The sequence below is a fragment of the Variovorax sp. SPNA7 genome, assembly GCF_033807855.1.
GTDB lineage: Bacteria > Pseudomonadota > Gammaproteobacteria > Burkholderiales > Burkholderiaceae_C > Variovorax > Variovorax beijingensis.
Genome location: NZ_CP138513.1, coordinates 2,187,527 through 2,300,630, shown reverse-complemented (window position 1 = coordinate 2,300,630; position 113,104 = coordinate 2,187,527). Strand labels below are relative to the sequence as shown.

The following is a 113,104-nucleotide window of genomic DNA, read 5'->3' as shown; positions in this document are numbered from 1 at the left end:
GCCTGCGCAGCAGTTGCGCAATGACCACCGGCACCACGATGTACAGCCCCACCGAGGTCAAGAGCGTGTCCCAGGGCACCGTGATCGACGACAGCCCGAGCAGCAGCGCGACCACCGGCGCGAAGGCCACCACCATGATCGCGTCGTTGAGCGCCACCTGCGACAGCGTGAAGTACGGGTCGCCCTTGCACAGCTGGCTCCACACGAACACCATCGCCGTGCACGGCGCCGCCGCCAGCAGGATCAGGCCCGCGATGTAGCTGTCGAGCTGCGATGGCGGCAGCAGCGGCGCGAACACGTGGCGGATGAAGATCCAGCCCAGCAGCGCCATCGAGAACGGCTTCACGGCCCAGTTGATGAAGAGCGTGACGCCGATGCCGCGCCAATGCGCCTTCACCTGCCCGAGCGCCGCGAAGTCGATCTTCAGCAGCATCGGGATGATCATCACCCAGATCAGCACGCCGACCGGCACGTTGACCTTGGCCACTTCCAGCGATGCGATGCCGCGGAACACGCCCGGCAGCCACTGGCCGAGCGCTATGCCCACCACGATGCACAGCGCGACCCACACCGTGAGATAGCGCTCGAAGAAGCCGATGGCGGGCGGCGGTGCGGACGATGCAGCGGCGGCGGTGGCGGAAGTGGAGCTCATGGAAAATCAGCTTTCGGAAATCGCGGTCAGCGCCGCCTGGAGTTCGCTATCCGCCATCGATTCGATCGGCAGCGCCAGCAGTTGCACGAGACGGTAGGCCAGGGCCTGGCGCGTCAGCTCGAAGGCCACCCGCTTGCCTTCGTCGCCGCCGGGCGCGTTCGACGGATCGGGGTAGCCCCAGTGCACCTGCACCGGGCTGCCGGGCCAGTAGGGGCAGGTCTCCTGCGCGGCGCTGTCGCACACGGTGATGACGATGCGCATGGCCGGCTTGCCTTCACCCACGAACTCGTCCCAGCTCTTGCTTCGGTACGCCGACACGTCGACGCCCGCATTGGCGAGCGCCTCGAGCGCGAAGGGATTCAGCCGCCCGCTCGGCGCGCTGCCCGCGCTGTAGGCCCGCACGTCCCTGCCCGCCTTTTGCGCCAGGTGGTTGAGCATGCCTTCGGCCAGCACGCTGCGGGCCGAGTTGTGCGTGCACAGGATCAACACGTTGACCGTCATGTCGCGGCCTTCTGGACCTTGCCGATGTCGCGCATCTCGCGCTGGATGGCCATGGCGTCGAGGCGCGCGAGCGGCAGCGCCAGCATCAGCTCGATGCGGCGCTTCAGGGTGAGCGCCGTGTCCATGAACTGGCGCTCGGTCGCTTCTTCCGAGCCCTCGAAAGCCGCGGGATCGGCAACGCCCCAATGGGCGGTCATCGGCTGGCCCGGCCATACCGGGCACACCTCGCCGGCCGCCTTGTCGCAGACCGTGAGCACGAAGTCCATGGCGGGGGCGCCGGGCGCGGCGAACTCGTCCCAGTTCTTGCTGCGGTAGCCCTCGGCGGAAAGCCGCAGCCGCTCGAGCGTGCGCAACGCCTGCGGGCTGACCTTGCCCGCTGGATGGCTGCCCGCCGAATACGCCTTGAACCGGCCCTCGCCCATGTGGTTGAGCAGGCCTTCGGCCATGATCGATCGCGCGGAGTTGCCGGTGCACACGAAGAGCACGTTGTAGATTCTTTCAGCCATGGCAATTCGCCGTCCCTGGTGCGCAGCACGCGGTTTTCTGGCTCGCAACCGCCCTCGTCTCTCCATACACCGGCGCATTGCCCAGCGTGTGGAAGTGTTCCCAGGCAATGCCCTGCGGATCGGTGATCCAGTGCTTTTCGCTGCGTGCGTAGCAGCAGGTGGTGGCGCCTTCGTCGAAGGTCTCGATCTCGGCCTGGGCGGCGCGGGCCTTGAGTTCCGCGAGTTCTTCCTCGTTCTCGGCCTGCAGGCCCAGATGGTCGATGCCCGTCGCGCCGGCGCGCGTGGACACCGCAAAATTCACCGGCGGATCGGCGAGCATCCACTTGGCATAGTCGCTTTCGACGCGCGCCGGCTCCGAGGCAAAAAGCCTGGAGTAGAAGGCGATGCTCGCCGGCAGATCCTGGACGTTCAGATGCACATGGAATCGCTTCATGGTTTCTCCTTCAGCATGGACAAGCCTGGGCCGCCTGGGGCAGGCAAGCCTCGCCCTGGCAGCAGTTTTCGGTGAGGTAGCCGATGAGCGCGTTCATCTGCCCGAAGGCCGCGCGGTAGATCAGGTTGCGGCCGCTGCGCTCCTGCGTCACCAGCCCCGAATGGGTCAACTCCTTCAGGTGGAACGAGAGGCTGGTGGCCGGCACGTCGAGCGCCTCCACCAGCGCGCCGGGCGTGAGCCCCGCCGGGCCCGCCACCACCAGCGCGCGGAACACCTGCAGGCGCACCGGCTGGGCCAGCGCGGCCAGGGATCTGACGATGTCTTGTTCTTCCATATTTCAATAATAGTTGCATAATTGCAAGAATGCAATCGACAAGTCCATCCATCACCATCTTTCACAACCCCGCGTGCGGCACTTCGCGCAACACGCTGGCGATGATCCGCAACAGCGGCGAAGAGCCCCGCGTCATCGAATACCTGAAGACCCCGCCCACCCGGGAAACACTGCGCGAACTGCTCGCCGCCATGGCCATGGCGCCGCGCGCGCTGCTGCGCCGCAAGGGCACGCCCTACGACGAACTCGGGCTCGACGATCCCAAGTGGTCCGACGAGCAGCTGCTCGACTTCATGCTCGCGCATCCGATCCTCATCAACCGCCCGATCGTCGTCACGCCGATCGGCACGCGCCTGTGCCGCCCTTCGGAAGAGGTGCTCGACATCCTGCCCTTGCCGCAGAAAGGCCCCTTCACCAAGGAAGACGGCGAGCCGGTCATCGACGCGGAGGGCCGCCGTGTCAAACGCGCTGCCTGAGCTTCCGAACATCGACGCCGAGCTGTTCGACCGGCCCTCGCCCGAGCGCCTGGCCAATGCGGCGCCGGCGCGCCACGCACCGCGCTTCCTGCTGCTGTACGGCTCGCTGCGCGAGCGCTCCTACAGCCGGCTGCTGACCGAAGAGGCCGCGCGGCTGCTGCAGGCCATGGGCGGCGAAACGCGCATCTTCGATCCGGCCGGACTGCCGCTGCCCGACAGCGCGCCCGACGACCATCCGAAGGTGCAGGAGCTGCGCGAACTCGCGCAATGGGCCGAAGGCATGGTGTGGTGCTCGCCCGAGCGCCACGGCGCCATGACCGGCATCATGAAGGCGCAGATCGACTGGATTCCGCTCAGCATGGGCGCGGTGCGGCCCACGCAGGGCAAGACGCTGGCCGTCATGCAGGTGTCGGGCGGATCCCAGTCGTTCAACGCGGTGAACCAGCTGCGCGTGCTCGGGCGCTGGATGCGCATGCTGACCATCCCCAACCAGTCGTCGGTCGCCAAGGCCTTCCTGGAGTTCGACGAAGGCGGGCGGATGAAGCCCTCCGCCTACTACGAGCGGGTGGTCGACGTGATGGAAGAACTGATGAAGTTCACCCTGCTCACGCGCGATGCGGCCGCCTACCTTGTCGACCGCTACAGCGAACGCAAGGAAAGTGCCGAGCAGCTTTCCAGGCGCGTGAACCAGCGGGCGATCTGACGCGTTCCCGCGCGGCGTCCTACGCCCGCATGCAGGCTGTCCGACACCGATGCGCCGCGGCCGCGATAACCTGGGTTCACGCAAGGAGGTCTGTCTGCATGAGCCCATCCAAGTCGAAAGAGGACCGCGCCCCGCGGCTGGTGCGGCCCGCATCGAGCCGGCGCGTACCGGCGGCGAAAAAATCCGAAGGCCCTGTGGCCACGCCCAAGGTCAACGAAGGCGCATCGCTCGGCAAGTCCGCCAACTCCAGCGCCGGCGGCGCCGCGGGGCAGCTGACGCCCAAGGACTGACGCGCCGCGGCCGGGCACCGCCGCATTGGTCCGGCGTTGGCCCGACAATCGGCGCCCATGAACGCCAAGCCTTCGACGACGGCAACGACCCTACCCGGTCCAGCGCCGTCCCTGCCGCGCCCCATCCGCGTCGCGGCCTCCCTGATCCTCCTGCGCGACGGCGCCGACGGCATGGAAGTGCTGCTGCTGCGCCGCGCCGAGAAGGCCGATGACCAGAACAGCGGCGCCAGCGTCTTTCCGGGCGGCGTGGTCGACGCGCACGATCGCAGCCTGCACCTGATGTGCAAGGGCCTGGACGACGCCGCGGCCAGCGCGCGCCTGGGCCTGCCCGATGGCGGCCTCGACTACTACGCCGCCGCGGTGCGCGAATGTTTCGAGGAAGCGGGTGTCCTGTTTGCAAGCGATGCCGACGACCGCCTGGTCGAACTCGACGGCCTGCCGCCGGGCCGGCTCGAATCCATGCGCCATGCCGCCGAGCAAGGCACCGATGCGCTGCTGGCCATGTGCGAGGCGCAGGGCTGGCGCCTTGCGATGGACCGGCTCGCCTATTTCAGCCACTGGCTCACGCCGCCCGGCATGCCGCGCCGCTTCGACACCCGCTTCTTCATTGCGCAGATGCCGCCGGCGCAGGCCGTGAAGCCCGACGGCCGCGAGACCGTGGCGCACATGTGGCTCAAGCCCGCGGAGGCGGCGCACGCGCGCAGCGGCCTCAAGCTGATGAACGTGACGCGGCGCACGCTCGAACAGCTGGCAGGCTTCGGCAGCGCCGCCGCCTGCATCGCGCATGCGCGGGCGCTGACGCGGATCGTGCTGAACATGCCGCGCGTGGCCGACGGGCCCGCGGGCCGCCGCGCGGTGAACATCGACGAAGCCGCCTACGAGGAGATCGGCCACCTCGATCCCGACGGCAAGGGCCATGCGCACTACGCGCTCGAGCCCGGCCTGGTCACGCGGCTGTCGGCGCGCGTCGTGCGCGTGGCGGGCGCAGCGGATTCGCATCACGGCTATTTCGTCGGCGGCGAAGGCGGCCACTGGGCATTGATCGATCCCCCGCCCCACAGCCTCGCGCAGGACGCGGCGCCGGGCCAGGTGAAGTGGCTGCTCTGGACGGGGGCAGGCACGCAGCCCTCGGCCGCGTCGCTCGATGCGCTTCGGTCCGCGTGGCCCGATGCCGCCGTGCTGCGGCCAGCCCCCGGCGAGGTCCTGCATCTTGGCGGCGCAACGCTGCATGTCCGGCAGCACGGGCCGGCCGATCAGGCTGCGTGCCAGTTCCTGCTGGCCGAGGAACGCATGCTGTTCACCAGCGCCGCCGCTGCGCCTGCAGCCCACGCCACCGGCGAGGCCGAATGGATCGCGCCGGCCAGCGGCTTCATCCTCCGCACGCCGCGCTAGCGCCTACAGCCGACCGATGGCCGCCTTGAGCTCGTCGAGCGAAGCGGGCTTGGGCAGGTGCGCGTTGAACCCCGCCTCCAGCGCCCGGCGCGCATCGGCGCGGCGGCCGAAGCCGGACATCGCGATGGAAGGCAGCTCGCGCGTGGCCGGGCGCCGCCGCACCTCGGCAATGAACTGGTAGCCGTCCATCTCGGGCATGCCGAGGTCCGACACCAGCAGGTCGTAGGTGTTCGCCTCGAGCAGCTCCAGCCCCTTCTTCGCGCTCTGGGCCACGTCGACGATGGCGCCCTCGAGCCGCAGCACCTCGGCAAACGGGGCCAGCGCATCGGCATAGTCGTCCACCGCGAGCACGCGCCAGCCGCTGAGGCTGACTTCGGCCTGGGCCTTCTTGTCCGCCAGCGGCTCGGCCGCCGTTCCCACGCGCGGCAGCCACACGCTGAACTCGGCGCCCTGCCCCAGGCCCGCCGAATGCACCTCGACGCGGCCGCCGTGGGCCCGCGTCAACTCGTCAACCAGCGCCAGGCCGATGCCCAGTCCGCCGTTGGGCGGCGTCACCTCGCTGTCCGCCTGGTTGAACATGCCGAACACGTGCGGAAGGAATTCCGGCGCAATGCCGCAGCCCGTGTCGCTGACCGTGAGCCTGCCGAAGCCCTCGCCGGCCGCGGCAACGCGCACCGCGATGCGCCCGCCCTCGGGCGTGAACTTGACCGCATTGCTCAGCAGGTTCCAGGCGATCTGCTCGATGCGCACGCGATCGCCGTCGCAGACCACGCCGGCCTCGCAGTCCAGCTCGAGCGCGAGTTTCTTGCCGGCCGCGCCGCTCACGGCGGCCTGTGCCACCGCCTGCACCAGTTCGCCCAGTTCGACCGCGACGCGATTGAGCCGCAGCTTGCCGGTGCGGATGCGCGAGAGATCGAGCAGGTCGTTGATGATGCGCGTCTGGCTCGCCACGGCGCGCTTGATGGTCTCGCCCACGCGCCGCACGGCCGGGTTCTCGGCGGTGCCCGGTGCGTGCATCAGCAGCTCGGCGTTCATCTGGATCAGGTTGAGCGGCTGCTTCAGTTCGTGCGACATCACGGCCAGGAACCTGTCCTTGAGCTCGTTGGCCGTCTGCGCGCTGAGGCTGGCCTTCTTTTCCTTGAACAGGCGGTGCTCCTGCGCAAGCTCATGCTGCTTGGTGCCCGTCATGTCGCGCGCGATCTTGGCAAAGCCGCCGCCCGCGGCCGCCTCCAGCGGCGTGGTGACGCCGCTGCAGAAGAAGCGGCTGCCGTCCTTGCGCTGGTGCCAGCGCTCGTCCTCGGCGCGGCCCAGTTCGAGCGCGCGGCGCATCTCGCCCTCGGGCACGCCGTTCGCGCGGTCTTCGGCGGTGAAGATGATCGCCAGCGGCTTGCGCAGCATTTCGTCTTCCGCGTAGCCGAAGATGCGCTGCGCGCCCGCGTTCCAGCTGGTGATCAGGCCCTGCTCGTCGGCCGTGATGATGGCGAAGTCGCGCGTGGTGGCCGCCACCAGCCGCAGCCGCTCCTCCCCCGCGCGCACCCGCTCCTCGGCGGCGCGCAGGTCGGTGATGTCGAAGAAGTTGAGGATCGCGCCTTCGATCCTGTCTTCCGCCGTGCGGTACGGAAGTATCCGGGCCAGGAAGTGCCGCCCGTCCACGCTGGTCACGTGCCGTTCGCTGGCGCGCAGTTCCTTGAAGGCAGCGGCCGTGTCGTCCGCCAGCTGGGGATAGTCGAGCCGGCTGGTGATGTCGAACAGCGAACGCCCGAGGTCCGACGAGATCAGGTTGAACAGGTTGCTCGCATGCGGCGTGAAGCGCTTCACGTGCATGCCGCGGTCCACGAAAACGGTAGCGATCTCGGACGAAGCAATCAGGTTCTGCAGGTCGTCGTTGATGTGGCCGCGCTCCTCCACCTTCAGCTTGAGCTCGAAGTTGACGGTCACGAGCTCCTCGTTCATCGACTGCAGCTCTTCCTTGCTGGTTTCGAGCTCCTCGGTGGCCGAGCGCAGTTCCTCGTTGATGGCCTGCAGCTCCTCGTTGGAGGCCTTCAGCTCCTCGGTCGAGGTTTCGGAGGTCTCGATGGTGTCCTGCAGGTGCAGCTTGAGCTGGCGGATCTCATCTTCCATCTTGCCGATGAGCTGCTCGCGCGCCGCATGGGCCGGTTCGCCGCCTTCGGGGCGCATGCTCTCCTCGATCTCGTCGAACACCACCAGCGTGAGCTGCTGGGCGCCTGCCTTCTTCTCGTCGTCCTTCTGCTGCAGCGGCCGCACGGTGATGTTGAGAAACACCTGCCGGCCGTCGCCGCGCTTCTGCACGAGCCGCGTCTCCACGCTGCGGTTCGTCTGCGCGGCCTTGAAGAGCGCGGTCCGCAGCTCCAGGCGCAGGTCGGGCCGCACGTTGTTCAGCAGGTTGTTGGAAGGCTCGCCGCCGGGCCGCTCGAGGAAGCGGCCCACGCCGTTGGACAGGTGCAGCACGTCGTGGTCGGCATTGATGAGCACGCTGGGCGGCGAGAACTGCTCCAGCGCGCGCTGGTGCAGCTCGGCAAAACTCAGGCGCTCGCTGCGCTTTTGCGCACGCAGCGCGTGCATCGGGCCCGTTGCGCCGGACCTGGCCGGGGCATCGCTGATGAGGGGCACGTGGCGCCCCGGTGAGAGTTCGGGATTGACGCGATAGATGCGGTTCTTCTTGTCGACGGAAGTGAACAGGCTGCCCGCCACATCGATCGATTCCGAAGTGCCCAGGAACAGATAGCCGCCGGGCCTGAGCGCAATGCGGAACATCTCCAGCACGTGCGCCTGGGCCGCGCGGTCGAGGTAGATCAGGAGATTGCGGCAGCAGATGACGTCCAGCCGCGAGAACGGCGGATCGCGCAGCAGGTTGTGCACGGCAAACAGCACCGGCTCGCGCACCGAGGTGGCCACGCGGTACTGGTCCTGGTCGGCCACGAAGAACTGCCGCAGCCGCGAAGGCGAGATGTCTTCCGCGATGCCCCGGGCATAGAGGCCCTTGCGCGCCACGGCAATCGCGCGCTCGTCGATGTCGGTGGCAAAGACCTGGATGTCCAGCGGCTTGGACTGCCGGTCGACCTGCTCGCGCAGCAGCATGCTCAGCGAATAGGCCTCCTCGCCGGTGGCGCAGCCCGCCACCCAGGCGCGCACCTGCTCGCCGGGCTGCTTGCCCTCGATCAGCGCGGGAAGCGCCTCGCGCTCGAGGGCTTCGAAGGCATCGGCGTCGCGAAAGAAATTGGTCACGCTGATGAGCATGTCCTGCAGGAGCGGCGCCGCCTCTTCAGGGTGGCTGCGCAGGAAGTCGCGGTAGGCCGGCAGGTCGGCCAGCCGGTTCACCTGCAGCCGGCGCTCCAGCCGGCGCAGCACCGTGGCCCGCTTGTAATGGCGGAAGTCGTGCCGCGTGTAGTTGCGCAAGAGGCCCATCACCTCCTGCAGCGCCTGCTCTGCCAGGCTGGCCGCGCTGCCGCCCTCGGCCTCCTGCGCAGAGGAGCCCGAAGGCTCGTCGTAGGGCAGCCGGATGTGCTGCGCATTGCGCCACAGTTCAGCGAGGTGCTGGCCCATGTCGGCCACGGGCAGCACGATGTCGACCATGCCGGTGGCAATGGCCGCGCGCGGCATGGCGTCGTGCGCCGCATCGCCGGGCAGCTGCGCCATTGCGATGCCGCCGTTTTCCTTGACGCGCGTGAGGCCCACCGCGCCGTCGCTGCCCATGCCCGACATCACGATGCAGAAGGCCCGCTCCCTGTGCACCTCGGCCATGGTGCGAAAGAACAGGTCGATCTCGGTGTGCGGCCCCGCGACGCGCGCGCTGGCGGCCACTTGCAGGCGGCCGTCGTTCATCGTCAGCGCCATGCCCGGCGGAATCACATAGACGTGGTCGGCCTCGACCGGCGTCGCCCGGGTGACCTGCGCCACGGGCATGCCCGTGGCGCGCTGCAGGATGTCGGCGGCGTTGCTCTCGTGCTCGGGCGAGAGATGCAGGATGACGACAAAGGCCATGCCGGCATCGGGGGGCGTGTTCTCGAAGAAGCGGATCAGCGCTTCCAGGCCACCGGCGGATGCGCCGATGCCGACGACCGGAAAGCCCAGCGCGCGGTGCGCGGGCTCGCCCTCGCCGGCGGCTGCAGAGGAAGGTGGAGGGTTCGATTGGGGCATTGGATTCATTGCGCGGACCGGAGCCTCCGGGCGTCCCGTGCGCGGCCTTCGATCGTGAAATTTTGCCACTGCTCCTACAAATGGCATCAGCAGCATCTTGCCGGGGCCAGCGGACTGCCCGACGGCACGTCGTCCGACGCCTCGCGTCGCGCCCGCCGCCTAGCTTTGGAGCGATGCAACTTCTTCCGGCGCACCCGATGAAGATCGGCGTGCTCACCTTCCACCGCTGCATCAACTACGGCTCCTACTGGCAGGCGCGCCTTCTGGTGGAGGCGCTGCGCGGCGCGGGCCACCACGCCGTGCTGCTCGACCACGGCTCGCCCCGCATCGACCGCGCCGAGTGGCGCTGCGCGCTGCGACCGGTGCTGCCGACGCCGGTGCCGCCCGCCGACCGCAGGCTCTATGCGCAGAAGACGCGCAAGTTCTTCGCGTCCTTCGATTCGCTCCCCTGCTCTCGCCGGTTTCCGCTCGAGCATCCGGAGCAGATGGACGACTTCGACGCCGTGGTGGTGGGCAGCGACGAGGTGTGGAACCTGTCGCATCCCTGGTATGGCCACAGTGCCATCTTCTTCGGCGAACGGGTGCGCGCGAGGCGCCTCGTGGCCTACGCCGCGAGCTTCGGCAACCATGCCGCCGAGCGCGGCCTGCCGCCGGACCGCGCGAGGATGCTGGGCCGCTTCGATGCGCTGTCGGTCCGCGACACCAACTCGCGCGCGCTGCTCAAGACCCTGGGGCTGCATGCCGAACTGGTGCTCGACCCCTGCCTGCAGTTCGCGCCCGAGCCCTGCGAGCCGCGCAAGGCCACCGGAGCGCGCCACGTCGCGGTCTACGGCCACAACTTCAGCAGTGCATTCGCGGCCCGCATGCGCGAATGGGCCCGCAAGCGGAACGTGCGCCTCGTGAGCATCGGCTACCGCAACGACTGGGCCGACACGCAGTGGATCACCGCCGGCCCGGAGGACTTCATGCGCTTCATGGCCGACGCGGACGCCGTCGCCACCAACTTCTTCCATGGCTGCGTGTTCGCGCTGCGCAACCGCAAGCCCTTTCTCTGCGAGCCCTCGCCCTACCGGAGCATCAAGATCCAGGAACTTTTGTCTACGGCAGGTGCACAGGACCATCTCGCGGATGCCGGCATATCGGCCGCGCACTGCGACGCCCGCCTGCTCGAAACGCCATCGCCCTCGATCGAGGCGCGCATCGCAAAAATGCGCGTCGCATCGGCGGCCTATCTCGACCATGCGCTGCGGCAAGACCTGGAAAGCCCAGCGCCGGAGCGCGCCCGTGCCTGAGCCCCACGCCGGCCCGCGCGACATCGCGCGTGCGGGCCTGTGCATCGGCTGCGGCAGCTGCGTGGCGCGGATGCGCAGCGCGCCCGAAGCCCCGCACGCCCCGGGCGGCGAGAGCCCGCGCATGGCCTTCGACCGATACGGCGAACTCAAGCCCGCCGGCCCGCCCGCATGGCTGCGCCATGGCCCTGCGGCGTTCCCGCGCATCTGCCCGTTTTCTCCCCGGGCCTGCGACGAGACCCGGCTCGCGGCCGAGCTGTTCCCCGAGGCCGCATGCGACGACCCGCTGGTCGGGCGATTCCAAAGCGCCTACGTCGGCCATGCGGACGAAGGAAGCTTCCGCGCCAACGGCAGTTCCGGCGGCATGGTCAGCTGGACCGCCTCGGAGTTGCTGCGCACCGGCCTGGTCGATGCGGTGGCGCACGTGGTGGCCGCGGACCCGGCGCAGGGCGATGGCCGCGATAGCCGCTTCTTCCGCTACAGCCTCTCGCGCACGCCCGAGGAAGCGCAGGCCGGCGCCAGGTCGCGCTACTACCCGGTGGAAATGTCCGAAGTGCTCGAACAGATGCGCGCGGTGCCGGGCCGCTATGCGGTGGTCGGCGTGCCCTGCTTCGTCAAGGCCGTGCAATTGCTGCGGCGCGAAGACGCGCTGATGCGCGAGCGCATCGCGTTCACGCTGGGGCTTTTCTGCGGGCACATGAAGAGCGCGCGCCTGGTCGACAGCTTTGCCTACCAGATGGGCGTGGCCGTCGAGGACATCCGCAGCGTCGAATACCGGCTGAAGGATGCGCGGCGGCCCGCCAACTGGTACACCGCGCAGTTCGTGCTGCGCGACGGACGCAGCGTGCAGCGCGACTGGTTCCACCTGGCGGAGGGAGACTGGGGATCGGGCTTCTTCCAGAACGAGGCCTGCAACGCCTGCGACGACGTGGTCGGCGAGACCGCGGACATCTCCTTCGGCGATGCATGGGTGGAGCCCTATGCATCGGACGGGCGCGGGACCAACGTGGTGATCGTGCGCTCGCCGCTGCTGCATGCGCTGGTGGCCGATGCCATCGCGGCGCGCCGCCTCGCGCTGGCGCCGGTCGATGCGGCCTTTCTTGCGCGCACCCAGGCCGCGGGCCTGCGCCAGCGGCGCGAAGGGCTCGCCTACCGGCTCAGCTGGCGGCGCCGCGGCCTGCGTCCGGCCAAGCGGGTGCGCCCGGCACGCGCGCTGCCCTGGCGCCGAAAGCTGATCTACCGCATGCGCGCCGCCATCACGCGCTGGAGCAGGCGCCTGTTCGCGGCCGCACGGGCCACCGGCACCCGCTTCCTGTATGTGCGCTGGGCGCGCGGCGCGCTTGCGCTCTACCACGGGCTGGCCTACTCGCGGGGGCGCATCGGTGCGCTGGTGGCGCGCGTGGCGCGGGACGACAGCAGCCCCGGCTGAGCGGGCGCCGCGCCGGCCGCCCTCAGCCGCCGCCGATGCCCACGTTCACCTTGCCGGTGCCGCCGCATTGCGAGCAGGGCTCGCCGTCCTTGCTGCGCCCGCTGCCGCCGCACAGCCGGCACACGGTCTCGCCGGTGCCGGGCGTGCCTTGCGGCGCCTCGTCGCCCGGGCGCATCGGCGGCGACTGCACGAGGTCCACCGACGCGCCCGGGTCTTCCTCGCCCGCCACCGACTGCGCGAATGCGCCGGGGCGGATCTGCTTGACCGAATCCTTCTTCATGCCGCTGGCCTCCAACAGGAAAGTGGAACAGGCATCCAGCATCGGATGCACGCGCGCAAGCGCCGCGCCAGCAGGCAGCCACAGCATTCGTCGGAGAGAGCGCACATGGCGGACAAACGAGCGGGCACGCCGCTTGCCCGCCTGCAGGGTTCCAGGCGCCGCGGCCTTCCCTCCTCGGACACCATGCCGGACAAGAAAAAGCCAGCCCATGCCAGCCGCGCCGGCGGGCGGCGCAGCGCCAAGCCGCGCAACACCGCCCGCATGCCGGCCGACGAACCCGGCGACGAAAAGCTCGCACAGCTGCGCGAAGCCCATCGCCGCGGCAAGGTGGTGCTCTTCGTGGGCGCGGGCATCTCGATGGGGCTGGGCCTGCCGCCATGGTCGGCGCTGATCGAGCACATGGCGCACGAGCTCGGCGTCGATGCGCAGTCCTTCGGCGGCAAGGGCGGCTATCTCACGCTGGCCGAGTACTTCCGCCTCAGGCAGGGGAGCATCGGGCCGCTGCTCGGCTGGATGGACCGCGAATGGCACCGCAGCGGCGTGCGCGTGGAAGGCTCGCGCGTGCACGAGCTGCTCGCGAAGGGCCGCTTCCCGATCATCTACACCACCAACTACGACCGCTGGCTCGAAGCCGCGTTCGAGCACCACAAGGTGAAGTACACACGCGTCGTGAGCGTTGCGGACCTGGCCAGGCTGCGGCCCGGCAGCACGCAGATCATCAAGTTCCACGGCGACCTGGAGGACGATGCCTCGATCGTGCTGGACGAGAGCAGCTACTTCGCGCGGCTCGACTTCGAATCGCCGCTGGACATCAAGCTGCGCGCCGACGTGCTCGGCCGCTCGGTGGTCTTCATCGGCTACAGCCTCGCGGACGTGAACATCCGCTACCTGTTCTACAAGCTCTCGCGGCTGTGGAAGCAGTCGGTGCCCGACGTGGCGCAGCCGGTTTCCTATCTGTTCTCTCCCTCGGCCAACGAAGTGCAGCAGGCGGTGCTCGCGCAGTGGGGCATCGAGGTGATCCCGCTGGCGCGGGACGATCCGTCCAAGGCACTGGTCGAGTTCCTGGAGGCGCTGGTGGGCCGCTAGCGCCTGCTGCAATCCCGGGTTGCCGCGCCGCTACTCCTGCGGCGGCCGCGCCGATGCCGCCCCCTTGGCGCCCAGGCTCTTGGCGCGCGCGTGGCGTGCTTCCTCGGGCGTGAACTCATGGGCCAGGCCCATGGCGTGGGCGGCGCGTCCACCCTGCCTCGCAATCTCCTTCTGCCGCTCGGGGTCCATTCCGGCAAAACCGCGGCGCGGGCGAATGCGCCCTTCATGGTTGTTGTTCATCGACATGCTTTCCCTCGATCCGCGAACACAGTGCGGGCCTGGGCGCGCAACCGCTGCGCACCGGGCCGCTTGGTGGCAAGCGGCGTGCCCGTCACCCGTCAGGCGTCCGGCAACGCGGGGCCGGGCGCCTGCAGCGTGAGCTTGCGCAACGCGGCGCTCGCGGCGGCGAGCTCGTCGGCCTCCCGCAGCAGATCCGCGGCATCGCCGATGCCGTCCCTGGCCTGCACCCGGGCCAGCCGGCGCAGGAGCGCTTCCTTCTCCTGCAGGGTGCGCAGGCCGCTCCACAGCGCCGCGTCGGTCACCTGCTCCTGCGTGGCGGCAAGGCTGCGCAGGCTGAACGCGTGGCCCGTGTGGCAGCGATAGCGCACCGGCTGCTTGTGATCGAGTTCGAACAGCACGCCGCCGCAATCGGGGCAGCTGAACATCGAGGGTTCGGCAATCGCCTTCAGGTTTTCCACGGCGTGGTCTCCCCGTGCGGCCGCGTATTCGCGGCGCAGATCGGACGGCGGCTCGACAGCCGGCAGGTCGGCGCGCGGCTGGGCCAGTTCGAGCAGGAGCCGGCCCATCTCGCGCAGCGCGACCACGTGGTCCACCTGCACCGCGGCCATCGCGCTTTGCGGCATGCTGGGTTCGTGGGCGTCGGCCGGGTCCTGCACCACGGCAATGCCGCCGCAGTCCTTGATGGCGCGCAGCCCCGCGCTGCCGTCGTCGAGCCGGCCCGTCAGAACGACGCCGACGGCGCGCGGGCCGCAGTCCAGCGCGGCGGAACGAAACAGCGGATCGATCGCAGGGCGGGCATGGTGTTCCTTGGGGCCGCGGCTCAGGCGGATCACGCCGCCTTCGAGCAGCATGTGGTGGTCGGGCGGCGCGATGTAGATGGTGCCGGCGGCAGGCACCTCGCCCTCCTTCGCATCGACTGCGCGATTGGGGCCGCGCTCGCTCAGCAAGGAAGCGAGCTGGCTGCGATGGGTGCCGATGTGCTGCACGAAGAAGACCGGCGCAGGAAAGCCGCCCGGCAGCTCGGCGACCAGGTCGAGCATTGCGTAGACGCCGCCCGCGGAAGCGCCGATGAAGACGGCCTGCTGCGAGATCGGTGAATCGGGCATTCTTGTCCTGCTGCGCAAAAAATCAGAAGTGCGCGGCCCCGCTCTTCCCGGCAATCGGCATGCCCGGCGGCGGGCGGCACGCAGCTTGCCGGGCAGCAGGCGATCCGGAGACTTCCGCATGAACGAACTCAGCAGCTACTTCGCCCGCCATCCGCTCGAGAATCCGGCGAACTACCTGGGGACCGACTTCGACCCCGCCGGCGCCGCCGCCTACAGGCTGCGCCTGCGCAGCTGGAAGGAGCGCCACCGGGCGCGGCTGCGCGCTGCGGAGCCAGCCGCCGGCGCGCCTTCGTGCCCTCACCGGCCGGGCCCGATGCAGCAGCCGCCGCCGGCTCATTGCCGGTACTCCTTCAATCTGTTGTAGAGCGTCTTCATGCTGATGCCGAGCAGCGCCGCGGTGCGCTCCTTGTGCCTTCCGCAACGCTCGTAGGTGGCAAGGATGACGCGCCGCTCCACCTCCGCGAGCTGCGTTCCCACCTCCACCACGATGCGGTTCTCGCCCGGGTCCGGCGCCATGGCCGTGGCATCGCCGTGCCGGCCGTTGAGCAGCGGCGCAGGCACGGACGCCGAAGCAGGCGGCATCGGCCGGGCCCGAAGCGCTGCGGGCTCCGCGGCGGTTCCGTCGGGCAGCCATTCCTCGTCGATGTCGTCGCCCGAGGCCATCACCCAGGCCCGCTGCACCGCGTTGCGCAACTCGCGCACATTGCCCGGCCATGGATGGGCGGCCAGCCGAGCCAGCGCCTCCGGCGTGAAGCGCCTGGCGCCGCCTTCCCGGCGCGCGAGGTCCTGCAGGAAGCTCCTGGCAATGAGCAGCACGTCGCCCTCGCGCTCCCGCAGCGGCGGCAGCGAAATCGGGAACACGTTGAGGCGGTACAGCAGGTCTTCGCGCATGGTGCCGCGCGCCAGCGCCTCGGCGGCATCGCGGTTGGTGGCCGCGATGATGCGCACGTCGGTCTGCTGCACCTGGGTGGAGCCCACGCGCATGAAGGTGCCGCTCTCCAGCACGCGCAAGAGCTTCACCTGCAGTTCGAGCGGCATCTCGGTGACCTCGTCGAGAAACAGCGTGCCGCCGTGCGCGCGCTCGAAGAAGCCCTGGTGCTGGCGCTCCGCGCCGGTGAAGCTGCCGCGCTCGTGGCCGAAGATCTCGCTTTCGATGAGATGCGGCGAAAGCGCGCCGCAGTTCACCGCAAGAAAGGGCTGCTCGCGGCGGCGGCTCAGGTCGTGCACCGCGCGCGCGACCAGTTCCTTGCCGGTGCCGCTTTCGCCCTGGAGGAACACCGTCACCGCGGTGCCGGCCACGCGCGAGATCTGGCGGTAGATGCGCTGCATGGCCTGCGAGCGGCCGATCAGGTGCCCGAAGCGCCCGGTCTCGCGCCAGAGCTCCTGCACTTCGTCGAGTTCGGCACGCAGCTGCGACGGGGCGATCAGCCGCGAGAGCAGGCCCTTCAGGTGCTGCGGATTGATCGGCTTGACCAGGTAGTCGGCCGCGCCCAGCCGCAGCGCCTTGATCGAGGTTTCCAGGCTCGCCTGCCCGGTCATGAGGACCAGTACGGTGTCGCTCAGCATCTGCGGGTCGTCGAGCAAGTCGAAGCCCCAGCCGTCGGGCAGGTGCAGGTCGAGCAGCAGCAGGTCGGGCCGCTGCATCGCGACCAGCCGGCGCGCCGCGGCCAGCGAGCTCGCGCTCATCACCGAGTGGCCCTCGCGCGCGACCAGGGCGCCGATCATCCGCGCCGAATCTTCGTCGTCTTCAACAATGAGTGCGTGGCCCAACTTCGTCCCCGGCTTGCTGCGTGGCACATGCGCGCATCAACGCGCGCTCGTCGCTTCCTGTGCAACGATCCTCCCCTGCCCGCCGGCACGCCGCAGACGGCTCAATCGTCCAAGCCGCGTGCGAATTCGTGCAGTCGCTCTGTCAGAGACGTCATACGTGCGACCTGGCGCTCGAGCACCGCGACGGCTTCGCGCTGCACGGCGCCGTCGTCGGAAGTGCGCAAAAGTTCCAGCGCCACGGCCATGGCGCCGATCGGGCTTCTCAGGTCGTGCTCCAGCTGCCTTGCCTGCGCGGCCAGCCGCGCCTGGCGGGCCTCGTGCGCAGCCGCCAATTCCGCGGCGGCGCGCACCGACCGCGCGCGATGCCGCAGCGCAAGCCCCATACCCATGAGCGCAGCGCAGGCACCGGCCAGCACCGCCAGGCGGGCCGGAACGCCGCCGGTTCCGGACGATGGATTCTTCATGACCCGCAGTTTGCGGCAAGGCACTGCGCCTGTCTGCCCCTGGCCCGCCGCAAGATTTGCCGCAATGCTTTCCATGCGCCGCGGGTGCGCCCCTGCGCGTTGCGAACTTTCACTGTATTTGCGGGCTCTCCGGGCACAGGAGCGCCTTGGCACGGCGATTGCGCAGCAGTGCCAGCCATGGACACATCGATTGCCTTGCAGGCCCGCCCGGCGCAGGCCCCCATCTTCTCTCGCCGGCTGCAGCAGGCCGTGCGGCTGCTGCAGATGTCGTCGCAGGAGTACGCGCAGGCACTGAGCGATGCGGCCGAGCTCAATCCCTTCCTGGAGATCGATCCGGCGCCGCAGGACGACGGCACGGGCGAGGCCGCGCCCGCGGCAGGCGAAGCCGCTGGGGCCGCCGAAGCAGCGGCCGACCCTCTCGAAGCCGCCGCCTTCGACCGGGTCACCGCCGCTCCCGCCGCGGGCGAGCGGCACCTGTCGCATGACGAGAGCCTCGACCTGATGCAGCGCCTGCCCTTGCCCGATTCGCTGCGCGCCCACCTGCACGAACAACTCGGCGTGCTGCGCCTTTCCCCGCGCGAGGCCGCGTTTGCGCGCGCGCTGGTCGAGGCGCTCGACGACGACGGCTACCTGCGCATCTCGCTCGAGGACATCGGCGCCGCGCTCGGCGAAACCAGCACCGAGGCCGAGCGCGAACTGCGCACGGCGCTGCGTCGCATCCAGGCGCTCGACCCGCCGGGCGTGGCGGCGCGGGACGTGCCGGAGTGCCTGGGCCTGCAGCTTGGCGCCCTCGCGCATGAATCGCATGAGCCGCACCAAGCCGTCCGGCAGCTCGCGCGCCGGATCCTCCAGGAGCACATCGCCCTGCTGGCCGCACACGAAACCGGCAAGCTGGCCCGGGCACTCGGCGCACCGCCGGAGCAGGTACAGTCCGCCGTCGACTGCATCCGGCACCTGAACCCGCGCCCGGGCTGGCAGTTCGGCGAGACCGCGGCGCGCATCGTGGTACCCGACGTCACGGTCAGGAAGGTGCGCGGCGCCTGGCGAACCTCGCTCAACCCGGGCGCCATGCCGCGCGCCAGGCTGAATGCCGACTGCGCACAACTCTTCGAGAAGCACGCCGGCAACCGGCCCGGCCCGATGAAGGAGTGCCTGGAGCAGGCACGCTGGATGATCGGCAACGTGTCGCAGCGCGCGGCAACCATCCTCGGCGTGGCGCGCGCCATCGTGGCGCGGCAGAAGATGTTCCTCGAGCACGGCCCGCTCGCCATGAAGCCGCTGGGCCTGCGCGAGATCGCCGACGAAGTGGGCGTGCATCCGTCCACCGTGTCGCGCACCGTGCACAACAAGTACCTGGCCACGCCGGCCGGCATCTTCGAGCTGCAGTACTTCTTCTCGCGCGGCCTGAACCACGCCGCCGGCGGCGCGAGTGCGCCGGTGGCGCTGCAGGGCCTGATCCGCGAGCTCATCGCGGTGGAACGGCCGGTGGCGCCGCTCAGCGATGCGGCGCTCGCGCGCCAGCTGGCGCAGCAGGGCTTCCGCATTGCCCGACGCACCGTCACCAAGTACCGCCAGAGCATGAACATCGACCCGTTCGAACGCCGCCGCGCGCCAGGCAAGCAAGCCGGACTGGACGCAGCGCGCTGAAACTGCCAAGAGGAGACCCGCCATGTCCATCGAAACCATGCCCTACCGCTATCTCGCGCGGCTCGCGCGGCAGCGCCTGCCCGTCTTCGTGGCGCGGCCGTCCAAGGTGCGCGTGCTGCGCCGGCTTGCGCAGGCCGGCCATATCGATGCCCGCTTCTATCCGCCCGATCCTTCCGCCGGGCAGTTCGGCGAAGTGCGGGGCCTGACGCCCGCCGGATGGAAAGCGGTTCAAGGCGGCGACGACATGCCGGCGCCCGAGGAGCATTCGCAATGAACACGCCGGACGCAGCCGCCGAGCGCGGCACCGAGGAGCCGGGCATCGACTTCATCTACCGGGGCTGGCACTTCAGGTACGGTGCGCAGCGCACGGGCCCCGGCGTGTACCGCCCCGTGGTCGTGTGCCTCGGCCGGGGGCACGGCGCGGAGGAAAAGGAGACGCTGCCCAACGACACCGACGAGATCGCCTATGCCACCGAGGCCGAGGCGCTGCGGCACGCCGAGCAGCAGGCGATGCGCTGGGTGCACGACCGCACCGGCGACGGCCAGGGTCAGCTCTGACGCAGACTTGCGGGCGCTGCAACGCGGCGCGCCAGCGACAGGCAGGCGGCGCGGCCCTGGGCGGTGATCGAGGTGACGATGGCGCGTTCGATCCTTCGCTCGCCGGTGCGCAGCAGGACGGACGGCTCCGTCAGTGCCTCGACCAGCGACGCGCTGCGCAGCGCGAGGATCCTGTGGATGTCGTCGGGTGCCGAGCACACCACCGGCATCTGGTGGCGCGACAGGAATTCGAGCAGTTCATAGCACTCGGCGGCATGGCCCAAGCGCCGTTGCGGTCTTTTCATGAGGGAACGTCCCGGGCGTTGAAGGTGAAGTGAAGGGAAATGGGGAACCTTCATGCCGACGTGGCAAGCGGCATGCCCGCCTTCCCACGCGCAGCGCTAACCCTCTTCACCGGACGTGCTCGACGGGCGCTCGATGCGGTCGAGCACGCGCTCCGGCGAGACGTTCTTGCTGAGCTCGTCGAGCTCCGGATCCTCCGCGGCCGGAATGTCCATGCGCTTCGCGATCTCTGCGACCAGCGTCACCAGCTTGGTGATCTCGTGCTCGCCCAGCAGGCTGATCTGCAGGTCGAGGTCGGCGCGCTGGTCCGCGATGGCGGCCATGCGGTTCTGGCTGATCATCACGAAGGTGGAGATGAAGATGGCCTCGACCGAGGCGACCATCGCCAGCACCACGAAGGTGGGATCGAAGGCGCGCACCCCGGGCACCGAGCCGAGGTTGACCACGATCCATCCGCCATAGACCAGCAGGTGCAGGTAGACGAACTTCATGCTGCCCGCAAAGCGGGTGATGGCGTCGGCGACCTGGTCCTCGAGGCCGCTGGACACTTTCTGCTCCTGGCGCCGCCGCACCAGCGCAGCGATGTTGCGGTCGATCACGCCCGCCATGCGCGGCTCGTCGCCGGCGCTCCGGGGGCGCGTGTCAGCCGCTGCCACGGACCACCCCCGTGGCCGACTCGTACTGCGAACGGTAGGCGGCGCGGGCCTCCTGCGCATGCGCATCGGGCACGCACAGGTAGATCTCGTGGCCCGGCCGCGCTTCGATGCGAAGGCCGCTGGAGCGCAGCATGGCCTCCACGCCGGCATGGTTGGGCGCCCACCAGTTGGTCGGGTCGTTGGCGAGCCGGTGCTCGATGAAGGCCATGCGCGGCCAGCCGCTTTCGAGCAGCGGCGTGCGGTCGTCGATGCTGCAGTCGGCGGTGTCGCCGTAGACCGAATCGCCCGGCATCGTGAGCGTCTGGAACATCATGATGCGGCCGGTGCGCGCAGCCAGCAGGTCGAGCGCGAGCAGCGGATAGCGCAGGTGATAGAAGACGCCCATGAACCAGACCAGGTCGAAGCTTTCGCTCTCGCGCGCGAGGTCGTACACCTGCATCTCGCGGAACTCGACCTGCGCCTCCAGCCCCAGCTGGCGCGCCGCCCAGCGGGCCTGCGCGAGGTAGTGCGCATCGACGTCGATGCCCAGCACCGAGGCCCCGCGCCGCGCCAGCTCGAAGCTGTAGAAGCCGGCATTGCAGCCGACGTCGAGCACGCGCCATCCGCGCAGGTCTTCGGGCACGAAGGGCTTGATCTCCTGCCACTTGAAATTGGGGAAGTCGCCGCCCAGGAAATGCCGGGGCAAGGTCTGCACGCCGCCCGGCAGGTGCAGGTTGTGGAACCACGGGGCCAGGTCCTCGATCTGCCGGCGAACGGCGACCTGGTCTTCGGCCGCTTCGGCGCGGCGGGGGTTGTGCATGCGCATGCCGTCGTCCTCCTCTTCAGGTTTCATCAGGCCGTCTCGCGCATCCGCAGCAGCGTGCGCGCATGGCCTTCGAGTTCCGCGGCCCGGTGCGCGGCGGTGTGCTCCGACAGGATGCGCCGGCGCGCGCGCTCGCCGGCCGCGCGGCGCTCTTCGTCGGGCATTCCCTGCAGCAGCCGCAGCACCTCGGCGGCGGTGCCGGCGAGGAAGATCTCCTTGCCCGGCACCAGCAGCGACTCGATGCCGTCCCAGCGGTCGCTGATGATCGGCGTGCCGCATGCGGCGGCCTCGAAGATGCGCACGCTTGGCGACCAGCCGGCCCGGATCATGTCGGCGCGCGTCACGTTGAGCGTGAAGCGCTGGCGGTTGTAGAAGGCGCGGTGCTGCGCGGGCGGCAGGTGCGCCGTGTAGCGCAGGTTCGGCGGCCAGGCGATGCCGCCCGGGTACTGCGCGCCCGCCACTTCGAAGCGGCCCCGCGGCCACTGGCGCGCCGGCGAAATCAGCAGCGCCTCCAGCGTCGGCTGGCGGTCGTCGCTGTAGGTGCCCATGTAGCCGAGGTCGCAGTCCTGCACCACCTCTTCGGGGTAGTACAGCTCGGGATCGACCGAGCAATAGAGCACGCGCGCCGCGGGCGAACCGAATTCGCGCTCCAGCCGCTCGAGCGTGGGGCCGCCGGTGAACGAGAGGTACAGGTCGTAGCCCGCCACCTGGCGCGGCGCGAGGTAGGCGGTGCCGCCGCGCGCGAGCCCGGCCAGCGTGACCGGCGTGTCGATGTCGTAGAAGGCGCTGCGGCCCGGCGCCTCGGACTGCACCCAGTCGCCCACGGCCACGCCGTCGGGCACGAAGGAGCCGACGATCACCAGGTCGGCCTCGGCGACCTGCGCCGCATGCCTGCGCTGCAGCTCGGCCAGGTCCGCATACAGCGCGGTGCGCCCGAACGGCGGGTTCGGCAGGTCGCGGTGCCCGGCGTACCAGGGCACGTCGCGTTCGAGAAACAGCACGTCATGCCCGCGCCGCACCAGCTCGCGCACCAGGCCGCGGTAGGTGGTGGCGTGGCCGTTGCCCCATGACGAGGTGATCGAGAGCCCGAGGATCACGATCCTGAGCGGTGCGCTTTGGCTCTTCATGCGAGCACCTCCTGCGGCTGAGCGGCGTCGCGGCCTTCGAGCAGCGCTTCGAGCTGCGCAGCGCGGTGCGCATAGGTGTGCTCGGCCAGCACGCGCCGGTACGCGGCCTCGCCGATGCGGCGCGCCGCCTGGGCATCGAGCGCCTGCACGTGGGCGGCCACCTCGTCGCCGCTTTCTGCCACCAGCACTTCCTTGCCGGGCTCGAGAAAAAGCTCGACGCCTTCCCACGCATCGGTGACCAGGCAGGCGGCCGCGCCGGCGGCCTCGAACACCCGCGTGGCCGGCGAGAAGCCGTAGCGTGCCATGCTGTCGCGGCTCACGTTGAGCACCGCCATGGGCGTGCGGTTGAATGCGTTGTGGTCGGCCGTGTAGACATGGCCGACGTTGCGCACATTGGCCGGCATGGCCTTGCCGTCCCAGCCGCTGCCGCCGAGCAGGAAGCGCCGCGCGGGCAGCAGACCGGCCGCCCGCAGGAAGAATTCGTCCACCCGCGCCTCGCGGTCCGGCAGCCGATTGCCGAGGAAGCCCAGGTCGGCCTCGAAGCGCGGATCCGGACCCACCGGATGGTGCGTGGACGGATCGAGCGCGTTGTAGATCGGCACGCAGTCGCGCGCGCCGACGCGGCGGTAGGCCTGCACCACCGGGTCGCCGCCGCCGTAGGTCAGCACCATGTCGTAGCGCGGCACCAGCGCATGGAACGGATCCGCGGGGTTCGCCTGCAGGCGGTCGAGCGTGGCGGGCGCATCGACGTCCCAGAACACCACGCGCGTGCCGGGGCCCTGCAGGTCGAGCACCGCCTCTTCGAGCAGCGCATCGAAGACGCCGACGCCGCTGGCCTTCACCACCAGGTCGGCGCCGCGCGCATGCTCGACCATGCGGCGCGCGTGGGCATCGCCCTCGCCGGGGTAGACGATCACCTCGGCCCAATCCGGGTCCTCGATGTCGCGGTGCTGCTGGCGGCCGAAGGCGTCGGGCTCGTAGAAGCGCACGCGGTGGCCGCGCGCATGCAGCGCGCGCACGATGCCGCGGTAGTAGGTGGCGGCGCCGTTCCAGTAGGCCGACACCAGGCTGGAGGCGAAGAAGGAGATGTTCATCTTGCTGTTCATGCGGCAATGCTCCGGAGGGGGGTGGGTTCGCCTTCGAGTTCGGCGTGGATGGCCAGCAGCTCGTCCACGCGGTGGGCGCAGGTGTGGCGCGCGAGCACGGTGTCCAGGCCCTGCTCGCGCAGCGCGCGCGCCAGCTCCTTGTCGTGCAGCACGTCGCGCAGGCGGCGGCGCATGGCCGTGCCGTCGGCCGCCACCAGGAAATCGCGGCCCGGCGTGAACAGGCCCTCGGCGTCGTTCCAGGGTGCGCAGACCAGCGGAATGCCGCAGGCCAGCGCCTCGAACACGCGGATGGTCGGAATGCCCGGCAGCGCCCCGGCATAGGGCCGGCGCGGCACGTGCACCGTGACGCGGTGGCGCGCAAAGACGCGCGGCGCGCGGTGGTTGGCAAGCCAGCCGCCGTAGCGGATGCCGGCCGCGCGCAGGCGCGCGAGCGCCCGGTCGGGATAGCGCACGCCGTGCACCAGGGCCTTCAGCCGCAGATCGCGCACCGGGCCAAGCAGGAATTCGTCGAGCTCGGCTTCGCGTTCGTCGTCGCCCCAGTTGCCGATCCACACCAGGTCGCCCTCTTCCGTCTCGTCGGCCAGCGGATGGAAGTGCCGCACGTCGGCGGCCTCGTGCCAGGTCCAGGCGCGCTGCGCCCAGCCGCGGCTCTTGTACAGGTCGCGGATCACGTTGCCGAAGGCCAGCACGCCGTCGTAGTGCGCGAGCTCGTAGGCGGCCATGCTCTTTTCGTCGGTCGCCGAGCGGTGGTGCGTGTCGTGGAAGAAGAGGCGGTAGCGCGCGCCGCCGCGCCGGTGCAGGCCGATGCGGCGCACCAGCCCGTGGTCGTTCCATTCGTGCACCAGCACCACGTCGGCGCCGTCGAGTGCCTGGTCGAGGTCGAGCGTTGCGGCGTCGAAGGGCGTGCTGTGCAGCTCGGGGTAGACGCGCGCGAACTCCTCGAGCGGCGCGCGGCCATGCTCGGCCTGCAGGTTGACGCGGCTCCATGCATCGCGCGGCTCGTACACCGCGAGCTCGTGGCCGCGCGCCAGCAGCTCGCTGCACACGCCGCGCAGGAAGTGGGCGTTGCCGTGGTTCCAGTCGGACACCAGCGAATGGCAGAACATCACGAAGCGCATGCGTTCTCCTCGGCTTTCCGGCGCGAGCGCCTGCGCGGCGGCGCACCGGCCGCGGCCGGCGCAAGCAGGCGCGCATAGGCCGACAGGTAGGCGTCCACCATCCGATCGGGCGTGAAATGCCCTGCGCGCGCCAGCGCCTTGCGGCCCATCTGCTGCAGCAGCGGCGGATCGCCGATCAAGCGCATCAGCGCGGCATGCAGCGCCTCGTGGTCTTCGGGCGGCACGTAGAGCGCGGCATCGCCCCAGACTTCGCGCAGGCTCGGCACGTCGCCCAGCACCAGCGCGCACTGCGACAGGCCCGCTTCGAGCACCGAGAGGCCGAAGGGCTCGTAGCGCGCAGGCAAGGCATAGATCGATGCACGCGCGAACTGCGCGGCCAGCGCGTCGGGCGGCAGTTCGCCGAGCCAGTGCACGCCGGGCGTCCGGACGATCTCGCGGACGCCGGCGCCCGGCGGCGCCGCCGGTCCGGCCACGCGCACCGGCCAGGGCAGCCGGTCCGCCACGGCCGCGAGCGCCTGCAGGTTCTTGGCCGCATCCCACAGCCTGCCGGCCGAGAGGATGAGCGGCTCCTTGCGGCCCGGCGCGAACATCGCGCCGCTGCGGCCGTTGGGCAGCACGAGGCCGCCCTGGATGTACCCGTAGTCCAGCGCCAGCGACGAGAGCATGGCCTCGGTGGGCGCGCCGACAAGCTGCGCGCCGGCCAGCCCCTGCCGCACCGCATCGCGATAGCTGTTCCACTCCGCCGGCGCAAGCTGCCGGTGCACCGCGCGCCACCACGAGGCCACGCACGAATGCGCCACCACCAGCTTGGGCGCCGCGAACGGCAAGGCGCCGAAGGCGAACTGGTTCAGGTGCACGGCATCGGGGTGCAGGGCTGCATCGAGTTCGAGCAGCCACTCGCCGGCGCGACGCACGTCGTTCCATGGATCGTCCATCCATTCGAGCCGCCACTGGCTCTCGTGCAGTTCGATGCTGGAGATCGATGCCGCCTGCCGGCGCTGCGCGGGCGTGAGCGGCACGCCCATGGTGGCCAGCGACACGCGCACGCCGCGCGCGCCGAGCCCGGCGGCAAGTTCCAGCGCGTGGCTCCAGACGCCGCCCACGGTGTCGGCCGTCATGAGCACGTGGCGAATGGCTTCAGCGTTCATAGATCGCATCCAGCACTTCCGCCACTACTTCGAGCCGCTCGATCTCCGGATCGAAGGCGTTGCCCTTCGCCAATGCGCGGGCCCAGTGCACCGCCGCGCGGCCGCCCCAGTCGTCGGGCGGCTCGGCGAGCGGCATGGCGCGCGTGCCGTCGAAGCGCTCGGCCACGAAGTCGTAGAACGAGCCGCCGACGTTGCGCAGCGCCGCGCCGCCGCGCGTGCCGTGAAAGCTGGCCTCGATGACCGCGTCGCGCCCGGCCGGCAGGTTCCACGAACATGCGAGCCGCAGCACCGCGCCGCCTGCGAGGTCGATCTGCGCCACCGCATGGTCTTCGACCAGCGCAGACGGCAGTTCAAGGCGCCGGCCGCCCGCATGGAGGCGGCTCGACACCGCCTCCACCCGCGGAAAGCCGAGCGTCCACAGCGCCAGGTCGATCATGTGGATGCCCAGGTCGATCACGCAGCCGCCGCCCGAAAGCGCCGGGTCGCGGAACCAGGGCTTGTCGGGCCCGTAGGCGTTGTGGAACACGAGATCGACCGCGTAGACCTCGCCGATGCCGCCCGCCGAAACGAGCTCGCGGATGCGCTGCATGCCCTGCGTGTGCCGGTACGACAGGTCGACGCCCAGCCGCCGGTTCGCGCGCCGCGCCGCGTCGATCACGCCGCCGGTTTCCGCCGCGGTCCGCGCGAGCGGCTTCTGGCAGAACACCGCCATGCCGCGGGCCAGCGCCGCCTCGGCCTGCTGCGCATGCAGCGCGCTCGGCGTGGCGATCACCAGGCCGTCGAGCTCGCAGTCGAGCAGCGCATCGAACGAGCCCAGGCCGGCCGCACCGGGCGCGAGCGCGCAGGCGGCCTCGCGCGCATCGGCATGGGCATCGGCAATGGCCGCGATCTGCGCCGAGCCGTCGCGCGCGATCGCCTCCATGCGGTTGCGGCCGATCCAGCCGACACCGAGGAAGCCCAGCCGCGGCCTGCGAAGCCGGGTGGCCTGCTGCGGCGCATCCATCGCAGCCATGTGCTCTTGCGGCGCCCTCACGTGGTCACCACCGCTTTGAGAAAACCATCGGGCCGCGTGCGCGTGAGTTCGAGCGCCTCGCCCAGCCGGTCGAGCGGCAGCCGGTGCGTGAAGAGCGGCTGCGCATCGAGCGCGCCCGACGCCATCAGCTCGACCGCTTCGCGGATGCCCTGCACGTACATGCGCGGATCGCGCTCGTGCGCGTTGACCACGTCGATGCCGCGCCAATTCCACATCTGCATGTTGACCTGGCGCGTGCCGTCCTGGTGGTAGCCGGCAATGACGAGGCGGCCGCGCTCGCCCGTGATCTCGCCGGCCAGGTCGAGCGGCCATTGCAGGCCGACGGCCTCGATGGCGCGCTCGCACAGCTTCTGGTCCGTGAGGCGCTTCACCTCGTCGACGATGCGCCAGTGGTCGTCCATCACGAGGGTGTGCGCGGCGCCCGCCTCGCGCGCCACCTCCAGCGCAAAGGGCCGGCGCGAAATGGCGATGACCCGCGCGCCCGCCTGCGCGGCCAGCCGCGTGAGCACCGCGCCCAGGAAGCCGATGCCCACGATGGCCACCGTCTGCCCGGCCTTGATCTCGCTGCGGCGGAAGATGTTGACCGCGCAGCCCAGCGGCTCGCCGGGCATGGCAACGCCGGCCAGCGATGGCGGCAGCGGCACCACCGCGCCCGCATCGGCCACGTCGTACTCGGCATGCGCGCGGTAGGTGAGCGCGGCCACGCGGTCGCCGACGGCCAGGCCTTCCACGCCCTCGCCCAGCGCCGCCACGCGGCCCCAGCCTTCGTGTCCCGGCGCGCCCGCGGGCTGCGGATAGTCGAACCATTCGCGGCCCTCCCACAGCGGCAGGCTGGAGGCGCACACGCCCGAGCCTTCGAGCCGCAGGAGCACCTGCCCTGCCGCCGGCTCGGGCCTTTCCACACGCTGCAGGACCGCCTGTCCCGGCGAGGCGATGACGCTGGCGAACATGCTCACCTCCCGGTCATTGCGAGCAGAGGGCGGCGCTGGCCGGCCTTGCGCGCGGTGGTGGCGGCCGGCTCGGCCCGCATCTGCCGCAGCCAGCGGTGCAGCCGCTCGATGCCCTGCTGCGCACCGACGGCCGGGCGCCAGCCGGTGGCGGCCTCGAAGCGGCGCGTGTCCGACACGTAGTAGCGCTGGTCGCCGGTGCGCCAGTCCTCGTGCAGGGTGGCGGGGCGCTCGCCCTCCAGCACCTCGATCTGGTCGAGCAGGTCGAGCAGGCTGATCACGTTGCGCGGGCCGCCGCCGATGTTGAAGGCGCCGCCGGCGAGCTTGCCGATGTTGCGCTGCGCGAGCGCGAAGGCCTCGACAAGGTCGTCGACAAAGAGAATGTCGCGCACCTGCCGCCCATCGCCGAACAGCGTGATCGGCTCGCGGTCGAGCGCGCGCAGCAGGAAGTGCGCGACCCAGCCCTGGTCCTCGGTGCCGAACTGGCGCTGGCCGTAGATGCAACTCATGCGGAACACCACCGTCTTCATGCCGTAGCTGCGCGCATAGTCGTGCACGTACTGGTCGGCCGTTCCCTTGGAGCAGCCGTAGGGGCTGTGGAAGTCGAGCGGCCGCGCCTCCGAGATGCCGTGGCGCGCAATGTCCGCCGCCACCGGCCGGTAGCGCTGGCCTTCCAGCTTGAGCTCCACGTCCTCCAGCCCGCCGTAGACCTTGTTGGTCGAGGTCATCAGCACCGAAGGCGGCACCGGTTGCGCACGCGCCGCCTCGAGCACGTTGAGCGTGCCCAGCCCGTTCACCGCGAAGTCCTCGCGCGGATCGGCCAGGCTGGTGGTGACCGCCACCTGCGCCGCAAAATGAAAGACATGTTCCGCGCGCGCCACTGCGCGTGCCACCGCGGCGGCGTCGCGGATGTCGGCCACCATCACGTCGAGCCCGGTGGGATGGTTCTCCTCGAGCCAGGCGAGGTTGCGTTCCACGCCGGGACGCGAGAGGTTGTCGAGCACCAGCACGCGGCGTCCCTCGGACAGGAGCCGGTGCGCCAGATTGGCGCCCACGAAGCCCGCGCCGCCCGTGATGAGCGTGACGCGGTCCCTGCCGTCGAGCGCGCGCCGGGGCGTGATGACTGCGTCCCGGCTGTTCATAGGGCCAACCCGCGCGCCGAAAGCTCTGCACTCGCCTGCGCCACGCGGTCCACCGCCGCCTGGCCCTCGAGCCAGGCCGCGAGCTCGGCCAGGCCGTCCTCCAGGCTCACGCGCGGCGAGTAGCCGAGCACGCGGCGCGCCTTGGAGATGTCCGCATAGCAGTGCCGTATGTCGCCGACGCGGTACTTGCCCGTGATCTCGGGCAGCAGGTTTTCCTTGCCCACCGCCTCGGCCACGCGCTCGGCGATGTCGCGCACGCTGCGGGCCTCGCCGCTGCCGATGTTGAACACCTCGCCCGCGGCGGCCGGCATCTCCAGCGCAAGCCGCGAGGCGCGCGCGATGTCGTAGACGCTCACGAAGTCGCGCTGCTGGTGGCCGTCCTCGAAGATCCTCGGCGGGCTGCCGTTGAGCAGGCGCGAGGCAAAGATCGCGAGCACGCCGGTGTAGGGGTTCGACAGCGCCTGGCGCGGCCCGTAGGCATTGAAGAAGCGCAGCGCCACGGTGGGTATGTTGTAGGCGCGGCCGATCATGAGGCACATGCGCTCTTGATCGAACTTGGACAGCGCATACACCGAGGCCAGCGCGGGCACCTTGTCCTCCGGCGTGGGCGCGGGCACCAGCGGCACGCCGTCCTCGTCGCGCCAGTCCCAGTCGCCGCGCCGCAGTTGCTCCAGCGTGCGCTCCTGCACCGTGCGCAGCTCGCCGCCCGCGGTGCGGTAGAGGCCTTCGCCGTACAGGCTCATGCTCGAGGCCACGACCAGCCGCGAGACGGGCTTCTCGATCAGCGCCTCCAGCAGCACCGCCGTGCCCAGGTTGTTCACGCGCGTGTAGTGCGCCACCTCGTACATGCTCTGGCCCACGCCCACGGCGGAGGCGAAGTGATAGACCGCATCGACGCCCCTGAGCGCGCTGCGCACCGCGGCCGGGTCGCACACGTCGCCGACCACCAGTTCCACATCGGATTCGAGGTAGTCGGGCCTGCGGCCGCTGTCGCCGTGCACCTGCGGCGCCAAATGGTCCAGCACGCGCACGCGATAGCCATGGGAGAGAAGCTCGTCGGCAAGATGCGAGCCGATGAAACCGGCCCCGCCGGTGATGAGAATGTGCTGCGACATGAAAGCCCTTTTTTGTTGGTGTACGCCGGCGGAGCATCCATGGGAGAGCTGCTCGGAAACGCCTTGGCGAAGCTTGAAATTCGGGCAGGAACTGCCGCTTGCATGTGCGAAGGTACTTACCTGTGTGTAGGCGCGATGCCCTGTTACGCCACTGCTGAGTTGGCTCCGGCGTAGATTGGCAAGCAACAAAGCATCAACGCCTGCTGCGCGCGTTCGCGGCGGCATTCGCAAGGGACTCCGACATGAGCAAGATACGTGTGGCAATCGTGGGCGTGGGCAACTGCGCCTCCTCGCTGGTGCAGGGCGTGCACTTCTACGGCAGCGCCCAGGGCAGCGACTTCATCCCCGGCCTGATGCACCTCGACCTGGCGGGCTATCGACCTTCCGACATCGAGTTCAGCGCGGCCTTCGACGTGCATGCGCAGAAGGTCGGCCGCGACCTGGGCGAAGCCATCTTCGAGGCGCCCAACAACACCATCCGCTTTGCCGACGTGCCCGCGCTCGGCGTCACCGTGCAGCGCGGGCCCACGCACGACGGCATCGGCACCTACCTGAAGGAGGTGGTGCCGCTGTCGCCGGCCAGGGCCTGCAACGTGGCCAGGGTGCTGAAGGAAACGCGCACCGACGTGGTCGTGTCCTACCTGCCGGTGGGCTCCGAGAAGGCCACGCAGTGGTACGCCCAGCAGGTGCTCGAGGCCGGCTGCGCCTTCGTCAACTGCGTGCCGGTCTTCATTGCCTCACGCCCCGAATGGGAGCGGCGCTTTGCCGAGCGCGGCCTGCCGGTGATCGGCGACGACATCAAGTCGCAGGTGGGCGCCACCATCGTGCACCGCATCCTCACCGACCTGTTCAGGAAGCGCGGCGTGCGGCTGGACCGCACCTACCAGCTCAACTTCGGCGGCAACACCGACTTCCTCAACATGCTGGAGCGCGAGCGGCTGCTGTCCAAGAAGATCTCCAAGACCCAGGCCGTCACGAGCCAGCTCGGGCATCCCATGAAGGGCTCCGACGTGCACGTGGGCCCGAGCGACCACGTGCCCTGGCTGGCCGACCGCAAGTGGTGCTACATCCGCATGGAAGGCACCACCTTCGGCAACGTGCCGCTGCAGTGCGAGGTGAAGCTCGAGGTCTGGGATTCACCCAACTCCGCCGGCGTGGTGATCGATGCGGTGCGCTGCGCCAAGCTCGCGCTCGACCGCGGCGTGGGCGGCGCGGTGCTGGCGCCCGCGAGCTACTTCATGAAGTCGCCGCCGCAGCAGTTCACCGACGACGAGGCGCGCGAGCTGGTGGAGGCCTTCATCCGTGGCGACGCCGAGGCCGCCGCGCCGCCGGTGCGCAAGCCGCAGGCGCACGCGTCCGCGGTGCGCCATGCCAAGAAGAGGAGCAAGCTCGCATGATCGAAGCGGTCAAGTTCTGGAACGAGCCCAACAACAAGTCGCACTGGGACCTGGAGCTCGACCCCGACTGGTCGGCCTACGCACGGATGGTCAGGCTCGCCTCCAGCGCGGTGCGCGCCGAGAACAGCGCGCTCACGCAGGTGCTGGGCGGCATTTCGCCGATCGATGCGCACTTCATGGCCGGGCTGCGCGACCGCGGCGTGCTCGACGGGCTCGACGCGGTGGCGGTGCATGGCTTTCCGCTCGACTGGAACAACTGGCAGATCCACGAGTGGCCGCGCCGCATCGCGGAGATCGAGGCCGTCACGCACCTCCCGGTGTGGGTGACCGAGGTGGGCGTGTCGACCTTCGGCGCCGAGGAAGTGCAGGAGTTCGGGCTGCGCCGCACGGCCGAGCTGCTGATCGGCCGCGTACCGCGGATCTTCTGGTATTCGCTCTACGACCTGCCGCAGGCCTGGCCCGCCACCACGCGCCACCGCGAGGCCGAGGGATCGAGCTACTACCGCCACTTCCACATGGGGCTGCTGCGCGAAGACGGCACGCCCAAGCTCGCGTGCGCGCAGTTCGCCGGCTACACGCCCGCCATGGGCATCTGCCAGTGGTTCCACTTCGAGGACCACCGGCTCGACGACGCGGTGCGCTGGCTCGAGCGGCTGGGCGTGCGCCAGCTGCGCACCGGGCTCAGCTGGGCCGACAGCTATCGCCCCGATGCCGACCGCTGGTTCGACCGCCAGATGCGCGCGCTGGAAGACTTCGACGTCACGCTCACCTTCTGCTTCACGCCCGAGCACCGCGGCATTGCGCCGCACCACACCAGCCCGCCGCAGCAGCCCGAAGAGTTTGCCGAGTTCTGCGCGCGCATGGTCCGGCGCTATGCATCGAACGGCGCATGCACGGTGATGCCGTTCACCGAAGCCGGCACCACCGCCGCACCGCGCGCGCCCGCGCGCTGAACCGCCGGCAGCTCGCCGGCCGTGAGCAGGCCGTCGAAGTACTCGATGGTCTTGCGCAGGCCCTTCTCCAGCTGCACGCGCGGCTGCCAGCCGAACAGCTCCTTCGCGCGGCGGATGTCGGGCCGGCGCTGCATCGGATCGTCCGAGGGCAGCGGCTCGAACACCAGCTTCGATGAAGACCCCGTGAGCCGGATCACCTGCTGCGCGAGCTCGCGCACGGTGAACTCCACCGGGTTGCCGATGTTCACCGGCTCCGGCTCGCCCGGCGCCAGCTCCATGAAGCGGTTCAGCCCCTCGACCAGGTCGTCGACGAAGCAGAAGCTGCGCGTCTGCAGGCCTTCGCCGTAGATGGTGATCGGGTCGCCGCAGAGCGCCTGCACGATGAAGTTCGACACCACGCGCCCGTCGCGCGGATGCATGCGCGGGCCGTAGGTGTTGAAGATGCGCGCCACGCGAATATCCACCCCGTGCTGGCGGTGGTAGTCGAAGAACAGCGTCTCGGCGCAGCGCTTGCCCTCGTCGTAGCAGCTGCGCACGCCGATCGGGTTCACCTTGCCCCAGTAGCTCTCGGGCTGCGGATGCACGTCGGGGTCGCCGTACACCTCGCTGGTGGAGGCCTGCAGGATGCACGCATGCACGCGCTTGGCCAGGCCCAGCATGTTGATGGCGCCGTGCACGCTGGTCTTGGTGGTCTGCACCGGATCGTGCTGGTAGTGCACCGGCGACGCCGGGCATGCGAGGTTGTAGATCTGGTCCACCTCCACGTAGAGCGGCAGCGTCACGTCGTGGCGCATCAGCTCGAAATGCGGATTGCCCAAAAGGTGCTCCACGTTGCGCCGCGTGCCGGTGAAGAAGTTGTCCACGCACAGCACGTCGTGGCCCTGCGCCAGCAGCCGCTCGCACAGGTGGCTGCCCAGGAAGCCCGCGCCGCCGGTCACGAGAATGCGGCGCTGGTTGTTGTAGACACGCATGATCAAAGCTCCTGTGGTGTGTTCATCGGCCGATGGCGATGTAGTCGAAACCCTGCAGCCGTATTTCCGGGTCGTAGAGATTGCGGCCGTCGAAGATCAGCGGCTGCCGCAGCGCCGTCTTCAGCGCACTGAAGTTCGGGCTCTTGAAAGCCTTCCAGTCCGTCAGCACCACCAGCGCATCGGCGTTCTCGGCGGCCTGCATCGGGTTGTCGACATAGCCCAGGCGCGCCAGCAGCTCGGGCATGCCATCCAGGTCGCCCGCGAGCACCCGGCGGGCCTCGGCCATGGCCACCGGGTCGTGCGCCACCACTTCGGCGCCGCGCACCAGCAGCGCCTTCAACACGATGCGGCTGGGCGCCTCGCGCATGTCGTCGGTGTCGGGCTTGAAGGCCAGGCCCCAGATGCCGAAGCGGCGCCCGCGCAGGTCCTCGCCGAAGCGCCGCACGATCTTCTCGATCAGCACCAGCTTCTGCGCATCGTTCACCGCGCGCACCGCCTCCAGCACCTGCAGCCGCTGGCCGTGGGTGGCGGCCGTGTGCACCAGCGCCTGCACGTCCTTCGGAAAGCAACTGCCGCCATAGCCGAGGCCGGCATACAGAAAGCTGTAGCCGATGCGCGGGTCGGAGCCCACGCCCCTTCGCACCTGCTCGATGTCCACGCCCACCTTCTCCGCAAGATTGGCGAGCTCGTTCATGAAGCTGATGCGCGTGGCCAGCATCGCATTGGCCGCGTACTTGGTGAACTCGGCCGCCTTCACGTCCATGTGGATGATGCGGTCGCGCTGGCGGCTGAAGGGTGCGTAAAGGCGTGTCATCACCTCGCGCGCCTGCCGCCCCGCCTCGCCGGGTTCGGTGCCCACCACGATGCGGTCGGGCCGCATGAAGTCGTCGACGGCCGCGCCCTCCTTCAGGAACTCCGGATTCGACACGATCGCCACGGGAATGCCCTGCAGGCTGCTGCCGGCGGCATGGTCGCCGCTGCTGCGGCGCGCCGACAGCTCTTCCTCGATGGCGGCGCGCAGCTTGCCCGCGGTGCCCACCGGCACGGTGGACTTCTCCACCACCACCTTGAAGCCCTGCATGTGGCGCCCGATGCTGCGGCCCGCGGCAAGCACGTACTGGAGGTCGGCGCTGCCGTCCTGGCCCGGCGGCGTGCCGGCCGCGATGAAGATCAGGTCGCCGTGGTGCACCGCGTGCGCCACGTCGGCCGTGAAGTGCAGCCGGCCGGTGCGCACGTTGCGCTCGACGAGCTGCGGCAGGCCTTCCTCGTGGATCGGCACGCCGCCGGACTGGAGGATCTCGACCTTGCGCTGGTCGACGTCGAAGCAGCAGACGTCGTTGCCGAGTTCCGCCAGGCAGCTGCCCGTGACAAGGCCTACGTAGCCGATACCGAGGACTGAGATTTTCATGGATGGGTCGCGTGAAGTGCCGGGTCTGGGTGTTGGTGTAAGCGCCTTGAAAAAAACCTAGCAGAAATTTTTTGCGGAAGGAACAGGACAGCACCTTCGCGCGCAGTTGACTGCATTGATGAGCACAAGCGGCCATGCCGCGGGCATGCCGATTGCCGGGTTGCGGGCAGATGGCCAAGGCTCCTTTCCCATGACGACCTGGACCCCCGACTTCAGCTGGATCACGCGGCAGCTCGCCGTGGGCGGCAGCTTTCCGTCCGAGCGCGCCGAGGAGCTCGCCGGCGCGCACGGCATCCGCGCCGTGGTCGACCTGCGCAACGAAGCCAGGGACGACGAGGCCCTGCTGCAGCGGCACGGCATCACGCTGCTGCACCTGCCGACCGAGGACATGTGCGGCGTCGACGCGTCCCATCTCGACGAAGGCGTGGCCTTCGCCAACGCAGCACTCGACCGCGCCGAGCGCGTGCTCATCCACTGCGAGCACGGCATCGGCCGCTCGGCCACGCTTGCGCTCTGCGTGATGGTGTCGCGCGGGGAACCCCCGCTCGGTGCGCTCGAACGCATGAAGCAGCGCAGGGCCCTGGTGTCGCCCTCGCCCGCGCAGTTCGCCTGCTGGAGCGAATGGCTGCAGCGCCACCGCGAACTGCGGCGCGCGGCGTGGGAGGTTCCGGCCTTCGATGCCTTCCAGGCCATTGCCTACCGCCACCTGCGGACCGGCTGATGCTCGTCTATGGAGACGCCACGCGGCGGGAATCGGTCGCGCGCAAGCTGCTCAGGCTGCGCGCGGCGCTCTCGGCCGCGCGGGCCTCGCCACCCGGCATCGGCCGGCATGGCCTGCTCGTGGATGCGCTGATCGAGGCGGGCGAGCTGGCCCAGGGCATGGCGGACGCGCGCTTCGAGGCGGCCGGCAGGCGCGACGCCCCGTCGCCCGAGGCAGATACCGCGATGGCCCTGGCCATGGCCATGGCCAGGCTCTGCGCCCGCTCGTGGAACACCGCGTTCGGCTGCACGCCCGAGCCGCACGAGGCGCTGCTCGCGGCCAGCGAGCAGCTGCTGCCCGCCATCGACATCGATGTGAAGCAGCCCGAGGGTTACGCCTTCTATGCGCTCTATCCCGAGAGCTACCTGGTCGCGGCGCAGCGGCTGCAATGCAGGCCGTGGCGCGTCATCGGCCTTCGCAGCATCGGCACCAGCCTGGCCGCCATCGCGGCAGTGGCGCTCGGCGACGCCGACCCGCTGACGCTGCGGCCCGTGGGTCATCCCTTCGATCGCCGCGTCGCATGGGCGGGCCCATCGCTCGCCAGGCCGGGCGCGCACCATGCCATCGTCGATGAAGGGCCGGGGCTCTCGGGATCGTCGATGGCGGGCGTGGTCCGGCAACTGATGAGCGAGGGCGTGGCGCCGGACCGCATCCACCTGTTTCCCGGGCACGGCAATGGTCCGGGTCCGCAGGCGAGCGCCGAGACACGCGAACTGTGGACGCAGGCCGCATCGCATGTCGCAGGTTTCGACGAGCTGTTGCTGCGTGCGGCCGATCCGGCGCATCGGCTGCAGAGCTGGGTCGAGGCCATCGTCGGGCCGCTGTACGAGCCGCTCGAAGAAATCACCGGCGGCGGCTGGCGCAACGTGCATGGCGGTGCGCCGGGCGAGTTGCCTCCGGCCCATCCGTGGCAGGAGCGCCGCAAGTTCCTCGCGCGCAGCGGCAGCGGCACGTGGCTGGTGAAATTCATCGGCCTCGGGCATGAAGCGCGGCTGCGCTTCGGCTGCGCCCAGGCGCTCGCCGAAGCGGGCTTCTGCGCCGGGGTCGCGGGCCTTTGCCACGGCTTCATGGTGGAGCGCTGGCATGCCGGCATGGCGCCGCTGTCGGCCGCTCGCCTGGGCGACGGCGCGCTTCGCATGCGGCTCGTCGCGCACCTGGCGGACTACATTGCCTTTCGTGCGCGCACCTTCCCGGCCGCGGACGGCACCGGCGCCTCGCTGCAGGCGCTGTGCGACATGGGCCGGCACAACAGCATCGAGGCCTTCGGCAGTGACGGCGCGCATGCGTGGAACCGCCACCGAAGCCGCGCGGACGCGCTCCAGCAGCGCGTGCGGCGCATCAGGACCGACAACCGCATGCACGCTTGGGAATGGCTGGCCAGCGATGAGCGCATCCTGAAGACCGATGCCGTGGACCACCACGCGGGCCACGACCTCGTAGGCTGCCAGGACGCGGCGTGGGACGTGGCGGGCGCGGCGGCCGAGCTCGGGCTGTCCGCCGGCGAGCTGGGCCTGCTGCTCGAGGGCCTCTCGCGGCAAGGCTGCCGCATCGATGCGGAGCTGCTCGGCTTCTACACGCCGGCCTACCTGGCCTTCCAGCTCGGCCACTTCCGCATGGCGGCGGCCGATGCGCCTTCTCCCGCCGAGAAGATGCGCCTGCAAGCCCACGCCGAACGCTATGCGCAGGCGCTGCGCCGGCATCTTGCGGAACAAGGCTGAGGATGGCCCGCATGCCCCAGGCTCCAGGACCCCAGGCGCTGATGGCCGTGCCGCGGTACCGCTCCAAGGTTGCCGCCGTCTGGGTCGTGCTGATGCTCTCGTGCCTGGCGGCCTTGCTGGCGGCCATGGCGCTGCACGCGCAAGACCCGGCCCTCTCGCAGCTCCTGCGCAGCGCCGCCATGGCGGTGGCCATGGCCTTCGTCTGCGCGGGCGTTCCGTGCCGCTATGCACTGCGGCCGGACGGCCTGAGCGTGCAGTCGGGCTTCTTCATCCGCCATATTCCGTATTCGGAAATCCTGGAGGCGACACCGCAGAAGGACTGGTCGTGGGCGCCGGCGCTCTCGCCCGACCGGCTGCTTCTTCGCTGTGTTCGCGGCGATGTGCGGATCTCGCCGGTTCGCGAGCGCGAGTTCCTGGCCGAGCTCCTCGGCAGGCTGCCCGAGGGCCGCCCGGCTGCGGCCACCCGGTAACTCCTGCCGGCCATTGCTGCGGCAAATCGTGCGGGCTGCGAACCAAAGATGTCAGTGCACAGGGTGCCGCCGGCCCCATGTAGTCTGCGCTGCCGCACCACACGGGAAAGGTTCCTACGCGATGCGGCCGGCCGCCGCCCGAACCTGCGAGGCGGGTGACTCACCTCCAGCTCGACGACCTGCCTCTCGTGGGTACGAGTTTGGCGGCGGCCGTGGTGGCCGCCGCTTTTTTTGCGGCGCTTGCTTCTTTCGTGGCTCGAAGATGACGACTCTCGATCTGCTGCTCGCGCGCGGTCCGCGGATGCGGCCGCTGCGGCGCCTGCTGGGCCTGTGCATCGCCGCGGCGGGCCTGGTGCTGCTCGCCGCCGAGGCCCTGGAGGCGATTGCCGGCGGCGACGCGCGCGTGCGCGGCGCCCTGCTCGGCGGCGGCCTGGCCGCGCTGGCCACCGCGCTCGGCACGCTGCCGGTGCTGTTCTCGCACCAGCTCTCGCAGCGCAGCTACGACAGCATGCTCGGCTTCGGCGCGGGCGTCATGCTGGCGGCGACCTCGTTCTCGCTCGTGATCCCGGCACTGGAAGCCGCACGGGCCCAGGGCATCGGCGCCTGGGGTTCGGGCGCCGTGGTGGGCATGGGCGTGCTGATGGGCGCGGCGCTGCTGCTGGCGATCGACCGGCTGGTGCCGCACGAGCACTTCGTGAAAGGGCTCGAAGGGCCGACCGCCATCAAGCTCAAGCGGGTCTGGCTGTTCGTGCTGGCCATTGCGCTGCACAACCTGCCCGAAGGCCTGGCCATCGGCGTCGCCTTCGCGGGGCCGGACCCGGAGGCCGCGATGGCGCTGGCCACCGGCATCTCGATCCAGGACGTGCCCGAAGGCATGGTGGTGGCGCTCGCGCTGCGCGGCGTGGGCTACGGCCGGCTTGCATCGGTGGGACTGGGCGCGGCCTCGGGCCTGGTGGAGCCCGCCATGGCGGTGCTGGGCGCGACGGTCGTCACGCTGATGGCCAGCCTGCTTCCGTGGGGGCTGGCGCTGGCCGCGGGCGCGATGCTGTTCGTCATCAGCCACGAGATCATTCCCGAGTCGCACCGGCAAGGGCACGAAGCCTTCGCGACCGGCGGCCTGATGCTCGGCTTCGTGGTGATGATGGTGCTCGACACCGCGCTGGGCTGAGGCGCTCGCGCGCAACAGGAAAGGAACATCCATGACCGCATTGGACCTGTTGAACCTGGATGTACTGCTCGCGCGCAGCGTGCTGCTGCGCGCCGACTACATGCAGGTGCAGAGCCGCATCCGCGACGCGATGTCGCGCCACCGGCTCGCCGCCGGCAGCGCCCCGGGGGACGAGGACTTCGGCGAACTCATCCACGCCATGAGCCGCTCGCTCTCGGCCGACGCGCGCTACCTGTGCACGCTGTCGTCCATGGTGCGCGGCATCATCGAGCGCGCGAAATACCCGGCCTGAGCGGCGCCTGCTGCTGTCTTTTCGCGACAAGGGGCCGGGCCGCTGTCCGACACCTCATGCCCCTGCGCCGGCGCAGCGTTGCGAGGAACTCCACTGAAGGGAGAGACAGCAAGAATGAAATCTCCTCGACAAGTCAAGTCCGACGAACGCGACAACGCGCGCGTGATCCGCTGGGGCATCGGCGCGGCCATCTTCGTTTTCATCCTGGCGCTGGCCTACAACTTCCTGACGCAGACGCGCGAGGAAGGGCCGGTCAAGCCGTCGACGCCGACGCAGAGCGCGCCGCAGACGGCGCCGGCCAGCCCGCCGCCGGGCAAATAGCGCATCGGCCGCGGCTGGTGGTGCCTACCCCAGCCCGAGCTGCCCGCGCATCGCCCTCGTGCGCTCGATGGCCATGCCCAGCAGCTTCAACGCCATCTGCGGGTGCTGCTCGCAGAGCCCGCGCATGGCCCCCACGGGAATCAGGTACACCGATGAATCTTCGGCCGCCACCAGCGTGTGCTTCGCCTGGTAGCGGTTTTCGCTGAGCGAAGGGCCAAGGAAGAAATCGTGCTGGCAGATCAGGTCGGTGACGACATCGGCGCCGCTCGCGCGTCCGTGGCTCACCACCTGGAGCAGCCCGCTCGCCACGCAATAGACCCGGTCGGTCCACTCGCCAGAGGCAAGAACGGTTTCATCGCACTGGTAGGCGCGCAGTTCGCTGGCCTCGTCCAATGCGGTGCGGTCCGCATGCGGCAGATCGGCGACCAGGGTATGCAAATACATGCCCGAATGGTCTTCGAAGGCACTGCAGAGTGCATTCCCATGAATTGGGTATTCGGTGCAGGAAAGCCACGGCGCCGCCTCAAGCCGCGGACTTCACCCTGGCCGCGCGCCGCAGGCATTCGATCAGCTGCTGCGTGCTGGGCGTGCGCCGGCGGCCGCGCATGGTGATGAGGCCCACCGGCGGCAGCTCGATCGGCACCTTGAGCGCCAGCACCTTGAGCATGCCCTGCTGCTGGAAATGCCGCGCCACCGAGCGCGCCATGAAGGCCACCGCATCGCGCTGCTGCAAGAAGCTGATCTGCGCGAGGAACGAGGCCGACTCGATGATGTCGGCCGGCGGATGCACGCCATCGCGAAAGAACATCTGGTCGAGCTTCACGCGCAAGGAGGCCCAGGGCGGCGGCATCACGCAGTGCTCCCTGGCCAGATCGGCCCAGCCCAGCCGGCGCTTCGCGGCCAGCGCATGCCCGGGCCGCACCACCGCCTGCATGGGCTCGGCAAGCAGCGCCTCGGTTTCGAGGTCGGGCGCGGCGTAGCCGGGCTCCAGCCGCCCCACGAACAGGTCGAGCTCGCCCAGGCGCAGCTTGGGCAGGAGGCGCGTGAGGTCGCCCTCCTCCACCAGCACCGTGGTCTGCGAGGAGTTGGCCTTGAGCATCTCGACCGCGCGCGCCAGCAGCACCGGCATGGCCACCACCATGGCGCCCACGCTGGTGCGGCCCGCGGCGCCGCTGGCCACGGCGGCGATCTCGTCGCGTGTGCGGTCGTAGTCGGCCAGCACCGAGCGCGCGAAGCGCACCACGCTCTCGCCGTAGGGCGTGGGCTCGGTGCCGCGCGTGGAGCGCTCGAACAGCGCCAGGCCGAACATGCGTTCGATTTCCACCAGCGACTTGGACACCGCCGGCTGCGTGACCGACAGGAACTCGGCCGCGCGGCCCAGGTGGCGGAACTGGTCGAGCGCCACCAGCATCTGCAGGTGGCGCAACTTGAGGTTGGAACGCAGGACGCGGTCGATCTGGCTCATCGTGGTGTGTGCGGCTGTTTCCTCTTCATAACCTGCAGGCTATGAAGAGAGTCCGCTATTTCATTGGATTGCAATGATTGTCTACTGAAGAATGCGCCCAGCTTTCTCGAACAACAATCGTCGGAGACATACGCATGACCTTGCATCGCACCCTGCAGCGGCGCCAACTGGTGCTGGGCGGCCTTGGCGCCGCCGCACTCGCCACCGCCACCGGCCGCGCCTTCGCGGCCGACTATCCGGAACGCCCCATCACCTTCATCTGCCCCTGGCCGGCCGGCGGCACCGCCGACCGCTCGATGCGCGCCATCTGCCAGATCGCCGCGCGCGAGCTCGGCCAGCCCATTGCGCTGGAGAACCGCGCGGGCGCCTCGGGAATGATCGGCACCAAGGCGCTGGCCTCGGCCCGGCCGGACGGCTACACCATCGGGCAGATCCCGATCTCGGTGACGCGCTTCGCGCAGATCGGCACCGTGCAGATCGATCCGCTCAAGGACCTGAGCTACCTGGCCCGCACCTCGGGCCAGACCTTCGGCATTGCGGTGCCGGCCAGCTCGCCCTTCAAGTCGCTGCGCGACATGGTGGCGCAAGCCAAGGCCAAGCCGGGCGTCGTCAGCTACGCGCATGCGGGCGTGGGCGGCGCCACCCACGTGGGCATGGAGCAGTTCGCGCAGGCGGCCGGCGTCAAGTTCAACGCGATTGCCTACAAGGGCGGCTCGGCCGCGCTGCAGGACGTGCTGGGCGAACAGGTCGACATGCTGGCCGACAGCAGCTCCTGGGCGCCGCACGTCGAAAGCGGCAAGCTGCGCCTGCTCGCCACCTGGGGCGAGGCGCGCACGCCGCGCTTCAAGGACACGCCCACGCTCAAGGAGCTGGGCTACGACGTGGTGGTGGAAGCGCCCAACGGCATCGGCGCACCGCGCGGGCTGCCGCCCGCGGTGGAAAAGAAGCTGCGCGACGCGTTCCGCGTGGCCGTTGCCAGCGAGGAATTCAAGAAGGTGGCCGACAGCATCGATGCGCCGGTCATGTACCAGGACGGGCCCGACTACCGCAAGTACGTCGAAGCCGTCTACCGGCAGGAGACCGAGCTGATCCGCAAGCTCAATCTCAAGGAACTGATGGAGAAAGGTTGATGGCCGACAGCCCCCTGCTTCGCCTGCACCCGCACGACAACGTGCTGGTTGCAAAGACGCCCATCGCCCTCGGCGAAACGATTGCCGAGTTTGGCGTGCGGGCGCGCGCGCAGATTCCCGCGGGGCACAAGATCGCGTCGCGCGCCATTGCGGCCGGCGAGCAGGTGAAGAAGTACGACACCGTCATCGGCGTGGCCTCGCGCGACCTGGAGGCGGGCGACTACGTGCACAGCCACAACCTCACGCTGGTGGACTCCTACCGCGACCCGGCCTTCTGCCAGGACGTGCGGCCGGTGGCCTACGTGCCCGAGGCCGAGCGCGCCAGCTTCATGGGCTTTGTGCGGGCCGACGGCCGCGTGGGCACGCGCAACTTCATCGGCATCCTGTCGTCGGTCAACTGCTCGGCCACCGTCATCAAGCGCATCGCCGCGCACTTCACGCCCGAGCGCCTTGCGGCCTTTCCCAACGTGGACGGCGTGGCCGCCTTCGCGCAGACCAGCGGCTGCGGCATGTCGTCGCCGAGCGAACACTTCGATGTGCTGCGCCGCACGCTGGCGGGCTATGCGCGCCATCCCAACCTGGCCGGCGTGCTGATCGTGGGCCTGGGCTGCGAGCGCAACCAGGTCGATGCGCTGGTCGACTCGCAAGGGCTGCAGCAGGGCCGCCTGATGCGCACGATGGTGATGCAGGAGGTGGGCGGCACGCGCCAGACCATCGAGGCCGGCATCCGCGCCGTGGAAGAAATGCTGCCCGACGCCAACGCCGCGCAGCGCACCCGCGTGGGCGCCAACCACCTGAAGATCGGGCTGGAGTGCGGCGGCTCGGATGGCTTCTCGGGCATCACGGCCAACCCGGCGCTGGGCGCGGCCATGGACGTGCTGGTGCGCCACGGCGGCACCGCCATTCTTTCCGAAACACCGGAGATCCACGGCGTCGAATTCATGCTCACGCGGCGCGCCGCCACGCCCGAGGTCGGCCAGAAGCTGCTCGACCGGCTGGCCTGGTGGGAGCGCTACACGGCCGGCCAGAACGCGCAGTTCAACGGCGTGGTGGGGCACGGCAACCAGGCCGGCGGGCTGGCCAACATCTTCGAGAAATCTCTCGGCTCGGCCATGAAGGGCGGCACCACGCCGCTGCAGGCCGTGTACGAATACGCGGAGCCCATCGACCAGGCCGGCTTCGTCTTCATGGATTCGCCGGGCTACGACCCGGTGGCCGTGACCGGGCAGATCGCGAGCGGCGCGCAGCTGATCTGCTTCACCACCGGGCGCGGCTCGATGTTCGGCAGCAAGCCGGCGCCGACCATCAAGCTGGCCAGCAACACGCCGATGTTCAAGCGCCTCGAGGAGGACATGGACATCAACTGCGGCGTGGTGATCGACGGCGAGCTCTCGGTGCCCGAACTCGGCCAGCAGATCTTCGAGCAGATCCTGCGCCATGCCTCCGGCGAGCGCACGCGCAGCGAAGTGCTGGGCCTGGGCGACCACGAGTTCGTGCCATGGCACCTGGGCATCGTGAGTTGACTTTCTTTTGGTACCGACGGACATGCCTCTCAATCTCACCCGCCCCGACCTGCAGCGCACCGCCAACTTCATCGGCGGCGAATGGTGCAGCGCCGCCGACCGCACGCTCGACGTGACCGACCCCGCCACCGGCGCGCTCATCGCGCAGGTGCCCGACTCCGGCGCCGATGCCGCGCGTGCCGCCGCCGATGCCGCGCACGCCGCCTTCCCCGCCTGGCGCCGCACGCCTGCCAAGCAGCGCGCGCAGATCCTCAAGCGCTGGAACGACCTGGTGCTCGCGCATCAGGACGACCTGGGCCGCCTGATCTCGCGCGAACAGGGCAAGCCGCTGGCCGAGGGAATCGGCGAAGTGGCCTACGCCGCCAGCTACATCGAGTGGTTTGCCGAAGAGGCCACGCGCGCCAACGGCGACGTGATTCCCGCGCCCGTTCCGGGCCGGCGCATGTTCGCCATCAAGGAGCCGGTGGGCGTGGTGGCCGCGATCACGCCGTGGAATTTTCCGGCCGCGATGATCGCGCGCAAGATCGCGCCGGCTCTGGCCGCGGGCTGCACCGTGGTCTGCAAGCCGGCCGAGGACACGCCGCTCACCTCGCTCGCACTGGTGGCACTGGCCGCACAGGCCGGCGTGCCCGCGGGCGTGCTCAACATCGTCACCGCTTCACGCGAGCGCACGCCCGAGGTGGTCGACGCCTGGCTGGACGACGCCCGCGTGCGCAAGATCACCTTCACCGGGTCGACGCCCGTGGGCAAGCACCTGGCGCGCCGCTCGGCCGACACGCTCAAGAAGCTGTCGCTCGAGCTCGGCGGCAATGCGCCCTTCATCGTGTTCGAGGATGCCGACCTGCACGCCGCGGTCGACGGCCTGATGGCCGCCAAATTCCGCAACGGCGGACAGACCTGCGTCTGCCCGAACCGCGTGTTCGTGCACGAGGCCGTGCATGATGAATTTGCCGAGCTGCTCGCGGCCCGTGTATCGGCGCTGCGCGTCGGCCCGGCGAGCGACCCCGCATCGCAGATCGGCCCGATGATCAACGCGCGCGCCATCGAAAAGATCGAGCGCCATGTGCAGGACGCCGTGGCACGCGGCGCACGCGTGCTCGCCGGCGGCGCGCGGCTGCCCGCGCTCGGGCCGAACTACTTCGCGCCCACCGTGCTCGTAAACGCCGACGCCACCATGGCCTGCGCCTGCGAAGAGACCTTCGGGCCCGTCGTTCCGCTGACGCGCTTCGCGGATGAAGCCGAGGTGGTGGCCCAGGCCAACGACACGCCCTTCGGCCTGGCCGCGTACTTCTACTCGCGCGACGTGCGCCGCATCTGGCGCGTGGCGGATGCGCTCGAAGCCGGCATCGTCGGCATCAACGAAGGCGCACTGGCCGCGGAGGCCGCGCCCTTCGGCGGCGTGAAAGATTCAGGCTACGGCCGCGAAGGCTCGGTCCACGGCCTGGACGACTACCTGCATACCAAATACGTCTGCCAGGGCCAGTTGGACTGACCCACCCCACACATCCCACGGAAGCAAACATGCCCGCCCTCAACGCCTTCAAGACAGCACTGGCCGCCAGGCAGCCGCAGATCGGCCTCTGGCTCTCGATGGCCGCCCCCTACTTGGCCGAGGTGAGCGCCACCGCCGGCTTCGACTGGCTGCTGATCGACGGCGAGCACGCGCCCAACGACCTGCGCTCGACCTTGGCCGCATTGCAGGCCGTGGCGCCCCACCGCGCCCAGCCGGTGGTGCGCGCGGTGCAGGGCGACACGGCGCTCATCAAGCAGCTGCTCGACATCGGCGCGAAGAACCTGCTGGTGCCCATGGTCGACACGGCCGAACAGGCGCGCGCGCTGGTGTCGGCCACGCGCTATCCGCCGCTGGGCATCCGCGGCGTCGGCAGCGCGGTGGGCCGTGCCTCGCAGTGGAGCGCACGCACCGACTACCTCGACATCGCCGATGCGGAGGTCTGCCTGCTGGTGCAGGCCGAAACCGTGGCGGCGCTTGCCAACCTGCCGCAGATCTGCGCCGTGGACGGCATCGACGGCGTCTTCATCGGCCCGGCCGACCTGGCCGCGTCGATGGGCCACCGGGGCCGGCCCGGCCATCCGGAAGTGCAGGCCGCCATCGAGGCCGCCATGCGCACCATCGTGGCCTCGGGCAAGGCCGCGGGCACGCTGACTTCCGACCCGAAGCTGGCCCGGCGCTACCTGGAGCTGGGCTGCAGCTTTGTTGCGGTGGGTGTCGACGTGCTGCTGTTCGCGGGCGCGGCTCGCAAGCTCGCGGCCGACTTCAGCGACGCGCCACCGGCCGACGAGCCTGCGCCGCGCGCGGCCTACTGATCGAAGGCCTCGGCGCGAGAAAAAGCTACGGCAGGTTCTCGCGAAAGATCACCTGGCTGCGGGTGGTTTCCACGCCGCTGAGCGCCTCGCGCCCGTCGCGCAGGTTGGCAAAGATGCGCACGCAGTTCATCAGCGTGGTGTGCGGGCTCTGCGTGATCACCGCATCCATGCTGCCGTCGATCAGCAGCGTGCGCGTGTCGGGCGTGAGCCCGTGCCCGATGAACACCACCTTCTGCTCGCGCCCCGCTTCCTTCAGCGCGCGCGCCACGCCGTCGGACGCACCGCCGATGTTGTAGATGCCGCCCATGTCGGGGTGCTGCTCCAGCAGCGCGCGCGTCTGCCGGTAGTTCTTGCCCGCGTCGTCCTGGCCTTCGCGCAGGCCCACCACCTCGAGCCGCGGAAACATCTCGTCGATCACGTGCAGGAAACCGGCCTCGCGCTCCTCGTGGGCCTTGTAGCTCAGGCTGCCCGCGATGAGCGCCACCTTTGCCGCGCGCGCGCCGATGAAGCGGCCGATGAGGTAGCCCGCGGTGCGGCCGGCCGCACGGTTGTCCAGCCCCACGAAGGCGGCGCGCTCGGAGTTCGACAGGTCCGAGATCAGCGTGACCACCGGCAGCCCGCGCGCCGCCAGCGCCGCCACCGCCTCGCGCACCGCCGGGTGCTCCAGCGCCATCATCGCGATGCCGTCGCAGCGCTGGCCGTGGCGCCGCAGCGCGTCGGCCAGCTCATGCGGATTGAAGCTCTCGATGAACACCGTGCGGCACTGCACGTTGAACGGCGCCCAGTGCTCCTGCGAATAGCCCACCATGTCGCCCAGCATGCGGATGAAGCGGTTGGTGCCGGCCGGCAGCAGGAACACCAGCCTGAGCGGCGGCGGCGTGAGCGCGGCATAGAGCTCGGGGCCCGGCAGGTAGTCGAGCTCGCCCGCGGCCTTGAGCACGCGCTGCACCGTGGCGTCGCGCACGCCGGGGCGGCGGTTGAGCACGCGGTCGACGGTGGCGGTCGACACCTGCGCGGCCCGCGCGATGTCGACCACGCGGGCGCGCCGCGCATCGGTTGAAGGGTTATCCCGCATACATCAAAAACCATCAAGATCGAGTTTGACCCGGATCATGCATCCTTTTATCTTCGCTGTGGCTCGAATCCCATGGTGCATCAGATTGCATCAGCCGCATTCCGAAGATCCTGGAGACAAAAGACATGACCTCGCTCACTCGCCTGACCCGCCGCGGTGCCTTGCGCACGCTTTCCGCCCTCCCCGCCGCCGGCATCGTGTCGGCCCTGCCGCGCATCGCGCGCGCCGCGGAGTTCTCGTACAAGTACGGCAACAACCTGCCGCTCAGCCATCCGCTGAACATCCGCGCGCAAGAGGCGGCCGACCGCATCGCCAAGGAAACCAAGGGCCGGGTCGAGATCAAGATCTTCCCCAACAACCAGCTCGGCGGCGACACCGACATGCTGGCGCAGGTGCGCTCGGGCGGCATCGAGTTCTTCACGCCCTCCGCGCTGGTGATTGCCACGCTGGTACCGGTGGCCGCCATCAACGCGGTGGGCTTCGCATTCAACGACTACAGCCAGGTGTGGGGCGCGATGGACGGCAAGGTCGGCGCGCACGTGCGCGGCGCCATCGCCAAGTCACGCCTCTACGCCTTCGAGAAGATGTGGGACAACGGCTTTCGCCAGACCACCAGCAGCAAGGCGCCGGTCACGAATGCGAAGGACATGGACGGCCTGAAGATCCGCGTGCCCGTGAGCCCGCTGTCGATCTCGATGTTCAAGGGCCTGGGCGCCGCGCCGGCGAGCCTGCAGTTCAGCGAGGTGTACTCGGCCCTGCAAACCAGGATCGTCGACGCGCAGGAAAACCCGCTGCCGATCATCCAGGTGGCCAAGCTGTTCGAGGTGCAGAAGTTCTGCTCGCTCACCAACCACATCTGGGACGGCTACTGGTTCATTGCCAACGGCCGCGCCTGGGAGGCATTGCCCGACGACCTCAAGACCATCGTGGCGCGCGCCATCAACGACGCCGGCATGCAGCAGCGCGAAGACATCAGGAAGCTCAACGAATCGGTGGTGGGTGACCTGCAGGCCAAGGGCCTCAGCATCAACCGCCCGGTGGCCGAGAGCTTTCGCGCCAAGCTGCGCGAATCGGGCTTCTATGGCGAGTGGAAGGGCCGCTTCGGCCCCGAGGCCTGGGCGCTGCTCGAAGGCGCCGTCGGCAAGCTGGCCTGACCGCCCATGGTGCATGAATCCACTTTCGAGGCGGCCCCGTTCGTGGGCGCCGGGCCGTCCGCCAACGCACTGAGCGGCGCGGCCGGTCGTGCCGACCGCGTGCTGGGCGGCCTGGTCGAGGCCATGGCCGCGCTGCTGGTGCTGGCCGAGATCTGCGTGCTGTTCGCGGGCGTGGTGTCGCGCTATGTGTTCCATGCGCCGCTGGTGTGGTCGGACGAACTCGCGTCGATATTGTTCCTGTGGCTCTCGATGCTGGGCGCGGTGGTGGCGCTGCGGCGCGGCGAGCACATGCGCATGACGGCTCTGCTGCAGAAGGTACAGCCTTCGACGCGCGCGATGCTCGACGCCTTTGCCATCGCGGCGTCGATCGCATTCCTGGTGCTGATCGTCTGGCCGTCGATCGACTATGCGCACGAAGAGTCGTTCATCGTGACGCCCGCATTGGAGATCAGCAACGCCTGGCGCGCCGCGGCCATTCCGGCCGGCATCGTCATCATGCTGGCGATGGCGCTGCTGCGCCTCGTGCGCGTGTGCACCGGGCGGCAGATCGCGGTCGCGGTGCTCGGCATGGCGGCGCTGGTGGCGGCCTTCTGGCTCGCGGCACCGCTCTTTGCCACGCTCGGCAAGTTCAACCTGGTGATCTTCTTCGTGGTGGTGGTGGCGGCCACGGTGCTCTCGGGGGTGCCCATCGCGTTCTCGTTCGCGCTGGCCACCTTCGGCTACCTGGCGCTCACCACTCGCACGCCGCTCCTGGTGATGGTGGGGCGGCTGGACGAAGGCATGTCGCACCTGATCCTGCTCGCGGTGCCGCTCTTCATCTTCCTGGGCGCGCTGATCGAGATGACGGGCATGGCGCGCGCCATGATCCAGTTTCTTGCGAGCCTGCTGGGCCATGTGCGCGGCGGCCTCTCGTATGTGCTGATTGGCGCGATGTACCTGGTCTCGGGCATCTCGGGCTCCAAGATCGCCGACATGGCGGCCATCGCGCCCGTGCTGTTCCCCGAGATGGTCAAGCGCGGCGCCAAGCCCGGCGACCTGGTGGCGCTGCTGTCGGCCACGGGTGCGCAGACCGAGACGATTCCGCCGTCGATCGTGCTCATCACCATCGGCTCGGTCACGGGCATCTCGATTGCCGCGCTGTTCACGGGCGGGCTGCTGCCAGCCGTGGTGCTGGGCGCCGCGCTGTGCGTGGTGGTGTGGTGGCGCTACCGCGGCGAAGACCTGAGCGGCGTTGCGCGCCACAGCAAACGCGAGATCGGCAAGCTGCTGCTGGTGGCGCTGCCCGCGGTGCTGCTGCCCTTCGTGATCCGCGCCGCGGTGGTCGAGGGCGTGGCCACGGCCACCGAGGTGTCGACCATCGGCATCGTCTACTCGGCCATCGTCGGGCTCTTCGTCTACCGGCAGTTCGACTGGAAGCGGCTCAAGCCGATGCTGGTCGACACGGCCTCGCTCTCGGGCGCGATCATCTTCATCGTGGGCTGCGCCACGGCCATGGCCTGGGGCCTCACGCAGTCGGGCTTCTCGCAGGACCTGGCCCGCATCATGGGCGCGCTGCCGGGCGGCGCCTATGGCTTCCTGGCCGTGTCGATCGTGGCCTTCATCGTGCTGGGCAGCGTGCTCGAGGGCATTCCGGCCATCGTGCTGTTCGGGCCGCTGCTGTTTCCCATTGCCAAGGCCGCGGGCGTGCACGAGGTGCACTACGCCATGGTGGTGATCTTTGCGATGGGCATCGGCCTGTTCGCGCCGCCCTTCGGCGTGGGCTACTACGGCGCCTGCGCCGTGAGCAAGGTCAACCCCGACGAGGGCATCCGCCACATCTGGGGCTACATCGCCGCGATGCTGGTGGGCCTGGTGATCGTGGCCGCGTTCCCGTGGTTCTCGACCGGTTTTCTCAAGTTCTGATCACAACAACACACTCACATCAACGGAGCCAACCGCAATGAGTCGATTCCTCGGCGAGATTCGCCAGCTGGGCTATGTCGTGCACGACATCGAGGCCGCCATGGACTACTGGAGCACCACGCTGGGCGTGGGCCCGTGGTTCTACAACCCCAAGGTGCCGATCAAGAATTACCGCTACAACGGCCAGGCGCACGAGCCCCACAACTCGGTGGCGCTGGCCAACTCGGGCTATGTGCAGGTGGAGCTGATCCAGACGCGCAACGACGTGCCCTCGATGTACCGCGACTTTCTCCAGGCCGGCCGCACCGGGCTGCAACACGTCGCCTACTGGACCGCCGACTACGACGCCGACCTGGCGCGCCTTACCGCGCAAGGCTTCAAGCCCGTGATGAGCGGCGAGGTGGGCGAGCGCGGCCGCTTCATCTACTTCGACACCGAGTACCACCCGGGCACGGTGATCGAGCTGTCCGAAGTGGCGGGGCCCAAGGGCAAGATGTTCGACCTGATCCGCAGCGCCTCCGAAGGCTGGGACGGCAGCGAGCCGGTGCGGCCCTTCCCTGACCTGAGCAAGCTGTGACCGTGGCCGAACGCATCCGCGCGCGCTACCTCGTCGAAACGCCGCTGGACCCGGCCGCCGTGGCCGAGGTGATGGCCGGCGAACAATCGTGCGGCACCTTCACGCGCGTCGAGGGCGAGACCGATGCACTGCGCGAACGTGCGCGCGCCACGGTCGAAGCCATCACCGAGCTGGCGCCGGCCGAGGCGCCGAGCCTGCCCAATGCACTGCTGGAGCGCAAAGGCATGCGCGGCCCGTGGCGCCGTGCGCACATCGGCATCTCTTTTCCGGTAGCGAACATCGGCGCCAACCTGCCGACGCTCGCGGCCACGGTGTCAGGCAACCTCTACGACCTGGGCGAAGTCACGGGCCTGCGGCTCGAATCGCTGCAGCTGCCTGCCGCCTACCGCGCGCAATTCGAAATGCCGCGCGCCGGCATCGCGGGCACGCGGCGCATCACCGGCGTGGCAAGCGGCGCGCTGGTCGGCACCATCATCAAGCCCAACGTGGGGCTGTCCGCCAGCGAGACCGCCGAGCTGGTGGCCAGGCTCTGCGCCGCGGGCGTCGACTTCATCAAGGACGACGAGGTCTGCGCCAACCCCGCGCACGCGCCGCTCGCCGAGCGCGTGCCCGCCGTGATGGCCGTGGTGCGCGCGCACCAGGAGCGCACCGGCAAGCACGTGATGGTGGCTTTCAACATCACCGACGAAACCGATGCGATGAAGCGGCACGCCGACCTCGTCGAGCGCGAAGGCGGCTCGTGCGTGATGGCCAGCCTCAACTGGTGCGGCCATTCGGGCATGCAGACGCTGCGCCGCCACACCGGCCTGGCGCTGCACGGCCACCGCAACGGCTACGGCGCGCTGTCGCGGCATCCGCTGCTGGGCATTTCGTTCCAGGCCTACCAAACGCTCTGGCGGCTCGCGGGTGTCGACCACATGCATGTGCACGGCCTGCAGGGCAAGTTCTCGCAGCCCGACAGCGAAGTCATCGAATCGGCGCGCGACTGCTTCACGCCGCTCACCGATGCTGCCGACGACCGCGTGATGCCGGCCTTCTCGTCCGGCCAGTGGGCCGGCACCGTGCCCGCCACCTGGGCCGCCATCGGCAGCGACGACCTGCTCTTCATGGCCGGCGGCGGCATCCTCGCGCATCCCGACGGTGCGGCGGCCGGCGTCACCAGCATCCGCCAGGCCTGGTCCGCCGCGCGCGCCGGCACCGCGCTGCAAGAAGCCGCCCGCAGTGCGCCCGAGCTGGCGCGCGCGCTGGCCTTCTTCGGCAAGCCGTGATGCCGGCCACGCAAGCGCCGGCCATCGTCTACTACGGCGACGATTTCACCGGCGCCACCGACACCCTCGGCACCGCCGCGCGCGCCGGCCTGCGTGCCCTGCTCTTCCTGAAAACGCCCGACGCCGCGCGGCTCGCGCAGGCCGGGCCGCTCGACGTGCTGGGCATCGCAGGCGCCGCGCGCGCCATGGCGCCTCAGGCCATGCAGGCTGAACTGGCCCCCGTCGCCGCGCTGTTCCGCTCGCTCGGCGCACGCGTGCTGCACTACAAGACCTGCTCCACCTTCGACAGCGCACCGCACATCGGCTCCATCGGTGCGGCCGTGCGTGCACTGCGCGGCGCCGTCGAACAGCCCTGGACCGCGATCGTCGGCGGCCAGCCCAACATCGGCCGGCACTGCCTGTTCGGCAACCTGTTCGCCGCGGCTGGCGCGGGCGGCGAGGTGTTCCGCATCGACCGCCATCCGACGATGAGCCGGCATCCCGTCACGCCGATGCATGAGGCGGACCTGAGGCTGCACCTGGCCAAGCAGGGCCTGGCCGGCGTGCGCTCCGTTCCTTTCACGGCCGCGTCGCAGGGACCGGAAGCGCTCGGCGAGGCGCTGCAGTGCGCGCTGCGCCCGGACGCCGGCAACAACACCGAAGCCGTGCTGTTCGACGTGGCCGATGCCCCGCAGCTCGCTGCCATCGGCCAGGTGCTGTGGGCCGAAGCCCGGCGCGCCACGCTGCTGGCCGTGGGCCCGAGCAGCGTGGTCGATGCGCTGGCCGGCGCACTCGGCACGCGCAGCGATGCGCAAGCCGACCAACACCGTGTGGGTCCAGCGCGCGGCCCGGTGCTGGTGCTTGCCGGAAGCCTCTCGCCCGTCACCGCGCGCCAGGTGGCGGCAGCACGCTCCTTCGACACCGTGTGGCTCGACGCGCCGCGCCTCGCGCAGCGCGACGCGGCCACGCTGGAGCGTCATGCGCGCGACATCGCGCAGGGCCTCGCCCGCGGCCGCAACATGCTGGCCTGCACCCGGCCCGCCGAAGAGGCGCCCACCGAGGGCGACAACAAGGTCGATGCCCAGGCCCTCTCGCGCGCCGGCGGAGACCTGCTCGCAAGGGTGCTGGCCATGGCGCCGCTGCAGCGCGTCGGCATTGCCGGTGGCGACACCTCGAGCCACGCCGTGCAGGCGCTCGACGCGTGGGGGCTTTCCTATGTGGCCGACATGGGCGCCGGCGCCTCGCTCTGCCGCGTGCACAGCGACGACGGCGCGCTAGACGGCATGGAGATCATGCTCAAGGGCGGCCAGATGGGCTCCCATGACGTGTTCGAGCGGCTCGTGCACGGCGATGCGGGCAGCGCCCCGCTTTCGTGAAAGCGCAAGGCGCGTTGTTCAGGCGAACGCGTACGGGCCGGCAAAGTCTCCGATGTGGCTCAGGTGGCTGAGCATGCCGTGCCGTTCGTCCCACAAGTGCAGCATGCAGCCGCGCGGCCCCACGTGCGACTGCGGCGGCGCATCGGCGCGCAGCTGCAGGTCGATTTCCGTCGTGCTGCTCGGGCATGAACAGATCACCGTGCCGCCCCAGCGGCGCAGCATCGTGCGGTGCACATGCCCGCACAGCACCAGCTCGACGTTCGGCGCGCTTCGCACCACGTCTTCGAGCGGCTGCGCCTCCATGCAGCGATAGGCGTCCATGTAGGGAATGCCGCTCATGAAGGGCGGGTGGTGCAGCATCAGCAGGGTCGGCTTCACCGTGTTCTTTGCCAGCGTGCGCGCGAGCCAGGCGAGGCCTTCGGCGTCGATGTGGCCGTGGTGCTTTCCAACAACGCACGAGTCGAGCCCGATGATGCGCACCGCGTGGTCGTCCACGCACCAGTGCAGCGGCCCCGCCTTGGGCAGATAGGCGTGGTCACCGCTGAACGCGGCGCGAAAGTTCTCGCGATGGTCGTGGTTGCCGGGTATCACGAGAAACGGAATGCGCGAGGCCGAGAGCAGCGTGCGCGCCATCCGGTATTCGTCGGGGCGGCCCTCGTCGACAAGGTCGCCGGTGAGCACCAGCAGATCGGGGCGGCGATCGAGCGCATGCACGTGTGCGAGCGCCTCGGCAAACATCCTGTTCGAGTCGACAACGCCCTGGTACAGCTCGCCTTCGGCGCGGATGTGCGGGTCGGACAGCTGTGCGATGAGCATCGGGCTCCTTCAAGAATCCGCTACTGGCGAGCGACGATCGGAATCATCTTTCGGCGAGTCGGACGGCGGATGTCGCCCTCGATGGTTTCAAGCTTGAGCCCCAAGGCTCGGCGCAGGGTGCCGTCCAGCACGCCCATCCCGAATTGGTATTCATTTTCACAGGATTGGGCGAACTGTTCTCCCTCGAGATACATGCATGATCCGCCACACAGTTGAAGAACCGGGCAATGGCTGCAGCATTCGCGAAAGGACCAATGCGTGGAAGTAGTCAGCCGGATGGCGTCCATTTCCAGGGCAGAACCCAGCCCGTGCTCGGCGTTCGCGCCGGTGTTGTGGCAGGTCAGCACGTTGGAGTGCAGGTCAACCGCCACATGATCGCTGCGGTCCATCCCGCATTTCTGGCCCATGGACGTAGACGGCGTGCCCTCCATGGCGGAGTGGAGGAAGCCCCTGGCTTTTTGCACCAAGGCAGGAATCCTGAGGGCCTCGCCCGTTTCGAACGACGATGCGATGGACTCCCTGAGATCCTTGTATTGCGCGTTGCTCCAGACACCAGGCCCGGCCAGCGCCTTGTCATCGTGCGTTGCAACGATTCCCTCAAGCGACGTAACAACCGACTCATCATCCAGGCGATTGACGAACCATTGCCGTATTGCCGCCGGATCGCTGTTCGCCGGCGTCAACACCGAGCTGAAGATCATGCGGTTCTCGGCCTTGCGCTCGCGCCACAGCGCCATCAGCATGGCAGAGCGCGTGGGGTCGTCGAAGGGATCCTCGCCACGCAGGTGCTGTCCTGGCCCGTCGTGCGACACGGTGATGCGTATGTCGTAGAAGGCGATGAAGTCCAGGATCTCCTGCGTCAGGAGGCTTCCATTGGTAACCATCGAGATCTCCGCATCGGGAAACCTGCGATCGAGCTCGGGAACAAGGACCTGGAGCTTTCTGAAGTACAGCAGGGGCTCTCCGCCCCACAGTTCGATCTCGGATGGTGGCCCCTTCAGCCACTTGTCGAGGTCATGCAGGAAGGCCTGGGCATCCGCCGTCCTGGTCATGGCCATTGATTCGACCTGGCTCGACTGGTTGCAATACGAACAGGTGTAGTTGCAACCCAGGCCGAGCTGGATCTTGAGTACGGACGGATTGGCGGCTTTCAGGCCTGGCTGCTCCGGGTTGATGCGGACAGCGTCTTCCCAAGTGCGTTGCTGCGTGACTTGCCGATTCGCGAGAACCGGTGTGCCGTCAAGGTTTGTCAACGCACTGGAGTGCGGCGCATACCGCAGGCTGACGGGCATCCCGGCTGCATCGGTGCAATGAAGGATGAACATATCCAGGATGCTCCGTCAGCGGCCGGGCATCAGCGCTTGGTTCCCGCCGGGCTGCGGCGATGCCCCTTCTTGGGTTCAGGCATTGGCGAGATGAAGCACCCGCAGTCGCTGGTCGAACCGGCCACGAAAACGGCTCCCTCATTGAGGAAATCGATGCTGGAAGGTTCCACCTCCACATTGCAGTTCAGCGCGGGACCTGCATTGGAACGACGGCTCGGTGCCTGCTTGCCTTGACTATTCTTCATATGAACTCCTTCTAAAAAAACAACAAAAACACGGGACTGAAGATTCAGGAATGCTCTCGATGGCAATCTCCTTGTTTGGTTAGGTGCAAGGATGGATTCGCTGCAAGCTGCCAACGTCAGGGGACGCTTTGCCGGCGGCGGTGTCGCCCCATGATCCCAGCGGTTCGGTGCCATAGCCGAACCAGAGAGGAATCAGGCCCGGCACAAATGCTCTTGCCACGTACAGCGGCGTACGGCCCTGGTCTATCGAAGCCGCAGGCGGCGTCAGATCGCAGAAATAGACCTGCCGTCCCTGGTCGAGGAAATGATCGAGCAATGCCGGGCCCGAAGCTGGAAACCGGCCTGCCGCATTTTTCAGGGACGCCGCGGGACGCTTCTCGGCGGCGGCAAACCAGTCAGCCTTTCGCAAACCGTGCCGTGTCCGAAAGTAGTCGCCGTGATGTTCGGCCAGTCGCATTTCTTCAGGCTGCATCGGGGCAGCCGGCTGCGGCTTTCCATGTTGCTGCTGCACACGGCTTTCAGCTTCGGAAAGCGCCGACTCCAGCGACTCCTCGAGTTGGAACCCTGCCCCGGTGGTCAGTGCCGTGAAGACCGCCTGGCGATGCTGGACAAAGATTGCCGCGACAGGCAGGTACCTCGACTCCAGGAGATGGAGGGACACCTTGTACCCGGCCTGCCGCAATCGACCGAGCCGTTGCCGGAACGACACGGGCAGGCCGGACTCTTCGATCAGATCAGGTGGAACGCGAGCCAGCCAGGCGCGTGAGAAGGCATCTCTTTCGATCAGTTCGGCGAGTGCCCGGCACCGGGCTTCTTGCATGTCCGTGTAAGCCGCCACACCGGAGGTGCTGGCATTGGTGTAGGGCAGTCGCGCATCGGCCGCATCCAGCGAACTCAGTGCATGGACGCACTGGGCCATGATGGAAACTTCAGCGCCATCCCTGACGCTGACGCCCTTGGTCCAGGGGTAGCGCCTGCGCAAGGAAAAAGGCGCGTATGGGAAGCTTTCGCGAGCGTACTGCTGCGGGGAATAGCCAACGAGGCGGCGCGGGTCGACCGCATTGTCGAGCTCACCGAATCTCGCGCGCTGCAACGATGCCGGAGGCGTTGACCACCCTATCCGCTCCCATGCCTCGGCCTCGGCCTTCACCGTCGCAAGACGGGCGTCTTCGGAGCGACCTGCCGCCCACCCCAGGTAATCGGCTTTGCGGCCGATCTGAATCGGGCCCGCAACGGCGATGCGCGTCTGCAACGGCAAAAGCTGGGAGTGATTGGGCACCGATCGGAGCGGGACTGATTCGCTGGCGGCGTTCGCCAAGAGTTGCTGTTCTGCAGAGGGGTGCGCCCCGAGCACCATCGCAGGCAGGGGATAGAGTGCTTCATCGAGCCCGAAAAGAGAAAGCACTTCCAATTCAACCGTGTCCCCGCGCACGATGGTCGCCGCGTTTTCGTACTGGGCCGCCAATGCGCCGTTCTGCAATGCATGCCCGGCCTCGATCAACGCCAATGTCAGCGCCCGATTGCCATACTTCTCGCCGATGAAGTGAAGGTCGGCCACCGGATAGACCACGGCCTGGGCGTGGCTCAGTACCGCTGGAGTCAGCAGGGTGCTCCAGGCGCCGGTTGCCTGCCCCGGATGCCGGCAAAGCGACAACTCGCCGCCTTCTGCATCGGTCGCGTGATACTTGATTTCGTACAGGCCGTCCGGATGGCCCTCAAGGGGCTTCATCAGCGCGACAAACCAGCGCAGGCCGTAGAGCGCCCCTCCGGAGGGAACCGTTCTGCGCACCGACTCTGCATCCTCGCGGGAAACCCCATACAAGGCCCATAGGATGTTGACCATCGACTGCAACGGCAGCGACTTGTCGTCGAATGTTCGGACGCTTCCCCGCTCGAGCAGCAGTTCCAGCAAGGGCGTCTTCGTCGGACGGAGCCTGGATGCTCCCGCCGAATCCTCGCCCAGCCGACGCCGGACTTCCTCTTTCAGGGCGTAAAGATCTGCCGCTTGCGTGAGCGGCGCAGCGAGTGGCTGCGGCGTCCAGCCGATCTGGGCGTGAAGCGCCAGAGAATGCCCGGCCTCGGCAAGCGCGCCCTTCTCCAGCAGCGTCGACAGGCATGCGTCGACTTCGTCAGTCGGCCAACGGACGCTCAATCGATCCCGCACCTCTCCCCACGCCGTCTTGCCGTCGCAACTGCTCTGCACGGCCCGAAGAAACTCGGAAGGTGCAGTAACACGCAGCTTCGTCAGGGGAAGGCGACAAAGCATGCCACCCTTCTGATGAATCCAGTGGCCGACGACGATCGGCAGACGTGGTGTTGCGCGTTTCTTCAGCATCGAGACCATGTTCGATCTAGGCCACTGCAGCGGTCCGCTGCGGGCGTTCCGCGCCATTCGGCGAATCTGCGATCTCGAAGAGCGATGCCAGCATCGGCGCATACCCCGTGGGGGGGAATATCGGGTTCGAGTTGGCCTCGAGCCACCAGATCTGGTCGTTCGAATCCAGGACGCCGTCCACCGCAAACAACACCGGAACCTGAAGCTGCTTCATGAGTTCTTCATGCAACGCAGCGCCCGCGGCTCGAATCTGTTTGCCGGCAGACGCCGAGAATTCAGACAGCAGACTGTCCGAGCGAGCTTGCACGGGATCGGCGGCATACCTTCGGCCGTATCGGTATTCGATCCAGACTTCCTCGCCCTCCGGGATCACATCGGCGAGCTTCCAGCCTTGATACGCGAGCGAGGAAATGATCCACGGCTTGTCGGAATTCTCGGGAATCACGCCGCCGGGACTGCCAAGCTTGTGAGTGATCAGATCGTCGATCCGCGATACGCCGTCGCCGCGGATCGTGGGATATGCATGGAGATGCGCGTGGAACGGGATGCCGCCCCAGAACCAGACCTTGACATTGCGGCCGGTGATGAACTGCTCCGCAAAAATTCGGTCCTGGGAGCGGCTTTGGTGCTCCGGCAGCGAACTTGCATCAAAGCCCCTGCGGTAAGGGCCGAACACCGCCTGCCCGAACGAACCCACGGGAAGCTTCAGCACATAGTCCTGGTCGATTTCGCCGTCCGCAGGCCAGATCGCCGGCACCCGCAGGCCGCAACGGCGCAGAAAACCCTTGAAGTCCAGCTTGTCGTTCGAGAGCTGCCAACGGATCGGCCGGTATGGAAGCCAGCCGATGAAGCCGGTGGCAGCCGGACTCAAGGCCGACGAGTAGTTCAGTCCGGCCTCCGTTGTGTTCAGGAACTGCGGATGAAGGGCGAAACGCGCCGCACCCAGTCGAACCTCCACCCGGAAAGTTGCCACATCCAGGCGAACGTCGGCCTGGTGCTGGATCGCCCACTCTTGAAGAGCCCGGAAGTGATTCAGGGTGACAGCTATGTAAGACACAAGTACCTCGGTCAGAGGCGTCCAACGCGGCCGCCCCGACAACATATCCAGCCCAAATCAAATTTGTTTAGCGCCCGGGCAAAAAAAGTCGCCCATCCGCTAAACAAATTCGCAAATCTCTGGATGTATTGCCCATGAACCGTGCGCCAACCTCCGGCAGGAGGGTCCGGGCGAGCGCGGTTCGCTTCTACATACATAGACAGACGGGCACAAAAAATGGTAGCGATCGTCAGCGGCAACAGCCTCGGATTGAGTTTGGCGTCCTTGGCCACCCTCGGGCAGCGCGGCACCCAGGGCACCGCCGGCCAGGGCCGGAACGGCGAACAGGCTTTCGTCAACATCGCCAACGGCAACCTGGTGCTGCAGGACTTCGACGACAAGCTCGTCGGGCGAGGCCTGGACATCCAGGCCGTGCGGACCTACAACAGCCAGGGCCTGCTGAACGACGACAACGCAGACAACTGGATCGTGGGCGCCTATGGCCAGCGGGTCCAGCTCGCGGGCACGGTCGCAGCCGCCGGCAGCACCCTGACGCGCACCGATCGCGATGGCGCGAGCGCCACCTACACGTGGGACGTCGCGCGCAGCCTCTATGTCAGCCCGGCCGGTGCCGGCGCGTTCGACACCATCGCCTACGACTCCGCGGCGCTGCGGTTCACCTGGACCGACGGCAGCACGGGCCTGCTGGAGCGCTACGAATCCACCGGCCAGGGCCGCCTTCTGCTGGCAAGCGACCCCGCCGGCAACACGCTGACCTATGCCTACAACGCCAACGGCACGCTGCAGAGCATGGTCGACGCCAATGGCGAGACGACCTACTTCGACTACACCGGCACCAACCTCACGCAGATCCGCACCGTGGCCAGCGCGGCCAACGGCGGTGCCGCGCTCACGCGCGTGCGCTATGCCTACGACAGCGCCAACCGGCTCTCGACGGTCACGGTCGATCTCAGTCCCGAAGACAACAGCATTGCCGACGGCCAGACCTACGTCACCACCTATACCTACGACGGCACGAGCAAGCGCGTCGCCTCGGTCACGCAAAAGGACGGCACGAGCCTGGCCTTCACCTATGTGCTGGTCGGGACCGACTACCGCGTGGCCACCGTCAAGGACGGGCTGGGCCAGACCACCAGCTATGCCTACAACACCACCACGCGCAGCACCACGGTCACCGACCCGCTGGGCCTGGTCAGCGTCTACAGCTACGACACTGCCGGGCAACTGATCCAGATCAAGGCCCCGCCGGTGGGCGGCGTGTCGCAGCTCACGCTGTTCAGCTACGACGCCAGCGGCAACGTCACCCTGGTCACGGACCCGCAGGGCTTTGCGGTGACGATGCAGTACGACGCCTACGGCAACCAGACGCTGCAGCGCGATGCCGCGGGCAACACGATCACCCGCACCTTCGACGCACGCAACCAGCTGCTCACCGAGACGGTCTACCTTGCGCCCGATCCGGACGGTGCCGGCACCGCGCAACCGAGCCAGCCTGCCACGACGCGCTACGTGTACGACAGCACGGGCAAGAACCAGCTGAGATTCGTGCTGAGCCCGGAGGGCCGGGTCACCGAATACCGCTACGACAGCTACGGCCAGCGCACGTCCGCACTGCAGTACGCGGCCGGCAAGTACGGCGTTTCGGCGCTCGGCGCCACCGCCGCGCCGAGCGAGGCCGAGCTGGCCATCTGGAGCGCTGCGCAGGACCGCACCCAGGCCAGCCGCACCGACACGGTCTATGACGCACGGGGGCAGGTGCAGAAGACCACTGTCTTCGGCAAGGTCGATGCCGCCGGCAACGGCATTGCCGACGGCAGCCAGTCGGTCACGCAGTATGTCTACGACCGTGCCGGATTGCTGCTCAGCAGCATCAGCGCCACGGCCGGCACCACCCTGTACACCTACGACGGCAAGGGCCGGCAGCTCTCGGCGCAGAACGCGCTGAGCCAGACCACGCTCACCAGCTACGACGACGCGAACAACAAGACCGTGGTCACCCTGGCCAATGGCCTGATCACGACCAGCGCCTACGACAAGAACGGCCGCCTGGTGAGCGTCGCCCAAGCGTCTGCGCTCAACGCGAATCTCGGCACCACCACCAACTACTACGACAAGAACGGACGCCTCTACCAGCAGGTCGACCCCACGGGAGCGCGCACGGGACGCCTCTACGACGAGGCGGGACGCCTGGTTGCCGAGATCGACGGCAACAACCGGGTGACCGAGTACGTCTACGACAAGAACAACCAGCTCACCCAGAAGATCGTCTACGCCACGGCAGCCAATGCGCCCGCGGTCGCGGCCTACTTCACCGACCCGAACAGCACGCCGGTCAACCGGTTGAGCGCCATCCGGCCTGCCAGCAGCGCATCCGACCAGAAGTCCTGGCGCATCTACGACAGCGCCGGGCGGCTCGTCCGGACGATCGATGCGGCTGGCGCGGTCACCGACCTGCGCTATGACGGCGCGTCGCGCCTCGTGGGCACCACGCAGTACAGCCAGGCCATCGCCACGGCCACCCTTGGCACGGCGCCAACCCTTGCCACGACCGCGCCAACGGCCAATGCCGCCAGCGACCGGGTCACGCGCCGCTTCTACGACAACGACGGACTGCTGCTGGCCACCCTCGACGCGGAAGGCTACCTGACGGAGTCGCGCTACGACGCCGAGGGCCGCCTGGTCACGCAGATTTCCTACGCAACCGCCACCACCGCCGCCCTGCGCGCCACCGGCACGCTCGCGCAACTGATTCCGGCGGCCGGTGCACAGGACCAGGCCTCGCGCTGGCTCTACGACGCCCAGGGCCGGGTCCTGGCACAGATCGACGCCGAAGGCTACATGACCGAGAACGTGTACGACGCCAACGGCAACGTCACTTCTTCCACGCGCTATGTGGTTCGCGTCGATGCCACCCTGCTCTCGCAGATGACGACGGCCACCACGGTGGCGGCGCTGCGCCCGGCCTCCAGTGCCGGGTTCCAGGCGACCGCGATCGTCTACGACAAGCTCAACCGTGTCACGCAGCGCACGAACCATGAGGGAACCGTCTCCCGCTACGAGTACGACAGCGTCGGCAACCTGGTAAAGACCACCAATGCCGTCGGCACGACCGAAGTCCAGACCATCAACGCGCGCTACGACCTCCAGGGGCGCCTCACGGGCGAACTCACCGCCGAAGGCGGCGCGCTGCTCGTCGCCGGCCAGACCCAGGCACAGATCGATGCCATCTGGTCGCAATACGGGCTCACGCATGCGTACGACGCGGCCGGCCGGCGCCTCGGCACCACCGATGCCTACGGCAACAGAACGCTGTTCTTCTACGACCTGAACGGACGCCTCACCCACAGCGTCAACGCGCTCGGCGAAGTGTCCGAGCAGCAATACGACACGCTGGGCCAGCTCAGCGCGACCATCCGCTACGGCACCCGGCTCGGCAGCACGGCCGACCTGGCCGGCGGGCTGGTCACCGCGGCGCTGGCGACCGCAATCGACGGCATCAGGAATGCCGCGCTCGACAGCAAGCAGAGCTTCACCTACGCAGTCACCGGAAAACTCGCGAGCAGCACCGACGAACTCGGCAACCTCACCCAGTCCAGCTACAACGCCTTCGGCGACCTGACCGGCCGCACGCAGGCGCTCGGAGGCGGGTCGCAACTGGTCCAGTCGATGTCGGTGGACCGCCGCGGCCTGGTCACGGGCACGGTGCAGGACGCGTCGGGCATCAACGCCATCACGGGCGCCATCTACGACGCGTTCGGACGGCTCACGCGCAGCACCGACGCGAACGGCAACATTCGCCAACAGAGCTTCGACCGGCTCGGCCGCACGATCACCACGACCGATGCGCTCTCGGGCGTGCGCTCCACCAGCTACGACGCCTTCGACCGCGTGATGACCCAGACCGACGCGCTCGGGCGGGTCACGACCTACACCTACGACAAGACGCTGCGCCGCGTCGTGATCAAGACGCCGGAGAACATCAGCGTTGCCACGGTGTACACGCGCCTCGGCCAGCAGCAGACCGTGGTCGATGGCAATGGCAACACGACGAGCTACAGCTACGACAAGAACGGCAACCTGCTGAGCACCGCCACCGCGCTGGCGACCGCCACCAGCAGCTATGACCGGTCGGGCCGCCTGTCGCAGACGAGGGACGCCAACGGCAACGTCGTGACGCTCGCTTATGACGCGGCCAACCGGCTGCTCACGCGCACCGTCGACCCGACCGGCCTCGCCCTGGCCACCACCTACAAGTACGACGCCAAGGGCCGGCAGATCGAAGTCACCGATCCCAACGGAACGCTCACGCGCATCGTCTACGACCTCAAGGGACAGGTGACCAGCCAGGCCATCGATCCCGCGGGCCTGAACCTCGTCACGCAGTACACCTACGACGCTGCCGGACACACGCTCACGGTCGTCAATCCGAACGGCGCCACCACCCAGTACACCTACGACAAGCTGGGCCGGCGCACCCAGGAGCGCATCGATCCCGCCGGGCTGAACATCACCCGCAGCTACGCCTACGACAAGAACGGCAATCTCACCAGCAGCACCGGCGCGAACGGCCAGGTGACCCGCTACGCCTACGACGCCGAGAACAGGCTGGCGTACACGCTCGATCCGGTGGGCGGCCTGCAGCGCATTCGATACGACGCCGAGGGCCGCGTTGTCCAGACCATCGGATACGCAACTGTCATCGACATGACGGGGCTGCCGGCAGCGCCCACCATTGCGCAGCTCGATGCCAAGGTGGTGGTCAACGCCGCGCGCGACAGCGTCGAGCACCGCGTGCTCGACAAGGACGGCCGCCAGGTGGCCACCGTCAATGGCCTGGGCGAAGTGGTCAGGTACACCTACGATGCCAATGGCAACGTGATCGAGCGCGTGGCCTATGCCAACCGCATCGCCATGGCCAGTTGGACCGCGGGCACGGTGCCCGCGCCCACCGCCGATGCCGCGCGCGACCTGCGCCTGCGCTCGGTCTACGACCAGCTCAACCGCGCCATCTACACCATCGACGGCGTGGGTGCGGTCAAGCGCACGTTCTACGACGCCAAGGGCAACGTCGTCGAGCGCATCGCCTATGCGGTCCCGGTGCCCGTCGCAACAGCCGCCACCGCAGCGGCGCTGGCCGCAGCCGTTGCGCTGGCGACCAATCCGCAGCAAGCGGGCAGCAACCTGCTCACGCAGAGCGAGTTTGCCAATGGCGTAGGCGACGCGCCGGTCAGAGGCGGTGCTGCGACGGCCGTTGCTATGACCGGGTTCGCAGGCGCGATCCGGCTTGCGTCCGACACGGTCAGCAGCTATGCCTACAAGTCGTTCACAACGATCCCCGGTGTGACCTACACGCTGTCGGTGGTCGTGGAGATGGAAGACGGATTGCCGCCGTCCCTGGCAAATGCGAGCGCTTCCGCTGCAACAAACTCGTTCGCGCTGACCTTGTTCTCCAGTGTGACCAGCCCCACCAGGTATGTTGTGCAGGATCTGGGCGGGGGACGCTACCGTGTGTCGGTAACCGGCGTGGCACCTGCATCGCCCGGTACGAATTTCGGAGTTGCCAAGCTCCTCACGAACGACACCCGCGCCTTCCGCGTCAGCGGCTACCAGCTCGAACAAGCCGACGCCGCCAGCCGCTACACCCCGACCACCACCACGCCCGTCGCCCATGTGGCGAGCGGCACGCGCGAGCGATTCATCTACGACCGCGCGGACCGGCTCATCTGGCTCGCAGACGGTGTGGGTGCGGTCACCAGGCATGTCTACGACAAGAACGGCAACCTGCTCAAGACGGTCCAGTACGCCACCGCAATCTCGGGCGGCATGGTCCCGTCTTCCGTCGCAGCCTCCGCCGGCGACCGCATCACCGACCGGGTGTACGACCAGGCCAATCGCCAGACCTTCGTGATCGACGCCACGGGTGCGCTGACCGAAGCGGTCTACGACAAGAACGGCAACGTCACCACGCGCTACAGCTACGCCACGCGCATTGCCGTGCCCACGGCCAGCAGCAAGCTGACCGAGGCGCAGGCGAAGACGGCGCGCGTCTACGACTATGCGGGTGCCGACCGCGTGGAGCGCGCCGCGTTCGACGCGGCAGACCGCAAGATCCTTGGCGTCGACGCCACCGGCGCGGTCACCGAGACGAGCTTCGACGCGGCCGGCAATGCCGTTCGCAGCACCAGCTACGCAACGCTGGTCAATCTCACCTCGCTGCAGGGCAACTGGACAGCCAGCGCCACCACGCTGCGTGCCCTGATCACCGCAAACACGGCCGCCGATCGGGTCGTGAAGCGCAGCTTCGACGCGGCCGGCCGCCTGGCCTACAGCGTCGATCCGATGGGCTTCGTCACGCGCACGGCCTACGACGGCCTGGGCCGGATCGTCCAGACCACGGAATACTCGCTGGCGATTCCCGCCGCCACGGCCAACACCGCCGAGGCCATTGCCGCAGCCATCGTGCTGCAGGCGGCGCAGGACCGCACCAACAGCTTCACCTACGACGCCGCAAGCCGGCTGCTCAGCAGCGTCGACGCCCTCGGCCTCACCGAAAGCTATGGCTACAACGGCCTGGGGCAGAAGGTCACCTTCACCAACAAGAAGGGCTCCGTCTGGACCTATGCCTACGACGCGGCCGGGCGGCTGGCGAAGGAGACCTCGCCCGCTGTCGAGGTGACCACCGTCATCCCCGACGCCAGCGGCAAGCTCGTGGTCGACCCGACCCGTTCGGGCAGCGCCGGCATCGTGACCCAGATGACGTACGACGCGCTGGGCAACCTGAAGTCGCGCACGGAGGCGGTCGGACGCGCCGAGCAGCGCACCACCAGCTACGAATACGATGCCGTCGGCCACCAGGTCCGGGTGATCTACCCACCCGTCGGCGTCTACAACCCGGCAGGCGACGCACTCACGACCAATGGGGCCGGCGGCCTGGCCAGCCGCACCGAGCTGACCAAGACGCTCGACACCCTGACGACCTACAACGTCTTCGGCGACGCGATCGCCAATCGCGACGTGGCCGGCAGCTTCAGCTACAAGACCTACGATCTTCTCGGCCGGGTCGGCTACGAGGTCGATGCACTGGGCTTCGTCACGGGCTACCAGTACAACGCATGGGGCGAGGTCACCGAGCTCAAGCGCTTTGGCGTCGGGACCACGCTCACCAGCGGCAACCCCGCAAGCCTGAGCGCCGCCCAGGTCAGCGCCGCGGTCAATGCCGCAGGCGTGAATCATGGCGCCGACCGCACGCTCACCACCTCGTACGACCGGGCGGGCCGCGCAGCCAAGGTCGTCGAATCGTCGGCCTATACGTACGACTCGTCCGCAGCGCTGGGCGCGCAGTACGCCACCGCGGGCCGCACCACCGTCAACACCTACAACGCCTTCGGCGATCTCACGCGCGTCGGCCTGCTCAAGAATGCCGGGCAGAACACCTGGGTCTACACCAACAACTACTACAACCAGAAGGGCCAGCAGGTCGCGAGCGTCGACGCGCTGGGCTACCTGACGACCCAGGCCTTCGACAGCGCGGGCAACATGACCGTGCGCACCGAGTTCGCCAAGGCCGTCGCGGCATGGAACCCGGCCAGCGCGACGGCCGCGGTGCCGACGGCAGTGGCGGATGCCGCCAACGACCGCCAGACGATCTTTGCGTTCGACCGCGGAGGCCGCAAGACCAGCGAGACCCGCGTCAGCGTGGAATTCAGCGCAAGCAGCAACGGCACCAGCGCCCGCGCCAATCTCGTCACCAGCTATGGCTACGACGCGGTCGGCAATCTCACGCGGACCACCGACGCATCGGGCGCCGCCACGTACAGCTACTACGACGCCCTGGGCCGCGTGCGCGCCACGGCCGCGCCTTCGACGAGCAACGGGCTCCTGACGGCCGTCACCAAGTACCAGCGCGACGCCTACGGCAACGTGGTCGTCAAGACCGAGACACACGTCTACAAGGCCAGCACCAGCGCCGACGCGCTCGCAGCCCCCGGGCCCACCACGCTCATCCCGGGCCAGAGCCTGACGCCCGGCCAAGGCATCTATTCGCCCGACGGCCGCTACCTGTTCACGCTGCAGACCGACGGCAACCTCGTCGTGTACGACCGCCATGACAACATGCAGGCGCTGTGGAATTCGCAGACCACGGGCAGCGGCGCCGACAAGTTCACCTTCCAGGCCGATGGCAACCTGGTCCTCTTTGCCGGCACCCAGGTCGTCTGGACGATCAACAAGGCTGGCCAGGGCGGCACGCAGCTGGTCATGCAGGGCGACGGCAACCTCGTGCTCTACACCGCAAGCAATGCGCCGGTGTGGCACCTGAACGCCGCGGACAGCAACTCGCAGATCAACCCCGACCGCATCACGTACACCCAGTACGACAAGCTCGGCCACGCCACGCAAAGCACCGATGCCGCGGGCTTCAACCACTACAGCTCCTACGACGCCCTGGGCAACATCGCCAAGGAATGGCAGCTGGTCACCGACGGCGACAACGTTTCGAGCACCCTCTTTCGCGCCTACCAGTACGACAAGCTCGGGCAGCAGACGCACGTCATCGACCCGGCCTCCAGGAGCAAGGTCAGCGGCGGAACGGTCACCATCGTCACGCAGGCACAGGCCGGCCTCGTCGACACGGCCATGGAGTACAACGCCTTCGGCGAAATGACCGCCAAGGGCGTGGGCGGCGGGCGCCAGGAATACTTCAACTACGACAATGCCGGCCGCGTCTGGCGGACCAATTCGGGCGACGGCGTCGACAAGGTTGCGCTGTACGACCTCCTGGGCAACCAGACCGCCCAGATCACCAGCTATGGCACAGCCTCGGGCAATGCGGACCTGCGTGCCTTCACCAACCCCGACTCGGTGGCCGTGGCCGACCTGCGCCGCACCGACACGATCTACGACGTGCTGGGCCGCGTCACCTCGACCATCGCTCCCCGGCGCAGCGAATGGACGGGCGGCGCCCAGGTCAGCCGCCTGTTCAGCCAGGGCTCCGTCGCCGGGTCGAGCAACCCGACCCGCGACGAGAGCGGCATGGTCAATGGACGCTCGGGCACGAACACGGTCAATCTCGCCTGGTCGCCGGTGCGCAGCCTCGGCAGCGGCGACATCAAGGTCGTCATGCAGTACACGACCCAGGTCTATCCGCTGACCCCGCCGGTGCTGGACGCCAACGGCAATCCGGTCACGACCGACGAATCGGGCAACCCCTTGCCTCCGCCACAGATGGCCGGCGGCCAGATCCGCGAGCAGACCCGGGTCGTCACCAATGTGGCGGAGAACACCAACAGCCTCACCATGACCTGGGAGGACGCCTGGAACGACGCGAACGGCGGCATCGGGCGCGTGACGAAGCTGACCATCTACAAGAAGGACGTGTACGGCAACTGGCAGCCCGTCATCACCGAGGGCTCGCTGGGCTACAGCGGCCAGGTCATCGACGTCGATGCGCCGGACGACCTCAGCACCAGCATGCGCATGCAGATCCGTCCGGCAGGCAGCGCCGGCGACACGGGCTGGGTCGATGCGCCTCTGCTGAACTTCGGCGACCTGTTGCGCTACAACGCCAGCGCCCTGCCGCCGGGCAGCTACCAGTACCGCGTGACGCAGACCACCACGGCCGGCGTGGCCAGCGTCACTGCCAGCGGCACCGTGACCCTGACCTCGCCGCCGCTGTCCCTCATCAGCGTTCCGATGGCCTTCTACCAGATGGGGGCCGCGAGCGGCGGCCTGTTCACCTGGTCGTCGCCCGGCACATCCGTGGAGCAGACTTTCCGCTACCGGCTGGCCGGCAGCACAGGCGCCTGGATAACGCAGCCCGTCGCGGCCCGGGGCAACGGCAGGGATGGCGTGGATGTCACGGCGCTGGCCGCGGGCACCTACGACTACGAGCTGCTCTGGACCCACGTGGGCGAAGGCGTGCCGTACGCCCACGCAACGGGCCAGATCGCCTCGAGCGGAATCACGCCGCCGCGATGGGTCCCGCCGGTCAACCTGCCGGTGATCACCGGCGCCGCGATACGCACCGTCGGCACCGGCGGCAATGACGAATCGGGCGCCCCGATCGGCACCCCGCTGACGGTCATCGAGTGGCCCTACTCGTCCGTCCTCAACGCCGGCAACGGCGTGACCTTCCAGTACCGGCCGGTGGGCGGCAGCGCCTGGAGTTCGCTGACCGTGGTCAACCTGGCCGGCAGCAACGAGTCGAGTTTCCCGATCGGCGCGCAGCGGGTCGACATCACCAACCTTGCCGCCGGACGCTACGAATACCGCATTCTGGCAACGCTCACCTCGGGTACGACCACGCAATCGGTCGGCCAGGCGACGGGCATCCTGGACAACCAGAAAACGCCCATCATGGAAACGCGCTCGGGCGTGAACGTGGTGCCGTACCTGGTCCAGGTCGGGTCCGACCCGATCTACTCGCTCGACGAGAACGGCAACATCATCCACGAGACGGTCTGGGAAACGCAGTACCAGACCCGAACCGATCCGGTCTACGGATGGGTGCAGGTGCCGCGCACCGAGGCCTACCAGGTAGCCGTGCAGGGCCCGCCCCAGACCACCACCGACGAGTCGGGCAACGTCGTCGTCGTGCGGGATGCGTGGGGCAACATCCAGTACACCACCGTCTACGAGACGCGCTATCGCACCGTCTACGACAACGTGCTGGTCATCACCGGCTGGCAGAACGTGACCTACCCGGTCCAGGTCGCGGTGCAGAAGCCCGTCATCCTCGGCTACCAGCCGCGGTATGAAACCCGCTACCAGTACGTGCCCTACACCTACGAGGTGCAGATCGGCACGACGGCGCCATCGGTCCAGGACAACACCCCGCCCTACACGGCGGGCTACTGGGTGCCGTTCATTCCCGCGCTCTTTGCCTCGAGCACCACCACGGTGGCGGGCAGCGCGGCGGTCAGCCAGAGCAACACCAACGGCGCCGACGCGGTGCAGACCCCGGCCACGCAGGGCACCAGCAGCTCGCCGCGTCCCGTGGTCAACCAGAACACCGACCGCTGGGGCAACGTGGTCTCGATCAGCGACCCGCGCTCGGCCGGCTGGGTGACCACCTACCGCTACAACGCCAACAACCAGCTCATCGAGCAGAAGCAGACCGACGCCAACGGCGTCCAGGGCACCTCGGGCGCTGCCGTGACCCAGCTGTTCTACGACAAGATGGGCCGCCAGGTGGCCGTGAAGGATGCCAACGGCAAGATCCAGGGCCAGGTCTACGACGCGCGCGGCAACCTCGTGCAGGAGCTGCATGCCGACGGCGGCGTGATCCGCAACAGCTACAACGTCTTCGGCGACAAGGTCTCGGCCACCGACGCGATCGTGGGCAACCCCACCCTCACCCGCTTCGCCTACGACAACCTGGGCCGCCTGCTCACGACCACGCGCGGCGTGGTGCAGGTCTTCAACGCCAACACGGCCAACAACATCCCGCAGCTGGTCGACACCCGAGCCATCGTCGAGTCCAGCACCTGGGACCAGGCCGGCCGCAAGCTCAGCCAGACCAATGGCAACGGCGAGACCATCCGCTACGCCTACGACCTGCAGGGCCGCGTGGTGCGCACCATCCAGCCCATGGGCCAGAGCACCAAGGCGGCCTACGACGCCCTGGGCAACAAGATCGCCGAGGTCGACGGCAACGGCTACATGGCCACCTGGAGCTACAGCTACTTCGGCAAGGTGCTCACGCACACCGACTTCGGCGGCCGTGCCTACACCTACACCTACGACAAGGCCGGCCAGCTCACCTTCGACAGCGGCGCCAACCGCGAGTACACCTACAACATCGAAGGCCTGCTGGCGCGCACCTACGACCGCACCACGGGCCAGGACGCCCGCTACGAGTACGACCTGGCCGGCAACCGCGTGCGCGAGTGGTTCGGCCAGGGCGGCGTGGTCTACAAGGACAACCACATCGCCTACGACGCCCTGGGCCGCATGCGCTGGGTGGCCGACGGGCGCGCGTTCGTGAACATCGAGTACGACAAGGTCGGAAACCGCACCCGCATCAAGACCCACGTGCTCGACCAGGACACCAGCCTGGACAGCGACCTGTACTTCCAGTACGACGCGATGAACCGCCAGACGGTGGTCAACGCGGTCGATGCGGCCGGCAACCTGGGCGGCCAGGGCCACCGCATCGCCTATGACCAGAACGGCAACCGCACCAGCGACACCTGGTGGGGCAACCGCGTGCTCACGGTGGACGGCCAGAGCCAGATCGTCGGCTTCGACGAGAACGGCGCGGCCATCTACAGCACGACCGCCAAGCAGTACGTCACCAGCCAGGGCTACACCACCGAGGCCTACCGCTACGACGCGCTCGCGCGCCTGGCCAGCGTGGTGCGCGACGGCGTGCAGACCGATGTGCGCCTGTACGACGGCGCCAGCCGCGTGGTGCAGACCGGCCCCGCGGGCACCCTGCCCGTGGGCTATGTCAACGCCCTGCTGGGCACCACCTGGAACGGCCAGACCCTGGCGGGCACGGGCAGCGAGACGCGCATCAGCGCCTACAACGCCAACGGCCAGATCACGCGCCAGGACGTGTTCGACAGCCAGAACGGGCGCAAGTACACCATCGGCTACGGCGCGCTGGCCGCACCGATCGTGCCGGGCATGGGCACGGCCGGCGGCTACGACGGCGCGGGCAACCTGCTGGGCTACACGGTGTGGAATTTCCTGGGCCAGAGCAGCGTGACGAACTACGCCAACACCTACTCGCGTGCCGAGGGCTACCGCCAGACGGCCACCCTGGGCACGAGCAACGTGACCCTGCCGGGGGGCACCAACTGGTACTACGGCAACGGCAACGAGCTGACAGGCGTGGGCGACGTGACGCAGCCGCTGAACAACCGCACGTTCGTGAGCGACATGGAGGGCAACATCCTGTCCTCGCGCTACCTGGCCTCGGGCGAGGAGCAGCGCCAGCTGGTGGTCAACGGCGAGGTGCTGGGGCAGTACGGGCGCATCCGCGATGCGAACAACCCGAGCGCGCCCAACGGGGTGCCGCTGTTCCAGACGAAGGCGGAGTTCAATTTCGGGTACCGGCCGATCGACGGCAGCTACCCGTCGGCCAGCCCGGGCACGTACGCGGTGAGCGCGGGCGACACGCTGCAGAGCATTGCGCGCGGGGCCTACGGCGACGAGGGACTGTGGTACCTGATCGCGGACGCCAACGGGCTGTCGAGCAATGCGGACCTGAAGTCGGGCCAGGTGCTGACGATTCCCACCAAGGTGGGAGCCGCGAACAACGCGAACAGCTTCAAGCCGTATGACCCGAGCAAGGTGGTGGGGGATACCAATCCGAACATGCCGATGCCGCAGGCCAAGGAGGGTGGCGGGTGCGGGGGGTTGGGGCAGATCATCGTGGCCGTCATCGCGGTGGTGGTGGCAGTCATCAGCCAGCAGTACTACCTTGTTAACTACGGTGCAGCGGTGGGCGCAACTGTCGAAGGCGCGGCGGTGCTAAGCGGCGCGGGAGCTGCATCGGCTGTCGGTGCGGGCACGGCTGTATGGAGCACGGGGTCTCTGGTGGCGGCAAGTGCCATAGGCGGGGCGGTAGGCTCCATCGCGAGTCAGGTAGTCGGGATTGCTATTGGTGCGCAGGATTCCTTCAGTTGGAAAGGTGTGGCGCTGGGAGCGATCGGAGGCGGCGTTTCAGGTGGCCTGGGTGGATGGAGTCCTCTGGGCAGTGAGGCGACTGTCGGCAACGCGATCATCCGGTCGGCTGTCGGGAACTCGCTGACTCAAGGCATCGCGGTGGCGACGGGTCTGCAACCGAGCTTCAACTGGAAGAGCGTGGCAGCGAGCGCAGTAGGCGCTGGTGTTGGTGCCGCGGTCGGTGAGGCCATCGGCATGAACGATCCGGGGTTCAGAAAACTGGACTTCGGGGAGCAATTCGGCAAGCGGCTGGTGACAGGGCTGGCCGCTGGAGCCGCCACGGCCGCGATGCGCGGCGGGCGATTCAGCGTCACACAGGTTGCCACCGACGCCTTTGGCAATGCCTTGGGGGAGAGCATCGCTCGGGCCAATGGGCAAGGCGTGCCTGCGCCAGTGGGTGTCGGGGAGCGGACGAGCATCATGGGATTGTTTGATGGCTCCGGACTTGAAGGAACTTCGTCAACGGGAGCTGCGCAGGGCTTTGGCTACGGCAGGGGCAGCTACGGCTTGCAGTTCTCTGCTGGCGTGGTCAACGACTGGCGAAACGAGGTCGATCAAGGCATCGTCTCCGGTGCGACCAATGTGCGGGGTCCTACCCCCTCCGAAAACATAGTGCTGGACAATCTCGACATTGCCCGAGGTCGTGAGGATGGCACGATCATGAGCGATGCGGGATACGGTCTGGGTGCCATCCACGATGACGACCGTCTAACGTTCAAGCCCCCGGGCTTACCCGATGCATTGAAGCGAATCCCGCAGGTTGCGCCGGCGACATCCCCTGCCGAACCTGTTGTTGGATCGGGGATCCTCAAAGCACTCGGCAGAGCGTCGGTGGGCGCGGCGGCGTTGTTGCACATGGACGAGCCGTTTACGCATGACTGGAAGGCCGCAGGCTCGTCGTTCTCCTATAACCCTGACGATCTCGTGCTCCGCGTCAAGGGTCTGGATGGCGACGGGAGGTCACTCGCAATACCGGGCATCGTCAACCCAACCCAGTACACAGATGCAGAGTACCTTGCGTACGTAAGCTACAAGGCAAACGGTGGCGAACTGGGTGTGCACGACTATGTCAGCATTCGCCCAGACGACATCGGATCTGTTAGTCGCGCAAGCAGCACAAAGCCCGAATGGCTTGCGCGACTTGACAAGGGAAACGCCTTTAATGCCGAACGCTCAGTTATCTACCCGTACAATGAGGTGTACGTCGACAAGCCCTCTGGCGAGGGCTACTTCCGAGTGGATTCCTACAATCCTCGAACAGAAGAAATCGTCTCTCGCAAGTTCACCCAGTTCAGCGAAATCACCGAGCGCACCGGCATCGACTATGTGAATGAGATGGTGGCGAAGTATCCAAATGGAGCCACGATCGCCAATGTACCGACTAACGTTAGGAACGGACTAGCGGGGCAGCTTCTGAATGGGGGGCACGTTCTTGAGGTACCCGTGCAAGTTAATCCAATCCCCCAGGCAGTGCTCGACTCAGCCAACCGAGCTCGTGTGCTCATCCGAGATGTGAATGGAAAGGTTTATTAATGCGGCGTCCCATCTACTTTTGCGACGGTTGGTTTGCAGCGAAGAAATTTGCAACCGAGGTCTGGACTGAAGCACGAGCGAAGGAAGCCCACGACAACGGCCGCAATTACACCGTCCTCGTGGACTCCATCGAAAGGCCGTTCTGCATCATTCTGGTGATGGCCAAGGGCATTGCCGTGGATTTCCTTGACGAGCGCCTCCGCAAAGCGCTCTCCTACCAGTTTCAAGTGGTGGCGCCAGGCCGGATGTTTCTCACGATGGCCGTTCACCGCGAGTTCGACGGGGACGGAGACAAAGTGGCGAGCGGTGCCAGCTACAAGTTCACCGAAGATGGCAAAGTGCGAATCGATCGCGAAACCTTCTTGCCGGAACATAGCTTGGAAGTGGCGCATACCGAAGCCGACGTGAGCTCCAACTACGCAGCCGCGCCGGAGTTCGGCCACTACGAAGAATTCATACGGATGGAGCGGCAAGCGCGCTGATCCAGCCTGTCCACGCGATGGCGGGCGCCGGCGCATCACCTTGCGATGCCGGCAGTCTCCGTCGTATGCATCTTGATGTACTGGCTCACCCGGCTGGTCCACGATCACCTAGCCGCCGCGCGCACGATTCAACCTGGCCTCGGTTTCGCGAACTCCGGCCGAGCGGCGCAAGGTAGATCACTTCCTTACAAGCCCTTCGGGCTAGCTGTGCCAGTGGAGTTCGCAAACATCGGAGCGGCCCCCGCGCAAGCCCTTGCGGTGGCCAAGATCACCAGCCCCTCACCCGCATCGCCCTCCATCAGCCGAAGGCTTTGCCCACACCCAACTCCGCGCGACAATCCAACCTACGGCGGCCGCACCGCTTGCGAATTTTTTTGCCTCGACACCTCGCCAACCGTGAATGCTCGATGCACAACAACCAACCGAAGACCGATCGATGCAAAGCTCAGAACTGAATTCGTTCGATGCCCTGATGTCCAGCGCCATGGCAGCAAGCCAGGCCAACGACGGCCCGCAAGCCATCGATTTGTTCCAGCAGGCAAGCGCTGCCGACCCGGGCGCCGCCCTGCCCCAATTCCTGCTGGGCGCGGAGCTCGCGGCGCTGGGCGATATGACGCAGGCCGAGGCCGCCTTTGCCAATGCAACGCGGCTGGCTCCTGGCTTCCCGATGGCTCGCTACCAGCTCGGCCTTCTGCAGTTCAGCTCCGGCCGCGCAGCCATCGCGCTGCTCACCTGGCAGCCGCTGCTCGATCTGCCGGCCGCCGATCCCCTGCCGCATTTCGTCAATGGCTTTGCGGCCCTTGCGCAAGACCGTTTCGACGAAGCCCTGCGGCACTACGAACAGGGGCTGGCGCTCAACACCACGAACGAAGCACTGTCGGGCGATATCGAAAAAGTCGTGGCTGGCATCAAGGCCCTGGTCGAGAGTTCCGCCGCCGTGGCGCCCGATGCCGGCACGGCCGACGACGAAGCCTCGAACCACGTGCTGCTGGCCAACTACCATCAGCAGGGCCGCGCGCATTGACTGATCCGCACCGCATCTGCAGGACTTGGCCATGATCGATCCAACGACGCAACTCGCTGCGATGATTCGTGCGCAGTTCGGCGCGCAGTTTCGGGCGCAGGCGCAGGCCAGGGAGCGCGGCGTGGCCGGGCGCGAAGCGCCCCACGATGCGCGGACAACGGCCGGCGGCAAGCTGCAGCCGCAGTCGCCCTCCCCCGCATCGAACAGCAGCGACGCAGAGATCCAGCAGATGGTGGCCCTGCGCGTGCGTGCGCTGTCGCCAGATGATCCGCAGCGGCAGCGCAAGGCCTTCCGGCTGTTCCTCGAATCGGTGCTGATGCAGGCGTTCGGCCGCGAGCGGCTCGACGACAGGGGATTCGACCAGATGGTCGACGCGGTTCTGGAGCGGATGGAAGGCGATGCCGAGCTGCACGCCGCCTTGCGCGAAGCGGGCGATCTTCTGCTGGCGGATGCGCAGCCTGGGCCAGGCCCCTCGCGCTAGCGTTCCGGCCGGCGCGGTCGCGATCGCGACCGCGCGCGAATCAATCAATCAGTCATTCGCTTCCGGTGGCGCATCGGGCGATGCGAACAGGTCGCCCATGTCCCCGCCAAGCGGGCCGGGCCTTCCCCCCATCAAGCGCCGCGCAAAGCGCTGCACGTCCTTCGCATCCTTGACCTCGCCGCTCAGCAGCGCCTGGGCGTAGCGTCCCGACAGGTTGGCCTTGTCGAGCCGCAATGCGAACTCGGCGTGCTCTTGCGCTTCCGTGCGGAGCGACTGCATGGCCAGCACGACCGCGAGGCCGCCGTGGCTTTCCGCAAAGTTGCGGTCGAGCGCCAGCGCGGTTTCGAAGCTCTCGCGCGCACCCGCCAGGTCGCCCTGCAGGATCTGCGTCCACCCCAGGCCATGCCAGGTGCCGATGTGCTGGGCCATGACGGCCAGCGCCTGCCGGAACGCGCTGTGGGCGCCATTCAGGTCGCCCGCCAGCAAGGCGGCAAACCCGCGCGTCGACCAGGCACGGCCGTCGCCCGGATGGCGCTGCAGGGCGGCATCGGCAAACTGGCTGGCGCCAGCGGCATCGCGTGCGGCCAGCGCCAGCGAGGCCTTGGTGACAAAGGCCTCCACCGGCTGCTCGGCGGGCGTTCCCGCGGCAAGGCTGGCGTTCGACCAGCGCTCGGCGGCGGCAAAGTCCGAGGCGTCGATGGCGATCAGGCTTGCAATGCCTGCCGCCTGCGGGTCGAGCCGCCCCTGTTGCTCGGCGCCAGCGGTCCAGGCCATTGCGCGTCCGAGCTGGCCGTCGTGATGCAGCGAACGCAGCCAGAGCTGCTGCAGGGCGCGTGCCGCAACGGGGGCATCGCTCGTTGCCGGCGCAGCCTGCGCCTCGAGCACCGGCGCAAGGCGAGTGACGCATTCCGCATGGCGGCCGCGCCTCAGTTCGATGAAGGCCAGGTTGTGCAGCAGCACGTCTGCAAAACCTGGCGGCGGCTGGGGCGTGCCGGCCAAGGCTTCGAGCACGGCCAGCGCCTCGTCGTAGCGTTGCTGGGCGAGCCAGAAATCGCCTTCGCGCAGGCGCCACGCCAGCGGGTCGGCCTGCAGCGATTGGGCGTGCCGCAGATGAAATTCCGCGCGCTCCCATTCCCCGCAGGACAGCGCAGTTTCGAAGGCATCGATGAGCAGCGCATTGTTCGACGGGTCTTCGCGCAGAAAGCCGTCGAGCCGGTCGAGGCGCCGGAGCGCGGCCACGACGCGTGGATCGTCCCGCAGCGAGGGGGAGGCAGCAGTGGTTGCGGTGGTGTCTGTCATGGGAAGGAATGAATGGGGTTGTCCGGGCCAGGCGCTCGTGTCACCACGAGACGTCCAGGCGTCCATCTTTGCTCAGCAACTCGCGCAGGCGCAGCAGCCCCTGGCGGTGCAGCTGCGAAACGCGGCCGCGCGTGACTTTCATGAGCGTTGCGATTTCGTCGAACGGAACATCTTTCAGGTAGTGCTGGTCGATGACCGTCTTCTGCTGTTCGCTGAGCTGGTCCAACAGGCCGCGCAGCACGGTGCCCAACTGAAGGATCTCGGTCTTGCGGAAGTAGCTCACTTCGGGCGAAGGAGCGCGGGCGTGGTCGTGGTCGTCGAACGCCTCGGCGTCGACCATGCCGGTGCCTTCGAGCAGCACGCCCAGCGCAATGCCAATGCCGACTTCGGCCAGGTACTTGAAGAGCTTGTCGGGGCTGCGCGGCGGCGTGGCCGCGCCTGCCTCTGACTTCTCGCCCGTTCCTTGCGCCTCGTCCGCGGCGGCTTCCTTGATGGCGTCCATCCGCTCCTGGCGCAGGCGCATCCTGACGTTGATCTGCTGGTTCTTCTCGGTGAGGCGGATCAGCCCGTTGAGCATCGAGCCTTGCAGGCGCTTGTTGGCGAAGGTCTTGAACTGCGCACCCTGGGCCGGGTCGAAGCGGTCGATCGCCTCGATGAGGCCGATGCGCGCAAGCTGCAGGTAGTCGTCAAACTCGACGTCGTCGTGGGTGCGCCGCCCGTAGAGGGTGGCGGCCATCATTCGCGCATAGGGCAGATAGTGCCTGACGAGTTCGTCGCGCACAGCGTCGTCGCGGTCCTTGCGCCAGCGCTCCCAGAGTGCGCCCGCGAGGTCGGGCGACGCGGGCACGGCCTCGGCAGGCGCAGCCGCGTCTGCGGCCCGGCCGAAGAACGGCTGGGCAGCGGGCGGCGGTGCGGAACTCAGGCGTGGCATGGCGCGATTCGGTGCGGCTCGGTACGGTGTGCGTCAGTGAAAGCTGCCCACCAGGGCCTTGAGCACGAGGCTCCAGCCATCGACCAGGATGAACATCAGTATCTTGAGCGGCAGCGCAATGGTGGTCGGCGGCATCATCATCATGCCGAGCGCCATGAGAATGCTCGATACGATCAGATCGATCAAGAGGAACGGCAGAAAGATCACGAAACCGATCTGGAACGCCGCACGCAGTTCCGACAGCATGAACGACGGAATGAGCTGGACGTTGCTGATGTCCTCCATCGACTTGGGCGTAGGCGCCTTCGACAGCTCGACCATCAGCGCCAGGTCGGCCTCGCGCGTCTGGCGGACCATGAACTCGCGCAGCGGCGCAATGCCCTTGCCATAGCCGTCCTGCATCGAGAGCTTGCCAGCCATGAAAGGCTCGAACGCATCCTGGTTGACCTTCTGCAGCACCGGGGACATGGTGAACAGCGTCAGAAAAAGCGCGAGGCCGATGAGCACGGTGTTGGGCGGCGTCTCGTTCATGCCGATGGCGTGGCGGAGCATCGACAGCACGACGATGATGCGCAGAAAGCTGGTAAGGCAGACCAGCAGCGCCGGCAGGATCGCCAGCACGGTGAGCCCGAGCACCACGCGCAGGGCCTGGGCGGTTTCGGTGGCTGGCGTTGCGGCGGCCACGACCGGCGGCGCAACCGGTGCCGCGGACCGGGGCCGCGCTGGCGTGGCGGCGGGCGGTGCAGGCCTTGGCGCGGAAGGCGGCGAGGCCGAGGTGGGCGGCGCGGTTGTCGAGGGCACCGTTGCCGCAGGCGCGGTCTCCGGCGCGGCTTCGGGCGCCGTTCCGGGCGCAGGCGGGTTCGCAGGCTCCGAGGAACTCGTCTCTTCGGGCGTCTGCGCCATGGCGTTGCCGGCAGGCCAGCCGATCAGGCCGGACACCAGCAGGGCCATGGCAAGAATCAAGCCCCACAGCCGCGGCATGCGAAGACCGAACGGGGGTGCCGCGCGCATCATCGAATGTCCCCAGGCACCAATGGCGCGGCCTCATCGCCGGCCACGGACGATGGAGACTCCGCAAGCACCTGGATGGATTGATCGGTGCACCCCAGCAGCAGGCGCTTGCCGTTCCACACCACCACATGAAGGCTGTGGCGCGGCGACAGGTGCGTGCTCGACACGCGTTGAATCTCGGCGGACGATCCCGTATCGAGCAGGCCGCCGAGCCGGGGCCACCAGGTGCCGGTTTGCTTTCCCGTCGACCTGGCCTTTCGGCGCACCGCGACCACGCCGTACGCCAGCATTGCGCCCACCACAAGAATGGCGACCCACCAACGCTCGCCCGCATCCGAGTCCAGCGCGCCCGGCGGATCCCGCTTGACCGGAATACTGGACGGCAAGCTGGTGCTGCCGCTCGATGCAGCTGCACCGCCCTGGCCTTGCTGCGCACTGGCCGGCACGCCGCACAGCAGCCCCGCCAGGATGGCCAGGCACGCCAGGGCCCACCGGCACGCGGCGGCTCGATGGGCCGCGGAAAACCGCGGCTGCGCTCGATTCATCCCTCAGCTTCCCGAAGTCAGGCCCAGCGCCACCGGCAGTTCGGTGATGCGAACCGCAAAGTGCCCGTCGACCGCCACCAGCTGGCCGCGCGCAACCACCTTGCCCTCGATGGTCAGGTCCACCGGATGATCGATCTCCCGGTCGAGCCGCAGCACCTGGTGCTCCTTGGCACCGAGCAGTTCGCCGACGGAAAGGCTGACCTCGCCCACGCAGACCTGCAGCCGGGCCTTGATCTGGTGAAGCGGATTCCAGTCCTTGAGGATCGACGCATCGCCGCCCTGGTTGGCGGCATCGCCCTCGGCGCCGGCATGCAGATCCGGCAGCGCGATGATCTGCGCGGTGGGCAGGCTGCCCGGGCCTTGCGCAACGCGCGCCCTGCTCTCGCCGCGCGTTTCGACTGCGCCGGTGGATGCGCCGACACGGTTGTCGGTGGCGATTCCTTCCAAGGCTTTGGTCATTGTTTTGTTTCCTTCGATTGTTGAGTGTTCATGCGCAGGCCCGAGCCTGCTGCGGAAGGGGCGGACACGGCCAGTTCGATGGCAATTCGCCCGTCGCTTTGCCCAAGCCAGCCGTCGCATACCCGCCCACCATCTGCGCCGACCACCTGTGCCGGGGCATCGAGCAGGTGCTCGAGCGGAACCACGTCGTCGACCCGCAGCTCCTGAAGCTGCCCCAGGTTGAGCTCGGCCCCTTTGAGCATGACGCGCAGCGCCACGCGCCGATCGGCCAGGGCCTGGTCCAGGGGCTCTTTCGGCAACAGGTGTTCGCCGGAGCGCAGGGTCGGCCTGGCTGCCGCCGACTCGCTTGCGAGCAGGGCTGCAACAGCACCATGCGGCAAGCCGAGCCGCCAGACACCGCCGCACCATGGCCAATGCACGCTGAGCGCGCCGGACCAGGGATTGGAGAGCGTGTTGCCTTCGCGCGAGCCTTCGGTCTGCTGAGGCTCGAGTCCGAATCCCGCCAGCAAGCCTTCGATGCGGCGCAACCAGTCGGCCCAGGCTGCCCGCGCGACAACGGTGGCGATCCTGGCAGTGCCTTGTGCCGATCCAGCGGCTGCGCCCGCGTCGGACGCGAACATGCGGCCGGCAATGGCGCGCAGCGCCGCGGCTGATGCATCGGGCGCGGCAACTGCCGCAGCCTCGAAGCTCGGCAAGCTCGCAGGCACGCGGCGTTCCGCTGCGGCAAACGCCCAGCAGGCCATGTCTTCCGACGCCGCCAGGCCGGTCGTGCGGCCGGGCTCCTCCACGTGGATTTCCGGTTCCGCCGGCAAATCCTGGCGCGCGGGAAGCCACTCGTCGCTCCACGCCCGATGAAGCGCGGCAAGCCGCAGCCGCAGCGCCTCCTTTTGGCTGCCTTGCCAGCTTCGCAGGGGCCGCGCCCTGCGCGCCGACTCGGCAAGATCGAGAAGTGCGGAGTCGTTCATTTGCTCTTCATCGAGAACAGTTCCTGCAGCATGTCGTTGGCCGTCGAGATGATTTGCGAACTGGCCTGGTAGCCGCGCTGCATGATCACCAGATCGCTGAATTCCTGCGACAGGTCGACGTTCGAGATCTCGACCCGCCCGGCGCTGACATTGCCAAAAGCGCCTTCGCCCGCCACGCCCAGGTGCCACGCGTTCTCGTCCAGCTGTTCGAACTGGTTGTCGCCCAGCGATCCCACGGCGTCAGGCGAATCGAAGCGCGCAAGGGCCAGGCGCGCCCCCTTGACGGTCGAGCCATTCGAATAGCTCAGCCTGAGGTTTCCATTGGCATCGAACGTGGTGCCGCTCAGCGCGCCCGGGCCGATGCCGTCCTGCGAATCGACCTTGAGAGAGGTCTGCCCCGCAAAAAGAACGACGTCGGAACTGAAATCCAGCGTCAACGCCATCGGCGGCTGCCCCGCCGGGGCATATGCCGCTTGCATCTTCGCGGTCTCGGGCGTGGGCTTGCCGCCGACGAACACCATCTGCCCGGTACTCACGACCGTGGTGCCTTCCATGAGCTCGACCTTCATCGTGGTGCCGCTCTCTGCCGCACTGACGACCGAGAACTTCATGGTCAGCGTGTGGCTGGCGCCGCTGGCATCCACGACGGCGATGCCGCCGATGGTCTGCTCGGTGACCGTGTTCGACAAGTTGCCCGAGAACTCCACGCGGGACGTGGGACGGCCCAGGCTCATCATCTGGCCCGCCAGGGTGATGGCCACCAGGCCGCCGCGATCGTCCAGACCCATGACCTTCTCGCCGTTGACCCGGCTCACCAGCGTGCCGTCGGCATCGAACTTGAACTGGCCGGCCCGCGTGTAGGTGGTCTTCCCGTTTGCGTCCTGCAGCGCAAACAGGCCCTGGCCATCGACGGCCATGTCCAGGTCGTTGCCGGTCTGGCGCAACTCGCCCTGCTTGAACGACAGCGATGTTCCGGCCGTGCTGAGGCCAAAGCCGACCTGGTCCCGGTTCTGGCTGGTGCTGCCGCCGCCCAGATTGCCGCCGCTGTAGAACATGTCGGCGAACTGGAGGCTGGAGCTCTTGAAGCCCGGCGTGTTGATGTTGGCCGTGTTGTTGGCAATGACGCGCAGTCCGCGCGAATAGCCCAGCAGTCCGGTCATTCCGACATAGATGGATTCAAGCATGGGTCATCCTTCGAAGTGTGAGGCCGCTGTGCTCAGCGCACCGCCGCGAGCTGGCTCAGCGAGATGTTTTCCAGCATGGCGCCTGCGGCCGTGCGAACGGTCAGGAGAGGCGCATCGCCCGACAGCGAAAGCGCGCTCACCGTGCCGGTGACGGCGCCGGTCGGCGTGTTGACGTCGACCGTCTTGCCGATCAGCCCCACCGACTGCAGCGCGGCCTGGTTGGTGATCAGCGTTTCGATCTTGTTGTTGAGCTGCTGCGTCTGCTCCAGGCTCGTGAACTGCGCCATTTGCGCCATGAACTCCTGGTTGTCCATGGGCTTCAGGGGATCCTGGTAGGTGAGCTGCGTGAGCAGGATCTTGAGGAAATCCTCCATGCCCAGGCTGCTGGCCTGGAGGTTGGTTGCAGCGGAACCGCTAATTGCATCGATGGCCATCACGCCTCCTTGGGGTCAATTGAATCGAACGTACTTGAGTGGCTGTTACCCGGCATTGCGACGCCGTCGCGCCAGACCAGGCGGCCGTTGCACACCACCTGGTGCAGGCGCTGGCCGCGCTCGCGCATGCCGCGCTCGAGGTCGGACACCAGCCGCGGCAGCATCGAAACCAGCGTCTGGTCGTCCGCCCGCATGGCGATCCAGACGGCCTGCCCGCGCAGCCTCGTTTCTTCATGCAGCCGAAGCGGCGCAAGCAAGGTTTCGGCTGCCGCCTGAGGCGCTGCTGCGGCATCCGCCGCCTCGTCGTGGGAAGCGGCGGCCTCCGGCGCAGAAGCCGCAGCGGCACGCGGCGCCAGGCGTTCAAAGGTTCGAACGTCGAGGCGCAATCTGCTTTCCGCGGCCGAATCGAACTCGGGCACGGGTTGCCGTTCCGCGAGCGCCCTTGCCGCCGTGCCCTGCGCCGGAAGGCCCGCAACCGTTTCGCCGTTGAGGGATATCCACGCGCTGCCCTGCAACGCCGGTCGCAAGGCGGCCACCGATACGCCAAGGGCTGGCGGCAGCGTTTTTTCCTGTGCGGGACCATGGCTTTTTTCGCGGTGCTGTTCGCGGCTCTTGTCCTGGGCGCTTTGCTGCGGCCTCTTGCTGGCAGGCGCCGAAGCCTCCTGCGTGTCCACCGCGCCCGGCTTGAACCAGCCTGCCAGTTGCGCCCGTTCCATCTCGCGCTGCCAGGCGAGCTGCCGCTGCGCCGCCTCGTCGCCCGTTGCGGCTGCCTGCGGCATGTTGCGCCGCGCCGGCAAAGCCGTGCCGGATGGCGCTGCGATGTTGTCGGCGGGCGTCATTCGCCTGCTCCGGTTGCAGCTCGTGCGAAAGCCGACCGTGCGAGCCAGTCGCGGTCCTGCTCGTTGCCGGCGCGCTGGCGCACTTCGTCCGCGTATTCGGTCAATGCATTCTCCTTGTGCCGGGTCAGCCCCTCGAGGCGCATCTGCTGCTCCAGGCACTCCCGGCGCAAGCGGTCGCGGGCCAGGCGCTGTTCCTCGCGCTGTGCATCGAGTTGCGCCCATTGGCCGCGCAGTTGCGCCAGATACGCCAGGGTCCGCCTGTGGGCCGCGGGGTCGAGGCGCTCGAGCAGCGCCTGGCCGACCGTTCGGGCCTGCTCGTCATGCGTCTTGAGTATCTGTGCCATCCGCGCCTCGGTGCCGGCCAGCACCTGCTGGGCCTGCGCGAGTTCCGCCATCGACTTGTCGAGCCGCCACTGCTGCCGCTGGCGAACCGGCTCGAGCGAATAGACAAAGCCGCGCACGTCGACGTCGCGTACCGCCGCGGAGGGAGCCGTGGTGCCGGCACTCATGGTTTTCTGCCTTCGGCAGCCGGAGCCAGGATGGCGCGCAGGTCGTGGATCGATTCCATGCGGCCCACGCCACCCACGCTTTGCCGCAGCCATGCCTGGAGCCCGGGCTCGGTGTCGATGGCGCGGTCGAGTTCGGCATTGGCGCCCTTCTCGTAGGCACCGATGTCGATCATCTGGCGGTTGCGCTCCAGCACGGCCAGGTGCTGCATTGCCGCCACTGCCAGCGAGCGCTGGGCCTCGTCCGCCAGTTCGGGCATGAGGCGGCTTACGCTCTTGAGCACGTCGATGGCCGGGTAGTGCCCGCGGTGCGCCAGTTGCCGCGACAGCACGATGTGTCCGTCGAGAATGGCGCGCAGTGCGTCCGATACCGGCTCGTTGAGGTCGTCGCCCTCGACCAGCACGGTGAGCAGCGCGGTGATCGAACCGCCGCCTGGCGCCATGCCGCAACGCTCGCAAAGCTCCGGCAGTTCGGCGAACACCGAGGGCGTATAGCCGCGTGCGGTCGGCGGCTCGCCGGCCGAGAGCCCCACTTCGCGCCGTGCCATGGCAAAGCGGGTGATCGAATCCATGGTGAGCAGCACGTTTCGGCCCTCGTCGCGAAAATACTCCGCGATGGAGAGCGCCGCATAGGCCGCGCGCAGCCGGGCCAGCGCGGGCTGGTCGGAGGTTGCCACCACGACCACCGAACGCGCGAGGCCTTCCGGTCCGAGCTGCTTCTCGATGAACTCGCGCACCTCGCGGCCGCGCTCGCCGATGAGCGCGATCACGTTGATGCCGCCGCTTCCATCGGCGCCGCCCTGCGCCTTGACATGACGCGCCAGCAGGCCCAGCAGCGTGCTCTTGCCGACGCCGCTTCCCGCAAAGATGCCGATGCGCTGGCCCTGCCCCAACGTCAAGAGTCCGTCGATGGCACGAACCCCTGTTTCCAGGATGCGCCGGATCGGCGGGCGCTGCATCGGGTTGATCGGCGCCGCCTTGAGCGGCCGGCGCTGGGTTGCAACGGGCTTGGGCAAGCCGTCGAGCGGTTCGCCAAAACCGTCGATCACGCGGCCGAGCATGGCGGGACCCACGCCTATTTGCGAATCGGCACCGAGCGCATGCACTTCGCACCCTGCCGCAATGCCTTCCACCGGCCCGTAGGGCATCAGCGTGACCCGGCCGGGCTTCAGGCCCACCACCTCGGCCAGCACACTGGCCGGCGCTGCGCCGCCTTCTGCCGGCCCGCCATGCGAGCGCACCATGATCCGGCACAGCTCGCCCACGGCGGCATCGGGCCCGAGCGCATCGATGGCCAGGCCCTGCATCTCGCGCACCCAGCCGATGCGGCGACGCAGATCGGTCTTCTGGAGTGCCTTGCGGCTCGCGGCGAGCACGTTCATCTCAGGCGCCCTGCGAGCGCAGCGACGCGCGGGATTGAAGCAGCAGGTCCCGCAGCGCATGCAGCTGGGTTTCGAACCTGGCATCGAGCCCGCCTTCGGGCGACTGCAGCACGCATCCGCCCAGCGCGATGTCCGGGCTGGCGATCCATTGCACGTCCTCGCTGCCCCAACGGGCGGACGGCGCATCGCCCTGCGCCTTCTGGAGCGCCGCGAGATCATCAGGGTGCAGATGCACCGCCACCAACCGCCGGCTGCGCAGCCCGCCGACGGCATGCTCCAGGTGCGCCTGCACCGCCTCGGGCATTGCGGCGCGCTCGCCCAGCATCCGGCAGACGGCCTCGAAGCAGAGCGCCAGCATGTCTTCCTGCGCAGCCGCCAGGCGCGCTTCGATCTGCGGCGGCAGCGCGGCGATCAGCTTGTCCAGCGTCTGAACACGCGCCTGGTAGGCCGACTGGGCTTGCTGCTTCAGGTCCTGCGTCAGCCGATCGGCATGCTCGCGCAGTTCCCGCTCTGCCTTCTCGGCCGTCTGCGTAGCCAGTTGCCGAGCCTCTTCTGCGCTGCGTGCGCGTCCCTCCGCGATGCCCTTGGCAAGCCCTTCTTCGTAGCCGCGCCGGGCTTCATCGCCGGGTTGCACTGCCATCGTGGCGGCATTGGCCTGGGCGAGCCCGTGCCCTGCGGCGGCTGCGTCCCCCTCTTCCGAATTGCGCGCAGGTTGAACCGACGCCAGGTTCGGCGCCGGAGCCCGTACCTGCAACGGCTGCACGTTCGGTCCCCGGCTGCGCGGCCGCGCCAGCGCAACCTGCCCCTGCATGACGACGTCGCGCAACACCACGCTCGGCCGCGCGGGCGCGCCGGCGACGGGCTCGGTCACCGAAGCCGGTTGCGGCGGCATCTTGTCGGTCACGTGCCGGCTCTCCAATGCGCCGCCCCGCGGCCGCGGAACAGCCGGTCGAACGAATGCTTCAGCTTTCGCCACGGCCTTCCCGCAGGCCCGCGAGCGGCGGCAGGCCCGCGCACCTGCGTTGCGACCGCTTCGATCAAGGCAGCGCGCATGGCTGGCGGCGTCGAGTCTTCGGCACTCATGGCCGACAGGGCGGCATCGACGCGACGCCGCTGCGCCGGCTCCAGCGCGGCCAGCAACTCTTCCCGCCACGGCCAATCGGCCAGATGCAGCCAGCGCGCGATCAAGCCGGGTGGCTCGGCGCGCAAACACTCGACCAGCCCATGCACCTGCGATCCCTCGAGTGCCAGCAGCATTGCCTCGTCCGACAACGGCAGCGACAGCGGCTGCGGCTGCGGTGCACCTGCCGTGGCTTCCGCGATGAGCGAGGCGTCCCGCTCCATGCCCAGGGCCTCCAGTTCCGCCAGCAGCCCGAGCAGGCCTTCCCGCTCCGACGGCGCCAAGGCGTCGAGCATCCACGCCCGATCGGCGGGCGCCATGGCGTGCAGCAGCAGCGCCGCATGGCGCGCGCCGCCGGTTTCGGGCAAGCCCATGCCCTCTTCCCCGTTCAACAGCGGACCGTGCCGGAGAATCATCAACTGGGCCTCCTCGCTCCGGCTTGGCCGGGTGCCGCGGGGTTTCTGGCAGGTGCGGAGGACGCCGGCTCGCGCATCCAGTCGCGCACCCGGCGCAACGCCGCCGCGCGTTCGGCCTCCGAAAGCGGCGCTGCTCGTTGAGACGCTTCACGCACCGCCGCACCACGCCGCCCGGCGCGAAGCAGCCACACGGCCAGCATTGCAATCAAGGCGCCGCCCAGCAGCCACTGCACGGGTGTTGGACTGGCCTTGTCCAGCGAATTGGCTGAAACCGGCGCTTCGTCCGATTCCTCGGGCGCCAGCGCTGCGTGCGATCCGGCCGCTGCGCCCGCGGCGGCATCAGGCGCCAGCATGGCGCCGCCGGCCAGGGATTGCACGACGATCGTGTCTCCGCGCTCGATCGATGCACCGGCCGCGGCGGCAATCACCTTGCGCAGCTGGTCTTCCTGCGCGGCGTCCAGCGTCTTGCGCACGACGGCAACCACCTGGATGCGCCGGATCGACCCCGGCTGGCTGACCACCTGCTCCACGCGCCGGCCTACCGCGTATTCGACATCGCGCTGCGCACTGCCGCTGCGCGGTCCGCCAACGTCGCTGGCCCTGGCGTCGAGCGCAACGCCGGCGTCGCGCAGCGTTTCCCGCTCGCGCACCACGACCCCGGTCGACTGCAGGCCCGAGCGCGTGGCCGCAGGCAGCACGTCTTCCGTGGTCGTGCGGATCTGGTCCATGTTCAGCATCACGTCCACGCTGGCCAGCGCCTGCCCGGCGCCAAAGCTGCGATCGAGCACGGCCGCGACCTTGCGCGACAGGTAGGCCTCGGTGTCGCGCTTCAGATCGAGCCGCGCGGTGCTCGTTTCGAGTTCGCCGCTGCTGCCTTCCGCCCGGGTGAGCGCCACGCCGTGGCTGTCGACAATGGTCACGTCCTGCGTCGCCATGCCCGGCACCGCAGCCGCCACCAGGCGCTGGACACCGGTCACCTGCTCGGCGCGCAGCGTCTGCCCTTGGCGCAGGGTCAGCGTGATCGATGCCTTGGCCTTCGATGTCGCCTGCTTGAACAAGCCCTGCTCGGGCAAGGCCAGCAGCACGCGCACCTCGCGCACTTGCGACAGCGACTGGATCGTGCGGGTGAGTTCGCCCTGCAGCGCGCGCTGGTAGTTGATCTTCTGCGCGAACTCGGTCATGCCGAAATCGGTGTTGTTGAACAACTCGAGGCCGACCGTGCCCTGCAGCGGAAGCTCCTTGCCCATCAGCTTGATGCGGGTGGCGTGCACGGTGGCCTTGTCCACCAGGATGGACGTGCCGCTGTCGCCCAGGCGGTAGGGAATCTTGAGCCGGTCGAGCTCCGTGGTCATGGCCTGTGCATCCTGCGGCTTCAGGTCCGCGAACAGCACCTGGTATTCGGTGTGGAACACCCACCATGCCGCGGCCGACATGGCCAGCACAATGGCCAGCACGCCTCCGACCAGGCCAATGCGCGCGCGCTGCGTCAATCCTTGCCAGAAGTTCATATCGGCATCTTCATGATGTCTTGGTAGGCCTCGAGCAGGCGGCTGCGCACCTGCATCATCATCTGGAAGGACACGCGGCTTTCCTCGAGATTGATCATGAGCTGGTGCAGGTTCTGCGCATCGCCGAGCGCGAGCTTCTGCAGGTCGACCTGGTTCGAGATGAGCTTGCTATTCACCTGTGAGATGCCGTCGGACACCATCTGCCCGAAGGAACCGGCAGCAGATGCGCCCGTGGGGCTGGAGGCGCCTGCCGGCATGCCCGGCACGGCGCCCGCGACCGATTGCGATTGGGCCGCCGCCACCAGCGATTGCGCCTGCGCCGACAGTGAGGACAAGGCCTCGATGGGCAAGAAATCCGTCACGCGTTGCTCCCGATGTCCAGCGCCCTGAGCGCCAGCGTGCGCGCGGTGTTCATGGCCGAGACGTTTGCCTCGTAGGCACGCGTTGCGCTCATCATGCTGACCATTTCGGTGGCCGTATCGACCGCCGCGTATGCAACGTATCCGCTCTCGTTGGCCAGCGGATGCCCGGGTTCGTAGACGAGCCGCGGCGCCGCGTTCGTTGGCACGACGCGCACCAGCGGGCTGCCTTGCGCGGCATCCGCCGCATCCAGCCCCTGGCTGACGAGCGCGCCGAATGCGGCGGCGCCCTCGATGCCCGGTGACCGGGCTTCGGCAATCACGCGCAGCGGTTGATAGCTGCTGCCGCCGACACCCTGCACGGTGTTGGCATTGGCCAGGTTGAGCGCGGCGACATCGACGCGGGTGCGCTCGATGTTCATGCCGACAGCGCTGATGGCGAAGGATTGGCTGTAGTCCATGGCTATTTCCTGCCGTCGCCGGCGGCCATTGAAAGAATTGCGAAATGCCGCGACAGGCCCTTGACCAGCGCCTGGTAATGCACGGCGTTGCGCGCCATGTCCGCGGCTTCGGCGTCGAGCTGCACCTGCGCAGGAACGCCCAGGTCGTCCGCGGCCGGCTCGATGCGCGGGCGGACCTGGCTCAGCGCGAATGCGTCGAGCCGGCCCGATTGCGCCAGGCCGCTTCGTGCATCGGCAAGCTGGTCTTCGAAGCTCACGCGCTGCGGCACATAGCCAACGGCGTTTGCATTCGCGATATTGGTCGCGATCGCCTGCTGGCGCAGGCTTGCGGCGTCCAGCGCCATGGCCAGCGCCGATCGGGTCACGGCTTCGATTCCGTCTGTCATGCCTCGTCTCCGGATGCTTGGTGAAGGGGTGGTAAGAGTTACAGCGCCAGGACCATCACTGCACGACGAGCTCGCCGTGCAGGGCGCCCGCGGCCTTGACCGCACGCAGGATGGAAATGACGTCGCGTGTGCTGGTCTTCATGCGGGCCAGCGACTGCACGAGGTCCGACACGGTGTTGCTCCCGGCCACGAAGCCGGTCCCGTTGGATTCTTCGACATCGACGCGCGTATTGGTGACGATGGCCGTTCGGATGTCCGGCCCGCCGTTCAAGATGTTGAAAGGCTGCGAGGCCGTGTTCTGGGTCGATATCGCGATCTTGATGTCGCCGTGCGAGATGGCCACCTTCGATATCCGCACGTCGCCGCCGGAAACCACCGTGCCGGTGCGTTCGTTGATCACCACCTTGGCGCGCCGGTCGGGTTCGACTGTCACGTTCTCGATGCGCGTGAACAAGGTCACCAGTTCATCGCGCTGCGCCGGCGGCACTGCGATCTCGATGCCCGAGGCATCGCGAGCCTTTGCCATGCCGCTGCCCAGCTGGGTGTTGATGGCTGCGGCAACCCGGCTTGCCGTGGTGTAGTCGGGCTCGGACAGGACGAAGGTCACGCTCTGCCGTTCATCGAGCATCTCGGCATTCAGCCCAACCTCCACCGTGGCGCCGTTGGGAATGGAACCGGCAGTGGGATGGTTCTTCTGAACCACGTTGCCGTTGGCGTCGTAGCGGTAGCCCCCCACCGAAAGGCCGCCCTGGGCCAGCGCGTAGACGCGGCCGTTGGCGCCCTTCAGCGCCGTGATCAGCAGCGTGCCGCCCACCAGGCTGCGCGCGTCGCCGGCGGAACTCACGGTCACGTCGAGCGTGTCGCCCTCCCGGGCAAAGGTCGGCAATGCGGCGCTCACCATCACCACGGCAACGTTTCGGCTCTGCACGGCCTCCGGCGCGATTGTCAGATTGAACTGCGACAGCACGTTGGCCAGCGATTGGCGCGTGGTGCGGTTGGAGGGCGAGTCGCCTGTTCCGGCAAGGCCGGTCACGATGCCGGTGCCGAAAAGCGCGTTGTCGCGCCAGCCCTTGAGCTTGCCGAGGTCCTTCACGCGAACAGCGTCGGACGAGGCCGCATGCGCCCCCGGCCAGCCGATGCCCAGCAGAACAGCCACCAGCGCGCAGCAAAGCAGGCGGATCGGCGCCAAAGAAGTCATCGGGGTCATCACAGTCCCAGCCAGTCAAAGATCCGCCGCCATGCGCTGCGGCGTGCGCGGTCGGCCACATCGCCCTCGCCCACGTAGGTGATGCGGGCGTCGGCGAGCCTCGTGGAGAGCACGACGTTTCCATCGGAAATGTCCTGCGGGCGGACACGGCCTTCCAGGTTGACCTTTTGCAGCTCGTCGTTCACCGTGAGCAATTGCTCGCCGGCAACGCGCAGCTCGTTGTTGGCCAGCACTTCCTTGACCGTGACGGTCAGCGTCGCCAGCAGCTTGTTGGCGCGCTGGGTGCGCCCGCCGCCGTCGAATTCGCCCGTGACGCCGATGCCCAGCTGCCCCACGACCCGGTTGCCCGTCTGCGTGACCGAGCCGTTGATGTCGTTGGCGCGCCGCGTGCCGGTGTTGGCGCTGGTCGAGGCGGACGAGTTCTCGAACACCTGGACCGTGAGCGAGTCGCCCACCCGGAATGCCTTGTTGTCCGCCGTCAGCGGGCGAAAGCTGTTCTCCTGGAAGAGGCTTTCGGCCATGGCCGGCGCCGCGCAGAGCAATGCCGCGCCGGCAGCCAGCGCCGCCAAGGCCGCGCGAGGGAATTGAAGATGCCTGCACGTCATGGTTGCACCTCGACCTGCCCAGGCCCGGTGACCCGCGCCATCACCTCGCCGCTCGAGCCCGGAACCTTGACGCGAACGAGTTGGCCGGTGCGGCCATCCTGCAGAACCTCGACGCGGCTCTCGACCGATACGGCACCGCTGCCGGCCTGAAGATGCGCCCAGTTTCCGCGCACCACCGCGGGCGCTGGCTCCAGATGCGCATGGGTCAGCACCTCGCCGGACTTCAGCGGCCTGCGCAAGCGCTGCCGTCCCGCGTCGAGCTCGGCACTGGAAGACACGGGCGTGCCGTGCCTGATGTTCGTGAGGTCGACTTCGCGCGACTCGGTGGCGCCGCGCAGCAACACCGCATCGACCTGGGAGCCGCTTCTCATGCTTTCCGTGGCAACCGGAAGCGGCGCCCAGGCATTGACCTCGAAGGTCACGGCGGTAGTGCGCACAAAACGCTCGTCCACCCAGGCATCGACCCACACAAGCATGCGCCTCGATGGCTGCGACTGGCTGGCCAGCGGCCGCACGCGCAGCACCGGCACGCCCGCGGGCAGGACCAGGTCGCGGGCCGAAGACACCGGCTGCACTTCGGCGCGCACGCTGCGCTGCGACAGCCAGCCGACAAGCACCGAGCGCGCGGCCTCGACCACGGCTTCGCCGGGCACTTCCTGCGCGGCGGTCTCGATGGCGGTCTCGCTCGCACCGCCCCAACGGATGCCGAAGGCGCCATCCACCGACAGCAGGCCGCTTCGGGCCTCGACCCAGCGCACGATGGTGTCGCGGTCGAGCGTGACCGGCGACCCCGCCCGCGGGGCCGTTCCGATGGGCAGCGCCATCAGGCGGCGCAGCGTGGGCAGGTCGCGCGACGTAAGAAACGCGATGTCGCCCAGCCGCACGCTGGTGCGTTCGACGCGGACCAGCGGCCGCAGCTCGATGGAGACCGACGGCTCGCTCGCAGACGCGGCGCCCCAGTCGGGCGAAGGCCCTGCAACCGCCAGCGTCGACATTGCCGCCGCCCCCAGGGCCGAGGCGATCCAACCGGGCAAACTACTTGCGAAGGCCATTGATCATCCCCAGCATCTCGTCCGACGCCTGCATGACTTTCACGTTGGCCTCGTACACGCGCTGGGCCACCATCAGGTTGACCATTTCTTCCGTCAGCTTGACGTTCGAGCCTTCGAGAAAGCCCTGCGCAAAGCTGCCCATGCCATCTTCGGAAGCCTTTGCGGCAATCGCTTCTCCCGAGCCCGTGCTCGACCGGTAGAGGTTGTCGCCCTGGGGCAGCAATGCCGACGGGCTGGTGAAGCGCACCAGGTCGAGCTGGCCCACCTCGATGGGCGTGCTCTGCCCACCCACCTGCACGCGCACGCGGCCATCACCGTCGATCTGCATGTTCTGCGCGTTGTCCGGAATGGCCACGTTCGACTTCAGCGGAAACCCGCCGGAGGTTGCAAGCAGCCCATCGCGGTTGACCTTGAAGGTGCCGCCGCGCGTGAAGGAGCTCGACCCGTCGGGCATGGTCACTTCCAGGAAGCCTTCGCCCTGAATGGCAATATCGAAGGCCGACTCCGTCTTCTTCAGGTCGCCCATGTCGAAGAGCTTCGATACCGACGCGATGCCGACGCCCGCTCCCAGGCGGCTCTCGGCGCCCAGGATGCCGGCTTCTTGCGGCGTTTGCGCAAGGCGGCCCGCCTCGCGGACCATCAAGTCGGAAAAACCGACCTTGCTCTTCTTGAACCCGGTGGTGTTGACGTTTGCCAGGTTGTTGGCAATGGTGTCGACGTTGAGCTGCTGGGCCTGCATCCCGGTCGCGCTGATGTAGAGGGCATCGAACATGGTTGTATTCCGTTGAAGATTGAAGAGGGCTCGCGGCGACGTCTTACGAGAGCTCGCCGAGCTTGCGCACCGCCCCACCGATCATTTCGTCGTAGCCCAGCGCCACGCGCTGCATCGATTCGAAATGCCGCATCGACTGGATCAGCTGCGCCATTTCCTGCATGGAGCTCACGTTGGAGTTCTCTACAAAGCCCTGGCGAAGCTGGACATCGGCTTCTGCCACTTGCGCGGGCTGCTGCTCCGTGCGCATCAATCCGCCGCCCATGCGCTGGAAGTCGTCGGTGTTCTCGAAGCGAACCACCTTGAGCTGCCCCACCGGCGTCGGCTCCGCTCCGCCGCCGGGCTTGCTTTCGAACACCTGGCCACTGGCATCGATGACGGGGTTGGGGCGAGTCAGCACAATTTCGCCGCCCACGCCCATGACGGGATGGCCCTGCGCCGTGACAAGGCGCCCGCGCGCATCGAGCTGCCAGCTCCCCTGCCGCGTATAGGCCAGGCCGGCGTCGGTCGAAACCTCGAAGAACCCCGCAGCGGTCAGTGCCACGTCGAGGCTCTGGCCGGTCGACTTGAGGCTGCCCGGCCGCGCATCGGTCTGCACGAGCAAGGTGCCCGCTGCGGGAGACCCCGCCGCTCTTCCAGCCAGGGTGCTCGCCCGCGCTTCGCGCAGCGCATCGGAAAACGCCCCCGCCCCCACCGGCAGCGAACTGGCCACCTCGCGCTTGTAGCCCGGCGTAGTGGCATTGGCCATGTTCATGCTGATGCGCTCCAGGCGCGCCATGTCCTGCTGCATGCTGTTCAGGCTGATGGCGAGTACGTCGCTCATGGGTTTGCTTTCTGGTGTCTCAAAGTTGGACGATGCTGAAGGACTTCAGCTCGATGGTGTGGGGAACCTCTGCCATCGACAGCACCCGCAGGTGCGGCATCACGCGCTCCGACAGCGCCCGCACGTGGCGGCGCAGTTCGGGCGCGCACAACAGTACCGGCAGGAGATTGCTCTTCATCATTCTTTCGGCCTGCTGGATCAGCCGCTTCATCAGCTGCTCGGACATGCGCGGGTCCAGAACGAAGGGCTGCGCCCCGCCCGCCTCGGTGGCCGCGTGGATGCTTTGCAGGAACTGGCTTTCCACCGCCGGATCGAGCGTGAGCACCTGCAGCGAGGTCGACTCGCCCAGCAAGCCTTGGCAAATGGCATGGCCGAGCCGCTGGCGCACGATCTCTGTCAGCTGGTTGGCGTCGCGCGTGGTGCGACCGGCGTCGGCAAGGGTCTCCAGAATGGCTTCGATGTGGCGGATCGAGACCTTCTCCCGCAGCAGGTTCTGCAGCACCTTCTGTACGTCGCTGGAGGAAAGCACGGTCGGGATCAGCTCTTCGACCAGGCCGGGCTGGCTCTGCCGCACGCGCGCCAGCAACCGGTCGACCTCTGCGCGCGTCAGCAGCGTGGCCGATTCGCGCCGCAGCATTTCTGTGAGATGCGTCATGAACACCGTGGGCGCATCCACCAGCGTGTACCTTGCCTGGCTCGCGGCACTGCGCTGGCTTTCTTCGATCCACAGCGCCGGCAGCCCGTAGGTCGGATCGCGCGTGGGCTCGCCGGGCACCGACTTGGTGTCGCCCGCCGGATGAATCGCAAGCAGCCGGTCCGCGCGGGCCTCGCCCTTGCCCACGATCACGCCGTCCAGGTGAATCTCGTAGCGGTCGGCGGACAGGCGCGCCGAATCCTTGAAACGCACGCGCGGCAGCACCAGGCCGAACTCCTGCGCATGCTGCTTGCGGAACGCGGCAACCCGCTCCATGAACACGCTGCCCGGCTGGTTGACCACCGGCACCCAGTTGCTTCCCAGATGCACTTCGATGGGCTCGACCTGCATCTGCGCGTAGGGGTCGTCGCTCGCCTGCGCGGCCGAACCATCCGCGGCCTGCTGCAAACCTTCTGCGCCGTCAGGCAGGGCCGAAGCGGGATTCGACTCCTTCGCCTTGGCGGCGCGGTAGAGCATGGTTGCGGCCAGCAGAAAGCACATGGCGAGCACGAGCGTAGGCAGCACCGGAATGCCGGGTAGCAAGAGCAGCCCGCCCAGGGCCATGGCAACCAGAAGCAGCGTCTTGGGGAACGAGCTCACCTGCCGCAGCGCCTCGCGGCTCAGATTGACGTCGGAAGACGAGCGCGTCACGATGATGCCGGTACCCACCGCAATCACCAGCGCGGGCACCTGGGTCACGATGCCGTCGCCAATGGTCAGCAAGGTGTAGGTCTGCAGCGCCTGTCCCCACGGCATGCCGTGCTGCATGACGCCAATCACCAGCCCGCCGATGATGTTGATCAGCAAGATGATGATGCCGGCAATGGCATCGCCCTTCACGAACTTGCTCGCACCATCCATTGCGCCGTAGAAGCCGGCTTCCTTCTCGATGTTCTTGCGCCTTCGCTGGGCCTCGGCCTGGTCGATGAAGCCCATGTTCAGGTCGGCGTCGATGCTCATCTGCTGGCCGGGCATGCTGTCGAGCGTGAAGCGCGCCGCCACCTCGGACACCCGCTGCGCGCCGCTCGTGACCACCACGTACTGCACCACGATCAGAATCAGGAACACGATCAGGCCGATGACATAGTTGCCACCCACCACGAACGCGCCAATCGCGCCGATCACCCGGCCCGCATCGCCGTCCGAAAGAATGAGGCGCGTGGCCGCCACGTTCAGCGACAGCCGGAACAGCGTCGCTATCAGGAGCAGCGACGGAAAGGTCGAAAACTCCACCGGCCGCGCCATGTAGAAGGTCAGCAGCAGGACCAGGAAGGCGAAGCCGAAGTTGCTCAGGATCAGAAAGTCGAGCAGGCCGCTGGGAATGGGCGCAAAGAGCACCACCAGCACGCCAAGCACCAGCAGCACCAGCGCAATGTCGCTGTGCTTGCCAAGAACGCGTCCGAGCGAGTTCATGCGTTGCCTTCCGCGGACGTACCGCGGCCAAGCCGCTGTTCGCGCATGGCAAACACCCACACGATGATGCGTGCCACCTGCGCATAAAGCTCGGGGGGCACCGAATGATCGACCGGCAGCTCCTTGTAGAGGCGCCGAGCCAGCGGGGGGTTTTGAACCACCGGGATGCGATGGCGCGCGGCAATCTCGCGCATGGCGGCTGCCATGTGCCCCGCTCCCTTTGCCAGCAACTGGGGCGACGCCATGCGGCCGTGCTCGTACTTGAGCGCCACGGCAAGATGGGTGGGGTTGGTGATCAGCACGTCGGCATTGCGCGTCTGGCGCAATGCAAGGCTTCGCTTCAGCGTCTCGCGCCGCAGTTCGCGCAACCGGGCACGAATGCGGGGGTCGCCTTCGCGGTGCTTGGCCTCGTCCTTGAGTTCACGCTGGCTCATCCGCATCTTTTTTGCGAATTCGCGCCGCGTGTACATCAGGTCGAGCAGTGCAATGAGCGTGAGCACCAGCGCCATCTTCAGTCCGACGCTCGCAAGATCGTCCAGCAGCGTGCGCAGGTAGCCCACGGGCGACAAGGAGGCCAGCGCATAGAACTGGCTGGCCAGGGCCTCCAGCGCAAGAAAGGCCACCAGGCCCAGCAAGGCCAGCTTGACGATGGCGCGCGCCGTGTCGAACAGCACGCGCATCGAAAACAGCTTCTTGAGCCCGTTGACCGGATTGATCCGGTTGAAATCCATCTTCACGGGCTCGAACGAAAGTATCGGCCCCGTCTGCATCATGTTGCCGACGATCGCCGCCAGCATGATGGCCGCGAAGAAAGGCGCTGCCAGCGTCAATGCGGAGCGCAACGCGCGCTCGATCAGCGGCCAGAGGCCCACGCCCGAGGCATCCATGCGGCCCGCGTGGATCAGGAGCGCCTGGTCGAAACGGAATTGGCTTGCCACGGCGCCAAAGCCGCGCCACGTCAGGTAGACCACCGCCACCCCAAAAACCAGCGCGGCCACCACGTCGGTGCTTTTGGCGGCCTGCCCGCGCTCGCGCGCACGCTGCAGCTTGTAGGGCGTGGCCGCTTCATTGCGGTCGAGGTCTTGCTCCGCCATCAGCGCCTCTGCTGCGTTGGCGCCGGCGCGGCAACAAAGATGCCGTCCCATGTCGACGCAATGCCCGCATAGGCGCGCGTCATGACGGAGCCGATGCCGGCAAACCAGAATGAAAGCGCCACCAGGCCAACCAGGATCTTCACCGGAATGCCCATGGTGAACATGTTCATCTGCGGCAGGTTGCGGCCCACCACGCCCAAGGCAAACTCCACCAGCAAGATGCAGAACACCACCGGTGCCGCCAGCGCAAAACCCAGGCTGAAGAGACCCGCCGCCTGCTTCAGCACCGGGGCCACCGCATGCCCGACAGACCAGGACGCGCCCACAGGGAAACGCTCCACGCTGTAGCTGATGCCCCACAGCAGCGCGTGATGCCCGTTGAGAAGAAAGAACACCAGCACCGCCAGGTAGTTGAACGCCGACGTCAGCACCGGAATGGGGCGCTGCGTCACCGGATCGATGACTTGCGCAATGCCGAAACCCAGTTGGACGTCCAGCAACTGCCCCGCGATGGAAAACGCCCCAAAGGCCAGCAGGATCCCAAGGCCGAGCGTGGCGCCCAGCGCAAGCTCAGCAAGGGCCGAGAACAGCAGCTCGTTCCAGCCCATCCATGCGCCAACCGGGGCTGAAAGACCGGAAGCCAGCGCTATCGACAGCCCCAGCACCAGCAGCATGCGCACTGAAGCCGGCAGCGGCACCGCATAGAAAATGGGCGTCATGGCAAACGTTGCGGCCACGCGCAAGGCCAAAAGCCCGACAAAGGCCAGCCAAGTGCCGCCGATCTCGGGCGCAAGGACTGCGGCCGCAGATTGCAATTGCAGGGGGTTCACAACGAGTTCGCAAATCAGAACATCGAAGGAATGCCGCTCCAGAGCTGCACGGTGAATTGAGTCAGCTTACGGAGCATCCAGGGGCCGGCAAGAATCATTACCGCCCCGGCGGTAAAGAGCTTGGGAACGAATGTCAATGACATTTCCTGGATCTGGGTCACCACCTGCAGCACGCTGACTGCCACCCCCACCAGCATCGTCAATCCGAGCACGGGAAGGCATAGCAGAAGCCCTGTCCAGAACAGATCGGACATCATCTTCAAGGCCAAATCAGCGTGCATGCTCTCCCCGCAACCGGATAACTCTGTGCCGTCTTGTGGACGGCCTTTTTATTTGACGACTCTTTGAAGCAAGTCTAACGTAGCCTTACGATTTAGTTTTAGCCAAATATTAAATTCAGTTGGCAGTCCACCTGAATTAATTCATTGGTATTAGTTTCAAAGCCAACACCTAAGGAGATTGGTAGGATCTTGGTTGTAACGGCGCAACTCGGCTATTGCCTGCGGTCCACCGAGCGGGTTGAGTTCTTTCAAGTACAGCGGGTCATCAGGTGTGACTTATTGGCACTAGTTCAGCTTTCATCTATCGCGTGCCCCTCCCCAAAGTGGTACCATCGGGCCGTTGACTAGAGTAACAATGCGCAATCGCCGGTTACTATCGGTTGTCGACGCTGTCGCTCACTTCCAAGCTTCAACTGAACGGGGAAAAAATTCATGAAACATAGTCACCTGATCGCAGCCATGGCTCTCGCAGCCCTGGCCTCCGCGCCTGCCCTCGCACAAACATTGCCCACGGCTCCTACCAGCGCTGCTGATGCCGTGCGCGCAGCCGGCGGTGGCGGCCTGACGACCCCGCAAATCGGCGCAGCAGTTGGCGGCGGCGTGCTGCTGGCAGCAACCCTTGGTGGCGGCGGCGGCGGCGGTGGTGGCGGTTTCATCATCCCCGGCGGCCCTGGCGGCACCACTGGTACCACCGGCACCAGGTAATGGTCGGAGCCCTCCGCAAGGGGGGGTTCCCAGCGAGATTCCAAAGCACCGCCAGCGCGGTGCGAAAAATAGGATGTTGCGTACTCGCATCATCCTTTTTTTTGGGCGGATGCTCCTCGGGCTCCTCGGCAATGCTTGCCACGGCCCGGCACCTCTACAACAACAACGCCTCGCCGTCGGACTCCCACACATTCCGTCCGGAATTCAGCTATTTGCGTGCCACCTTCGAAGGCCGCACCGTCTTTCTCGTGCTCGGATACGTCGACCCCCATCCCGAAGGTCCTACAGAGGTCTGGTACAGCGCCTCGGGTGAAACGGTGCGCCTGCGCAACGGGCGCCTGGTGGCCACGGCCGGCCTCACGACCGACTGGCGCGCCGTGCGCCTTGTCAACACGCCTGCCTGGCCCTCCGCCACGGCCGCCGAGAGCACGACGACAGCAACAACACGCTTCCAACGCGAGCGCGACCTGATGCCGGGCTACCGCTCGGGCATACGCGACGAGATCGAGCAGCGGCAAATCGCCCCGCCTACCGACACCATGCTCGCCGGCCGGCCCGCGAGTTCGCTGCGCTGGTTCGAGGAGCGCAGCAGCACGCGCCCGGCTTCGGCATCGCTGCCGCCGGCACGCTTTGGCCTTGCCCAGGTTGGGGACAAGCTCGAGGCGGTTTATTCCGAGCAGTGCCTTTCCCGTGATCTGTGCTTGAGCTTCGAGCGGTGGAATCCCTCTGTGCCAGCCAACGTTGCCTCGACAAGCGCAGCTGGTTCATGAGACCCCCGCCCCCGCCCGGCTCCATCACCAACCCCTTCCGCCTCAGCCTGTTGGCCGCAGCGATCGTGTTGATGAATCCCTCCGCCCATGCCGCAGCCACCGACCGCAGTGTTGGCGGCGCCGCGCAGGTGCGGCCGGGCGAGCGGCTCAGTGATTGGCTCTTGCGCCAACCCGAAGATGCGGCCAACCCCGGCCTCGCATGGCAGGTGCCACAAGAGCTGCTCGCACAGCAGTACCTGAAAGAGTCTCTGCTGGTGCGGGTGGAAGCGGCCGTTCGATCGGCCTCGCCCGAAGAGCGGGCTTCGCGCGAGCAGCTCTTGTCCGTGCTGCAGAGCCTTCCGGCGACCGGCCGCGTGGCGCTGGGCATTGTCGATCCGCGCTGGCTGCAGGCGAACCCCGGGCAAGACCCGGTGCTCCGCGAAGGCCAGCGGCTCGCAGTGCCGCCCGCCCCGCTGCGCTCGGTTACCGTGGTGCAGCCTGACGGCAGCTTTTGCCAGGTGGCACACGAAGGCGGCCGCTCGGTGCTCGACTACCTGGGCGCCTGCGGCCTTGGCAGCGGTGCCGACTGGGCCTGGATTGCGCAGCCTGACGGCCGCACCACGCGCGCAGGCATCGGCGCCTGGAATGCCGAGCCCGCCGACGAACCCTCGCCCGGCGCCTGGATCTGGGCCCCGCCGCGCCGCATGAGCGCCCTGGCGGACCTGTCGGAAGGCCTCATCAAGTTCCTTGCCGTGCAAGGCCCCTCGCCGCAGGAACCCAACACCACCGCTCCTCCGGCCGCCAACGCGACCGTGTTCGCCGCGCCCACCGTCGCCGCCACGCTGCCCGAGGCCGTGGCCTCGCAGCCGCGCCCGCTCGACATCAGCGGCAACGACTGGGGCGAAACCGGCCTGCTGCAAACGCCATCGGCCCGAATGGGCGTGGCCGGCGACACCCGGGCCTCGCTCACGTCGATCTGGCCCTACACGCGGCTGAACGTCATGTTCCAGCCCTTCGACTGGATGGAAGCGGGGTTTCGCTACACCTCCATCTCCAACCGTGTCTACGGGCCAACTTTCCTCGACCAGTCTTTCAAGGACAAGAGCATCGACCTGAAGGTCCGGCTGCTCGAAGAATCCACCTACCTGCCCCAACTGGCGCTGGGCTTTCGCGACATCGGCGGCACCGGCCTGTTCTCGAGCGAATACCTGGTGGCCGGCAAGCGCGTGCACGACTTCGACTTCAGCCTGGGCATCGGCTGGGGCTACCTGGGCTCCAGCGGCAACATCGGCAACCCTTTCAAGCTGCTGGGCAGCCGCTTCGACACCCGCCCGCGCGCAAACACCACCGGCAACGCCAACATCAGCAGCTTCTTTCGTGGCCCGGCCGCCCTCTTTGGCGGTGTGCAATGGCGCACACCGTGGGACCCGCTCACGCTCAAGCTCGAATACGACGGCAACGACTACCAGAACGAACCGCTCAGCAGCAAGCTGCGGCGGCGCTCGCCCATCAACGTGGGCCTGGCCTACCGCGTGTCGCCCAAGGTCACGTTGTCTGCCGGCTTCGAGCGCGGCGACAAGTTCATGATTGGCCTCACGTTGTCGAGCAACCTGGCCGCATCGCAGTCGCCCAAGCCGGCTGACCGGCCGCTGCCGGAATTCAGGCCAGAGGCGGCCCCCCGCTCCCCCGGCTGGGCAACCACCGCGACAGAGATCGAGGCGCAGACCGAATGGATCGTCGAGCGTATTGCGCCCAAGGACGACGTGCTGCATGTGTGGGTGAGCGACAGCAACACCGTCTACCGCACCGCGCGCGTCGAAAAAGCCATTGCGGTGCTCCACCACGACGCGCCCGACGCGATCAAGAGCTTTGTCTTTCACTACGCCGAGCGCGGCCTTGCGGTGCATGCGCAGGCCATCGACCGCGCCGAATGGGTGGCCGCGCGCATCCAGGCCTTGCCGCCGCATGCCGCGCGGGCCGTGTCCAAGCGCGACTACGAACCCGAGTTGGCCCGCCCCGACGACACGCGCAGCAGTCCCGCGCAGAACACCACCGCCGCCGAGGCCGCCGCCCCTGAAACGAACGCCCCCTGGGTGCGCCCGCGCGACAAGTTCACCTTTGGCATGGCGCCGAGCTACGGCCAGATCGTTGGCGGGCCCGACGCCTTCCTGCTCTACCAGATCGGCATCCAGGCCACGGCCGAATACCGCTTTACCCAGCGCACCTGGCTCAGCGGCGCGGTCAACCTGCGGCTGGCCGACAACTACGACAAGTTCACCTACACCGCGCCCAGCGACCTGCCGCGCGTGCGCACCTACCAGCGCGAGTACGTCACGTCGCGGCGCTTCACCATTCCGTCGCTGCAGCTCACGCACGTGGGGCAGCTGTCGAGCAACCACTACTACAGCATGTATGGCGGCCTGCTCGAAACCATGTTTGCAGGCGTGGGCGCCGAATGGCTGTACCGGCCCGCGCGCTCACCGGTGGCCTTTGGCGTGGACATCAACCGCGTGCGCCAGCGCGACTTCAACCAGGACTTTGGCCTGCGCGACTACAAGGTGACCACCGGCCACGCCACCCTTTACTGGGACACCGGCTGGAACGGCGTCATGGCCAAGATCAGCGCGGGCCAGTACCTTGCGGGCGACCGCGGCGTGACGCTCGAAGTCATCCGCCGCTTCGACAACGGCTTTGTGCTGGGCGCCTACGCCACCAAGACCAACGTTTCTTCAGCGCGGTTCGGCGAAGGCAGTTTCGACAAGGGCATCTACCTTTCGATTCCGCTCGACGCCCTGCTGCCGCGGTCGAGCAAGTTTGCGCTGGGCTTTGCGTGGGCGCCGCTCACGCGCGACGGCGGCGCGCGCCTGGGCCGCAGCAACACCCTTTATGAACTGACCTCCGTGCGCGACCGGGGCGCATTCAACTTTGCAGCCCCGCCAGACAACAAGCCGCGCGCCGGAGACAACATCTTGAATTTCGATCGCAGCCCATGAGCGTTTTTTCCTTCAATGAAAGGCGGACACATTGAAATCCGTTCTTGTCGTTTGCATCGGCAACATCTGCCGAAGCCCGATGGCGCACATCCTGCTGGCCGATGCGCTGCCGGAGATCACCGTGTCGTCAGCCGGCACGGGTGCGTTGATAGGCCACCCCGCGGACCCCATCGCGCAAGAGTTGATGGCCGCGCGCGGGCTTGACCTGAGCGCCCACCGCGCGCGCCAGATCACCCAGCAGATGTGCGTTCAGGCCGACCTGATCCTCACCATGGACGACGGGCAGCGCCGCCACATCGAAAACAACTACCCACTGGCACGCGGCAGGGTCTTTCGCCTTGCCGAAACCGCCAAGCTGAATATCCCTGACCCCTACCGCATGGGCCAGGAAGCCTTCGAGCACGCACTTCAACTCATCGACGCCGGCGTCAAGACATGGGCCGAACGGATTCGGCAATTCAAATGAACACTCCTGCTGTGAACACTTCCAATGCTGCGCGCGCCGGTCAGCCTGCTGCGTCCGTGACCGCAAATACAGACGATGATGAGATCCACCTGTCGGAATACATCGACATCCTGCTCGACAACAAGTGGCTCGTCGCGACAGTCACCGCGCTGACGCTGGCAATTGGCGTGGCATATGTACTGCTGTCGACTCCGATCTATCAGTCGAACCTACTGATCCAGGTCGAGGATTCAGCCACGGATGCCAAAGGTTTCCTGGGCGAGGCCTCCAACCTCTTCGACGTGAAGACGCCCGCCACCGGCGAGATCCAGGTCATCCGCTCGCGCATGGTGCTCGGTGCTGCTGTCGACCAGACGCGCTTCTACATCGACGCCAAGCCTCGCTACCTGCCGGTATTCGGCACTTGGCTGGCACGTCGGGCTGATGGCCTTTCAGAGCCAGGCCTCTTCGGCATCGGAGGTTACGTCAACGGCAAGGAACGCATAGGCATCACCCGCTTCGACGTACCGGTGGATCTTGAAGACGAAGAGCCCTTCCTGGTCAAGGCCCAAGGCAACGGGGCCTATACGCTTAGTCACCCGATGTTGGATCAGCCCTTGACCGGCGTCGTAGGCCAGCCACTGCACCGCGCGCTTGAGGATAGCACTATCGACCTGCTCATCGACAAACTCGAAGGAAAGCCGGGCGCCGAATTCGTTGTCTCGCGCTCTTCGCAGCTACGCACCATCGAGGATCTACAAAAGCGCATGCTGCTCGCCGAACAGGGCAAGCAATCGAACGTAATCAGCGTTGCGCTGGAAGATAGCGACCGTGACCGGCTCTCCGGCATCCTCAATGCCATTGGCGATCAATATGTGCAGCAGAACGTGGAGCGCAAGGCGGCCGAGGCTCAAAAGACGCTGCTCTTCTTGGACGAGCAGTTGCCTGAATTCAAGCGCCAGCTCGAAGCTTCCGAAGACGCATATACGCGTTTTCGCAACAAGAATGGCACTGTGGCTTTCGACGAAGAAGCCAAGGGCGTACTGGCCCAAACCATCGAGCTTCAGACCAAGCTCCTCGAATCTCAGCAGAAGCGCCGGGAGCTGGCTGCACGCTTTACGGACGCTAATTCACGTGTCAAGACCATCGATGGTCAGATTGCCGCTATCGAGAAAGAACTCGGCGGTCTCAATATGCGCGTGAGCCGCATGCCCACAATGCAGCAAGATGCGCTACGCCTCGAACGTGACGTGCGCGTGAACAGTGGTCTTTACCAGTCGCTGCAGAATAACGCGCTGCAACTACGCCTAGTAAAGGAAGGCAAGACCGGCAACGTGCGCCTGCTCGACAAAGCAGTCAAGCCCAAGCAACCAGTCAAGCCACAAAAGCCGCTGATCCTTGCACTGACGCTGGCTCTAGGCTTGCTCGCCGGGGTGGTGCTGGCCTTCGTGCGTAGCCGCTTCTTTACCGGTGTTCAGGATCCGCAGGAAATCGAAGCCCATACCGGCCTGTCAGTCTATTCAGTCGTGCCTTTCACGGACGAACAAACAGTGCTCGACCAGAGTGTTGCCGCCGGAGCCAAGGGCATCCAACTGCTGGCGGTGACTCATCCTGAGAGTCCCCCTATTGAGGCGTTGCGCAGTCTACGGATCGCGCTGCAATTCGCCACTCTGGAGGCAGGCAATAACCGCGTACTCATTACCGGGGCAACGCCGGGCATCGGTAAGAGTTTTGTTTCGGGCAACTTTGCGGCCATCATGGCTCAAGCCGGGAAGCGGGTGCTGCTGATCGATGCCGACATGCGCAAGGGGCACCTGAACAAGCAATTCGGCCTACCGCGCGACGGTGGCCTGTCGGAGTTGCTTGCCGGCGAGCTTTCGGCAGAACAGGCCATTCGCGCCCATGTGCTGCCCAATCTCGACGTGCTAACCACCGGAAAGCTGCCGACCAATCCCGCTGACATGCTGATGTCAGAGAGCTTCGTGCGAATGCTCGACATGGTTTCTGTGCAGTACGAACTGGTCGTCATCGACACGCCACCGGTGCTAGTGGCCGCCGATACAGCTGCAGTTGCGCCTTACATGGGTGCTGTGTTGTTGGTGGCCCGCGCAGACCAAACCCAGCTCGGTGAACTGAATGAAAGCGCTAAGCGCTTGGCACGGGCAGGCAAAACAGTCAGTGGCGTCATCTTCAATGGCATCGATCTAACTCGCCGCCACTACGGAAGCCATGGCTATCGATATGGAGGCTATCGCTACACGGAATATAAATACGAGGCCTAATCTGTCCCCGAGTCGCCTCGAATAACTAGGATCTTAAAGCCGTCCCCTTGTCCGGTTCGTCGATGTACACGCTATTAGCGGTTACGGCTTCATCTCATGCGAGGCGGTAGTCCCACCAGTTGTCTACCGGCAATTACGGGGAGCGGCTGCATTTCGGGCGTCGCTCGCCAGACGTCTGCGGAAATCAAGAAGGTGATGTTCTGCAGTCTGCAATCGAGGATTGCCTGCAGTCTTCCAGAACGAGCACGTTCTGGAGATACACCCCACCTTCAACCACTACGACATCGCACGCGACAAAGGTCCCGCGATCCAGTGTGCACCCCCTGCATAACAATCGACAGAGGTCCGTGAAGATGGCAGTTTCGAAACTGTTTGTCCTTGACCTTCATCATCCCAGGGAGAAAGAAGTCGCCTAAGTCGAGCCGCTCATACTCGTGTTGCGGAGCGAGAATGTTGCCCTTAGAGGTGCTCGCTTTAAGCGCCATCAGGTTGGCCCTCGTGAGTTGGCCCCGCGCCATTGCGTAGGCCAAGTAGGACAACGTCAAAAGCAACACAGTAAGGAGCCCAACTGCGCCCAGTGCCACGGGCCCGTAGGGCTCAAGCCAAGCGGAGACGGCGGCCAAGTAGGTCATGAGGCCGCCGCCGGAAACGGCGGCCAGAACCTGGGGCCAGTGGTCGATGACCCTTTCTGCCAGCTTGCCGAAGATCTAGGTGCCCGCCCCGACGAGGGGATTTACTTTTTGAGTTGCCATGCTTGCTGCGATAGAGAGAGCGCAAGCATAGTGCCGCGGGGCAGCAGTTTCCCCATCGGCCTTTCGCCATTGCGCTCTGAGCGTTGAAAAACGGTATGCGTCCGCCCAACACATATTGAATCCGCTATACGGCTGAGCCTGCATGGTGTCCACCAGACCCATGAACTGACCTCAATGTCCCGCCAGAGTGGCGTGGGCACCGAGAACTCCCACCACCTATCGAATGCCAGCCGAAGGCAGAGCGTTAATGCTTTCTCTCAATTCGACGCGCTTCTTTTTGCTGTAGTAACCAAAGAAGAAAATCGATATCGACATAGCTTTGTACGCCATGTGCATGTCGATAAACAACATATTGACCGCAAGCGCTGCAGCCACTAACTTGCAGACATTGTCCGCCTTTGCCGATCTGATCAAGAACAATGCAAAAATCGCAAATCCCAAAATACCCGTTTCCGACAACAAGCGCAGCCAGCCGCCATCTAAAGCGTTTCCAAAAACCCCCATGCCAACACCCCATAGCATGTTAGCCGGATTCAACAGCCACATCTTGAATGCGTATATCCATTTAAGACCTCGCATGCTCCAGCTCGCATCAATTTCATCCCCATGAGAAAGCTGACCCAGTGTTGACCATTGCGGAGGCACCTCGGATACTTGGAGATTCGAAAACGACTCCGTGAATATCTCGATATTCTGATCATTTGCAAGATTCTCCGAGCGCGTAGCCACACCACTATCTTGAATAAATAGAAAAACAAGAAGCAAAGCGGGGACAAAGGCAATCATTCGCTTTCCGGCCTTTATCACATCGCCAGACATGAAAAAATAATAGAGCAAAATCGCAAACTGAGCCATTAAGGACATCCGCGAGCCGTTTGCCAGAATAAGAAATGTCGAAATACCAAAGGTCAAGTATCTAATTTTATTATTCTTAGCCTTAATCAGGTAGTAGCTACTTGCAAGATTAAGAACCATTCCAAGCTCCCAAGGCCCTCCCGTTAAGCCGATTACTCGCTCCGAAACATCAGACCTATACCCATACACGGTAAACCCACCTAGCAACCCGATCAACTGTAAAAATGCGACGACAACGTTCCCCCAAAACAGAAACTTTACGAGCGTCTTTAGTTCATTCCTCCCAGAAAAATACATCCACCCCATGTAGAAAAACAAAAAATACTCCATCATCCGGAGTGGGAAAAGCACAGATCCTCGATCAAAAAACAAGGCGTTAAATCCGGTGCCAATCGTGATAATCGCCAAAAAAATGAAAAAAGCTCTCTCTGCAGGAGTGATGCTAAGTTTTTTTGCCAAAACGACGTGAGCAGCGTAAATCATCGCAAAGGCCGCTATAAAAATATCGTCTATGCGGATGCCCGCATTGAAATTATCCACTTCCACCAAATTAATTTTTGGCAGGCAAAAAATACCGATCAACAACACTCGCCAAATATTAATCATTGGAAAAGCAATGAAGTTTATGTTTCATGACGCTCAATTAACTCACAAAAAGGTGATTCATTTTCTCACACAAGCGTACGCGCCGGAACGGGATATGCGTTTGAACGTCACCGCAATAAGTTGTGATCTCTAAACTTCAGACTCGGGCGCGATAATAGTGCAAGATAAAAGCTTGCAAAAAGAGGCCCGCGAGTTCAGCCAAAATCTCCCCAGCAATTGCCCCGGGCGCCCCCAAAAATCTGGAGAAAGACAATATAGAAAAAATCCCCACCACGGCTGCCAATATGTTCGCTGCGGCTATCCATGTCCCCTTATTTTCAGCCACAAGAGAAAGTCCATATCCACGAGATATGCAGATCAAGAATAACAAAAAGCTGGAGAAAAAAGCATTTAATCGAGGAATCTCAACTGTGTGGGAGAAGACATACCCTCCGAATACAGACGCCAAGAGAAAAAAACAAATCGCCGCAACCATCCCCAACGAGAAATTGTAACCTAAGGATTTCCGGCTTCTAAGCACGATTTCACTCGAATCAGCTGACCCTATCCAACTCTGCAATCGGCTTGGCACGCCCCCCAAAATGCTTAATGCCATGCGCATCAACCTTTCAACCGCCGCAAACGATGCGACGGATTGAGGACTTGTGAGAGAGACGAGCGTAATTGGCAGGGAGGTATAAACAACACTAATGGATCGCCCCAAGGTTATGGGCAATTGCGCTTTAATCTCGACAAAGCCGCCTCTAAAATCAGAAAGCCGAGGCCAGAGTGGTTGCATCGCAAATCTAGATGATGCCACCAAGGTGAAAATAATCGCCACAAATAAAGCGCCGCCGTAAATCTCCAGCGGTGCGCCAAGATAGATCGCCACCCCAGCTATCGAAAGAAGAGCCAGTCGCGGTACACCTTCAGCCCAAATGATTGAAAATGGCCTATTACACCCAACAAAATACCATGAAGAACTAAGAGCTCCCGCACTGATGGCCGCCGCAAGCAAAGCGGCTGCGGCCCTGTGCTCCGTCACCAAATTAAATGAAATTACCGCCGATAACGGCGAGAATATTGCCACAGCAGACATCTTGGAAGCGAGAGCCGCCATATAGACCTCTCCTCGCGAAGAAATATCTAAGCGCGCCACGCGCTGTGGCCCCAATACGCTCCACCCTAATTCCGCCATCGAAGCGGCGGCCATACCAACTGATTGCGCAATAGCAACTGCGGCCCAGCCGCCGGCACCGTAGGTGAATGTTAGCGCGGGGATAACGATTAATGGGCTGATGGCATTTAGCGCTGGAATCAAGAAAAAAGGGCCAAGCGAAAATAGTCTCTGTAGTTTTTTCATTCGAAATTTCACTAACTACTGCGCCTGTCACAGCCCTTGGATGAAATTTCCAAAATTTCCGTCGTTAGGGTGTTTGCAACTTCAGAGATAGATTTTCCAAATTTCAAGTGAAAATTGGGATCGAAGCCCCGAGTCTTGCTATTTCGACTAAGCAAAATGGCTTTCAATATTTGCGACGCCAAGGCTTCCGCGTTTGGCTCAGCGACGAGCAAACAAGGATGAAGACCCCCACGCGTATCGCCAAGCTCGTTCACTACGGCATAACATCCGCAGGTAACCGCATCCAGCGGGGGATGTGAAGGATGAGGACTGTGCTGCAGCGAAAACACTACATCTGATTTACCGAGAATCTCAAAGTAGGCATCCCAAGACAGCTTTCCTTTTGAAACGAGAACGTGTTCGGATGAGAATTTAATGTCCGGATGCTTCTCGCCCGCAGATACGAAATGGGCCTTGAAGCCATTTTTCTCCAGCTCGGCAGCCACGAGGTGCAAGGCAGCAGTACCAATTGCGTAAAGATTGCGAGGTTTGCTGGGGCGTGCGTAAAAGAAAATAACAGGATCGTCGGAACGCACCCGTTGCTCTGCGGCTTTTTTAAGCCGAAGCATATCTATGCTGGGGGCAAACACGTGGTGAGAATCAACGATCAACCCCTCATTTTTTTCTAGGTATATCTGCAAGGGTGATGAGTTAACAATAGGCCTGAAATTCGCATGGTACGTCGACCTGGCCAACGCAAAATCGGTCGACCACGGGTGAAATCCGGGCTCGTAATCTTGAATTAAATACGTAACTCTGTTTGAGCTTAGCACCCCTAAGCGGACAGCAACATCAATTGCGTGCGCTGTCGTCCAGTGCGTAGCTATCCACTCGTCATTTTTGCTCACCTTCGTTAAGGAAAGCTTTGACGCGTGAATCAATATGGTGGGCTTCTCGCGCGTTCGGTCGAACTCTTTTTCGAGATAAAGAATCAGTTCTTCGTTATCTCTAAAATTGGACTTTTTGAGGGTTATTATTCTCAACGGTCTTTTCAGACCATTTCCAATCTTCACCGAAAATTCTATTGCCGTTTTTATGCCGGCAAAAATATTATTCTTGTCCAGTTCTGGCAGAACTACATTTAGATATGCCTCCTCGTTTTCGTCAACCAAAACTGCTGCAACTGAAAGACTCGCGCTATGCAGATGAGCATACGCATTCGAATTTTTTATATGCGCAGCAGTCTTCGCATATTTTTTCTGAAGTGACTTTCGCTCCATGCTGTACCAAACTTTCTTTAGTACGCTAGCGAGGAGTGGTGGTATTAGTTTTTGAGCTTCCATGCTTGCACAACGATATTCCGATGTATGAAGAAGCACATCGGATTTTAATTCACAATTACTCTCAAGTGATCACACCGCCCTTAGAAGCTTCGTGCAAAGAGCTAGCGGTGATGCCAGCACGATGTCGCCCATGCGGGACATCGACTCCATAGATTCAAAGAAAAATTAACGTTACCAAACAGGGACTTCAAGCTAATCCGACCTCACGTCAAAACGCATATCGGGCAATGACATTATCGCAAGATAAATTACCTAAAGTCGCTTCTTCAGTTGATTCAGTTGCTTCACACTACCCTTAGGCAATCGACAAATTAGCTTCCACAAAAAACCATGGACTGCGCCGAGCTTCGGCATGTTGGGCAAAAGAAAATCCCTGGCGGATGGTGAGTCGCCCAACAAGAGGTATGAATTGACAATTTTTGCGACCATCCGCCTATTAGATTTCTCGTGCAACGCAAATCGATCCGAGTATTTTTCGTAAATTCGAATCAATGCAATGTTTCGAGCCTTGTCGTTCGCAGAAATGGCATCTGCGAGGGTTAGCGAATCGAGAAGCGGCACTTTCACTGAGAGAAACTCGGAGATCTCGGAAATTCGCAAAAACAGATCCCAATCCTGAAATCTGGGCAGCTTTTCATCAAAACATCCAACTCTTCTCAAGATATTCGCATCAACGAGGGCGGAGGGAGTATCAATAAAATTCCCATTCAACAGCACGTCGGATAGATTCCCATCATGGAATTCCGCAGGTACGGACTTCCATCCACTTCGCTGCTGCTTACGGAAGCCCGAATAGATGACCCCGACATTACTTCCGCGGGATTGCTCCATGAGCGCCAACTGCTCCGACAACTTGTTCTTATACCAATACGTATCGCTGTCGATAAATGCGATGTATTGTCCAGAAGCCAATTCAATGCCTCTATTTCTCGACGCCGCGGCCCCGATATTTTTATGATTTTTCAAGTACTTAACGCGTGCATCTTCGATGCCTTTTATCGAATCCTCGGTGGCATCCGTGGAGCAATCATCAACGATGATCAGTTCTAACCCGCAAGGCGTGTCTTGCTCCAGCACACTTTTTATTGCGGGCATCAAGTAATCTGCTCGATTGTATGTCGGCATAATTACGCTAATCAAAGCAGCACTCATAAATATCACTTAAAGTTTGTATGGAATTATCTTCTCGGGTGACGACTTGAAATGAGCGTCTTAACCATCAGCAGCGAATCATAGTTCGCTACGCCGAAAAATCCCCCTATCACTTTTTTTACGAATACCCTAAGTACGAAAAAAGAAGGGTAATATCTGAGTTGCAACGCTATATCGCAACTTCGCTCCAACCGTCTGAATTTGGAGGACTCCCCCGCGAGGGTATCCAGCCTGGAAAGGGAGTGCAATATTTGTCCACCATAGGAAATTTTTACTGCTTGCCGCCGTCTAATTGTTCTCAATCGATAGAAGAACGTGGCATCTACTCCGTAGAACACAAAATTTTCGTCAAACACCTGACCGTAAATTTTCAGGAATTTTTCCCGCAAGGAGGCGCTAATGCACAGGCCGGATGAGATCGCAAACACATTCGAGTCTTCTGACTTATCTTCGCAGCGGTCGACATCTAGTGGCCGTGATCCTATCCGAGGACTTTCTTGTCGTCCGTTGCAGATTGCACGCGGAATCAACAGATCGAAGCCCGCTTCAGTTTGAATAGCCGTTGCGTAGCTTTGTTCGACCACACTATCGTCATCGAAGATGACAAAGCGGTCGTAGCTCATTGACAGAAACTCGTTGTATATGTCGCTAAGTGGCCTGTTCTCCACCGTTTCAAAAAACTTGATTGCAATTTCTTGTGCATCGGGCAACAGGTTTCCGGACTCAATTTCAAGCTTTTCAGGGCCATTATTCCAAACAACCAGCTCGATGTTACGGCAATTTGCTTTCAGCGCGCTATTCAAGCTTGATATGGTCTTGGATTCGCTGGGAAGCTTGCCATACAAAAGAACTAAGATCCCGATCTTGCCGACATACATTGTTGCGTTACCAGCAAGCATAGTGCTCTGCGATTGGCAGATTTTCCGTGCGTAGTAAACAGCCTGCATCAGGCTTTTGCTGCCCGTCCGACCCCATAATAAGTCCAGCCAGCAGCTGTCAATTTATTTGGATCGTATTGGTTTCGCCCATCAAAGACAACTTTTTCCTTCATCAGTCTTTCCAATACCTTGAAGTCTGGCCTGCGAAACGGCTTCCACTCGGTGACCAGCACCAATCCGTCGGCATCAATAGCAGTTTCGTACTGGGCCTCCACAAACTCAAGGGCACCATTTTCTAAATACTGAGGATCAAATTCGCCACGAGCATTTTCTATTGCAACCGGGTCATGGGCCTTGACTTTTGCGCCCGCAGCGATAAGGGCTTTGATGAGGGTCTTGCTGGGCGCCTCACGCATATCATCGGTTCCCGGTTTGAATGCCAACCCCCAAACAGCA

101 protein-coding genes (2 of these 101 cut by a window edge) are annotated in these 113,104 nt (G+C 66.6%); 37 read left to right on the top strand and 64 right to left on the bottom strand.

Going from position 1 to position 113,104, the window contains the following annotated elements; all coding sequences use genetic code 11:
* The 5 genes in view from arsB to RZE77_RS10655 are tightly spaced (at most 10 nt apart) and all read right to left on the bottom strand, a layout consistent with a single transcriptional unit that may run on beyond the window.
* A protein-coding gene (gene arsB / locus RZE77_RS10675; RefSeq protein WP_319441808.1) for an ACR3 family arsenite efflux transporter crosses the window boundary here: on the bottom strand, window positions 1-652 show its 5' portion. 434 nt of this gene lie to the left of the window's left edge; the window shows 652 of its 1,086 coding nt (coding positions 1-652); it begins with the start codon at window positions 650-652; its stop codon lies off the left edge, out of view.
* 6 nt (window positions 653-658) lie between these two features.
* Window positions 659-1,153: an arsenate reductase ArsC gene (locus RZE77_RS10670; protein ID WP_319441807.1), complete on the bottom strand. Its 495-nt coding sequence runs from the start codon at window positions 1,151-1,153 to the stop codon at window positions 659-661.
* Window positions 1,150-1,659 carry an arsenate reductase ArsC gene (locus RZE77_RS10665; RefSeq protein ID WP_319441806.1) on the bottom strand — a complete coding sequence of 170 codons (510 nt, stop codon included), beginning with the start codon at window positions 1,657-1,659 and terminating at the stop codon, window positions 1,150-1,152. Before RZE77_RS10665 ends, RZE77_RS10670 begins: the two co-directional genes overlap by 4 nt.
* A complete protein-coding gene (locus tag RZE77_RS10660; RefSeq protein WP_319441805.1) occupies window positions 1,652-2,092 on the bottom strand; it encodes an ArsI/CadI family heavy metal resistance metalloenzyme in 441 nt (146 codons plus the stop codon). Before RZE77_RS10660 ends, RZE77_RS10665 begins: the two co-directional genes overlap by 8 nt.
* A gap of 10 nt (window positions 2,093-2,102) precedes the next feature.
* Window positions 2,103-2,426: an ArsR/SmtB family transcription factor gene (locus RZE77_RS10655; protein ID WP_125964921.1), complete on the bottom strand. Its 324-nt coding sequence runs from the start codon at window positions 2,424-2,426 to the stop codon at window positions 2,103-2,105.
* A gap of 29 nt (window positions 2,427-2,455) precedes the next feature.
* Here RZE77_RS10655 and arsC point away from each other — a divergent pair, with 29 nt between their 5' ends.
* The 4 genes from arsC (at window position 2,456) to RZE77_RS10635 (ending at window position 5,287) form a co-directional block, all read left to right on the top strand.
* Window positions 2,456-2,902 (top strand): arsenate reductase (glutaredoxin), encoded by a 447-nt coding sequence (gene arsC / locus RZE77_RS10650; protein ID WP_319441804.1) that lies wholly within the window; start codon window positions 2,456-2,458, stop codon window positions 2,900-2,902.
* Window positions 2,883-3,605 carry an arsenical resistance protein ArsH gene (arsH, locus tag RZE77_RS10645; protein ID WP_319441803.1) on the top strand — a complete coding sequence of 241 codons (723 nt, stop codon included), beginning with the start codon at window positions 2,883-2,885 and terminating at the stop codon, window positions 3,603-3,605. Before arsC ends, arsH begins: the two co-directional genes overlap by 20 nt.
* A gap of 98 nt (window positions 3,606-3,703) precedes the next feature.
* Complete coding sequence (locus tag RZE77_RS10640; protein WP_319441802.1) at window positions 3,704-3,895, top strand: hypothetical protein; 192 nt, start codon at window positions 3,704-3,706, stop codon at window positions 3,893-3,895.
* A 57-nt stretch (window positions 3,896-3,952) separates the two neighbouring features.
* Complete coding sequence (locus tag RZE77_RS10635) at window positions 3,953-5,287, top strand: NUDIX hydrolase (protein ID WP_319441801.1); 1,335 nt, start codon at window positions 3,953-3,955, stop codon at window positions 5,285-5,287.
* A 3-nt stretch (window positions 5,288-5,290) separates the two neighbouring features.
* Here RZE77_RS10635 and RZE77_RS10630 read toward each other — a convergent pair whose 3' ends face one another.
* On the bottom strand, window positions 5,291-9,445 hold the full coding sequence (locus RZE77_RS10630) for a CheR family methyltransferase (protein ID WP_319441800.1): 4,155 nt from the start codon (window positions 9,443-9,445) through the stop codon (window positions 5,291-5,293).
* 173 nt (window positions 9,446-9,618) lie between these two features.
* On the opposite strand from RZE77_RS10630, the gene RZE77_RS10625 reads away from it, so the two are divergent.
* Both RZE77_RS10625 and RZE77_RS10620 read left to right on the top strand, forming a co-directional pair.
* The gene (locus RZE77_RS10625) at window positions 9,619-10,737 is read left to right on the top strand and encodes a polysaccharide pyruvyl transferase family protein (RefSeq protein WP_319441799.1); all 1,119 of its coding nucleotides are present in this window, start codon (window positions 9,619-9,621) and stop codon (window positions 10,735-10,737) included.
* Window positions 10,730-12,163 (top strand): Coenzyme F420 hydrogenase/dehydrogenase, beta subunit C-terminal domain, encoded by a 1,434-nt coding sequence (locus RZE77_RS10620; protein WP_319441798.1) that lies wholly within the window; start codon window positions 10,730-10,732, stop codon window positions 12,161-12,163. Before RZE77_RS10625 ends, RZE77_RS10620 begins: the two co-directional genes overlap by 8 nt.
* A gap of 22 nt (window positions 12,164-12,185) precedes the next feature.
* Here RZE77_RS10620 and RZE77_RS10615 read toward each other — a convergent pair whose 3' ends face one another.
* On the bottom strand, window positions 12,186-12,530 hold the full coding sequence (locus tag RZE77_RS10615) for a hypothetical protein (protein ID WP_319441797.1): 345 nt from the start codon (window positions 12,528-12,530) through the stop codon (window positions 12,186-12,188).
* Window positions 12,531-12,548: 18 nt separating this feature from the next.
* Here RZE77_RS10615 and RZE77_RS10610 point away from each other — a divergent pair, with 18 nt between their 5' ends.
* Window positions 12,549-13,529: an SIR2 family protein gene (locus RZE77_RS10610; RefSeq protein ID WP_319441796.1), complete on the top strand. Its 981-nt coding sequence runs from the start codon at window positions 12,549-12,551 to the stop codon at window positions 13,527-13,529.
* 30 nt (window positions 13,530-13,559) lie between these two features.
* On the opposite strand, the gene RZE77_RS10605 is transcribed toward RZE77_RS10610, so the two are convergent.
* Window positions 13,560-13,769 (bottom strand): KGG domain-containing protein, encoded by a 210-nt coding sequence (locus tag RZE77_RS10605; RefSeq protein ID WP_319441795.1) that lies wholly within the window; start codon window positions 13,767-13,769, stop codon window positions 13,560-13,562.
* 98 nt (window positions 13,770-13,867) lie between these two features.
* Window positions 13,868-14,875 carry a chemotaxis protein CheB gene (locus RZE77_RS10600; RefSeq protein ID WP_319441794.1) on the bottom strand — a complete coding sequence of 336 codons (1,008 nt, stop codon included), beginning with the start codon at window positions 14,873-14,875 and terminating at the stop codon, window positions 13,868-13,870.
* Between the two features lie 118 nt (window positions 14,876-14,993).
* Here RZE77_RS10600 and RZE77_RS10595 point away from each other — a divergent pair, with 118 nt between their 5' ends.
* Complete coding sequence (locus RZE77_RS10595; protein ID WP_319441793.1) at window positions 14,994-15,239, top strand: hypothetical protein; 246 nt, start codon at window positions 14,994-14,996, stop codon at window positions 15,237-15,239.
* On the opposite strand, the gene RZE77_RS10590 is transcribed toward RZE77_RS10595, so the two are convergent.
* Both RZE77_RS10590 and RZE77_RS10585 read right to left on the bottom strand, forming a co-directional pair.
* A complete protein-coding gene (locus tag RZE77_RS10590) occupies window positions 15,209-16,645 on the bottom strand; it encodes a sigma-54-dependent transcriptional regulator (protein ID WP_319441792.1) in 1,437 nt (478 codons plus the stop codon). The genes RZE77_RS10595 and RZE77_RS10590 overlap by 31 nt on opposite strands.
* 101 nt (window positions 16,646-16,746) lie before the next feature.
* Window positions 16,747-17,109: a histidine kinase dimerization/phospho-acceptor domain-containing protein gene (locus RZE77_RS10585; RefSeq protein WP_319441791.1), complete on the bottom strand. Its 363-nt coding sequence runs from the start codon at window positions 17,107-17,109 to the stop codon at window positions 16,747-16,749.
* A 177-nt stretch (window positions 17,110-17,286) separates the two neighbouring features.
* On the opposite strand from RZE77_RS10585, the gene rpoN reads away from it, so the two are divergent.
* The 3 genes from rpoN to RZE77_RS10570 are packed head-to-tail and all read left to right on the top strand — an operon-like array spanning window position 17,287 to window position 19,314.
* On the top strand, window positions 17,287-18,756 hold the full coding sequence (gene rpoN, locus RZE77_RS10580) for an RNA polymerase factor sigma-54 (RefSeq protein ID WP_319441790.1): 1,470 nt from the start codon (window positions 17,287-17,289) through the stop codon (window positions 18,754-18,756).
* A gap of 22 nt (window positions 18,757-18,778) precedes the next feature.
* On the top strand, window positions 18,779-19,030 hold the full coding sequence (locus RZE77_RS10575) for a hypothetical protein (protein ID WP_319441789.1): 252 nt from the start codon (window positions 18,779-18,781) through the stop codon (window positions 19,028-19,030).
* Window positions 19,027-19,314, top strand: coding sequence for a hypothetical protein (locus RZE77_RS10570; protein ID WP_319441788.1), 288 nt, complete (start codon window positions 19,027-19,029; stop codon window positions 19,312-19,314). Before RZE77_RS10575 ends, RZE77_RS10570 begins: the two co-directional genes overlap by 4 nt.
* On the opposite strand, the gene RZE77_RS10565 is transcribed toward RZE77_RS10570, so the two are convergent.
* The 11 genes from RZE77_RS10565 to RZE77_RS10515 all read right to left on the bottom strand — a co-directional run bounded on the left by RZE77_RS10565 (window position 19,305) and on the right by RZE77_RS10515 (window position 29,790).
* A complete protein-coding gene (locus RZE77_RS10565) occupies window positions 19,305-19,598 on the bottom strand; it encodes a hypothetical protein (protein ID WP_319441787.1) in 294 nt (97 codons plus the stop codon). The genes RZE77_RS10570 and RZE77_RS10565 overlap by 10 nt on opposite strands.
* A 96-nt stretch (window positions 19,599-19,694) precedes the next feature.
* The gene (locus tag RZE77_RS10560; RefSeq protein WP_319441786.1) at window positions 19,695-20,252 is read right to left on the bottom strand and encodes a DUF1003 domain-containing protein; all 558 of its coding nucleotides are present in this window, start codon (window positions 20,250-20,252) and stop codon (window positions 19,695-19,697) included.
* The gene (locus tag RZE77_RS10555; protein ID WP_319441785.1) at window positions 20,239-21,057 is read right to left on the bottom strand and encodes a TIGR04290 family methyltransferase; all 819 of its coding nucleotides are present in this window, start codon (window positions 21,055-21,057) and stop codon (window positions 20,239-20,241) included. The genes RZE77_RS10560 and RZE77_RS10555 overlap by 14 nt, the downstream gene beginning before the upstream one ends.
* A 26-nt stretch (window positions 21,058-21,083) precedes the next feature.
* Entirely contained in the window at window positions 21,084-22,181 is a 1,098-nt protein-coding gene (locus tag RZE77_RS10550) for a CgeB family protein (protein WP_319441784.1), read from the bottom strand.
* Window positions 22,178-23,287, bottom strand: coding sequence for a CgeB family protein (locus RZE77_RS10545; protein WP_319441783.1), 1,110 nt, complete (start codon window positions 23,285-23,287; stop codon window positions 22,178-22,180). Before RZE77_RS10545 ends, RZE77_RS10550 begins: the two co-directional genes overlap by 4 nt.
* Complete coding sequence (locus RZE77_RS10540; protein ID WP_319441782.1) at window positions 23,284-24,405, bottom strand: CgeB family protein; 1,122 nt, start codon at window positions 24,403-24,405, stop codon at window positions 23,284-23,286. Before RZE77_RS10540 ends, RZE77_RS10545 begins: the two co-directional genes overlap by 4 nt.
* Complete coding sequence (locus RZE77_RS10535; RefSeq protein ID WP_319441781.1) at window positions 24,393-25,553, bottom strand: glycosyltransferase family 4 protein; 1,161 nt, start codon at window positions 25,551-25,553, stop codon at window positions 24,393-24,395. Before RZE77_RS10535 ends, RZE77_RS10540 begins: the two co-directional genes overlap by 13 nt.
* On the bottom strand, window positions 25,543-26,565 hold the full coding sequence (locus RZE77_RS10530) for a Gfo/Idh/MocA family protein (protein WP_319441780.1): 1,023 nt from the start codon (window positions 26,563-26,565) through the stop codon (window positions 25,543-25,545). Before RZE77_RS10530 ends, RZE77_RS10535 begins: the two co-directional genes overlap by 11 nt.
* A gap of 17 nt (window positions 26,566-26,582) precedes the next feature.
* Complete coding sequence (locus RZE77_RS10525; protein WP_319441779.1) at window positions 26,583-27,536, bottom strand: MDR/zinc-dependent alcohol dehydrogenase-like family protein; 954 nt, start codon at window positions 27,534-27,536, stop codon at window positions 26,583-26,585.
* 2 nt (window positions 27,537-27,538) lie between these two features.
* Complete coding sequence (locus RZE77_RS10520) at window positions 27,539-28,675, bottom strand: NAD-dependent epimerase/dehydratase family protein (RefSeq protein WP_319441778.1); 1,137 nt, start codon at window positions 28,673-28,675, stop codon at window positions 27,539-27,541.
* Window positions 28,672-29,790, bottom strand: coding sequence for an NAD-dependent epimerase/dehydratase family protein (locus tag RZE77_RS10515; RefSeq protein WP_319441777.1), 1,119 nt, complete (start codon window positions 29,788-29,790; stop codon window positions 28,672-28,674). The genes RZE77_RS10520 and RZE77_RS10515 overlap by 4 nt, the downstream gene beginning before the upstream one ends.
* A gap of 242 nt (window positions 29,791-30,032) precedes the next feature.
* Here RZE77_RS10515 and RZE77_RS10510 point away from each other — a divergent pair, with 242 nt between their 5' ends.
* Entirely contained in the window at window positions 30,033-31,187 is a 1,155-nt protein-coding gene (locus RZE77_RS10510; protein WP_319441776.1) for an inositol-3-phosphate synthase, read from the top strand.
* Window positions 31,184-32,140 (top strand): glycoside hydrolase family protein, encoded by a 957-nt coding sequence (locus RZE77_RS10505; protein ID WP_319441775.1) that lies wholly within the window; start codon window positions 31,184-31,186, stop codon window positions 32,138-32,140. Before RZE77_RS10510 ends, RZE77_RS10505 begins: the two co-directional genes overlap by 4 nt.
* Here the strand turns inward: RZE77_RS10505 and RZE77_RS10500 are convergent.
* Window positions 32,059-33,111 (bottom strand): UDP-glucuronic acid decarboxylase family protein, encoded by a 1,053-nt coding sequence (locus RZE77_RS10500; RefSeq protein ID WP_319441774.1) that lies wholly within the window; start codon window positions 33,109-33,111, stop codon window positions 32,059-32,061. The genes RZE77_RS10505 and RZE77_RS10500 overlap by 82 nt on opposite strands.
* 22 nt (window positions 33,112-33,133) lie before the next feature.
* On the bottom strand, window positions 33,134-34,519 hold the full coding sequence (locus RZE77_RS10495) for a UDP-glucose dehydrogenase family protein (RefSeq protein WP_319441773.1): 1,386 nt from the start codon (window positions 34,517-34,519) through the stop codon (window positions 33,134-33,136).
* A 190-nt stretch (window positions 34,520-34,709) separates the two neighbouring features.
* Here RZE77_RS10495 and RZE77_RS10490 point away from each other — a divergent pair, with 190 nt between their 5' ends.
* From RZE77_RS10490 to RZE77_RS10465, 6 genes are all read left to right on the top strand, one after another.
* Window positions 34,710-35,240: a protein-tyrosine phosphatase family protein gene (locus RZE77_RS10490; protein WP_319441772.1), complete on the top strand. Its 531-nt coding sequence runs from the start codon at window positions 34,710-34,712 to the stop codon at window positions 35,238-35,240.
* On the top strand, window positions 35,240-36,997 hold the full coding sequence (locus RZE77_RS10485) for a hypothetical protein (protein ID WP_319441771.1): 1,758 nt from the start codon (window positions 35,240-35,242) through the stop codon (window positions 36,995-36,997). Before RZE77_RS10490 ends, RZE77_RS10485 begins: the two co-directional genes overlap by 1 nt.
* Window positions 36,998-37,008: 11 nt before the next feature.
* Entirely contained in the window at window positions 37,009-37,467 is a 459-nt protein-coding gene (locus tag RZE77_RS10480) for a PH domain-containing protein (RefSeq protein WP_319441770.1), read from the top strand.
* Window positions 37,468-37,729: 262 nt separating this feature from the next.
* Window positions 37,730-38,635, top strand: a complete 906-nt coding sequence (locus RZE77_RS10475) for a ZIP family metal transporter (protein WP_319441769.1) — start codon at window positions 37,730-37,732, stop codon at window positions 38,633-38,635.
* Between the two features lie 31 nt (window positions 38,636-38,666).
* Window positions 38,667-38,927, top strand: coding sequence for a hypothetical protein (locus tag RZE77_RS10470; RefSeq protein ID WP_319441768.1), 261 nt, complete (start codon window positions 38,667-38,669; stop codon window positions 38,925-38,927).
* Window positions 38,928-39,041: 114 nt separating this feature from the next.
* Window positions 39,042-39,248: a hypothetical protein gene (locus tag RZE77_RS10465; RefSeq protein WP_319441767.1), complete on the top strand. Its 207-nt coding sequence runs from the start codon at window positions 39,042-39,044 to the stop codon at window positions 39,246-39,248.
* A gap of 24 nt (window positions 39,249-39,272) precedes the next feature.
* Here the strand turns inward: RZE77_RS10465 and RZE77_RS10460 are convergent, their stop codons facing one another.
* Both RZE77_RS10460 and RZE77_RS10455 read right to left on the bottom strand, forming a co-directional pair.
* Window positions 39,273-39,692: a Crp/Fnr family transcriptional regulator gene (locus RZE77_RS10460; protein WP_319441766.1), complete on the bottom strand. Its 420-nt coding sequence runs from the start codon at window positions 39,690-39,692 to the stop codon at window positions 39,273-39,275.
* A gap of 79 nt (window positions 39,693-39,771) precedes the next feature.
* A complete protein-coding gene (locus RZE77_RS10455; protein WP_319441765.1) occupies window positions 39,772-40,713 on the bottom strand; it encodes a LysR substrate-binding domain-containing protein in 942 nt (313 codons plus the stop codon).
* A gap of 134 nt (window positions 40,714-40,847) precedes the next feature.
* On the opposite strand from RZE77_RS10455, the gene RZE77_RS10450 reads away from it, so the two are divergent.
* Genes RZE77_RS10450 through hpaI form a run of 4 tightly spaced genes read left to right on the top strand, consistent with a single transcriptional unit; the run spans window position 40,848 to window position 45,691 of the window.
* Entirely contained in the window at window positions 40,848-41,843 is a 996-nt protein-coding gene (locus RZE77_RS10450; RefSeq protein ID WP_319431624.1) for a tripartite tricarboxylate transporter substrate binding protein, read from the top strand.
* The gene (locus tag RZE77_RS10445) at window positions 41,843-43,366 is read left to right on the top strand and encodes a UxaA family hydrolase (RefSeq protein WP_319441764.1); all 1,524 of its coding nucleotides are present in this window, start codon (window positions 41,843-41,845) and stop codon (window positions 43,364-43,366) included. Before RZE77_RS10450 ends, RZE77_RS10445 begins: the two co-directional genes overlap by 1 nt.
* A gap of 22 nt (window positions 43,367-43,388) precedes the next feature.
* A complete protein-coding gene (locus RZE77_RS10440) occupies window positions 43,389-44,858 on the top strand; it encodes an NAD-dependent succinate-semialdehyde dehydrogenase (protein ID WP_319441763.1) in 1,470 nt (489 codons plus the stop codon).
* 29 nt (window positions 44,859-44,887) lie between these two features.
* On the top strand, window positions 44,888-45,691 hold the full coding sequence (hpaI, locus tag RZE77_RS10435) for a 4-hydroxy-2-oxoheptanedioate aldolase (protein ID WP_319441762.1): 804 nt from the start codon (window positions 44,888-44,890) through the stop codon (window positions 45,689-45,691).
* Window positions 45,692-45,716: 25 nt separating this feature from the next.
* Here the strand turns inward: hpaI and RZE77_RS10430 are convergent, their stop codons facing one another.
* Complete coding sequence (locus tag RZE77_RS10430; protein WP_319441761.1) at window positions 45,717-46,766, bottom strand: LacI family DNA-binding transcriptional regulator; 1,050 nt, start codon at window positions 46,764-46,766, stop codon at window positions 45,717-45,719.
* 125 nt (window positions 46,767-46,891) lie between these two features.
* Between RZE77_RS10430 and RZE77_RS10425 the strand changes: the two genes are divergently transcribed.
* From RZE77_RS10425 to RZE77_RS10405, 5 genes are read left to right on the top strand one after another with little or no spacing between them, the layout of a single operon-like run.
* The gene (locus RZE77_RS10425; protein ID WP_319441760.1) at window positions 46,892-47,920 is read left to right on the top strand and encodes a TRAP transporter substrate-binding protein; all 1,029 of its coding nucleotides are present in this window, start codon (window positions 46,892-46,894) and stop codon (window positions 47,918-47,920) included.
* A gap of 6 nt (window positions 47,921-47,926) precedes the next feature.
* Window positions 47,927-49,822, top strand: coding sequence for a TRAP transporter large permease (locus tag RZE77_RS10420; RefSeq protein WP_319441759.1), 1,896 nt, complete (start codon window positions 47,927-47,929; stop codon window positions 49,820-49,822).
* A gap of 37 nt (window positions 49,823-49,859) precedes the next feature.
* A complete protein-coding gene (locus RZE77_RS10415) occupies window positions 49,860-50,399 on the top strand; it encodes a VOC family protein (protein WP_018902920.1) in 540 nt (179 codons plus the stop codon).
* The gene (locus tag RZE77_RS10410; protein ID WP_319441758.1) at window positions 50,396-51,667 is read left to right on the top strand and encodes a ribulose-bisphosphate carboxylase large subunit family protein; all 1,272 of its coding nucleotides are present in this window, start codon (window positions 50,396-50,398) and stop codon (window positions 51,665-51,667) included. Before RZE77_RS10415 ends, RZE77_RS10410 begins: the two co-directional genes overlap by 4 nt.
* Complete coding sequence (locus tag RZE77_RS10405) at window positions 51,667-53,022, top strand: four-carbon acid sugar kinase family protein (RefSeq protein WP_319441757.1); 1,356 nt, start codon at window positions 51,667-51,669, stop codon at window positions 53,020-53,022. Before RZE77_RS10410 ends, RZE77_RS10405 begins: the two co-directional genes overlap by 1 nt.
* A gap of 18 nt (window positions 53,023-53,040) precedes the next feature.
* On the opposite strand, the gene RZE77_RS10400 is transcribed toward RZE77_RS10405, so the two are convergent.
* The 5 genes from RZE77_RS10400 to RZE77_RS10380 form a co-directional block, all read right to left on the bottom strand.
* The gene (locus tag RZE77_RS10400) at window positions 53,041-53,838 is read right to left on the bottom strand and encodes a phosphodiesterase (protein WP_319441756.1); all 798 of its coding nucleotides are present in this window, start codon (window positions 53,836-53,838) and stop codon (window positions 53,041-53,043) included.
* Window positions 53,839-53,858: 20 nt separating this feature from the next.
* Window positions 53,859-55,163: a radical SAM protein gene (locus RZE77_RS10395; protein WP_319441755.1), complete on the bottom strand. Its 1,305-nt coding sequence runs from the start codon at window positions 55,161-55,163 to the stop codon at window positions 53,859-53,861.
* Between the two features lie 29 nt (window positions 55,164-55,192).
* Window positions 55,193-55,408 (bottom strand): hypothetical protein, encoded by a 216-nt coding sequence (locus tag RZE77_RS10390; RefSeq protein WP_125964937.1) that lies wholly within the window; start codon window positions 55,406-55,408, stop codon window positions 55,193-55,195.
* 79 nt (window positions 55,409-55,487) lie between these two features.
* Window positions 55,488-57,743 carry a YcaO-like family protein gene (locus tag RZE77_RS10385; protein ID WP_319441754.1) on the bottom strand — a complete coding sequence of 752 codons (2,256 nt, stop codon included), beginning with the start codon at window positions 57,741-57,743 and terminating at the stop codon, window positions 55,488-55,490.
* Between the two features lie 16 nt (window positions 57,744-57,759).
* A complete protein-coding gene (locus RZE77_RS10380; RefSeq protein ID WP_319441753.1) occupies window positions 57,760-58,800 on the bottom strand; it encodes an ATP-grasp domain-containing protein in 1,041 nt (346 codons plus the stop codon).
* A gap of 216 nt (window positions 58,801-59,016) precedes the next feature.
* On the opposite strand from RZE77_RS10380, the gene RZE77_RS10375 reads away from it, so the two are divergent.
* The 4 genes from RZE77_RS10375 to RZE77_RS10360 all read left to right on the top strand — a co-directional run bounded on the left by RZE77_RS10375 (window position 59,017) and on the right by RZE77_RS10360 (window position 75,991).
* Entirely contained in the window at window positions 59,017-74,004 is a 14,988-nt protein-coding gene (locus RZE77_RS10375) for a LysM peptidoglycan-binding domain-containing protein (RefSeq protein ID WP_319441752.1), read from the top strand.
* Complete coding sequence (locus RZE77_RS10370) at window positions 74,004-74,486, top strand: hypothetical protein (protein ID WP_319441751.1); 483 nt, start codon at window positions 74,004-74,006, stop codon at window positions 74,484-74,486. The genes RZE77_RS10375 and RZE77_RS10370 overlap by 1 nt, the downstream gene beginning before the upstream one ends.
* A 436-nt stretch (window positions 74,487-74,922) precedes the next feature.
* Window positions 74,923-75,510, top strand: a complete 588-nt coding sequence (locus RZE77_RS10365) for a tetratricopeptide repeat protein (protein WP_319441750.1) — start codon at window positions 74,923-74,925, stop codon at window positions 75,508-75,510.
* A gap of 31 nt (window positions 75,511-75,541) precedes the next feature.
* The gene (locus RZE77_RS10360; RefSeq protein WP_125964944.1) at window positions 75,542-75,991 is read left to right on the top strand and encodes a hypothetical protein; all 450 of its coding nucleotides are present in this window, start codon (window positions 75,542-75,544) and stop codon (window positions 75,989-75,991) included.
* Window positions 75,992-76,039: 48 nt separating this feature from the next.
* Here the strand turns inward: RZE77_RS10360 and RZE77_RS10355 are convergent, their stop codons facing one another.
* The 26 genes from RZE77_RS10355 to RZE77_RS10230 all read right to left on the bottom strand — a co-directional run bounded on the left by RZE77_RS10355 (window position 76,040) and on the right by RZE77_RS10230 (window position 98,543).
* Window positions 76,040-77,290 (bottom strand): tetratricopeptide repeat protein, encoded by a 1,251-nt coding sequence (locus RZE77_RS10355; RefSeq protein WP_319441749.1) that lies wholly within the window; start codon window positions 77,288-77,290, stop codon window positions 76,040-76,042.
* 40 nt (window positions 77,291-77,330) lie between these two features.
* Complete coding sequence (locus RZE77_RS10350) at window positions 77,331-78,221, bottom strand: sigma-70 family RNA polymerase sigma factor (RefSeq protein WP_319441748.1); 891 nt, start codon at window positions 78,219-78,221, stop codon at window positions 77,331-77,333.
* A gap of 33 nt (window positions 78,222-78,254) precedes the next feature.
* Window positions 78,255-79,235, bottom strand: a complete 981-nt coding sequence (gene fliP, locus RZE77_RS10345) for a flagellar type III secretion system pore protein FliP (RefSeq protein WP_319441747.1) — start codon at window positions 79,233-79,235, stop codon at window positions 78,255-78,257.
* A complete protein-coding gene (locus tag RZE77_RS10340; RefSeq protein WP_319441746.1) occupies window positions 79,232-79,777 on the bottom strand; it encodes a flagellar biosynthetic protein FliO in 546 nt (181 codons plus the stop codon). The genes fliP and RZE77_RS10340 overlap by 4 nt, the downstream gene beginning before the upstream one ends.
* 3 nt (window positions 79,778-79,780) lie before the next feature.
* A complete protein-coding gene (locus tag RZE77_RS10335) occupies window positions 79,781-80,236 on the bottom strand; it encodes a FliM/FliN family flagellar motor switch protein (protein ID WP_319441745.1) in 456 nt (151 codons plus the stop codon).
* Complete coding sequence (locus RZE77_RS10330; protein ID WP_319441744.1) at window positions 80,233-81,201, bottom strand: FliM/FliN family flagellar motor C-terminal domain-containing protein; 969 nt, start codon at window positions 81,199-81,201, stop codon at window positions 80,233-80,235. The genes RZE77_RS10335 and RZE77_RS10330 overlap by 4 nt, the downstream gene beginning before the upstream one ends.
* A complete protein-coding gene (locus RZE77_RS10325) occupies window positions 81,198-82,385 on the bottom strand; it encodes a flagellar hook protein FlgE (protein ID WP_319441743.1) in 1,188 nt (395 codons plus the stop codon). Before RZE77_RS10325 ends, RZE77_RS10330 begins: the two co-directional genes overlap by 4 nt.
* A 32-nt stretch (window positions 82,386-82,417) precedes the next feature.
* Window positions 82,418-82,819 (bottom strand): flagellar hook assembly protein FlgD, encoded by a 402-nt coding sequence (locus RZE77_RS10320; protein ID WP_125964951.1) that lies wholly within the window; start codon window positions 82,817-82,819, stop codon window positions 82,418-82,420.
* A complete protein-coding gene (locus RZE77_RS10315; RefSeq protein ID WP_319441742.1) occupies window positions 82,819-83,658 on the bottom strand; it encodes a hypothetical protein in 840 nt (279 codons plus the stop codon). The genes RZE77_RS10320 and RZE77_RS10315 overlap by 1 nt, the downstream gene beginning before the upstream one ends.
* On the bottom strand, window positions 83,655-84,167 hold the full coding sequence (locus tag RZE77_RS10310; protein WP_319441741.1) for a hypothetical protein: 513 nt from the start codon (window positions 84,165-84,167) through the stop codon (window positions 83,655-83,657). Before RZE77_RS10310 ends, RZE77_RS10315 begins: the two co-directional genes overlap by 4 nt.
* Window positions 84,164-85,546 carry a FliI/YscN family ATPase gene (locus tag RZE77_RS10305; RefSeq protein ID WP_319441740.1) on the bottom strand — a complete coding sequence of 461 codons (1,383 nt, stop codon included), beginning with the start codon at window positions 85,544-85,546 and terminating at the stop codon, window positions 84,164-84,166. Before RZE77_RS10305 ends, RZE77_RS10310 begins: the two co-directional genes overlap by 4 nt.
* A gap of 1 nt (window position 85,547) precedes the next feature.
* Window positions 85,548-86,450, bottom strand: a complete 903-nt coding sequence (locus RZE77_RS10300; RefSeq protein ID WP_319441739.1) for a FliH/SctL family protein — start codon at window positions 86,448-86,450, stop codon at window positions 85,548-85,550.
* Window positions 86,447-87,082 carry a hypothetical protein gene (locus RZE77_RS10295; protein ID WP_319441738.1) on the bottom strand — a complete coding sequence of 212 codons (636 nt, stop codon included), beginning with the start codon at window positions 87,080-87,082 and terminating at the stop codon, window positions 86,447-86,449. The genes RZE77_RS10300 and RZE77_RS10295 overlap by 4 nt, the downstream gene beginning before the upstream one ends.
* Window positions 87,082-88,590, bottom strand: a complete 1,509-nt coding sequence (gene fliF / locus RZE77_RS10290; RefSeq protein WP_319441737.1) for a flagellar basal-body MS-ring/collar protein FliF — start codon at window positions 88,588-88,590, stop codon at window positions 87,082-87,084. The genes RZE77_RS10295 and fliF overlap by 1 nt, the downstream gene beginning before the upstream one ends.
* A complete protein-coding gene (gene fliE / locus RZE77_RS10285; protein WP_319441736.1) occupies window positions 88,587-88,952 on the bottom strand; it encodes a flagellar hook-basal body complex protein FliE in 366 nt (121 codons plus the stop codon). Before fliE ends, fliF begins: the two co-directional genes overlap by 4 nt.
* The gene (gene flgC, locus RZE77_RS10280) at window positions 88,949-89,410 is read right to left on the bottom strand and encodes a flagellar basal body rod protein FlgC (protein WP_319441735.1); all 462 of its coding nucleotides are present in this window, start codon (window positions 89,408-89,410) and stop codon (window positions 88,949-88,951) included. The genes fliE and flgC overlap by 4 nt, the downstream gene beginning before the upstream one ends.
* A 2-nt stretch (window positions 89,411-89,412) precedes the next feature.
* Window positions 89,413-89,796 (bottom strand): flagellar basal body rod protein FlgB, encoded by a 384-nt coding sequence (locus RZE77_RS10275; RefSeq protein ID WP_319441734.1) that lies wholly within the window; start codon window positions 89,794-89,796, stop codon window positions 89,413-89,415.
* A 55-nt stretch (window positions 89,797-89,851) separates the two neighbouring features.
* Window positions 89,852-90,994, bottom strand: a complete 1,143-nt coding sequence (locus RZE77_RS10270) for a flagellar basal body P-ring protein FlgI (protein WP_319441733.1) — start codon at window positions 90,992-90,994, stop codon at window positions 89,852-89,854.
* Between the two features lie 8 nt (window positions 90,995-91,002).
* Window positions 91,003-91,608 carry a flagellar basal body L-ring protein FlgH gene (locus RZE77_RS10265; protein ID WP_319441732.1) on the bottom strand — a complete coding sequence of 202 codons (606 nt, stop codon included), beginning with the start codon at window positions 91,606-91,608 and terminating at the stop codon, window positions 91,003-91,005.
* Complete coding sequence (gene flgA / locus RZE77_RS10260) at window positions 91,605-92,660, bottom strand: flagellar basal body P-ring formation chaperone FlgA (RefSeq protein ID WP_319441731.1); 1,056 nt, start codon at window positions 92,658-92,660, stop codon at window positions 91,605-91,607. The genes RZE77_RS10265 and flgA overlap by 4 nt, the downstream gene beginning before the upstream one ends.
* Window positions 92,644-93,432, bottom strand: a complete 789-nt coding sequence (gene flgG / locus RZE77_RS10255) for a flagellar basal-body rod protein FlgG (protein ID WP_012747377.1) — start codon at window positions 93,430-93,432, stop codon at window positions 92,644-92,646. The genes flgA and flgG overlap by 17 nt, the downstream gene beginning before the upstream one ends.
* A 43-nt stretch (window positions 93,433-93,475) precedes the next feature.
* Window positions 93,476-94,255, bottom strand: a complete 780-nt coding sequence (locus RZE77_RS10250) for a flagellar hook-basal body protein (protein WP_319441730.1) — start codon at window positions 94,253-94,255, stop codon at window positions 93,476-93,478.
* 19 nt (window positions 94,256-94,274) lie between these two features.
* The gene (flhA, locus tag RZE77_RS10245) at window positions 94,275-96,362 is read right to left on the bottom strand and encodes a flagellar biosynthesis protein FlhA (RefSeq protein WP_319441729.1); all 2,088 of its coding nucleotides are present in this window, start codon (window positions 96,360-96,362) and stop codon (window positions 94,275-94,277) included.
* Window positions 96,359-97,456 (bottom strand): EscU/YscU/HrcU family type III secretion system export apparatus switch protein, encoded by a 1,098-nt coding sequence (locus tag RZE77_RS10240; protein WP_319441728.1) that lies wholly within the window; start codon window positions 97,454-97,456, stop codon window positions 96,359-96,361. Before RZE77_RS10240 ends, flhA begins: the two co-directional genes overlap by 4 nt.
* Entirely contained in the window at window positions 97,456-98,175 is a 720-nt protein-coding gene (locus tag RZE77_RS10235; protein ID WP_319441727.1) for a flagellar biosynthetic protein FliR, read from the bottom strand. The genes RZE77_RS10240 and RZE77_RS10235 overlap by 1 nt, the downstream gene beginning before the upstream one ends.
* Window positions 98,176-98,300: 125 nt before the next feature.
* Entirely contained in the window at window positions 98,301-98,543 is a 243-nt protein-coding gene (locus RZE77_RS10230) for a flagellar biosynthetic protein FliQ (RefSeq protein ID WP_319441726.1), read from the bottom strand.
* Window positions 98,544-98,999: 456 nt separating this feature from the next.
* Here RZE77_RS10230 and RZE77_RS10225 point away from each other — a divergent pair, with 456 nt between their 5' ends.
* The 5 genes from RZE77_RS10225 (at window position 99,000) to RZE77_RS10205 (ending at window position 105,741) form a co-directional block, all read left to right on the top strand.
* Entirely contained in the window at window positions 99,000-99,272 is a 273-nt protein-coding gene (locus tag RZE77_RS10225; RefSeq protein WP_319441725.1) for a hypothetical protein, read from the top strand.
* A gap of 131 nt (window positions 99,273-99,403) precedes the next feature.
* Window positions 99,404-100,042, top strand: coding sequence for a YjbF family lipoprotein (locus tag RZE77_RS10220; RefSeq protein ID WP_319441724.1), 639 nt, complete (start codon window positions 99,404-99,406; stop codon window positions 100,040-100,042).
* Entirely contained in the window at window positions 100,039-103,014 is a 2,976-nt protein-coding gene (locus tag RZE77_RS10215) for a YjbH domain-containing protein (RefSeq protein ID WP_319441723.1), read from the top strand. The genes RZE77_RS10220 and RZE77_RS10215 overlap by 4 nt, the downstream gene beginning before the upstream one ends.
* A 79-nt stretch (window positions 103,015-103,093) precedes the next feature.
* Window positions 103,094-103,480, top strand: coding sequence for a low molecular weight protein-tyrosine-phosphatase (locus tag RZE77_RS10210; protein ID WP_319441722.1), 387 nt, complete (start codon window positions 103,094-103,096; stop codon window positions 103,478-103,480).
* Complete coding sequence (locus RZE77_RS10205) at window positions 103,477-105,741, top strand: polysaccharide biosynthesis tyrosine autokinase (protein ID WP_319441721.1); 2,265 nt, start codon at window positions 103,477-103,479, stop codon at window positions 105,739-105,741. Before RZE77_RS10210 ends, RZE77_RS10205 begins: the two co-directional genes overlap by 4 nt.
* 968 nt (window positions 105,742-106,709) lie before the next feature.
* Here the strand turns inward: RZE77_RS10205 and RZE77_RS10200 are convergent.
* The 6 genes from RZE77_RS10200 to RZE77_RS10175 form a co-directional block, all read right to left on the bottom strand.
* Complete coding sequence (locus RZE77_RS10200) at window positions 106,710-107,954, bottom strand: hypothetical protein (protein WP_319441720.1); 1,245 nt, start codon at window positions 107,952-107,954, stop codon at window positions 106,710-106,712.
* A gap of 136 nt (window positions 107,955-108,090) precedes the next feature.
* Window positions 108,091-109,296, bottom strand: coding sequence for a polysaccharide biosynthesis protein (locus tag RZE77_RS10195; protein WP_319441719.1), 1,206 nt, complete (start codon window positions 109,294-109,296; stop codon window positions 108,091-108,093).
* 11 nt (window positions 109,297-109,307) lie between these two features.
* Window positions 109,308-110,618, bottom strand: coding sequence for a rhamnosyltransferase WsaF family glycosyltransferase (locus tag RZE77_RS10190; protein WP_319441718.1), 1,311 nt, complete (start codon window positions 110,616-110,618; stop codon window positions 109,308-109,310).
* Window positions 110,619-110,870: 252 nt separating this feature from the next.
* Window positions 110,871-111,770 carry a glycosyltransferase family 2 protein gene (locus RZE77_RS10185; protein ID WP_319441717.1) on the bottom strand — a complete coding sequence of 300 codons (900 nt, stop codon included), beginning with the start codon at window positions 111,768-111,770 and terminating at the stop codon, window positions 110,871-110,873.
* Window positions 111,771-111,796: 26 nt separating this feature from the next.
* Window positions 111,797-112,717, bottom strand: coding sequence for a glycosyltransferase family protein (locus RZE77_RS10180; protein ID WP_319441716.1), 921 nt, complete (start codon window positions 112,715-112,717; stop codon window positions 111,797-111,799).
* On the bottom strand, window positions 112,717-113,104 hold the 3' portion of the coding sequence (locus tag RZE77_RS10175) for a UDP-glucose dehydrogenase family protein (protein ID WP_319441715.1). 956 nt of this gene lie beyond the right edge of the window; 388 of the gene's 1,344 nt are visible here — the last part of the coding sequence; the start codon falls outside the window, past its right edge; the stop codon is at window positions 112,717-112,719. The genes RZE77_RS10180 and RZE77_RS10175 overlap by 1 nt, the downstream gene beginning before the upstream one ends.

Excerpts from the sequence above, each read along its gene's own strand:
- RZE77_RS10210 (WP_319441722.1), top strand. The coding sequence starts at position 103,094 with ATGGCGCACATCCTGCTGGCCGATGCGCTGCCGGAGATCACCGTGTCG.
- RZE77_RS10235 (WP_319441727.1), bottom strand. The coding sequence starts at position 98,175 with ATGACGCCCATTTTCTATGCGGTGCCGCTGCCGGCTTCAGTGCGCATG.
- RZE77_RS10470 (WP_319441768.1), top strand. The coding sequence starts at position 38,667 with ATGACCGCATTGGACCTGTTGAACCTGGATGTACTGCTCGCGCGCAGC.
- RZE77_RS10510 (WP_319441776.1), top strand. The coding sequence starts at position 30,033 with ATGAGCAAGATACGTGTGGCAATCGTGGGCGTGGGCAACTGCGCCTCC.
- RZE77_RS10635 (WP_319441801.1), top strand. The coding sequence starts at position 3,953 with ATGAACGCCAAGCCTTCGACGACGGCAACGACCCTACCCGGTCCAGCG.
- RZE77_RS10305 (WP_319441740.1), bottom strand. The coding sequence starts at position 85,546 with ATGAACGTGCTCGCCGCGAGCCGCAAGGCACTCCAGAAGACCGATCTG.
- fliF (WP_319441737.1), bottom strand. The coding sequence starts at position 88,590 with ATGAACTTCTGGCAAGGATTGACGCAGCGCGCGCGCATTGGCCTGGTC.
- RZE77_RS10295 (WP_319441738.1), bottom strand. The coding sequence starts at position 87,082 with ATGATTCTCCGGCACGGTCCGCTGTTGAACGGGGAAGAGGGCATGGGC.
- RZE77_RS10625 (WP_319441799.1), top strand. The coding sequence starts at position 9,619 with ATGCAACTTCTTCCGGCGCACCCGATGAAGATCGGCGTGCTCACCTTC.
- RZE77_RS10535 (WP_319441781.1), bottom strand. The coding sequence starts at position 25,553 with ATGAACGCTGAAGCCATTCGCCACGTGCTCATGACGGCCGACACCGTG.
- RZE77_RS10230 (WP_319441726.1), bottom strand. The coding sequence starts at position 98,543 with ATGATGTCCGATCTGTTCTGGACAGGGCTTCTGCTATGCCTTCCCGTG.
- RZE77_RS10180 (WP_319441716.1), bottom strand. The coding sequence starts at position 112,717 with ATGCAGGCTGTTTACTACGCACGGAAAATCTGCCAATCGCAGAGCACT.
- RZE77_RS10425 (WP_319441760.1), top strand. The coding sequence starts at position 46,892 with ATGACCTCGCTCACTCGCCTGACCCGCCGCGGTGCCTTGCGCACGCTT.
- flhA (WP_319441729.1), bottom strand. The coding sequence starts at position 96,362 with ATGAACTCGCTCGGACGCGTTCTTGGCAAGCACAGCGACATTGCGCTG.
- RZE77_RS10505 (WP_319441775.1), top strand. The coding sequence starts at position 31,184 with ATGATCGAAGCGGTCAAGTTCTGGAACGAGCCCAACAACAAGTCGCAC.
- RZE77_RS10525 (WP_319441779.1), bottom strand. The coding sequence starts at position 27,536 with ATGTTCGCCAGCGTCATCGCCTCGCCGGGACAGGCGGTCCTGCAGCGT.
- arsC (WP_319441804.1), top strand. The coding sequence starts at position 2,456 with ATGCAATCGACAAGTCCATCCATCACCATCTTTCACAACCCCGCGTGC.
- RZE77_RS10390 (WP_125964937.1), bottom strand. The coding sequence starts at position 55,408 with ATGAAGAATAGTCAAGGCAAGCAGGCACCGAGCCGTCGTTCCAATGCA.
- RZE77_RS10215 (WP_319441723.1), top strand. The coding sequence starts at position 100,039 with ATGAGACCCCCGCCCCCGCCCGGCTCCATCACCAACCCCTTCCGCCTC.
- rpoN (WP_319441790.1), top strand. The coding sequence starts at position 17,287 with ATGGACACATCGATTGCCTTGCAGGCCCGCCCGGCGCAGGCCCCCATC.
- RZE77_RS10440 (WP_319441763.1), top strand. The coding sequence starts at position 43,389 with ATGCCTCTCAATCTCACCCGCCCCGACCTGCAGCGCACCGCCAACTTC.
- RZE77_RS10450 (WP_319431624.1), top strand. The coding sequence starts at position 40,848 with ATGACCTTGCATCGCACCCTGCAGCGGCGCCAACTGGTGCTGGGCGGC.
- RZE77_RS10315 (WP_319441742.1), bottom strand. The coding sequence starts at position 83,658 with ATGACGCCCGCCGACAACATCGCAGCGCCATCCGGCACGGCTTTGCCG.
- RZE77_RS10250 (WP_319441730.1), bottom strand. The coding sequence starts at position 94,255 with ATGAGCGACGTACTCGCCATCAGCCTGAACAGCATGCAGCAGGACATG.
- RZE77_RS10310 (WP_319441741.1), bottom strand. The coding sequence starts at position 84,167 with ATGAGTGCCGGCACCACGGCTCCCTCCGCGGCGGTACGCGACGTCGAC.
- RZE77_RS10610 (WP_319441796.1), top strand. The coding sequence starts at position 12,549 with ATGGCGGACAAACGAGCGGGCACGCCGCTTGCCCGCCTGCAGGGTTCC.
- RZE77_RS10275 (WP_319441734.1), bottom strand. The coding sequence starts at position 89,796 with ATGACAGACGGAATCGAAGCCGTGACCCGATCGGCGCTGGCCATGGCG.
- fliP (WP_319441747.1), bottom strand. The coding sequence starts at position 79,235 with ATGATGCGCGCGGCACCCCCGTTCGGTCTTCGCATGCCGCGGCTGTGG.
- RZE77_RS10485 (WP_319441771.1), top strand. The coding sequence starts at position 35,240 with ATGCTCGTCTATGGAGACGCCACGCGGCGGGAATCGGTCGCGCGCAAG.
- RZE77_RS10400 (WP_319441756.1), bottom strand. The coding sequence starts at position 53,838 with ATGCTCATCGCACAGCTGTCCGACCCGCACATCCGCGCCGAAGGCGAG.
- RZE77_RS10500 (WP_319441774.1), bottom strand. The coding sequence starts at position 33,111 with ATGCGTGTCTACAACAACCAGCGCCGCATTCTCGTGACCGGCGGCGCG.
- RZE77_RS10605 (WP_319441795.1), bottom strand. The coding sequence starts at position 13,769 with ATGAACAACAACCATGAAGGGCGCATTCGCCCGCGCCGCGGTTTTGCC.
- RZE77_RS10375 (WP_319441752.1), top strand. The coding sequence starts at position 59,017 with ATGGTAGCGATCGTCAGCGGCAACAGCCTCGGATTGAGTTTGGCGTCC.
- RZE77_RS10550 (WP_319441784.1), bottom strand. The coding sequence starts at position 22,181 with ATGAAGAGCCAAAGCGCACCGCTCAGGATCGTGATCCTCGGGCTCTCG.
- RZE77_RS10320 (WP_125964951.1), bottom strand. The coding sequence starts at position 82,819 with ATGGCCATCGATGCAATTAGCGGTTCCGCTGCAACCAACCTCCAGGCC.
- RZE77_RS10200 (WP_319441720.1), bottom strand. The coding sequence starts at position 107,954 with ATGATTAATATTTGGCGAGTGTTGTTGATCGGTATTTTTTGCCTGCCA.
- flgG (WP_012747377.1), bottom strand. The coding sequence starts at position 93,432 with ATGTTCGATGCCCTCTACATCAGCGCGACCGGGATGCAGGCCCAGCAG.
- RZE77_RS10460 (WP_319441766.1), bottom strand. The coding sequence starts at position 39,692 with ATGTATTTGCATACCCTGGTCGCCGATCTGCCGCATGCGGACCGCACC.
- RZE77_RS10640 (WP_319441802.1), top strand. The coding sequence starts at position 3,704 with ATGAGCCCATCCAAGTCGAAAGAGGACCGCGCCCCGCGGCTGGTGCGG.
- RZE77_RS10350 (WP_319441748.1), bottom strand. The coding sequence starts at position 78,221 with ATGCCACGCCTGAGTTCCGCACCGCCGCCCGCTGCCCAGCCGTTCTTC.
- RZE77_RS10630 (WP_319441800.1), bottom strand. The coding sequence starts at position 9,445 with ATGCCCCAATCGAACCCTCCACCTTCCTCTGCAGCCGCCGGCGAGGGC.
- RZE77_RS10615 (WP_319441797.1), bottom strand. The coding sequence starts at position 12,530 with ATGCTGTGGCTGCCTGCTGGCGCGGCGCTTGCGCGCGTGCATCCGATG.
- RZE77_RS10595 (WP_319441793.1), top strand. The coding sequence starts at position 14,994 with ATGAACGAACTCAGCAGCTACTTCGCCCGCCATCCGCTCGAGAATCCG.
- RZE77_RS10665 (WP_319441806.1), bottom strand. The coding sequence starts at position 1,659 with ATGGCTGAAAGAATCTACAACGTGCTCTTCGTGTGCACCGGCAACTCC.
- RZE77_RS10190 (WP_319441718.1), bottom strand. The coding sequence starts at position 110,618 with ATGGAAGCTCAAAAACTAATACCACCACTCCTCGCTAGCGTACTAAAG.
- RZE77_RS10325 (WP_319441743.1), bottom strand. The coding sequence starts at position 82,385 with ATGCTTGAATCCATCTATGTCGGAATGACCGGACTGCTGGGCTATTCG.
- RZE77_RS10360 (WP_125964944.1), top strand. The coding sequence starts at position 75,542 with ATGATCGATCCAACGACGCAACTCGCTGCGATGATTCGTGCGCAGTTC.
- RZE77_RS10565 (WP_319441787.1), bottom strand. The coding sequence starts at position 19,598 with ATGAAAAGACCGCAACGGCGCTTGGGCCATGCCGCCGAGTGCTATGAA.
- RZE77_RS10340 (WP_319441746.1), bottom strand. The coding sequence starts at position 79,777 with ATGAATCGAGCGCAGCCGCGGTTTTCCGCGGCCCATCGAGCCGCCGCG.
- RZE77_RS10270 (WP_319441733.1), bottom strand. The coding sequence starts at position 90,994 with ATGACTTCTTTGGCGCCGATCCGCCTGCTTTGCTGCGCGCTGGTGGCT.
- RZE77_RS10365 (WP_319441750.1), top strand. The coding sequence starts at position 74,923 with ATGCAAAGCTCAGAACTGAATTCGTTCGATGCCCTGATGTCCAGCGCC.
- RZE77_RS10355 (WP_319441749.1), bottom strand. The coding sequence starts at position 77,290 with ATGACAGACACCACCGCAACCACTGCTGCCTCCCCCTCGCTGCGGGAC.
- RZE77_RS10670 (WP_319441807.1), bottom strand. The coding sequence starts at position 1,153 with ATGACGGTCAACGTGTTGATCCTGTGCACGCACAACTCGGCCCGCAGC.
- RZE77_RS10490 (WP_319441772.1), top strand. The coding sequence starts at position 34,710 with ATGACGACCTGGACCCCCGACTTCAGCTGGATCACGCGGCAGCTCGCC.
- RZE77_RS10240 (WP_319441728.1), bottom strand. The coding sequence starts at position 97,456 with ATGGCGGAGCAAGACCTCGACCGCAATGAAGCGGCCACGCCCTACAAG.
- RZE77_RS10655 (WP_125964921.1), bottom strand. The coding sequence starts at position 2,426 with ATGGAAGAACAAGACATCGTCAGATCCCTGGCCGCGCTGGCCCAGCCG.
- RZE77_RS10600 (WP_319441794.1), bottom strand. The coding sequence starts at position 14,875 with ATGCCCGATTCACCGATCTCGCAGCAGGCCGTCTTCATCGGCGCTTCC.
- RZE77_RS10330 (WP_319441744.1), bottom strand. The coding sequence starts at position 81,201 with ATGAACGACTCCGCACTTCTCGATCTTGCCGAGTCGGCGCGCAGGGCG.
- RZE77_RS10515 (WP_319441777.1), bottom strand. The coding sequence starts at position 29,790 with ATGTCGCAGCACATTCTCATCACCGGCGGGGCCGGTTTCATCGGCTCG.
- RZE77_RS10370 (WP_319441751.1), top strand. The coding sequence starts at position 74,004 with ATGCGGCGTCCCATCTACTTTTGCGACGGTTGGTTTGCAGCGAAGAAA.
- flgC (WP_319441735.1), bottom strand. The coding sequence starts at position 89,410 with ATGGACTACAGCCAATCCTTCGCCATCAGCGCTGTCGGCATGAACATC.
- RZE77_RS10475 (WP_319441769.1), top strand. The coding sequence starts at position 37,730 with ATGACGACTCTCGATCTGCTGCTCGCGCGCGGTCCGCGGATGCGGCCG.
- RZE77_RS10205 (WP_319441721.1), top strand. The coding sequence starts at position 103,477 with ATGAACACTCCTGCTGTGAACACTTCCAATGCTGCGCGCGCCGGTCAG.
- RZE77_RS10585 (WP_319441791.1), bottom strand. The coding sequence starts at position 17,109 with ATGAAGAATCCATCGTCCGGAACCGGCGGCGTTCCGGCCCGCCTGGCG.
- RZE77_RS10225 (WP_319441725.1), top strand. The coding sequence starts at position 99,000 with ATGAAACATAGTCACCTGATCGCAGCCATGGCTCTCGCAGCCCTGGCC.
- RZE77_RS10545 (WP_319441783.1), bottom strand. The coding sequence starts at position 23,287 with ATGAACAGCAAGATGAACATCTCCTTCTTCGCCTCCAGCCTGGTGTCG.
- RZE77_RS10530 (WP_319441780.1), bottom strand. The coding sequence starts at position 26,565 with ATGGCTGCGATGGATGCGCCGCAGCAGGCCACCCGGCTTCGCAGGCCG.
- flgA (WP_319441731.1), bottom strand. The coding sequence starts at position 92,660 with ATGGCCTTCGCAAGTAGTTTGCCCGGTTGGATCGCCTCGGCCCTGGGG.
- RZE77_RS10480 (WP_319441770.1), top strand. The coding sequence starts at position 37,009 with ATGCCCCAGGCTCCAGGACCCCAGGCGCTGATGGCCGTGCCGCGGTAC.
- RZE77_RS10445 (WP_319441764.1), top strand. The coding sequence starts at position 41,843 with ATGGCCGACAGCCCCCTGCTTCGCCTGCACCCGCACGACAACGTGCTG.
- RZE77_RS10220 (WP_319441724.1), top strand. The coding sequence starts at position 99,404 with ATGCTTGCCACGGCCCGGCACCTCTACAACAACAACGCCTCGCCGTCG.
- RZE77_RS10265 (WP_319441732.1), bottom strand. The coding sequence starts at position 91,608 with ATGACGTGCAGGCATCTTCAATTCCCTCGCGCGGCCTTGGCGGCGCTG.
- RZE77_RS10465 (WP_319441767.1), top strand. The coding sequence starts at position 39,042 with ATGAAATCTCCTCGACAAGTCAAGTCCGACGAACGCGACAACGCGCGC.
- RZE77_RS10420 (WP_319441759.1), top strand. The coding sequence starts at position 47,927 with ATGGTGCATGAATCCACTTTCGAGGCGGCCCCGTTCGTGGGCGCCGGG.
- RZE77_RS10520 (WP_319441778.1), bottom strand. The coding sequence starts at position 28,675 with ATGAACAGCCGGGACGCAGTCATCACGCCCCGGCGCGCGCTCGACGGC.
- RZE77_RS10385 (WP_319441754.1), bottom strand. The coding sequence starts at position 57,743 with ATGCTGAAGAAACGCGCAACACCACGTCTGCCGATCGTCGTCGGCCAC.
- RZE77_RS10660 (WP_319441805.1), bottom strand. The coding sequence starts at position 2,092 with ATGAAGCGATTCCATGTGCATCTGAACGTCCAGGATCTGCCGGCGAGC.
- RZE77_RS10455 (WP_319441765.1), bottom strand. The coding sequence starts at position 40,713 with ATGAGCCAGATCGACCGCGTCCTGCGTTCCAACCTCAAGTTGCGCCAC.
- RZE77_RS10185 (WP_319441717.1), bottom strand. The coding sequence starts at position 111,770 with ATGAGTGCTGCTTTGATTAGCGTAATTATGCCGACATACAATCGAGCA.
- RZE77_RS10570 (WP_319441788.1), top strand. The coding sequence starts at position 19,027 with ATGAACACGCCGGACGCAGCCGCCGAGCGCGGCACCGAGGAGCCGGGC.
- RZE77_RS10405 (WP_319441757.1), top strand. The coding sequence starts at position 51,667 with ATGCCGGCCACGCAAGCGCCGGCCATCGTCTACTACGGCGACGATTTC.
- RZE77_RS10415 (WP_018902920.1), top strand. The coding sequence starts at position 49,860 with ATGAGTCGATTCCTCGGCGAGATTCGCCAGCTGGGCTATGTCGTGCAC.
- RZE77_RS10540 (WP_319441782.1), bottom strand. The coding sequence starts at position 24,405 with ATGCGCTTCGTGATGTTCTGCCATTCGCTGGTGTCCGACTGGAACCAC.
- RZE77_RS10335 (WP_319441745.1), bottom strand. The coding sequence starts at position 80,236 with ATGACCAAAGCCTTGGAAGGAATCGCCACCGACAACCGTGTCGGCGCA.
- RZE77_RS10430 (WP_319441761.1), bottom strand. The coding sequence starts at position 46,766 with ATGCGGGATAACCCTTCAACCGATGCGCGGCGCGCCCGCGTGGTCGAC.
- RZE77_RS10195 (WP_319441719.1), bottom strand. The coding sequence starts at position 109,296 with ATGAAAAAACTACAGAGACTATTTTCGCTTGGCCCTTTTTTCTTGATT.
- RZE77_RS10555 (WP_319441785.1), bottom strand. The coding sequence starts at position 21,057 with ATGCGCATGCACAACCCCCGCCGCGCCGAAGCGGCCGAAGACCAGGTC.
- RZE77_RS10575 (WP_319441789.1), top strand. The coding sequence starts at position 18,779 with ATGTCCATCGAAACCATGCCCTACCGCTATCTCGCGCGGCTCGCGCGG.
- hpaI (WP_319441762.1), top strand. The coding sequence starts at position 44,888 with ATGCCCGCCCTCAACGCCTTCAAGACAGCACTGGCCGCCAGGCAGCCG.
- RZE77_RS10395 (WP_319441755.1), bottom strand. The coding sequence starts at position 55,163 with ATGTTCATCCTTCATTGCACCGATGCAGCCGGGATGCCCGTCAGCCTG.
- RZE77_RS10495 (WP_319441773.1), bottom strand. The coding sequence starts at position 34,519 with ATGAAAATCTCAGTCCTCGGTATCGGCTACGTAGGCCTTGTCACGGGC.